Raw genomic sequence first — 112092 nt, forward strand, 5'->3', positions numbered from 1 at the left:
CGCCTTGTCGTCTTCGCCAATGCCGTAATCAGGTCCGGACAGCCTTGGAAAGGCGCTAACGCCTCTTGACAGCTAACACGGTAGATCCCGGCCTTCGCCGGGACGACTACTCCCCCACGGACCACCCTCCCGAAAGTTTCAAACATCACGATAAATTATCTGTCGAAACTGCTCGAAAAACCTCCCGTAGCTCGGCCAACGACGACGAACACGGTCAACCGACCAGCGTCGTTGTTCTCAGCACCGGCGGCCCCCCGCCGGAGACCTCAATCATCGGGAGAAGATCCATGTCGAACCGTATCGCTTATCTGACCGCCGCCGCCTTCAGCGTGCTCGCGCTCACCGCCTCCATGTCAGCGCCGGCCAGCGCGGAGGAAAAGACCGTGATGGTCGGCGGCGCGGCGATGTTCCCCTCGAAAAACATCGTCCAGAACGCCGTCAACTCCAAGGACCACACCACGCTGGTTGCCGCCGTGAAGGCCGCCGGTCTGGTCGAAACCCTGGAAAGCAAAGGCCCGTTCACGGTGTTCGCGCCGACCAACGCTGCCTTCGGCAAGCTGCCGGCCGGCACCGTCGACACGCTGGTGAAGCCTGAGAACAAGGCGACCCTGACCAAGATCCTGACCTACCATGTCGTGCCGGGCAGGCTCGCCGCAGCCGACCTCAAGGACGGCATGAAGCTCAAGACCGCCGAAGGCGAACAGCTGACGGTGAAGCTCGACGGCAGCAAGGTCTGGATCGTCGACGCCAAGGGCGGAACCTCGATGGTCACGATCTCGAACGTCAACCAGTCCAACGGCGTGATCCATGTGGTCGATACCGTGCTGATGCCGGCTTCGTGATCTCCGCGCGCTCCTGATTAGTCCCAACAGGATGCGGGGAAGGGCGAGCCGGGGCGACCCGGCTCGCTTTTTTGTGACCTCGAAGAGCCCCATGCGTCGATCTGGTCGCACGAGGGCAGTAACGAAACCCCGGTTCCCGGCGTATAAACCGGTAACCCATTGCAGCGACGGATCAGGCCATGTCGAGCATCACCGCCAGCGACGAGAAAGCCAGCGCCAAGGCAGCCCCTGAGGCGACGCGAGCGAAGGTCATTCAGCCGGCCTGGGTACGGGCGCTGCACTGGACCAATGCCTTTGCGATGGTCCTGATGATCATGTCGGGATGGCAGATCTATAACGCATCGCCGTTGTTCGGTTTCACCTTCTCGAGCAGCATCACGCTGGGCGGCTGGCTCGGCGGCGGGCTGCTCTGGCATTTTGCCGCGATGTGGCTGTTGATGGTCAACGGCCTGATCTACCTCGCTTTGGGGCTCGCCACCGGCCGCTTCCGCAAGAAGCTGCTGCCGATCACGCGGGAGGGCGTGCTTGCCGATACCAAGGCGGCGCTGACCGGCAAGCTGTCGCATGAGGATCTGACCAAATACAATTACGTGCAGAAGCTGCTCTATGCCGGCATCATCGTGGTCGGCATCGTGATCGTGCTGTCGGGTCTGGCGATCTGGAAGCCGGTGCAGCTGCAATATCTGACGGCAATGTTCGGCGGCTATGAAGCCGCCCGTTACGTCCACTTCTTCTGCATGGCGGCGATCGTCGCCTTCATGGTGGTGCATGTCGTGCTTGCACTGCTGGTGCCGAAGAGTTTGCGCGCGATGATTATCGGTCGCTGAGCATACTGGGAGGATATTATGGGCCGCTTGCGCAACCTTCTGATTCCCGGCGTCGACAAGAGCCTGCTGCTCAAGGATGCCGTCAAGACCATGCCGGACCTGACGCGCCGGCGCTTCATCTCCGGCGGCGCCAGCCTCGGCGCGCTGACGCTGCTCACCGGCTGCGACGTAACGGACAGTTTTTCGGCCGAGGAAATGCTGAAGCAGGTCTCGAAATTCAATGACGGCGTGCAGGCCTGGATGTTCAATCCCGATGCGATGGCGCCGACCTTCCCGGAAAGCGCGATCACCAAGCCGTTCCCGTTCAACGCCTATTACAGCCTCGACGAGGCCCCCGAGATCGAGGCCAAGGACTGGAAGCTCGAGGTGCGGGGCCTGGTCGAGAACAAGAAGTCGTGGACGCTCGAGGAATTGTACAAGCTGCCGCAGGTCAAACAGGTCACGCGCCACATCTGCGTCGAGGGCTGGAGCGCGATCGGCAGCTGGACCGGCACGCCGCTGCGCGATTTCCTGAAAATCGTCGGCGCCGACACGCGCGCCAAATTTGTCTGGTTCCAGTGCGCCGACAAGGACGGCTACAATTCGCCGCTCGACATGCGCAGCGCGCTGCATGCACAGACCCAGATGACGTTCAAATTCGGTGACGAGATCCTGCCGCGCGCCTATGGCTTTCCGATGAAGATTCGCGTGCCCACAAAGCTCGGCTTCAAGAATCCGAAATACGTGCTCTCGATGGAAGTCACCAACGACTACAAGGGCGGCTTCTGGGAAGACCAGGGATATAATTCGTTCAGCGGGAGTTAGCTTCGTAGGGTGGGTGGAGCGCAGCGATACCCACCATCTTCGTCGTCGCATCAATGGTGGGTATCGCTGCGCTCCACCCACCCTACGCAGTCGTCTTCAACCTCTTCTGAAACGCGCACAAAACCGCGCCGGTCGCCAGCATCGCCGCGGAAACGTTGAGCGCAAACGAAAGACTGCCCACCGCGTCGGTGATCGCGCCGACCACGATCGGCCCCAGCGTCTGGCCGATGCCAAACGAAATGGTCATCGCCGCGATCCCCATAGGCCAGGCGGATGGCGGATAGTTGAAGCGCACGAAGGCGGTGGTCGATCCCACCACCGCGAAGAACGCGACACCGAACACCAGCGCCGAGATCGCCAGCAACAGCGGCGAGTGTCCGAAGATCGGCAGCGCCGCGCCGATCGCGTTGACGCCCAAAATAATTGCGGTGGTGAGGCCGCCGCGATCGAGCGCCAGCACCCGCCGCCACACCCAGGGCGTCGCGAACGCACTCATCCCGATCAGGCTCCAGAACAGGCTCTGCGCCGCCGCCCCGCCGCCGCCATCGCGGACATAGGCGATCATGAAGGTCATGTAGGCGATGTAGCCGGCGCCGAACAGGAAGTAGCCGAGCAGATAGGCCAGCACCGGTCCAACGGAGAATCTGGCTGGTGCCGCGCTGTCGATATCAGCGCCACCGCCCAGCGGCGCCAGCAGCAGCGGCATGATCAGGAGGGCGGAGAGCAGTGTCATCGCCCACCAAACGATCCACCACGATCCCGGCCCGAAACCTTGCAGCACGAACGGCGCGATCAGTCCCGACGCGAGGATGCCGAGCCCGGGCCCGGCGTAAAACAGGCTGAGCAGGAAATTGGCGCGATCGGGGCGTGTCTGCGCGATCGTGGCGGCCAGCGCCGCGCCGCCGACGAATCCGCCCGCGGCTCCGATGCCCGCCAGCAACCGGGCAAAGCTCAGCACGAAAAAATTGCCGGAGACGGCGCAGAGCGCCAGCGAGATGACGGCAGCCAGCGTTCCCCAGCGCACCGTTCGCGTCAGCCCAAACCGCCGGATCATGCGCGAGGCGAGCAGCGCGCCCGCGAGATATCCGACGGCGTTGATCGTGTTCATGAAGCCGGCCGCGGAATAGGACCAGCCCAGCGCGTCGCGCATGTCCGGCAGCACCAGGGCATAGGCGAAGCGGCCGATTCCAAGACCGATCGTCGGCGCAAGCGACACGATGAGGATCAACCACGCGGGATGCGCGTAGGACGGGGGAGGGTTAGGGGCTCTCACAAAAATCTCCGGCAACGGTCATTCTGGCAGGCCGGGCGACCGTTGCACAGCCGCGCAGGGAGCAATGGTGTCGTGCCGTTTGCGCAACATCAGCCGATCAGCACCAGCGCCACGCCGGCAACCGTCAGCACCGCGCCGGCGACGATGCGCGGTGTGATCCGTACATGGTGCAGCACCATCGCGCTGAGCAGCAATGTGACGAGCGGATAGATCGCGGCGACAGGTGCGACCAGCGTGATCGGGCCGTTGCGCAAGGCGGTGAACAGCGACAGCAGGCTGAGGCCGTTGCAGATGCCGGTCATGGCGAACCAGAACCGGCCCGGCCATGGCGCTGTCACGACGAAGCTCCCCTTGCGGACGCGCTGTACGGTCAGCACCACGAAGGACGACACGACATAGCCGATCAGGCAGGCCCAGAGCGGGCTCGGCCAGATTTCGAGCCCAAGCTTGACGATCGGCGGCACCACGCCGCGCAGCAACGCGCTGGCGAGCGGCAGCAGCAGGGCCCAGCTTCGCCAGTCGCCGAGATCGCGGGGGCGGGTGACGGTGATGATCACGGCGCCGGCGACCGCGATCACGAGGCCGGCGAATTGCAGCTGGTGGAGCGGCTCATGCAGGAGGACGACGGCGAGCGCGACCGCGAACAGCGGCGCCAGATTGCCGAGCGTCGAGGTGACGACCGGGCCCAGCGCACTGTTGGAGGCAAAGGTCAGCAGGGTCAGCATGGCCGGAAATACCAGCCCGATCGCGGCGAAGATCGGCAGGGCCCGCCAGACCACGGGCTCGCCGGCCAGCAGCAGGGGCGAGACCAGCAGGAACAACAGCGTGAACGAGGGCACGCTGATCGCGGCCCCGGACAGCGGCTCGACCGTCCGCAGCCCGAATTGCGCCGTCACGACGCCCGCACCCAGCAGGCTGGCCGAGGCGAAGGCGAACAGGATGGCTGGGGTCATGAGGTCCGTCTTGAGGCGGGCTTGCTCGAGCAGCCTTTGTGGCCTGTCCAAGCCGCCTTGCCAATCCGCCCCGGGCGTTTTAGCACTCCCGCGGAATTCACGGGCATTCGTCATGCCCGGCCTTGTGCCGGGCATCCACGTCTTCCCTGTTGGCGAAAGTTAGACGTGGATGGCCGGGACGAGCCCGGCCATGACGATTGGATGAGGAAACCCCATGGCGACCCATAAACTGCTGCTTCTCCCCGGCGACGGCATCGGCCCCGAAGTGATGGGGGAGGTGCAACGCCTGATCGACTGGCTCAACGCGCAAGGCATTGCCCGTTTCGAGACCGAGCAGGGGCTGGTCGGCGGTTCCGCCTATGACGCCAGCCAGCAGAGCATTACGGATGCGACCATGGCGTTGGCGACGGCGGCCGATGCCGTGATCTTCGGCGCGGTCGGCGGTCCGAAATGGGACGCCGTGCCCTATGACGTGCGGCCCGAGGCCGGCCTGTTGCGGCTGCGCAAGGATCTCGGCCTGTTCGCCAATCTGCGCCCGGCGGTGTGTTATCCGGCGCTGGCGGACGCCTCCAGCCTGAAGCGCGAGATCGTCGAAGGCCTCGACATCATGATCGTGCGCGAGCTGACCGGCGGCGTCTATTTCGGTGAGCCGAAGACCATCACCGATCTCGGCAACGGCCAGAAGCGTGCCGTCGACACCCAGGTCTATGACACCTACGAGATCGAGCGCATCGCCCGGGTCGCCTTCGATCTCGCGCGGAAACGCCGCAACAAGCTGACCTCGATGGAAAAGCGCAACGTCATGAAGTCAGGCGTGCTCTGGAACGAGGTGGTGACGCAGGTGCACGCCCGCGAATACAAGGACGTGACGCTGGAGCATCAGCTCGCCGATTCCGGCGGCATGAACCTGGTGAAGGCGCCCAAGGCGTTCGACGTCATCGTGACGGACAATCTGTTCGGCGACATGCTCTCCGATATCGCGGCGATGCTGACGGGCTCGCTCGGCATGCTGCCCTCGGCTTCGCTCGGCGAGGTCGACGCCAAGACCAAGAAGCGCCGCTCGCTGTTCGAGCCGGTGCATGGCTCGGCGCCCGATATTGCCGGAAAAGGCCTCGCCAATCCGATCGCGATGATTTCCTCGTTCGGCATGGCGCTGCGCTATTCGTTCGACATGGGCGCGCTTGCCGACAAGGTCGATGCGGCGATCGCCGCCGTGCTCGCCAGCGGCCTGCGCACCGCGGATATCAAGTCCGAGGGAACGACGGCGGCCAGCACCACGCAGATGGGCGATGCGATTTTGAAGGAATTGCAGAAGCTGCACGCGTAAGCCGAAGGACTCTCCACGTGGTCGTCCCGGCCTTGAGCCGGGACCCATAACCACCGTCGGTTATGATGGCGAAGAAAGCCGTCGAACAGCCTGTCTAGATCGATGGGCCGCGGCGTATGGGTCCCGGCTCAAGGCCGGGACGACACCGTTGGTTTAGCTCAATAGCTCAATACAGCGGGAAGCGCTGCGGATAGCCGCCCATGTCCGACGGCGGGTTGAGCGGTTGACGGTCGATCGGGCGATTGAGGTTCTCGCGCGCGAATGACGGGTAGCCGAGATCCGGCGGAAACGCGTAATCCTGGAATTTGCGGTCGCCCGGCAAGACTTCGGTGCCGGCGTCGAGCCAGGAGCGCGTCGTGACGTAGACGCGGGTGTTCGGGCCCTGCTGGTAGACCCGGTTGGGGCCACTGCGTCCGTAGTACGGGCGCCCGTCCTTGTCGTATTGAGCCCTGGACTGGGCGCTGGCTTCGGTCGTGCCGACCGCAACGAGGGCGGCTGCAGCAAGCATCACCACGAGCTTGCTCGCAGCAGGGAGTTTAGGGGTCATCGCATCCTCGTCATTCTCAGCCCGTTGGGGCCGATCGCCAAATCGGGTTGGCGTTCATTGTAGCTGCGGCAGGGTGGGCGTCACTAGGTCAATTGCGCCACACCGGACCACAATAATGCCGGCACTGGCGAAAAAGTTTCATGAAAACCAGTATCTTGGCGCGGTATGGCAATTAGAAGGCGCCGCGCAATTGCGGGTTGTCTCCGCCGGTCAGCCAATCCGCCGACAGGGCCGGCTCGGCTGATGTCGCGCAGTCCGCGCGCCTGAGTTCGGCGCGGGCGAACAATTCCGCCAGTTTCGGGTCGTTTCCGGTGCTCAGCAGGGTCAGCCGGTTCAGCATGCAGGAGATCGCGGCGCGGCGGGCCGGCAGACTGTCGCCCTGGCACGACCAGCCGGAGATGCGGAAATTGGAGTCGCTGACGCGCTTCATGAATCCGAGGCAGCCGCGGGGCGCCTCAGCGCCGCTGATCAGGCGCAGCAGGGTCACGGTGCCGAACTTGCTGTCGATCAGGCCCGCGGCTTCCAACTCGCGCAGGCCGCCCGGGTCCATTCGGGCGGCGATCTCCGCGATCGCGGGGCCGGCATGGCTGAGTTCGCCGCCCGGGCGATAGATCTCGAGTTCGGCGACCGGCTTTTTGTCGGCGCCGCGCCACCGGAAGACGTCCCGGCGGCCGCCCTGCGGATGCCGAAAAATCTCGTAAGCCTCTGTTTTGTCGTGCGGATCAAACTGGCTGACGGCAAGAGCGCGCGACGAGCGGTCGACCAGGCTCCAGGCGTCCTTCAATGAGGCTTCCTTCAATGAGGCTTCCCTGGTTGAGGGGGCCATCGCCGCGGCATCGGGCAATTGTTCCCACAGCGCCATGCCGCCCATGGCGAGCAGAGCCAGGGTCATTACATACGCAACCAGGCGAGCCAGCGTACCGCGGAGTTCGTCCGCAAAGCTGGCCAGCGCCGGATGGATTCTCGTCGTATAATGGGACTTGTAATGGGACTTGGCCGGTTCGGCCGAAAAGGACTGCATCAAACGCCCAAACGCAACGGTCAAACGTTCTTGCAAACGTTGTCTTGAGGGTGTTTCTCGCATAGAAGCGCTGCCTCTTCCCTTTCCGCCGCGGGCGGGGGGACGGCATTTTTCGTCGGAGAGTGAACGATGGGTTACAAAGTCGCGCTGGTCGGAGCGACCGGCAATGTCGGGCGGGAAATGCTCAACATTCTCGACGAACGCAAATTCCCCGCGGACGAGGTGGTGGCGTTGGCGTCACGCCGCAGCGTTGGCGTGGAAGTTTCGTATGGCGACCGTACCCTGAAGTGCAAAGCGCTCGAGCACTACGATTTCTCCGATATCGACATCTGCCTGATGTCGGCGGGCGGCGCGGTGTCGAAGGAATGGTCGCCCAAGATCGGCGCCGCCGGCGCTGTCGTGATCGACAATTCGTCGGCCTGGCGGATGGATCCGGACGTGCCGCTGATCGTGCCCGAAGTGAACGCCGACGCCGTGACCGGCTTCACCAAGAAGAACATCATCGCCAATCCGAACTGCTCGACCGCCCAGCTCGTGGTGGCGCTGAAGCCGCTGCACGACAAGGCCACCATCAAGCGCGTCGTGGTCGCGACCTATCAGTCGGTGTCGGGCGCCGGCAAGGATGCGATGGACGAATTGTTTTCGCAGACCAAGGCCGTCTACACCAACAGCGAACTGATCAACAAGAAATTCCCCAAGCGTATCGCCTTCAACGTCATCCCCGAGATCGACGTGTTCATGGAGGACGGCTACACCAAGGAAGAGTGGAAGATGATGATGGAGACCAAGAAGATTCTTGATCCCAAAATCAGGCTGACCGCGACGTGCGTGCGCGTGCCGGTGTTTGTCGGCCATTCCGAAGCGGTCAATATCGAATTCGAGAATCCGATCACCGCCGACGAAGCGCGCAACATCCTGCGCAACGCACCGGGTTGCCTTGTGATCGACAAGCATGAACCCGGCGGCTACGTCACGCCGTATGAAGCCGCCGGCGAAGACGCGACCTATATCAGCCGCATCCGCGAGGACGCGACCGTCGAGAACGGGCTGTCGCTATGGTGCGTTTCCGATAATCTGCGCAAGGGTGCGGCGCTGAACGCGGTGCAGATCGCCGAGTGCCTGATCAACCGCAAGCTGATCAGCGCCAAGAAGAAAGCAGCATAAAAGGCCGCGTAGCCTTTAGATGCTGCCCTGCATCTCGCTGACGGCGTGGAATTCCTTTGCCGCCGGATCGAGCACGAACAGGGAGCCTTCCGCGACGCCGAAATAGGCGCCGTGCAAACTCATCTCGCCGCGTTCGACCAAGGTGCGGACGAACGGAAACGTCATTAGATTCTCGAGGCTGCGAAACACCGCCGCCTTCTCGATCCGCACCGTAAACTCCTGCATCGACTCGCGGTCACGCTGCTCGACGACTTCACCCGGCTTGATGAACATCTGCATCCATCGCCCGATGAAATCGCCGGGCGACAGGGGTTCGATTTTGTCGATGAAGGCGCGGATGCCGCCACATTGCGCATGGCCGAGCACCACGACGTGCTTGATGCGCAAAACATTTACCGCGTATTCCAGCGCCGCGGATACGCCGTGGGCGCCGCCGTCGGGCTGATAGACCGGCACCAGATTGGCCACGTTGCGGACCACGAACAGTTCGCCCGGGCCGGCGTCGAAAATGACCTCCGGCGAAACGCGGGAATCGCAGCAGCCGATCACCATCACCGCGGGCGACTGGCCACGCTCGGACAGTTCCCGGTAGCGTGACTGTTCTGTAGGCAGTCGCTGCGAGGTGAAGGTCCGGTAGCCGTCGAGCAGATGTTGCGGAAATGCGGTCATGGCCCTTGCCTAACCATAGACCGATGACAGGAACAAGGCTTTCGGCCGGCTGTTTGAAATGATATCGCGTGGGGTGCAAAAAGCCCCCGGGGAAACCAGCCCATGATCCGTCCGCGCCGCAGCCTGTTGTTCATGCCGGGATCGAACGCGCGGGCGCTGGAAAAAGCGCCCAATCTTCCCGCCGACGGCATCATCCTCGACCTCGAGGATTCGGTGGCGCCGGACGCCAAGGCGCTCGCCCGTGACCAGATCGCCAAGGCGATCGCGGCCGGCGGGTTCGGCAAGCGCGAGGTGCTGATCCGGGTCAACAGCCTGGATACGCCGTGGTGGATCGACGACGTCACCATGGCCGGCAAGGCGCGGCCGGACGGCATCCTGGTTCCCAAGATTTCCAGCGTCGCGGATCTCAACGCCATCGCCAATCGGCTGAGCGATATCAACGCCGACACTTCCATTCGGGTCTGGGCCATGCTCGAAACCGCGCGCGGGGTGCTGGACGCGGACAAGATCGCCGCGGCCTCGAAGGATTCGGAAACGCGGCTCGCAGGCTTCGTTTTCGGGCCGAACGACATTTCGCGGGAGACGCGGATCCGCATGCAGCCGGGCCGCGCCGCGATGATCCCGATGATCACGCATTGCATCCTGGCGACGCGCGCGCATGGTCTCGAGATCCTCGATGGGCCCTACGGCGATATTGCTAACGTCGATGGCTTTGCCGTCGAATGCGCGCAGGGCCGCGATCTCGGGTTCGACGGCAAGACGCTGATCCATCCGAGCCACATCGAAGCCTGCAACGCGATCTTCACGCCGCCGGCGGAGGAAGTCGCGGCAGCGCGCAAGATCATCGCGGCGTTCCAGCAGCCCGAGAACGCTTCGCGCGGCGCGATCCAGCTCGACGGCCGCATGGTGGAACGGCTGCACGCCGACATGGCCAAGCGGACGATTGCGATTGCGGATGCGATCGCGGCGATGGCGAGCTAGCGCGTCTACACGTTGGCCCGTTCGCCGAGCCCGTCGATGGTGTGGGCGTTGGCGCAATAGTCCGCGTAATGCGCGGCGGCGGTGCCCGCGACGAGTTCACGGCCGCATTGGCGCTTGTGATTGCACAGGGAGCAGACGCGCTCCATGTCACGCAGCACCAGAGGCTCGGTGCGGGCCAGATCGACCTCGTTGATGCCGAGCGCCCCGAGCATTTTCGGCAGCTGATTGGCGGCATGCGGCCCTCGCCGGACCAGCGTCTCCAGATCGGCGGAAGAAACCCGCAGATCGCTGGCGATCTGGCCGAAATTGACGGCGTCCATGTCGCGCATTTCCCTCAACGCGCGCCGGTGCTTCAGCCAGTCGCCGAAGGTGTCGATCACGCGATTGACGATGGCGTGTGGCTTGGTCTGAACATTCATGGGGCGCTCCCTTGGTGGCGATGCCTGCCAAAGAGAACCGCAAACGGAAGCGCGCGTCATTGCGCTGGATCAAACGATTGAGAGGTTTCGGTGAAGCGGTGTTAAGCCCCGAACCGCTCCGCCGCCCAGGCGTAGAGGCTGCCGGGAATGGGCTTCTGGCCGCCGCGGCCTTTCGGCGAGATGTGCAGCCCGATGATATGGGGATCGGCGAGCAGCGCTGAAAAATCCGACGGCTCGAAAAAGTGCTTCGGCTCGGCGTGGACCGCATAGAATGATTGCTTCGGCAGTGCGTGCTGCAATTCGTTCGATCGGCGCGCGAGCGCGGTGAGCGCGGCCGGTCCAAAGATCGCCACGCGAATGTCCGAGAGACGGTTCGTTCCGCCGCGCAGCCGCCGCAGCATGAAGGTCAGGCGATGGCGCAGCGCCAGCCAGTCCGGCGTCAGTTCGTCCTGCTTCATCAGATTTTCGAACGCCGTGACGATGGCGTCGTCCGGCGGCAGATATAAAACCGAATTGCCGAGCTGGCGCGGCCGCTCCCAGGCGAAATAGGGTTTTGCAGGATCGATCTCGACCGGCTTCAGCAGCAGGACATCCGCGTCGAGCCAAAGCCCGGCCTTCTCCGCCATCAGCCGCATGCGGAAGAAATCGCTGAACTGCAGGATGGTCCAGTCGCGCCAGCTGCCGTCCGGCTCTGGCGGGCGCAGCCGTTCGGAAAAGGAATGCGGCAGGATCGCTTCGGCCGCGGCGTTGCCGACGCCATCGGGCAGGCCGGCAAGCGGGTCGAAACTGTAAACGGTGACCTTGTGGCCCGCTGCGACCTGCGATCGCAGGCAGGTCAGCCGGAGCGCATCGAGCGGGCCATGCCAGAAGGTGACGACGTCAGGCCGCATCGGCGTCGCCTCACTATTGTCGAGCGAGGGCGGCGACCCGCGATCAGGCCCAGGCGCGCTCTTTTGTGGCCTTGGCCTCGTAGGTATCGATGGAAGCCTTTTTCTCCATCGTCAGGCCAATGTCGTCCAGACCGTTGAGCAGGCAATGCTTGCGGAACGGGTCGATCTCGAACTTCACGGTGCCACCGTCGGGGCCGCGGATTTCCTGGGCCGCGAGATCGATGGTCAGCGTCGCGTTGGCGCCGCGTTCGGCGTCGTCGAACAGTTTGTCGAGATCGTCCTGGGTGACGCGGATCGGCAGGATGCCGTTCTTGAAGCAGTTGTTGTAGAAGATGTCGCCGAACGAGGTCGAGATCACGCAGCGGATCCCGAAATCCAACAGCGCCCACGGCGCGTGCTCGCGGCTCGAGCCGCAGCCGAAATTGTCGCCGGCGACCAGCACCTTGGAATTGCGGTAGGCCGGCTTGTTGAGGATGAAGTCCGGATTCTCGCTGCCGTCATCCTTGTAGCGCTGTTCGGAGAACAGGCCCTTGCCAAGGCCGGTACGCTTGATGGTCTTCAGATACTGCTTCGGAATGATCATGTCGGTGTCGACATTGATGATCTTCAGGGGCGCGGCGACGCCTTCCAGTGTGGTGAACTTGTCCATCGAACGTACTTCCCGGCTGAAATGAGGGGATAAGCCGCCAATTTATCGCGAAATCGCCCCCGGCAAAAGGCCAATTTGCGCAATCCTACCCCGCTCTTACGCTTCTTGGGCTTCAATTGCCTCCATATCGGCGTCCGACAGACCGAAATGGTGGCCGATTTCGTGAATCAGCACGTGCCGGACGATATAGCCCAGCGTTTCCTCATGTTCGGCCCAGTAATCCAGGATCGGCCGCCGGTAGAGCCAGATCATGTTCGGCAGGCGGGCGACGTCGTTATTGCTTTGGTGCGGCAGGCCGACGCCCTGGAACAGGCCGAGCAGGTCGAACTCGGTTTGCGCCTGCATTTCGTCGAGGACCTCGTCGGTGGGGAAATCGTCGACGCGGATGATCACGCCCTCGCACAGGGTTCGAAAGCCCTTTGGCAGGCGCTCGAAAACCTCATGCGCCATGGCTTCCATTTCGGCGAGCGACGGTGCTTTTGCTTCCTTCCACATCGCGCCTGTTTAGCGCGTGTTCCAACGACGCGCCTACTCATTTTGTGCGCCTACTGATTTTGAATCCCATCGCCCGGTTGACCTTGGCGCTGCAATCGGAGACCGTACCGCCCGATAACAGGCTTTGGGTGGGCGGAATGAAGCGGATTGCGGCGGCGGCGGTAGTGGCGATTTTGACCGGATTCTTGTTGCCGGATGGCGGCGCACGGGCTCAGACGGCACCGTCAGCGATGCGCACCGCACAGATGCCGAAGCCGGCTGTCACCGACGCGTCCGCACAACGCCGGCGGCCGCTCCGCCGCGTGCCGATCTACCGGCAGGAGCAGTGGGAGCCGGATGTCTATCCGCGCTATAATCCGGGGCCGAATGCGGTACGCAGTTGCACTGCGACCTATGTGCAGGAATACCGGCCGAGCGGCACTGTCATCACGCCGCGCATGAACTGCTACTGGCGGCCCGGCTAGCGCCCGCGCACGGCGCCGATCAATCCTGCGCAAACCACAATCGCTGACGCCGCATAATTGAGAATGGCCATCGCCGCTCGCTTGCAAGGCCAACGCTGTGTCGCCCGATGCCTTGTCCGCAAAGATCGCCGGTGCTGCGATCGCCACGCGCGATATCGAAGCGTTCATGTTTGAAATCATGACCGTCTCATGAATGCGGAGTGTCTGCAGAAGATGCGGTAGTAATCTGCGCCGGTTTGACGCGCCGCTGTAATTAATCGGAACCGATGTACACGCTCCTTGTTCATCTTCGTGGCGCAGTCATTCAGTTCGCATTCACGTCCTCAGCTTCAAGCTGTGAACTGCGTCGCGGCGTAGCGGCCGCTTGTCGAGCACCGCTCGCCACGAACGTGACATCCTGAAGACCAAGGAGACTTACATATGCAGGTGATGAAAGTTCTGGGGCTTGCCGCCGTTGGCGCCATGCTCGTTATAGCCGCTCCAACCGAGCGCGCTAACGCGTTGTCGCTGAGCAACCCTGGCGCTGCTGCCGCCGTTCAGGAGGATGTCAGGCCTGAGACGACGGAGGCGGGATGGCGGCATCGCCATCATCGTTGGCATCGTCATCACCACCACCGTCGGCATCATCATCATCGTCACCATCATCGCCGCTGGTGATCGCGAATTTGCGTTTGTGAAGTGAGCAGGCCCGTTCATCGCGGGCCTGTTTTCACTTCAAGGTTACTGCCACGAAACGGACGCGATTGCTGCCTGTTATTTGATGATCCTGAATCAGAAGAGGTAGATCGTCATGAAGACTTTGATCGGAGCAGCTGCTGTCGCGGGCGCTCTGGTGTTTGCCGGCCCGGCGGCGGTCAATTCGGCAGCCGCGGCATCGCCGCAAATGAAGCAACAAATCGCCGGCACATCAGGTGCGACCGACTTCAGCGCGCAACGCTATTACGGGCGCCATTATGGTTACGGCTATTATCGGCCGTGTGCTCGCCCATACTACCGGCCGTATTACGGACCCCGCTACTACGCGCGGCCCTCTTACTACCGGCCATACCCCTATTACGCACCGGCGCCGTTCACGTTCGGCTTCGGCTTCGGTCCGTATTGGTAACGGGCGAGGCCATCGCGCTCCGTAGGATGGGCAAAGCCACCGGGTCGCGCGAATGCGCGCCCGATGATAAACTCCGCGTGCCCACCACTAAGAATAGATGGTGGGCACGGCGCTTGCGCGCCTTTGCCAACCCTACGGTGTGATAGCGATCAGGCGGCGCGAATGAGATCGAGGAAAGTGTTGACGTCGGCGCGCAGCTTCTCCGACTGATGGCTGAGGTCGTCAGCCGCCGTCAGCACTTCCGACGCCGCGGCGCCGGTCTCGTTGGCGGCGTCGTTGACGCTGCCGACGTTCGAAGATACCTCGGTCGTTCCCTTCGAAACTTCCTGGATGTTCTGCGCAATGTCGCGGGTGGCGGCGCTCTGCTGCTCGACCGCGGCAGCGATCGCCGTGGCGATTTCGTTCATCTGGGCGATCGTCGTCCCGATCGTCTTGATGGCCGTCACGGCGTTGCCGGTCTCCTGCTGGATCGCGGCGATCTGGGCTGAAATATCCTCGGTCGCCTTGGCGGTCTGGGTGGCAAGCGCCTTCACCTCGGTGGCGACGACGGCAAAGCCCTTGCCGGACTCGCCGGCGCGCGCCGCTTCGATCGTGGCGTTGAGGGCCAGCAGGTTGGTCTGCGATGCGATGTTCTGGATCAGCGAAATGACTTCGCCGATTTTCTGTGCCGCTTCGGCCAGGCCCTCGACGGTCTTGTTGGTGCGGTCGGTCTCGGCGACCGCAAGGTTGGCGGTCTGGGACGCCTGCGCCACCTGGCGCGAGATTTCGCTGATCGAGGCATGCAGTTCCTCGGTCGCCACGGCAACCGTCTGCACGTTCGCGGAGGCGACGTCGGAGGCGTTGGCGACAGCGGTGGCCTGCCGGCTGGTTTCCTCCGCCGTTGCCGTCATGCTGCCGGCGGTGGCGTGCATCTCGGCCGACGCCGCGGTCAGCGTTTGCAGGGCTTCCGAGACCTGGACATCGAAGGTTGCGATGTAGCCTTCGATGGCGCGCTGCCGGGCTTCCTTGCGGACCTGCTCCTCGCGCTGCTCGGCTTCGAGCCGGCGCGCCGTCGTCGCGTTCTCCTTGAAGACGGTGAGCGACTTGGCGAGACCGCCGACCTCGTCGGTCCGGCCGGCGCCGACGATCGAAATATCGAGATCGCCTCCGGCAAGCTTGGTCATTTCAAGCGTCATGCGCCGCAATGGCTGGGCAATCTGGCCGAACGCGATCCAGCCGAGGATGGCAAAGGCCAGCAGCAGGCCGACAATCGCCCCGACCACGAGCAAAAGACGGGTGTAATCGGCGCTGGCGACGCTCGCGTCGCGCGCGGCGCGCATGGCGTCCGTATTGATGGTGATGAGTTGCCCCACCGCCGCGATCGCGGTCTGGCGATGCTTGGCCGCGACGTTGCGCGAATAGGCGAAGGCCTCTTCCATCTTGCCCGCGGCCGCCAGTTCGAAGACCTTGGCGCTGGCGACCCGGCGGTCCTTGACCGCGGTTCGCATTGTGTCGATCAGCTGGCGCTGCTCGGGAGCAGTGGTGACGGTCGCCAGACGATCGATCGCGTCCAGCGTGGCATCGGTGGCCTTGCCATAGGACTCGACGTTCTGACTGATCGCCTTGCCGTCGGTGCCGGAGAGGATGACGTTCTTCTCGCTCACCGCGGCGCTGTTGAAGTGGCTCTCGGCCTGCAGGCTGTACTGCACCCGCATTGCGTTGCCGTCGACGAGGCTCGCCGCCGTCGCGGACAGGTTGCTCAGCGCCATCGAGGCCTGCACGACGATCCCGACTGCCACAAGGGCGACGATCGCGGCAGGCACCGCGATCTTGGCAATAATGGGCAGGTTTTGAAATCTGGCGATCATTTCTGGATCTCTCTGGAGTGAAACTTGCTGCTGCCCGAACCGCTGCGACCGGCCTGAGAACCGCGCCCGTGCCGGCACGGCGCCACGCCGGATCAAGCCCTCGACTTGAGGGGATCCGAAGCCAGCTATCGATTTTCTGATTGGTTAAGGGTCAGTTTACCAGCGGGCCGTTAGCAAAGTGTTGACGCTGTCAGGAACGAGTCCCTCCAACGGAGGTCCTGGTCAGGGGCGTGGCAGCTCAGCCCTGCTTCAAACGCTGTTCAAATCCCCCGTTCGAATCCTTTGGCCAGCAACGCGATGCCGTCCGCGCCGGCTTTGCGGTCCTTGGAGATTTCCAGATAGTCCGGCTAGTCTGCAAAGGCCCGGAACGCGGCCTCGTCGGGAAACGACATCAGCACCAGCTTGTCGCGATCCCATGCGCCACTTCCGATACTGGTGAGGTTGAGTTGAAACAAAACAGGCGCCCGCTGGGGCGCCTGTTTTTTGAATAGCGTGATGAGCGCGAAGGGGCTCAATCCCAGTCCTTGCCCTTCCAGGGCTTGATCTTCCACGGGGTGAGCGACTCCAACCGCCATTGCTGCCAGTGTTCCGGCGGCCAGTTACTGAGGCGCCTTGTGTCTTTCGGCGCGACGGGGACGAGATCGACTATGCGCGAGACGTTGCGCCGGCTCTGGCGCGTCGCCTCGCTGATCATATCGACATATTCTGGTTTATCGGCCACGTCCGGCTCCTCGCGATGATCATTCCCGTAAGCAGCCAGTCTGCGCCCCGCGCCTTAACGAGGCCTTGCCAGAACGCCTCGATGTTGAGGCAACGCGCGTTAACGCCACTCCCTGATATCAACAAAATGCCCGGCGATCGCTGCCGCGGCCGCCATCGCCGGCGACACCAGATGGGTGCGGCCTTTGAAGCCCTGCCGGCCCTCGAAATTGCGGTTCGAGGTCGAGGCGCAGCGCTCTTCCGGCGACAGCTTGTCGGGGTTCATGGCCAGACACATCGAGCAGCCCGGCTCGCGCCATTCGAAGCCGGCCTTGATGAAGATCTTGTCGAGGCCTTCGGCTTCCGCCTGTTCCTTTACGATGCCCGAGCCCGGCACGATCATCGCGCTGACGTGGCCGTTGACGGTCTTGCCTTCGGCGACTTTCGCCGCCGCGCGCAAATCCTCGATACGGCCGTTGGTGCAGGAGCCGATGAACACGCGGTCGAGCTTGATGTCGGTGATCTTGGTTCCCGCGGTCAGGCCCATATATTTCAACGCGCGATGTTTTGAGAGCCGCTTGGCTTCATCGGCGATCTGGTCGGGGTCCGGCACCATGCCCGTGATCGACACCACGTCCTCGGGCGAGGTGCCCCAGGTCACGATTGGCGGCAGCTTGGCCGCATCCAGCCGGATCTCGTGGTCGAAATGCGCGCCTTCATCGGAGCGCAGCGTGTCCCAGTAGCGCATCGCGGCGTCCCACGCCTCGCCCTTCGGCGACATCGGACGGCCCTTGAGGAATTCGAACGCCTTTTCATCCGGCGCAATCAGGCCGGCGCGGGCGCCGCCTTCGATCGACATGTTGCAGACCGTCATGCGGCCTTCCATCGTCAGCGCGCGGATCGCATCGCCGGCATATTCCAGCACATAGCCGGTGCCGCCGGCGGTGCCGATCTCGCCGATGATGGCCAGGATGATGTCCTTGCCGGTGACGCCGTCGGGCAATTTGCCGTCGACCACCGCGCGCATGTTTTTTGCTTTTTTCTGGATCAGCGTCTGGGTTGCGAGAACATGTTCCACCTCCGACGTGCCGATGCCGTGGGCCAGCGCGCCGAACGCGCCATGGGTGGAGGTGTGGCTGTCGCCGCAGACGATGGTGGTGCCGGGCAGCGTAAAGCCCTGCTCGGGACCGATCACGTGCACGATGCCCTGGCGCTTGTCGAATTCGTTGAAATACGTGATGCCGAATTCCTTGGCGTTGTCGGCCATCACCTTCATCTGTTCGATGCTCTCCGGATCGGGATTCGGCTTCGAACGGTCGGTGGTCGGGATGTTGTGGTCGACCACGGCCAGCGTCTTCTCCGGCGCGCGCACCTTGCGGCCGGTCATGCGCAGGCCTTCGAACGCCTGCGGCGAGGTCACCTCGTGCACCAGATGGCGGTCGATATAGAGCAGGCAGGTGCCGTCATCGGCTTCGTGCACCAGATGGTCGTTCCAGATTTTGTCGTACAGCGTGGTGGGCTTTGACATGAGCGTAAGCTCCAAAAATGATTCTGTGTGAGCGGTCAGCGCGGTTATCAGCGCAAGCAACGGGCAGTCAGCGCGGCATCAAAGGCCGCAGCTAAGCTCTGACGTCGCCGAGGTCGCAAAGCGTCCGAAGAAACGGCCGGGCAGGCGCGAACGGTCGTCGATCACGAAGGGATCGATGCGCCGGCCTGCAAAGCTGGTTTGATCTGGAACCATTCTAGCCTCATAGCACATGAGGTATCTAAGCGCGATATGCGTTTATATCCACCGTCATTGCGAGCCGTTGCAATGACGAAAGGCCCAACAAAAAAAGCGCGGGGCAAAACCCCGCGCTTTTGGTCACATCCCCCTGCAGGAGACGAATTACTCGCCGACGGCGGTCGCGCGCTCGGTCTTCTCGACGATGCGGGCCGACTTGCCGCGCAGTTGGCGCAGGTAATACAGCTTGGCGCGACGCACCTTGCCGCGGCGCACCACCTTGATCGAGTCGATCATCGGCGACATCACCGGGAAGACGCGTTCCACGCCTTCGCCGTAGGAAATCTTGCGGACGGTGAAGCTCTCATTGAGCCCGCCGCCGGACCGGCCGATGCAAACGCCTTCATAGGCCTGCACGCGGGTGCGCTCGCCTTCGACCACCTTGACGTTGACGATCACGGTGTCGCCGGGGCCGAACTCGGGGATCGACTTGGTCGCGGCCAATTTGTCGAATTGCTCTTTTTCGAGCTGTTGAATGATGTTCATTGAAATCTCCATCGGCGGCGCGCCCAGCCAGTCCAGCGCGGGCTGCGCGAACGTCCATCTATCCTGCTGTATGCTGCGGATTTGGCGCCCGTATAAGGCATCAAAGCGCGCTTGTCACCCGTCTGTCGTGCTTTTTGGGCGTTTTTGGCGGGTCTTAATCGCCCACAAATCCGGCCGCCGCGCCCTGGTCAGGGCTTCAGCCTCGGCCTGACGCCAGGCGGCGACCTTGGCATGGTCGCCGGAAGTGAGGATTTCCGGGATCGTCCGGCCCTCGAACTCCTGCGGGCGGGTATATTGAGGGTATTCCAGTAGTCCCTCGGAAAAGCTCTCCTCGGTCCCCGAGGCCTGTTTTCCCATCACCCCCGGCAAAAGCCGCACACAGGCGTCGACCAGCACCATGGCGGCGACTTCACCGCCGGACAGCACGTAATCGCCGATCGAGACCTCATCGAGCCCGCGGGCCGCAATGACCCGCTCGTCGATGCCCTCGAACCGGCCGCAGACGATCAGCGGCCCTGGGCCAGCGGCGAGCTCGATGACCCGGGACTGGGTCAATGGCCGACCTCGGGGGCTCATCAGGAGGCGCGGACGAGACTGGCTGGTATCCGCAGCATCGATGGCGGCGGCCAACACGTCGGCGCGCAGCACCATGCCGGGCCCGCCGCCAGCCGGCGTGTCGTCAACGCTGCGGTGGCGGTCGGTGGCCGATGCCCTGATGTCGCGGGCTTCCAGCGCCCACAGCCCGGAAGCCAGCGCCTTGCCCGCCAGGCTAACGCCGAGCGGGCCCGGAAACATGTCCGGGAATAGCGTGAGGATGGTGGCGCGCCAGGGACTTTCAGAACAGGTCATTCAAAACCCATCACGTAAGCGTCGGAACGTCGTCGCCTTCAATTTCCTTGGGCAGTTCTATCACGACGCGGCCGGCCGCAAGGTCGACCGTCGGCACCACGGCATTGGTGAACGGCAGCAGCATCGTCGGGCCCTGCGGTGGTGCGATCTCGATGATGTCGCCGGCGCCAAAATTATGGATCGCGGTGACGCGGCCGAGCGGTTCGTTCGCGGCATTGACCGCGGCGAGCCCGATCAGATCGGCGTGGTAATATTCGTCGTGGTCGGTCTCAGGCAGCTTGTCGCGCGCGATATAGAGCTCGATGCCGTTGAGGCGTTCGGCGTCCTCGCGGGTGGCGACGCCTTTGATCGTGGCGACCAGATGATCTTTCGCCTCACGGGCATGCGTCACCTCGAACTGGCGCGCGCCGTCCTTGGTCGTCAGCGGGCCGTAATCCCTTACGGCCAGCGGGTCTTCGGTAAACGTCCACAGTTTCACCGCGCCGCGCACGCCATGCGCGGCGCCGATCCGGGCGACACAAATCGGTGCTGCCACCGCCCCGCGCCGCTAACGCTTATGACTTCGCGGCGGCTTCGGCAGCGGCCTTGCGCTCCTTGCGCGGCACGGCCTTTTCCGGGTTGTTGCGCGCGGCACGCTTCACGACACCGGCGGCATCGAGGAAGCGGGTGACGCGGTCGGACGGCTGCGCGCCCTTGGCGAGCCAGGACTTGACCTTGTCCATGTCGAGCTTCAGGCGGGCTTCGTTGTCCTTCGGCAGCAGCGGATTGAAATGGCCGAGACGCTCGATGAAGCGGCCGTCGCGGGGAAAGCGCGAGTCGGCGACGACGACGTGATAGACCGGGCGCTTCTTGGTGCCTGCGCGAGCGAGGCGGATAACGACTGACATTGTATTCTCCGTAAGTTTGGTTTGATGTGATGAGAGTGAATTGATCGCGATTATTTCTTCTTGCCGGGGAATCCGCCGAGGCCCGGCAGCGTCGGCTTGCCGCTGAGGCCCGTGAGCCCGGGCAAATTCGGCAGGCCCTGACGCAAGCCCACCGGAATATCCTTCGGCAGCGCGGGCATGCCGCCGGGCCCGGCGCCACCTGGCATCTTCTCCGCCAGCGCCTTCATCTGTTCGGCCGACGGCATGCCGCCGCCGCCAAAGCCCATCGCCTGCGCGATGCCGGCCATCGGGCCGCGCTTGCCCGAACCCATCGCCTTCATCATGTCGGCCATGTTCCGGTGCATCTTCAGGAGCTTGTTGACTTCCTCGACCTTGACGCCGGCGCCGGCCGCGATGCGCTTCTTGCGGCTGGCTTTGAGCACGTCGGGGCTCTTGCGTTCCTGCCGCGTCATCGAATCGATCACCGCGACCTGGCGCTTGATGATCTTGTCGTCGATCCCGGCGTTGGCGATCTGGTTTTTCATCTTGGCGATGCCGGGCATCATGCCCATCAGCCCGCTGATGCCGCCCATGTTCGCCATCTGCAGCAATTGCTCGCGCATGTCGGCCAGGTCGAACTGACCCTTGCGCATTTTCTCGGCGACGCGCGCCGCCTTTTCGGCGTCGATATTCGCCGCCGCTTTTTCGACCAGCGACACCACGTCGCCCATGCCGAGGATGCGGCCGGCGATACGGCTGGGGTGGAAATCTTCCAGCGCGTCGGTTTTTTCGCCGGTGCCGATCAGCTTGATCGGTTTTCCCGTGACCGCGCGCATCGACAGCGCGGCGCCGCCGCGGCCGTCACCATCCACCCGTGTCAGCACGATGCCGGTCAGGCCGACGCGTTGGTCGAAGGCGCGCGCGAGGTTGACCGCGTCCTGGCCGGTCAGGGAATCCGCGACCAGCAGCACTTCATGCGGGCTGGCGACGGTTTTGATTTCCGCCGCTTCCGACATCATCTCTTCGTCGAGCGTGGTGCGGCCGGCGGTGTCGAGCAGCACCACGTCGTAGCCGCCGAGCTTGGCGGCTTCCAGCGCGCGTTTTGCAATTTGCGCCGGCTTCTGGCCGGCGACAATGGGCAGCGTGGGAATGTCGAGATCGCGCCCGAGCACTGCGAGCTGTTCCATCGCCGCGGGGCGATAGATGTCGAGCGAGGCCATCAACACCTTGCGCTTGTCGCGCTGGGTCATGCGGCGGGCGAGTTTTGCTGTCGTGGTGGTTTTGCCGGAGCCTTGCAGGCCGACCATCATGATCGCGACCGGCGGCACTGCATTGAGGTCGATGGTCTGGCCGTCGGCGCCAAGCGTGGCGACCAGTTCGTCATGGACGATCTTGACCACCATCTGGCCGGGTGTGACCGACTTGACGACGGTGGCGCCGATGGCCTGCTCGCGTACGCGGTCGATAAAGCTTCTGACGACGTCGAGCGAGACGTCGGCCTCGAGCAGCGCGCGGCGCACCTCGCGCATCGCGGCATCGACGTCCTTTTCGGACAGCGCACCGCGGCCCGTCAGCCGATCGAGTATCCCACCAAGCTTTTCCGACAGATTGTCGAACAATGCCGTTATCCTCTGTCCTGCCTCAGGACGAATTTCCAAACACGATTACGCCCGAGGGCGCATCGCGCTGTCGGGCGTTGGCCTCCGGTCTCTAGGGCCGGGCGGCGGGTCGAAAAGAACGTCTTTCCGAGAAGTGCCGGGGTTAAACGCCCGGAAGCCATCAAAGTCAAGGGGAAACTAGGACGAAATGCCCTGGTGTCTCGGACTTAAAGCATTGAAGTAGCTATATTTTGTGTCGAAATGACGAGCCGGTGAGCGTTCTCTCCGTCGCGGGTTCCAACTTCGTCCGCGAACGCCATATAACGCCCCGTACCCGTTGTCCCTTGCCGCCCTATGTGATCGCGCCCGTGCCCATCACCCGCCGCCGTGTCTTTGCAGTGCTCGCCGGTCTCGGTCTGGCCGTCGGTGCGCCGTCTGTCTGGATGTCCCGCATGAAAACCTATGACGGCCCTGCTTCCGATCATTTCGACGGCCTGACCTTCTTCGATCCGGATGGTTCGCCGCCGAAATCATTGGCCGAGGTGCTGCGCTGGCAGTTCGGCGGCGGCCGGCAGCGCGCGAGCTGGCCGGATTGGGTGCCAAGTGCGCACGCCGATACGCCGCCGCCGCGCGTTGATGGCAACAAGGTACGGTTGTCGTTCGTCGGCCATGCGAGCTGGCTGATCCAGACTGGAGGCCTCAACATCCTGATCGATCCGGTGTGGTCGATGCGGGCCTCGCCGTTCAGCTGGGCCGGGCCGAAGCGCCACAACGATCCCGGCATTGCGTTCGACGCCCTGCCGAAGATCGATGTCGTGCTGGTGTCGCACGGCCATTACGACCATCTCGATCTGGCGACGCTGTCGAGGCTTGCGAAAACGTTTTCGCCGCGCGTGATCACGCCGCTCGGCAATGACGTCACCATGCGCGACGCGGATTCGGCGATCAAAGTCGAAGCGTTCGACTGGAAGGATCGCGTCGAACTCGGCAACGGCATCGCCGTGACGCTGGTGTCGACGCGTCATTGGTCGGCGCGCGGGCTGTTCGACCGCAACAAGGCGCTGTGGGCGAGTTTTGTGCTGGAGACGCCCGTTGGCAAACTCTACATCGTCTGCGATTCCGGCTACGGCGACGGCAAGCATTTTCGCCGGGTCGCCGAAGCACATGGCCCGCTGCGGCTGGCGATCCTGCCGATCGGCGCCTATGAGCCACGCTGGTTCATGCGCGACCAGCACATGAACCCGTCGGACGCTGTGAAGGCGCTGGCCGATTGCGGGGCGCAAACGGCACTGGCGCATCATCATGGCACGTTCCAGCTCACCGACGAGGCGATCGACGCGCCAGTGGTCGCGCTCGGCGAAGCGCTGGACGAAGCGAAGATTCCGCGCGAGCGGTTTGCGACGTTGAAGCCCGGGCAGGTATTCGAGGTCTAACGTCTTGTCGTCCCTGCGAACGCAGGGACCCATAACCACAACATGACGTGATTATGTCGAGCTGTGGCTCCAGCCTTTTTCAATAATTGGCAGCGGTGGCTATGGGTCCCTGCGTTCGCAGGGACGACATCCCATTTACTGCGCGGCCTTGATCGCCCAGGACACGCTCACCGAAACCGACAGCGTCTCTTCGCCTTGCGCCACCGGCGCGCCGGCGGCCATCGGCGCTGCCATCTTGCCGCGAAACACCGGCGCGGATGCGCCTTCCTCGGAAATGCTGATCGGTTCGCCGAGCGTGACGCCGGCAGCCTTTGCATAGATATCGGCCTTGCGGCGCGCGTCCGCGATCGCCTTCTCGCGGGCCTCGTCCAGATGCTTGGACGGCTGCGTTACGATGAAATTGATGCCGCCGATCTCGTTGGCGCCGGCGCCGACCAGCACATCGATCAAGCTTGCGACCTTGGTCACGTCGCGGATCTTGATCGTGACGCGGTTGCTGGCGCGGAACCCAACGACGCCTGGCCGCTCCACGGTTTTGGACGAGGTCGCATACTGTGGCTGCAGCGACAGCCGCGAGGTCTGGTAATCCTTTTCGTCGATCCCGGCGCCTTTCAGCGCCAGCAGCACCTTGCCCATCGCGGCATTGTTGGCGTCCGACGCCTCGCGCGCGGTCTTGGCGTCAGTGGTAACGCCGCCATCGATCTGCGCCTGATCCGGCGGCACCGACACATTGGCTTCGCCGGTCACGGAGATGGCGGGCGGCGGCACCGTCTGGGCCAGTGCGGGCGTGGCCAGCAGCACGGCTGCGGCGATAACAAACGCGAGCGGATGCTTCATGTCTCTCACTTCAGCGGCACATAGACGTTGATCACCAGCTTGTCCTCTGCGGTTTTCAAGGGATCGGTGATGTATTCCTCGACAAAGGTGTCCTTGGCTTCAAGTTTCTTGTCGTCGAGGTGATTGGTGATCGCCTCATAGGTGTTGTCCATGTTGTCGTAGGAACCGCGATGGACAAACTTCAGGGCTTTGCCCTCGGGCGATTTTCCGATGCTCATGTCCTTGGTCAGGTTCTTCGGCTCCTGGTCGACTGGAATTTCAGCCAGGAACGTAAAGCCGCTATCGTCGGTCGAGGTGTAGACGATCATCGAATTGCCCGCTGCCTTGATGCCCTGCTTGTCGAGCAGCGCGTTCAGCGCCTTGAACGAATCGATCAGGGTGTCGAACGCCGAGTCCCAATTGGCGGTGCCCTTCATGACCACCACCTTCCTGGGCTCCAGCGTGAACTGCTCACCGAAGGGATCGGCGGTCTGAACGGCCGCAGGGGGCGTGGCCGGCGTCTGGGCGGCCGCGGGTGGCGGTGAGGGGGCAACGGACGGGCTTGCCACCGGCGCGGGGGAGGTTCCCGGTGCCGGGATCGCGGATGCCGCCGGTGAAGGCGTCTCCGCCGGGGCAGGGGAAGCAGAAACGGCGGGCGCCGGTGCCGCGGAGGGGCTGGCAGCTGGCGAGGCGGCTGGTGCCGGCGCTTGCGCGAACGCAGGGCCGCCCACCGCGATTGCTACCATCGGGATCAGCGCGGCCATGGCCGAGCGGAAACGGCTGATACGGTTCATTTTAGGCATTCTCCATCCATCCCAAGCGGTCGCGGTGTGTCCCGGCTCACGCCCGCAAAGACGCCGCCATCCCTAACATGCAAGGTCCGCCTTCGTCCCATGACAGATGCGTCATGGACCCCTGCGTACTAGGCAATCGGCCATTATTGGCCATATAAGACAGGCAGAAATTGGGAAATTCCATGAGCGCGCTGGCCAATCACGCATTCGCCAAGATGAACGGTATCGGCAACGAAATCGTCGTGGTCGATCTGCGCGACAAGCCGGCCAAGGTGACGGCGGAGGACGCACGCGCCGTCGCCTCGCCCGCCGGCGTCCCCTATGACCAGTTGATGGTATTGCAGCCGCCGCGGCTGGAGGGCACCGAGGCCTTCATCCGCATCTACAACAATGACGGCTCCGAGGCCGGCGCCTGCGGCAACGGCATGCGCTGCGTGGTGCGACGGCTGTTCGAGAAGACCGGCCAGACGGCGGTGACCTTCGAGACCCGCTCGGGTCTGTTGAATTGCTGGCAGGGGCCGCAGCCCGATCTCTACACGGTCGACATGGGCGTGCCGAAGTTCGGTTGGCAGGATATTCCGCTGGCCGAAGAGTTTCGCGACACGCGTTACATCGAACTGCAGGTCGGCCCGATCGACGCGCCGATACTGCATTCGCCCTCAGTCGTCAGCATGGGCAATCCGCATGCGATCTTCTGGGTCGACGACGTCAACGCCTATGATCTCGAGCGCTTCGGGCCGCTGTTGGAAAATCACCCTATTTTCCCCGATCGTGCCAACATCACGCTCGCCCATATCGTCGATCGCGACCACATCACGATGCGTACCTGGGAGCGCGGCGCCGGCCTGACCAGGGCCTGCGGCTCGGCCGCCTGCGCCACCGCGGTCGCGGCGGCGCGGTTGAAGCGCACCAATCGCATCGTCAACATGTCGCTGCCGGGCGGCAAGCTCTCGATCGAATGGCGCGAGCGCGACGATCATGTGCTGATGACCGGCACGGCCGATTTCGAATATGAAGGCCGCTTCGATCCGGCGCTGTTCGCCAGCGTCGCCTAGAGCATGATCCGGAAAAGTGTGAAGCGGTTTTCCGAAGAGATCATGCTCAAACAAAGAATAGCTTGATGGGCGTCGACGTCCTCACCTTTGGCTGCCGCCTCAACGCGTTCGAATCCGAAGTGATCCGGCACGAGGCGGAGAGCGCGGGCCTTTCCGATACCATCGTCATCAACAGCTGCGCGGTCACCAACGAAGCGGTGGCGCAGGCGCGGCAATTGATCCGCCGGCTAAAGCGCGAGCGGCCCGATGCGCGCATCGTCGTGACCGGCTGCGCGGCGCAGACCCAGCCTGAAATGTTCGCCGGCATGATTGAAGTCGATCGCGTCATTGGCAATGACGAGAAGATGCGTAGCGAGGCCTGGCGCAGCGCGCGCGCGGCGTTCGATTCCGGATTCGGGATCGCCGCCAGCGAGAAGGTCGCGGTCGCTGATATCATGGCGGTCACCGAGATGGCGCCGCATCTGCTGGAAGGTTTTCAGAGCGGCCTGCCGCGGGTGTTCGTGCAGGTGCAGAACGGCTGCGACCACCGCTGCACCTTCTGCATCATTCCCTACGGCCGCGGCAATTCGCGCTCGGTGCCGATGGGAGCTGTTGTCGAGCAGGTCCGCGCGCTGGTCGAACGCGGTCATGCCGAGATCGTGCTGACTGGCGTCGATCTCACCAGCTATGGCGCCGATCTGCCGGGCACGCCAAAACTCGGCCAGCTGACAAAACAGATTTTGCGGCATGTGCCGGAACTGAAGCGTTTGCGGATTTCTTCGATCGACTCGATCGAAGCCGATCGCGATCTGCTCGACGTCATTGCGGATGATGAACGCCTGATGCCGCATCTGCATCTGTCGCTGCAGTCCGGCGACGATCTGATTTTGAAGCGGATGAAGCGGCGGCATTCACGCGCAGATGCCGTCGAATTCTGCGCGCAGGTGCGGCGGCTGCGGCCGGACATCGCGCTCGGCGCCGATATCATCACGGGCTTTCCGACCGAGACCGAAGAGATGTTCACGCGTTCGCAGGATCTGGTCGAGGAATGCGATCTCACTTTCCTGCACGTGTTTCCCTATTCCAAACGCCCGGGCACGCCAGCGTCGCGGATGCCACAGGTCGCGGGTGAGGCGATCAAGGAACGTGCGAAGCGCTTGCGCGCGACAGGTGAGGCTGCGCTGCGGAAACGGCTGGCGGCCGAAATCGGCGCAACACGACAGGTGCTAATCGAGAGCGGCAGGCAGGGGCGGACGGAGCATTTTCTGCCAGTGGCGATTGCAGGGGAAATGCCGGGCGCGGTGCAGGCGCTGACGATGATCGGACATGACGGCGCGCGGCTGACGGTGTGATTTCTTCCTTCTCCCCTTGTGGGAGAAGGTGCCTTCGCGCAGCGAAGGCGGATGAGGGGTTTCTATCCGCACGCACAGAACCCGCGGAGCCCAATGCTGACATGGGCTGAGCGCCCCTGGTACGTGCGCAAAGGGTCAGATGTGGTATAAGATGAGCCGATGAAGCATCTTCCGCACGGACGAAGGAACTGCATTTGATACGACTGGCTTCGTTGATTGCTGTCGTTGCCACGGTATCTGTGCCATCGACAACGTTTGCCGATTTCAATGTGGCGTTCCCTCCTCCTTGCGATTATTGGGCCGAAATGATCGCCGAAATGAATCGTGCTGGGAAAGACACCACCAACGTTCGCTCGTTTTTGGCGGAGTGCGTCGCGCAGTCGAAGGCGGCAGAACAGGCTCGGATCAAGCGATATAATGACGCTTTGGAACGCCGCAAACGCGATACGATTTAGCGTTTGCCAGAATCGTCAACGGGATAAAGCTGACCCTTATGATGCCTACAGTGGCGTCTCGGCTATCCGCAGAAGTAGCCAGCAAGGGGATAGGGGTAAAAGCCGCTACTCCCCGTTCCACCCGCAGGCCCTGAGCCGCTCGCGCATATGCTCCGGCGCCGGCGCGACCACGCGGACCGGTTCCTTGTTCCTTGAAATCGGAATCACGATCTCGCGGGAATGCAGATGCAGGCGCGGCTCGCCGAAGCGGGGGCCGTTGCCGTAGATGTTGTCGCCGACGATCGGCCAGCCGGTGGCCGATGTGTGCACGCGCAATTGATGGGTGCGGCCGGTGACCGGTTCCAGCTCTAACCAGGCGAGGCCATTGCCGCGGCCGCGCACCTTCCAGTTTGTGACGGCTTTTTGGCCGTCCGGATCCGGCTTCTGCCACCAGCCGCGCTCGACGTTGAGCCGGCCGAGGGCCATGTCGATGGTGCCTTCATCTTCGGCAGGTCCGCCTTCGACGATGGCCCAATAGGTCTTGCCGATCTTGCCGTGCTTGAACAGCAGGCCGAGCGAGGCGGTGGCCTTGCGATGGCGTCCCAGCACGAGACAGCCGGACGTGTCCTTGTCGAGGCGGTGCGCCAGCACCGGCGGGCGCGGCAGCCCGAAACGCAACCCGTCGAACGAGGTTTCCAGATTGGCGCCGCCCTTGGGGCCGCGATGCACCGGGAGGCCGCAGGGTTTGTCGATGACCAGCATCAGCCCGTCGCGGTGGAGCACGCGGGCCTGAATTTCTTCCGCGGTCAGGTCCGCAATTTCAATGAGTTGGTTGTGGCTTTCGTTCATGGCGCGAAACCGCTAACACACGTCCGACATGAGCGATACCACTCCCGGAACTCCCAAACTGAGCTGGTGGCGGCGGCTTTCGAGCGGCCTGAAGCGGACCTCGAGTTCGATCGGGTCAGCCGTTGCCGACCTCGTCACCAAGCGCAAGCTCGACCGCGCCATGCTCGATGATATCGAGGATGTGCTGCTGCGCGCCGATCTCGGCACCGAGGTCGCAGTGCGGATCGCGGACGCCGTCGGCGCCGGCCGCTACGACAAGGCGATCTCGGCGGACGAGGTCAAGGCGGTGGTCGCGACCGAGGTCGAGAAGGTGCTGGCGCCGGTGGCCAAGCCGCTGGTGATCGACGCCGCCCAAAAGCCGTTCGTCATTCTCGTGGTCGGGGTCAACGGTTCCGGCAAGACCACCACCATTGGCAAGCTGGCGGCGAAACTCAGCGCCGAGGGCCGCAAGGTGATGCTGGCGGCGGGCGACACGTTCCGCGCCGCCGCGATCGAGCAGTTGAAAGTCTGGGGCGAGCGGACCAAATCGCCCGTGATTGCGGGCGCGCAGGGATCGGACTCGGCCAGCCTCGCCTTCAATGCGCTGACGGCAGCGCAGGAGCAGAAGACCGACGTGCTGCTGGTCGACACCGCCGGGCGATTGCAGAACAAGGCCGAGCTGATGAAGGAACTCGAAAAAGTCGTTCGCGTCATCAAGAAGGTCGATGCCTCGGCCCCGCATGCGGTGCTCTTGGTGCTCGACGCCACGGTGGGACAAAATGCGCTGTCGCAGGTCGAGGCTTTTCATCGTACCGCAGGCGTCACCGGCCTTGTGATGACCAAGCTCGACGGCACCGCGCGGGGCGGCATCCTGGTGGCGCTGTCGGAGAAATTCAAACTGCCGGTGCACTTCATCGGGGTCGGCGAAGGCGTCGACGATCTGGCGCCGTTCACCGCGCGGGATTTTGCGAACGCGATTGCAGGGATTGACTCGTAATGGACAAGACCCAGCCGCATCCGCTGTTCAAGCTCGCGACCGAACTCGGTCCGCTGCTCGTATTCTTTGTCGCCAACGCCAAATTCGGTCTGTTCGTCGCCACCGGTGCGTTCATGGTGGCGATCATCGCTGCGATGGTCGCGTCCTATGTGGTGACGAAGCATGTACCCATGATGGCGATCGTCACCGGCGTCATCGTCATCGTGTTCGGCACGCTGACCCTGGTGCTGCACGATGAGACCTTCATCAAGGTGAAGCCGACCATCATCTACGGCCTGTTCGCCGCGATCCTCGGCGGCGGCCTGTTGTTCGGCCGCTCCTTCATCGCCATCATGTTCGATCAGATGTTCAATCTGACGCCGCAGGGCTGGCGCATCCTCACCCTGCGCTGGGCGCTGTTCTTTCTCGGGATGGCGCTTTTGAACGAATTCATCTGGCGCACCCAGTCGACCGATTTCTGGGTCGGCTTCAAGGCGTTCGGCGTGATTCCGCTGACGATGATCTTTGCGATCGCCCAGATGCCGCTGACCAAGCGCTACCATCTGGAGCCGGCCTCGCTGGAGGCCAGCGAGGCGGACGCGGGAGATGTGAGGAAGGGTTAGCTGGCACCGCTCTGACTCCCTCGCCCCGCGCTTGCGGGGAGAGGGTTGGGGTGAGGGGCCTCTCTCCGAGCAAAGATTGCCGAGGGACCTGTACCCCCTCACCCGCCGCGCAAGTGCGCGTCGACCTCTCCCCGCAAGCGGGGAGAGGTAAGAAAAATCAGCTCTTCTGCTTGGCGATCACATGGTCCTTGATCTTGTCGTAGGTCGCCTGCGGGACGATGTTCTTGTGCACCAGATCGTCCTTGCCCTTGTAGGGGCGGCCCGCGATGATCTTGGCGGAATAGGCCTTGCCGATCCCCGCCAACGCCTCGAGCTGGTCGGCGGTTGCTGAATTGATGTCGAGCAGCTCGGCCTTCGGGGCCGGCGCCATCTTCGATTCCGGGGCCTTCGGCGCGGGAGCCATCTTGCTGTCGGATTTGGTCGCGGGCTGCGCGGTCTGGGCCATCGACGGGGTTGCCGTCATCAGGCCGATCGTGAGCGCAGTTGCGAGAAGAGAAGAGAGCGTGAAATGACGCATAAAAGTGTCCCTCCAAGGACGGTTTAAGTAACGCTATCAAGCTAGCTTCGAATTCGTGGCGGCGCCATGGCCGGCAAATGAACGGCAGATAAAAGCTGGAAATTATTTGCGCGCGAAATTTCCGCGCCGTCATTCCGGGGCATCGCGCAGCGATGAACCCGGAAACTCGTGATTCCGGTTCTGGTCCTTCGGACCATCCCGGAATGACGAGCGTCACCGCAACGCCTTCTCGATCTCCGCCTTCAGCACGGTATCGACATTGGCCGGCGTCACCGGCCCGACCAGTTTGTAGACGATGGTGCCTTCGCGGCCGACCAAAAAGGTCTCGGGCACGCCATAGACGCCCCATTCGATCGAGCCGCGGCCATTGCTGTCGGCGCCGACCATGCTGAACGGGTTGCCGTAGCGGCCGAGGAAGCGGCGGGCGTTGTCGGGCGAATCCTTGTAGTTGATGCCGACGATCTGCAGCCGCTTGTCCTTGGCCAGAGCGGTTAGCAGCGGCATCTCGTCATGGCATGGCACGCACCAGGACGCCCAGACGTTGACGACGCTGACCTTGCCCTTGAAGGCCGCCGGGTCGAGCCCGGGAATGGCGATGCCGTTGTCGACCAGGCCTGCCAGCGCCGGCAGCGCGGTCTGCGGCGCCGGGCGGCCGATCAGGGCGGATGGAATTTTGGAGGGATCGCCGCAGTGCAGCCGCAGCAGGAACAGCCCGGCCACCGCCATGAAACCGATCAGTGGCAGCGTCACCAGCCAGCGCCGGCTTTGCCGCGGTGCGTCAGATGTCGCCGGCCCGCTCATCTTATATCCGCCGCACTGCGGCCGGAGCGCCTGGTGATGCCGCTGGCCTCGAGCTCGCGCAGGCGCGCCTTCTGGCGGCGAAAATCGATGGCGATCCAGGCAATCAGGATAGCGACCACCGCGGCGACCAGCGCGTAGGACGTCACGATGAAGGAGGCATAGGGACCGAGCGCCATCGCGTCACGCGGCCTGTTGGCTGGCTTGCATGATCTGCAAGCTGCGCACGCGGCGGCGCAGGATCTCGTTGCGCATCGCCGCCAGATGCAGCGTGACGAACAGCAGCGAAAATCCAACCGCCATCACCAGCAACGGAATCAGGAAGGCGCGATCGAGCGTGGAGCCTCCCATCCGCAGCACCGAGGCCGGCTGATGCAGCGTGTTCCACCAGTCGACCGAGAATTTGATGATCGGCAAATTGAGCGCGCCGACCAGTGTGAGGATCGCGGCCGCCCGCGCCGCGCGCGACGGATCGTCCACCGCGCGCCACAGCGCGATCAGGCCGAGATACATCAGGAACAGGATCAGCACCGAGGTGAGCCGCGCATCCCATTGCCAATAGGTGCCCCACATCGGCCGGCCCCACAGCGAGCCGGTGACCAGCGCGAGAAATGTGAAGGCGGCGCCGATCGGGGCGGCGGCTTTCGCGGCGACGTCGGCGAGTGGATGCCGCCACACCAGCGTGCCCAGCGCCGCAAGGCTCATGACGCCCCACACGAACATCGACAGCCACGCGTTGGGCACGTGGATGAACATGATCTTGACGGTGGCGCCCTGCTGATAATCGTCGGGCGCCATTGCTGCCTGGTACAAGCCGATGATCAGCAGGATCGCGGTGGCTCCCGCCAGCCACGGCAATAGGCGCGCCGTCAGCGACAGGAATTTGGTGGGGTTGGCGAGGTCGATCAGCGTCATGGCAATCCTGATAGTCGGCGGCGGCGGGGCAGGCAATGCGGCTTGTTCTGTTCCATCAAGTGTTGATCGGCATGCATCAAGTTATCTAGTCCAGCCCGTGCCGCAAGCTGGCGGCTGCGGCAAACGGTCCGATCACGAAACTCACCAGCGAGATCGCGCACAGGATCGAAAACGGTGTTCCAAACGGCAGCGGTCCCGATATGGCGGCCTGCGACGCCGCAACGCCAAAAATCAGCACCGGGATCGACAGCGGCAGCACCAGCACCGCGAGCAGCAACCCGCCGCGATGCAGCGTCACCGCCAGCGCGGCGCCGATCATGCCGATAAAAGTCAGTGCCGGCGTTCCCACCAGCAGCGTCAGCGCCACGGCCGAGGTCGCGGTGGCGTCGAGATTGAGCATCAGCCCAAGCACGGGGGTCGCGATAATCAGCGGCAGCCCTGCGGCGAGCCAGTGCGCCAGCGCCTTCGCAGCACAGGCCAGTTCCAGCGGCGTCCGGCCCATCACGATCAGATCGAGCGAGCCGTCCTCGTGGTCTGACGTGAACAGGCGGTCGAGCGTGAGCAGACTGGACAGCAGCGCGCCGAGCCAGAGAATGGAGGGCCCGAGCCGCGTCAGCAGCGCCAGGTCGGGCCCGAGCGCAAACGGCATCAGCACGGTGACGGTGAGGAAGAACAGCACGCCGATCAGCGCGCCGCCGCCGACGCGCAGCGCGATCCTGATGTCGCGTCGAATCAGTGCGGCAAGGGCGGTCATGCGCTTCCTCCCATCCGCAATTCCTTCGCCTCGATCCCGAGCGGCGCGTGGGTGGCCGCGACGATGATGCCGCCGCGCGCGAGGTGGTCGCGCATCAGGCCAGCGAACAGATCCTGCCCGGCGGCATCGAGTGCCGAGGTCGGCTCGTCCAGCAGCCAGACCGGCCGCCGCACCACGAGCAGCCGGGCGATCGACAACCGCCGCCGTTGGCCGGCCGACAGATACGCGGCCGGCAAATGCGTGGCGTGCGCGAGCCCCACTTTGGCGAGGCATTCATGGGGATCGCTGGCATCCCCGCCCAGAAAATCCCGCCAGAACGACAGGTTTTCGAGCACGCTGAGCGCGGGTTTTAGTGCGTCGCGATGGCCGAGATAATGGGTCTGTTCGGGCAGCGTCAGCTCGTCCGCGCCGCCTTCCAGCGCGACCGATCCGCCTGCCGGCACCAGCAAGCCCGCGATCAGCCGCAGCAGCGACGTCTTGCCGGACCCGTTGGGACCGACGACGGCGAGCGCGTGGCTGGATGCGGCCTCGAAATCGAGCCCGGAAAACACCGCGCGCCCACCCCGCACACAATCGATCTGGCGTCCTCTGAGCCGCATCTTGCCTCGTTACGGCCCTTCAGAAAACCTTGGGGTACCGCATCAGAATTTTTGGGTCGCGCAATGCTGCAGCACGATCGTGGTTGTGGCGGCGCATCTAGAAAGATTCTATAAGCCCGGAACTTGATGCAGCACACAACCGGCGGCCGCAAGCCGGTAAGCCGACCGCGCTGACGGTGTTTAAATACCCTTTGCCGGGTATAACTGAGAATTGGGATTTCCTGACATGACCTCGCTCGACAGCTTCAAATGCCGCAAGACCCTCAAGGTCGGTGGCAAGACCTACGTGTATTACAGCCTGCCCGCCGCCGAGAAGAACGGTCTGAAGGGAATTTCCAAGCTCCCCTATTCGATGAAGGTGCTGCTGGAAAACCTGCTGCGTTTTGAAGACGATCGTACGGTCAAGAAGGCCGACATCGTCGCGGTGTCGAAATGGCTGAAAACCCGCAAGCTCGAGCATGAAATCTCGTTTCGCCCCGCACGCGTGCTGATGCAGGATTTCACCGGCGTGCCGGCGGTGGTCGATCTCGCCGCGATGCGTAACGCGATGCAGGCGCTCGGCGGCGATGCCGCAAAAATCAACCCTCTGGTGCCGGTCGACCTCGTCATCGACCACAGCGTGATCGTCAATTTCTTCGGTGACAACAAGGCGTTCGGCAAGAACGTGGTCGAGGAATACAAGCAGAACCAGGAGCGCTACGAGTTCCTGAAGTGGGGCCAGAAGGCGTTCACGAATTTCTCGGTGGTGCCGCCCGGCACCGGCATCTGTCACCAGGTCAATCTCGAATACCTCGCCCAGACGGTGTGGACCCGCAAGGAGAAGATGACGGTCGGCAAGAAGACCGGCACTTTCGAAGTCGCCTATCCCGACACGCTGGTCGGCACCGATTCGCACACCACGATGGTCAACGGTCTGGCCGTACTGGGCTGGGGCGTTGGCGGCATCGAGGCGGAAGCTGCGATGCTCGGCCAGCCGCAGTCGATGCTGCTGCCCGAAGTGATCGGCTTCAAGCTCAAGGGTCAAATGAAGGAAGGCGTCACCGCCACCGATTTGGTGCTGACCGTGACGCAGATGCTGCGCAAGCAGGGCGTGGTCGGAAAGTTCGTCGAATTCTACGGCCCCGGCCTTGATTATCTGTCGGTCGCGGACAAGGCGACGATCGGCAACATGGCGCCGGAATATGGCGCGACCTGCGGCTTCTTCCCGGTCGATGCCGCGACCATCGATTATCTGAAAACCTCGGGCCGCAAGGCCGATCGCGTGAAATTGGTCGCGGCCTACGCCAAGGCGCAGGGCCTGTTCCGCACCGCCAAATCGGCCGATCCGGTGTTCACGGAAACGCTGACGCTCGATCTTGCCGACGTGGTGCCCTCGATGGCCGGACCGAAGCGCCCCGAAGGCCGCGTCGCACTTCCGGCGGTCGCCGCGGGCTTCTCCGCGGCGATGACCAGTGAATACAAGAAGGCGGCGGATGCCTCGCATCGCTACGCCGTCGAGAACCGCAATTTCGATCTCGGCCATGGCGACGTCGTGATCGCCGCGATCACCTCCTGCACCAACACGTCAAACCCGAGCGTGCTGATCGGCGCAGGCCTGCTGGCGCGCAACGCCGCCGCCAAGGGCCTCAAGGCTAAGCCGTGGGTCAAGACCTCGCTGGCGCCGGGCAGCCAGGTGGTCGCGGAATATTTGTCCAACTCCGGACTGCAACTCGATCTCGACAAGGTCGGCTTCAACCTGGTCGGCTTCGGCTGCACCACCTGCATCGGCAATTCCGGCCCGCTGCCGGAGGATATTTCGAAGTCGATCAACGACAATGGCATCGTCGCCGCTGCCGTGTTGTCGGGTAACCGAAATTTCGAAGGCCGCGTGTCGCCGGACGTGCAGGCGAATTATCTCGCCTCGCCGCCGCTGGTCGTCGCCTATGCGCTGGCCGGCACCGTGACCAAGGACCTTTCGGTCGAGCCGATCGGCGAAGGCAAGGACGGCAAGCCGGTGTTCCTGAAGGACATCTGGCCGACCACCAAGGAAATCAACGCCTATATGAAGAAGTTCGTCACCGCGACGATCTTCAAGAAGCGCTACGCCGACGTGTTCAAGGGCGACACCAACTGGCGCAAGATCAAGACGGTCGAGAGCGAGACCTATCGCTGGAACATGAGCTCGACCTATGTGCAGAACCCGCCCTACTTCGAAGGCATGAAGAAAGAACCGGAACCGATCGTCGACGTGGTCGATGCGCGGATTCTGGCGATGTTCGGCGACAAGATCACCACCGACCACATCTCGCCGGCCGGTTCGATCAAGCTGACCTCTCCGGCCGGAAAATATCTGTCGGAGCATCAGGTGCGTCCGGCCGACTTCAACCAGTACGGCACGCGGCGCGGCAACCATGAGATCATGATGCGCGGCACTTTTGCAAATATCCGCATCAAGAACTTCATGCTCAAAGGCGCTGATGGAAACATTCCGGAAGGCGGATTGACAAAACATTGGCCCGACGGCGAGCAGATGTCGATCTACGACGCGGCGATGAAGTACCAGGCCGAGCAGGTGCCGCTGGTGGTGTTCGCCGGCGCCGAATACGGCAACGGCTCGTCACGCGACTGGGCGGCAAAGGGCACCAGGCTGCTCGGCGTCCGCGCCGTGATCTGCCAGAGCTTCGAGCGCATCCATCGCTCCAACCTGGTCGGCATGGGCGTGCTGCCGCTGACCTTCGAGGACGGCCAGTCCTGGACATCGATCGGGCTGAAGGGCGACGAGAAGGTGACGATCCGCGGCCTGCAGGGCGATTTGAAGCCGCGCCAGAAGCTGACCGCGGAAATCGTGTCCGGCGACGGTTCGCTGCAGCGCGTTTCGCTGCTCTGCCGCATCGATACGCTCGACGAGCTCGACTACTACCGCAACGGCGGCATTCTGCACTATGTGCTGCGCAAGCTTGCGGCTTGAGTTCTGTTTTGACGCGTTTTCTACCGCAGATAAGTCTACGCAATCTGCGTAAACTCGATTGCTATGCGAACCGGTATCCATTCCCGGATCAAGTCCGGGGGCATGCTTCGCTTGAAAACGCCTTGAAACGCGGATTTGTGATCGGTGCCTCACTGCTACGTGAGTAGCGACCGGGAAGAAGGCGGCCTATGAAAAGGCCGCTTTCTTGCGTCTGGGGTGCGCGCTTAGGGATAGAAAATCATGCCCCGTACAAATACGGATAGAAATCGCCAGGACCGGTTCGCAGTATGACAGCGATGATGGCCAATAGTTCGATTTCGCGATGGTCGAGTGCGCTTGGCGTCTGTGCCATTGTCGCGATTATCCGTCCCGCTCATGCCGACCCACGCGCGGTCGTCGAGCTGTTCACCTCGCAAGGCTGCTCGTCGTGCCCACCGGCCGACGAGATCATTGGCGAGCTTGCCAAGGACCCCAACGTGATCGCGCTGAGCATGCCGATCGAATATTGGGATTATCTGGGCTGGAAGGATACGCTGGCGGACTCACGCTTCAGCGCGCGTCAGAAAGCCTATTCGCAAATGCGTGGCGATCGCGACGTCTACACGCCGCAGGTCATCGTCAACGGTTCGGCGAAGGTGGTCGGCAGCGATCGTGCAGGCATCGACAGCGCAATCCAGCACACCCAGAGAGCCGCCGGCGTGATGTCGGTGCCGGTGACGATGACGTTGTCCGGCAAGCACATCAACGTGTCGGTGGCGGCGAGCAACGCGCCGACTTCATCGCAGGGCGAAGTCTGGATCTGCTCGGTCTCGAAGGCGGTACCGATCTCGATCGGGCGCGGTGAAAACCGCGGCCGCCAGGTCACCTACTACAATGTGGTGCGCAACATCCTGAAGGTCGGGGACTGGAACGGGAATTCCGGAAGCTGGACCGTTCCGCTCGAAAACATCTCCCGCGACGGCGTCGATGCCGCGGTCGTCTATGTCCAGGACGGCAATCGCGAAAAGCCCGGCCCGATGCTGGGCGCGGCCTACACGCCGCTGCGCTGATTTCTCCCGTCGTCATTCCGGGATGCGCCACTTGGCGCAGGCCCGGAATCCATACGCATTATCGTGGTTATGGATTCCGGGCTCGCGCTTTCTGCGCCCCGGAACGACAACAGTGATGAAGCGCACCCCCCAAAAGAAAAAGGACCAACTTTCGTTGGCCCAGTGTCGGGAGAAAGCTCCCCTGCGAACAGACCCGATCCCGACGGCCCCGGGGGGCTGGGGGCTGAGGAATCCGGAACCGAAAGGACCGGGTCAACGCAGGATTCACTTGTCGCAAGCCAGCGGGGCGGGCGATGGGCGGAAGTGGGGCAGCAATATGATTCCTCTAACGTTCCCGTGACTCGGTATTTCCGGCGTTGCCGGACGGTCTTTCGCGGTTTCCGTCGCAATTTCAAAGGGCCTTGCGGTACTCGGCGGTTAGCGCGATCATGTCATTGTCATGATCCCGACCCGAAGGGCCGCGTCAGCGCAAACCAGGGACAGGTTTTTCGGAACAAGGCCATGCCGGAGACGACAGGAGGCGCTCGATGAGTTCGATGTCGGAGGACACTGATCCAAGCGGGAGTCGCGCAGTGGCGCGCACCGCCACTGCAAGTCCGCTGCCGAATAGCGTTACGTTCAATCGCCTGGAGCTCAATCGCATCCTCAATCTGTACGGCCGCATGGTCGCCGATGGCGAGTGGCGCGACTATGCCATCGACTTCCTGAAGGACCGCGCGGTGTTCTCGGTGTTCCGCCGCGCCTCCGAAGTCCCGATCTATCGCATCGAGAAGGATCCGCGGCTGGCGCGCAAGCAGGGCATGTACAGCGTGATCTCGGCGACCGGGCTGATCCTGCGCCGCGGCCATGAGCTGGAGCGCGTGCTGCTGGTGATCGATCGCAAGCTGGCGGTTGTCTAGACTCTACTGTGCATGGGGTTGTTTTCGCGATTTTGTGTCCAGCCGCGCAGGGTGGGCAAAGGCGCGTTTGCGCCGTGCGCACCAACTATCTGGACCGTCGCCTCGAATGGTGGGCACGCTTGCGCTTTGCCCACCCTGCGAATCTAGGCCTTCGAATCCGCCGGTACCGTCGTGGCGCCTTCGCCGAGCGCGCGCTGCATCATCACCGTGTCCAGCCAGCGTCCGAATTTGAGACCGACGCAGGGGTGTGTCCCGATCATCTGGAAGCCGGTCTTGGTGTGGACGCCGATCGAGCCGGCGTTGGCGGAATCGCCGATGACGGCGATCATTTGCCGGTAGCCCCGCGCTTCGCATTCGGCGATCAGCCGCTGCAGCAGTAGCAGGCCGATGCCGCGGCGGTGGGTCGCCGGCTGCAGATAGACCGAGTTCTCCACCGTGAAGCGATAGGCCGGCCGAGGGCGGTAGGGGCCTGCATAGGCATATCCGATCAACCGGCCTTCCACCGCGGCGACGAAATACGGGAAACCCCCTTCCATCAGCGCGCGGAACCGCCGGGTCATCTCGGCGAGATCGGGCGGGATCAGCTCGAATGTCGCGGTGCCGTAGCGCACCGCGTGCTCGTAGATTTCGGTGACAAAGGGGAGGTCGGCCTCGGTGGCGGGCCTGATATCGGGAGTAGACATGGTGACAGATTATTTTTGCTGGCCGCAAAAGAAAAGCCCCGGCCGCGAGGCCGGGGCTTCAATTCTTTGGCTGGGCTGGAGCGCTAGTCGCGCTGGCCAAGCAGCTGCAGCAGCAGCGTGAACAGGTTGATGAAGTTCAGGTAGAGCGAAAGTGCGCCGGTAATCGCCGCCTTTTCCGCAATGTCACCGCCCTGCGAGGCATAGCCGTAGATGTAGTCGTTCTTCAGCCGCTGGGTGTCATAGGCGGTGAGGCCCGCGAACACCAGCACGCCCACCACCGAGATGATGAACTGCAGCATCGAGCTGCCGAGGAAGATGTTGACCACGCTCGCGATGATGATGCCGATCAGGCCCATGAACAGGAACGACGCCATGCCGCTCATGTCACGTTTGGTGGTGTAGCCGTAGAGGCTCAGCGCGCCGAAGGTCGCCGCCGTGATGAAGAACACCCGCACGATCGAGGTGTGGGTGTACACCAGGAAGATCGACGACAGCGATACGCCCATCAGCGCCGCGAACGCCCAGAACAGCAATTGCGCCGTCGCGGGCCTCAGCCGGTTGATGCCAAACGAGATCGCGAACACCATGACCAGCGGCGCGAGGATAAACAGCCACTTCAGCGGGCTGACATACATCGCGTAGCCGAACGGCGTCAGGAACTCCCTGCCGAACTTGGCGACGCCGGCCGACTGATCCGGGGTCACCGCCATCATATAGACGCCGAGCGCCGCCAGACCGGTGATGGCCAAGCCGATCGACATGTAATTGTAGATGCGCAGCATGTACGCGCGCAGACCGGCATCGACGGCCGCGGCATCGACGCGTCCGGCGGCCCGGCCGAAAGGAGAAGCGTAGTTACGGTCTAGGTCCGACATGGTCGAATTCCCGTTGGTTGCCCGGCGGATCGCAAGGGGTTTGCGTCGCCGGTTAGAATATCTAGCCCAAAGGCCGCGATTTGCTGACATTAATTCGGTGTCATCAAACCGGCCTCTGTCCCAGGCTGGTATGTGGGAAACTAACACATTCGCTGCAAGCTTCCACGCGCGGCTGAATGTCGCTCTAGATCGCTATTTTCCAGCAAAAGCAGCGTTAACGCGGCCTTGCCGCCCGCTACAAATTGTCACAAATTTCGCAGCACGCTGGCCGGCTTCTGGTTCAGGGCCAGCAACGTGCCGGCGAGTCCGAGGCCTACCGTGACAATCAGGGCCGCGGCGACAACGCCGGCAGCGCTGCCGGCCTGCCATATGAAGCTCAGCGTCATCAGCCGCGTCACGATCAGCCAGGCCGCGACCGAGCCCGCGATCACGCCGAACACCGCCGTGGCCAGGCCGATCATCAGGTATTCCAGCGCGTAGGCGCCGAGCAGCCGCACCCGTGTCGCGCCCAGGGTCTTCAGGATGACCGCGTCGTAGACCCGGTGGCGATGGCCGGCGGCGAGCGCGCCGCCCAGCACCAGGATGGCCGAGATCAGCGTCACGGCGCTGGCGCCGCGGATCGCGAGCGTGAGATTGGTGACGACGGTGCCGATCGTGTCCAGCGCCTCGCGGACCCGCACACTGGTCACCATCGGGAACGCGTCGGCCACCTGCTTGATGATCCGGGCGTCGCCGGCCGGATCCGGGTGAGCCTCGGACAGGGTCGCGACATGGGTGTGCGGCGCGCCCTTAAAGGCGTTAGGCGAGAACACCAGCACGAAATTGATGCCGAGGCCCTGCCAGTCGACGTTGCGCAGATTGGCGATCTTCGCCGGGATGTCGCGGCCCAGCACATTGACGACGATCTCGTCGCCGATCTTGAGCTTCATTCCGTCGGCGATCTTCTTCTCCATCGAGACCAGCGGCGGCCCGCGATAGTCTGCGCTCCACCAATCGCCCTCGACGACTTTCGAGCCCTTGGGGACGTCGGCCGTATAGGTCAGGCCGCGGTCGCTCTGCAGCACCCATTCGGTATCCCGCGTTGGCTTGAGCTCGTCGGCCTTGACGCCGCGGGCTGCTACGATGCGTCCGCGCAGCATCGGCACATCCTCCACCGTCGATTGCGGCGCTGTCTGCTTGAGAAATGCACCGAAGCGATCGGCTTCCGAGGTCGGGATGTCGATGAAGTAGAACGAGGGCGCGCGGTCCGGCAACGCCGCCAGGAATTGCCGACGCAGATTGCCGTCGATCTGGGTGATGGTGACGAGGACGGCGAGGCCAAGGCCCAGCGACATCACGACCGACGGCGTCAGCGCGCCGGGACGGTAGATGTTGGCAATCGCCAGCCGCAGCATGGTGATATCGGATCGCGGCAGCCGGCGCGCCAGCGCCATCAGGCCGGCGGCGACGCCGCGCAGCAGCGCGAACACCGCAACCGACGAGGCGACGAACACGGCCGCGATGCGCTTGTCGTAGGCAAGGCCGATCGCGACCGCGATCAAAAGCGCGATCACGACGGCCATCAAGGCGAGGTATCGCCAGCGCGGACGGTGCCATTCGCGGGCGACTTCCTCGCGGAACAGCGCCGCCACCGGCACGTCGTGCACCCGTCCGAGCGGCCACAGCCCGAACGCGAGCGCGGTCAGCAGGCCGTAGATGAAGGACAGTGCGAGCTCGTCGAGATGCAGCGCGGGGATCACCGGCAGCGGCAGCAGCTTGCCGAACAGGCCGACGATGACGAACGGCAGCGCAGCCCCGGCGACGAGCCCGATGATGGAGCCGATGCCGGCGAGCACGACCACCTGGGTCAGATAGATCGTGAAAACGTCGCGGCCGGTGGCGCCGAGCGCCTTGAACGAGGCGATGACGTCGCGGCGGCGGTCGATATGGCTCTTGACGGCGTTGGCGACGCCGACACCGCCGACCAGGAGCGCGGCGAGGCCGACCAGCGTCAGGAACTGGGTGAAACGGCTGATGGTGCGTTCGAGTTGCGGCGAGGCGTTGGCGCGGCTGCGGATCCACCAGCCGGCCTCCGGCAACGCGGCCCGCACGCTCTCGATCAGCTGGGTCGCTGCGCGCTCGTCGGCCGCATTATCAGGCAATTTCAGCCGGTAGATCCAGCGCACCAGGCTGCCGGGCTGCAGCAATCCGGTCGCGCGCAGACTGGTCTCGCTGACCAGGACGCGCGGGCCGAGTCCGACATTGCCGGCGAGTTTGTCGGGTTCGGCGCTGACCACGCTGCGGATCTGGTAGTTGGCGTTGCCGATGCTGATGCGGTCGCCGATCTTGAGGTCGAGCCGCGCCAGCAGCACGGAATCCACCGCCGCGCCGAATACGCCGTCGCGCTCGGCCAACACGTCCGCCACCGGCATCTTGGGATCAAGCGTCAACTCCCCGAGCATCGGGTATTTGCCGTCCACCGCCTTGAGTTCGACCAGTGCCAGCCTGCCGTCGCCGCTGCGGGCCATGACGCGCAGGGCGGCTGCGACCGAAACCTCGCCGCGGGCGCGCAGAATGGCGATCTCCTCCGGCGTGGCTTCACGCTGTATCAGCGAGAATGCGACGTCGCCGCCGAGCAAGGTGCGGCCTTCCCGGCTCAGGCCGTCGCTGAGGCTGGCCGCGACCGAGCCGACGCCGGCGATCGCCATCACGCCGAGCGCGATGCAGGCGATGAACACGTAGAAGCCGCGCAGGCCCCCGCGCAGTTCGCGAAACGCGTAACGCAGCGCCAATGATGACGAGCGGCGGCTGCCGCCAGCGGCTTCCGACGCCATGGTCATGGAGTGGACTGTCCGTCGATGCGGCCTGAACGCAGCCGCACCACACGGTCGCAGCGTTGCGCCAGCGAGGTGTCGTGCGTCACCAGCACCAGGGTCATGCCGCGCTCGGAATGCTTGGTGAAGAGCAGGTCGACGATCTGCTTGCCGGTCGCCTCGTCGAGATTGCCGGTCGGTTCGTCCGCGACGAGGATCGCAGGATCAGGCGCCAGCGCGCGTGCCAGCGCGACGCGCTGCTGCTCGCCGCCGGAGAGTTGCGTCGGATAATGATGCAGGCGATCGCCGAGGCCGACCGAGGTCAGCTCCTGCTCGGCGCGTTTGGCTGCATCGGGATTGCCGGCGAGCTCCAGCGGCACCGCGACGTTTTCCAGCGCCGTCATGGTCGGGATCAGATGGAACGACTGGAACACGATGCCGACCTGGCGGCCGCGGAAGCGGGCGAGGGCGTCCTCGTCGAGGGCATTGAACGGCGTGCCGTTGACTACCACTTCTCCGCTGTCAGGCCGCTCCAACCCCGCCATCACCATCAGCAAGGTCGACTTTCCCGAACCTGACGGTCCGATCAGGCCGATCGCTTCGCCCGGTGCCACACGAAGGCTGATATCTTTCAGGATATGAACGCGTGCCGCGCCCGTGCCGAGCGAGAGGTTGACGTTGGAAATGGAAATGGTGTCCGGCTCCAGGCCGGTTAGTGAAGAGGGTTCGATGAGACTGTCCATGGATCGGTCATATGGCAATTCCGCCGCCGGGGTCGAGGGCCGGATAGGTATGTTCGTGCACATACTCGTGTTGATTATGGCCTTGATGACGACACAGACGGTTTTTGCGCAAACCCCGGTCACACCCCCGGTAAAGCCTATCAAGATGGTCGTGCTCGGCGATTCCCTGAGTGCCGGCTATGGCCTGGCGGCGACCGGGGCGTTCCCCGTCCGCCTGCAAAAGGCATTGGAAGCCAAGGGGATAAAGGTCGATATGATCAATGCCGGGGTGTCCGGCGACACCACGTCAGGCGGCCGCGACCGGCTCGACTGGTCGGTGCCGGAAGGAACCGAGGCCGTGATCCTCGAACTCGGCGCCAACGATGCCTTGCGCGGTACTGACCCGGCCGTCACCCGTGCCGCGCTCACCGATATCCTGACCCGGCTGAAAGCCCGCAAGATCGCCGTCCTCCTGTGCGGGATGCTGGCGCCGCCGAATTATGGCAGCGAGTATGCGGCCCGCTTCAACGCGATCTACCCGGAGCTTTCGAAATCCTTCGGCGTTTCGCTCTATCCGTTTTTCCTGGAAGGCGTCGCCGCCGAGGCCAAGCTCAACCAGCCGGACGGATTGCATCCGACCGCTGAGGGCGTCGACATCATCGTGAAAAATATTCTGCCCAGTGTCGAGGCATTTCTTGGCGCGATAGCTGCGCAACGCAGCTGAAAATACAGCAGTGAATAACCCTACCCGATAGTTTTCCCCGTAGCTTTCCGGTCCAGTGGCGCCGGCTGCTTCGCAGGGTCATATAACTCAGGTAGAAATTGGTGATCGGTGATTCGTCATCGGGTTTCAGCATCGGGAGTCGAGCGATGCCGCGTTTGTTTGCTGGACTGGAAATTCCGGCCGAGATTGGCCAGACCCTTTCCAATTTGCGTGGCGGCCTTCCGGGCGCACGCTGGATCGATCCCGAAAATTATCACGTCACCTTGCGTTTCATCGGCGACATCGACGGCATGTCGGCGAATGAAATCGCCTCGATGTTGTTTCGGGTCAACCGAAAACCGTTCGAGGTCAAGGTGCAGGGCCTGCAAAGTTTCGGCGGGCGCAAGCCACGGGCGGTGGTGGCATCCGTCGAACCGAGCCGGCCGCTGATCGAATTGCAGGCCGAACTCGAGCGGATGATGCAACGCATGGGGCTCGATCCCGAGGGACGCAAATTCACCCCCCACGTGACGCTGGCGCGGCTGCACGACGCCTCGAGCCAGGATGTCGCCGACTATCTGTCGGTGCGCGGCTATTTCCCGAGCCGCACCTTCATGGCCTCGCGCTTCGTGCTGTTCTCATCGCGCGCCTCCACCGGCGGCGGCCCCTATGTGGTCGAGGATTCCTACGCGCTGAGCGCGTGAGGCCTCCAACCTCTCCTCGTCATGGCCGGGCTTGTCCCGGCCATCCACGTCTTTGGACAGGCTGTGCAGCAAGACGTGGATGCCCGGGACAAGCCCGGGCATGACGGTCGATATATTTGGGCATACCCCCACCACCAATTCACGGCTTGCAATTTTCGCACGCTTGGGGCCGTAAGGTGGGCCATGCTGTCGACCACCCCACCCACCTCGTTCCGCGCCCATTATCAGGGCCTGGTCACCTCCGGAGCGATCGAGGCCGACCCGGCGCAGGCCCGCGCTACCGACGCCTTTGCGGCGCTGGAAGACCGGCTGTCCAGCTACAAGCCGCTGCGCAAGCAAAGCCTGCTCGGCCGGCTGTTCGCCGACAAGGACGAGCCGCCGCCGCGCGGGCTTTACGTCCATGGCGAGGTCGGCCGCGGCAAGACCATGCTGATGGATCTGTTTTTTCAGCAGAGCGCCATCGAGCACAAGCGCCGCGCGCATTTCCACGAATTCATGGCCGAGGTGCATGAGCGGATCTACGGCTACCGGCAGGACATCGCGCGCGGCGAGATCGCCGACGGCGATGTGATCGCACTGACCGCGAATGCGATCTTCGATCAGGCGTGGCTGCTGTGCTTCGACGAATTTCACGTCACCGATATTGCCGACGCCATGATCCTGGGCCGGCTGTTCACAAAGCTGTTCGAACTCGGCACCGTCGTGGTGGCGACCTCGAACGTGGCGCCCGACGACCTCTACAAGGGTGGCCTGAACCGCGCGCTGTTTTTGCCTTTCATCGCGCAGATAGCCGATCACATGGACGTGCTGCGGCTCGATGCGCGCACGGATTTTCGGCTGGAAAAACTCGCCGGCGTGAAGATGTGGCTGGTGCCGGCGGATGACGCCGCCGGTGACGCGCTCGACAAGGCCTGGCGCAAGATGACCGGCAACGCGCCCTGCAAGGCGCGCGATATCGCAATCAAGGGCCGCATCCTGCGGGTGCCCTGTTCGTCGCACGGCGTCGCCCGCTTTACCTTCGCCGAACTCTGCGAGCAGCCGCTGGCTGCGTCGGATTACCTTCGGCTGGCGCACGACTACCACACCATTCTCGTCGACCGCATTCCTGTCATGGACTACCCCGAGCGCAACGCCGCCAAGCGTTTCATCTCGCTGATCGATACGCTCTATGACAATGCCGTGAAGCTGATGGCCTCGGCGGAAGCCGATCCGGTGTCGCTGTATCTGGCAACCGATGGCAACGAGGCCAACGAGTTCAAGCGGACCTCGTCGCGGCTGATCGAAATGAGTTCCGAATCCTACCTGGCGCTCCCGCACGGCCGGAAGGATTCAGCCGCGAGCGGCTCCAGCACCGGGCTGGTGGAGACGTAGGATTCAATCTGGCCGTCAATCCGGGACGCACGAAGTGCGAACCTCAGGTGCGTGGTTGCGCACCGGGGAATCTCGAGATTCCGGGTCTGATCCTTCGGATCATCCCGGAATGACGGTGGGCGTACTGGCATGCCTGATTGAAATCAAGGCAAGTCCGGCAGGAGGCCTACAATTGGGCACGCCGCGACTTGAACGTATCATTCGAAAGGGATAACCAGCCTCCCAGTTCACTCTCCATCCTCCTCTTCGTCTCAGAAGGACAAATTTCCCATGGCGCGCGACAAGATTGCTTTGATTGGCTCCGGTCAGATCGGCGGAACGCTGGCTCACCTCATTGGCCTGAAGGAGCTCGGCGACGTCGTCATGTTCGACATCGCCGAGGGCGTGCCGCAGGGCAAGGCGCTCGACATTGCGCAGTCGTCGCCGGTCGACGGTTTTGACGCGCATCTGACCGGCGCCAATTCCTATGAGGCGCTCGACAATGCCAAGGTCTGCATCGTCACCGCCGGCGTGCCGCGCAAGCCCGGCATGAGCCGCGACGATCTCCTCAGCATCAACCTCAAGGTCATGGAGCAGGTCGGCGCCGGCATCAAGAAATACGCCCCCGACGCCTTCGTCATCTGCATCACCAACCCGCTGGACGCGATGGTGTGGGCGCTGCAGAAGGCCTCCGGCATGCCGCACAAGAAGGTCGTCGGCATGGCCGGCGTGCTGGATTCCTCGCGCTTCCGTTATTTCCTCGCCGACGAGTTCAACGTCTCGGTCGAAGACGTCACCGCCTTCGTGCTCGGCGGCCATGGCGACACCATGGTGCCGCTGACGCGCTACTCCACCGTCGCCGGCATTCCGCTGCCCGACCTCGTCAAGATGGGTTGGACCTCGCAGGCGCGGATCGACGAGATCGTCGATCGCACCCGCAATGGCGGCGCCGAGATCGTCAACCTGCTGAAGACCGGTTCGGCCTTCTACGCCCCGGCGGCTTCCGCCATCGCGATGGCCGAGAGCTATCTGAAGGACAAGAAGCGCGTGCTGCCCTGCGCCGCCTATCTCAACGGCGAATATGGCGTGAAGGACATGTATGTCGGCGTGCCCGTTGTGATCGGCTCCAAGGGTGTCGAGCGTATTGTCGAGATCGAGCTGGCCGGCAAGGACCGTGAAGCCTTCGACAAGTCGGTCGGCGCCGTGCAGGGCCTGGTCGATGCCTGCAAGAAAATCGCTCCCGATCTGTTGGGCCGTTGATTTTATTCAACTTTCGCCCTGGAAACGGGGCGGAAGCGTTTCCGGCTTGCAGTTCTCTTGGTATATGGTATGCCAACTACCAATACCGGCGGGCCGTAGAACTTGCCGTATGAAGGTTTGGGGAGCGTCCAGATGAATATCCATGAATACCAGGCCAAGGCGTTGCTGCATGAATTCGGGGTGCCGATTTCGCGCGGCGTGCCGGTCTTGAAGGCCGCCGATTCGGAAGCCGCCGCCAAGGCGCTTCCCGGCCCGATCTGGGTCGTGAAAAGCCAGATCCACGCCGGCGGCCGCGGCAAGGGCAAGTTCAAGGAAGCTTCCGCGGGCGACAAGGGCGGCGTGCGCATCGCCAAGTCGGTCGCCGAGGTCAACGAGTTCGCCAAGCAGATGCTGGGCGCGACCCTCGTCACGATCCAGACCGGCGCCCACGGCAAGCAGGTCAACCGCCTCTACATCGAGGAAGGCTCCGACATCGACAAGGAGTTCTATCTCTCGATCCTGGTCGACCGCGAAACCTCGGAAGTCTCGTTCGTGGTCTCGACCGAAGGCGGCGTCAACATCGAGGACGTCGCGCACAACACCCCTGAGAAGATCATCACCTTCTCGGTCGATCCGGCCACCGGCATCATGGGCCATCACGGCCGCACGGTGGCGAAGGCGCTGAAGCTGACCGGCGATCTTGCCAAACAAGCCGAGAAGCTGGTCGCGCAGCTCTACACCGCCTTCATCGCCAAGGACATGGCGATGCTGGAGATCAATCCGCTCGTCGTCACCAAGCAGGGCGACCTGCGCGTGCTCGACGCCAAGGTCGCGTTCGACGACAACGCGATGTACCGCCATCCGGAAGTCGCGGCCCTGCGCGACGAGACCGAAGAGGACGCCAAGGAAATCGAGGCGTCGAAATACGATCTCAACTACGTCACGCTCGACGGCACCATCGGCTGCATGGTCAACGGCGCCGGCCTTGCGATGGCGACCATGGACATCATCAAGCTCTATGGCATGGAGCCCGCCAACTTCCTCGACGTCGGAGGCGGCGCGAGCAAGGAAAAGGTCGCGGCCGCTTTCAAGATCATCACCGCCGATCCGAACGTGAAGGGCATCCTCGTCAACATCTTCGGCGGCATCATGAAATGCGACATCATCGCCGAGGGCGTGGTCGCGGCTGTCAAGGAAGTCGGCCTGAAGGTGCCGCTGGTGGTTCGTCTCGAAGGCACCAATGTCGACGCCGGCAAGAAGATCATCCGCGAATCCGGCCTTAACGTGCTGCCCGCCGATAATCTCGACGATGCCGCACAGAAAATCGTGAATGCCGTCAAGGGAGGCTAGCGATGGCTGACCGTCTCGCCGCACCGACTGCCCTGGAGGAACACCGCAAGCTCGCCGTGTTTGCCGGCGAGTGGAGCGGCGAAGAGATGGTCTATCCCTCGCGCTGGAACGCGGGCGGCCCGGCGACCGCGCATGTCAAGGCGCGCATGGATCTCAACGGTTTTTATCTGATCCAGGACGCCGTCCAGACGCGCGACGGCAAGGAAAGCTTCGCCACCCATGGCGTGTTCACTTACGACCGCGAGGACCGCCACTACAAACTGTTCTGGCACGATTCGCTTGGATACTACTCCCCGGCGCCGGCCTCCGGCGGCTGGACCGGCAAGACGCTGATCCTGGTGCGCGGCTCGCTGCGCGGCAACGCGCGTCACGTCTACGAAGTCGTCGACGACAACAACTACACCATGAAAATCCAGTTCTCACCTGATGCGGAAGGATGGGCCGACGTGCTCACCGGCACGTATCGGCGAATTCACTGATCCCGTCTCCGATCACCCAGGGAAGTAACATCCATCATGTCCGTTCTGATCGACAAGAATACCAAAGTCATCTGCCAGGGTTTTACCGGTAAGAACGGCACGTTCCATTCCGAGGCGGCGATCGCGTACGGCACCAAGATGGTCGGCGGCACTTCGCCGGGCAAAGGCGGTGCAACGCATCTGGGCCTGCCGGTGTTCGACACGGTTGCCGAAGCGCGTGAGAAGACCGGCGCCGATGCGTCGGTGATCTACGTACCGCCGCCGGGGGCTGCGGACGCGATCTGCGAGGCGATCGATGCGGAGATCCCGCTGATCGTCTGCATCACCGAAGGCATTCCGGTGCTCGACATGGTCCGCGTCAAGCGTTCGCTGTCGGGGTCGAAGTCCCGCCTGATCGGACCGAACTGCCCGGGTGTCATGACCGCGGGCGAATGCAAGATCGGCATCATGCCGGCCAACATCTTCAAGCCCGGTAGTGTCGGCATCGTCTCCCGTTCGGGCACGCTGACCTATGAAGCCGTGTTCCAGACCACCCAGGAAGGCCTCGGCCAGACCACGGCGGTCGGCATCGGCGGCGACCCGGTCAAGGGCACCGAATTCATCGACGTGCTGGAAATGTTCCTGGCCGATCCGAAGACCACCTCGATCATCATGATCGGTGAAATCGGCGGTTCCGCCGAGGAGGACGCCGCCCAGTTCATCAAGGACGAGGCCAAGCGGGGCCGCAGCAAGCCGATGGTTGGCTTCATCGCTGGCGTCACCGCCCCTCCCGGCCGCCGCATGGGCCATGCCGGCGCGATCATCTCCGGCGGCAAGGGCGACGCCGGTTCCAAGACCACAGCGATGGAATCGGCCGGAATCACGGTCTCTCCGTCGCCGGCAAGGCTTGGACACACCCTTGCCGAAAAATTGAAGTCCTAATTCAATTCTTGGTTCTTTTGGGCGGGAAATTTCGCGCTAAATAGGTTAGAGGTGCTTTAACTCGCTGGTCCGGGCCTCCGGACCGGCCAAAGCGCCGTTTTCCACGCGCGAAGCCAAAAATTACCAGGACGCCATCATGTCTCGCCAGGACGCGAATGCCGCATTTGCCCTTTCCTCCTTTTTGCAGGGCACCAACGCCACCTACATCGACGATCTCTACGCCCGCTACGAGCAGGACCCCGCTTCGGTCGATCCCGATTGGCAGGAGTTCTTCAAGAGCCTGAAAGACACCCCGGCCGACGTCCAGAAGAACGCCGAGGGCGCCTCCTGGGGCCGCGACAACTGGCCATTGACGCCGCGCGACGAGCTGACCTCGGCGCTGGACGGCAACTGGGCGCAGGTCGAAAAGGCTGTTGGCACCAAGCTGGCGGCCAAGGCGCAGGCCAAGGGCGCCGAAGTGGCGTCGGCCGACATCAACCAGGCGACGCGCGATTCGGTTCGCGCCCTGATGCTGATCCGCGCCTATCGCATGCGCGGTCATTTCCACGCCAAGCTCGATCCGCTCGGCATCGAGGCCCAGCGCGACCGCGAGGAGCTTGATCCGCGCACCTACGGTTTTGCCGAGGCCGATTTCGACCGCAAGATTTTCCTCGATCACGTGCTCGGTCTTGAATACGGTACGCTTCGCGAAATCGTTGCGATCTGCGAGCGCACCTACTGCCAGACGCTCGGCGTCGAGTTCATGCACATCAGCAACGCGGCGCAGAAGGCCTGGATCCAGGAACGCATCGAAGGCCCGGACAAGGAAATCAGCTTCACCCCCGAAGGCCGGCGCGCGATCCTCAACAAGCTGATCGAAGCCGAAGGCTTTGAGAAGTTCTGCGACATCAAATTCACCGGCACCAAGCGCTTCGGCCTCGACGGAGCTGAATCGCTGATCCCGGCGCTGGAGCAGATCATCAAGCGCGGCGGCAATCTCGGCGTGAAGGAGATCGTGCTCGGCATGCCGCATCGCGGCCGCCTCAACGTGCTGACGCAGGTGATGGGCAAGCCGCACCGCGCGCTGTTCCATGAATTCAAGGGCGGCTCCGCCAATCCCGACGCGGTCGAAGGCTCCGGCGACGTCAAATATCATCTCGGCGCCTCGTCGGACCGCGAGTTCGACAACAACAGGATCCATCTGTCGCTGACCGCCAACCCGTCGCATCTGGAAATCGTCGATCCCGTCGTGCTCGGCAAGGTGCGCGCCAAGCAGGACCAGCACGGCGATCCGCCGGACATGCGCATTTCGGTGCTGCCGGTGCTGATGCATGGCGACGCCGCCTTCGCCGGCCAGGGCGTGGTCGCCGAATGCTTCGGCCTGTCCGACCTGAAGGGCTACCGCACCGGCGGTTCGCTGCACTTCATCGTCAACAACCAGATCGGCTTCACCACCTATCCGCGCTACTCGCGTTCCTCGCCCTATCCGTCTGACGTCGCGAAGATGATCGACGCGCCGATCTTCCATGTGAACGGCGACGATCCGGAAGCCGTGGTGTTCGCGGCCAAGGTTGCGATCGAGTTCCGGCAGAAATTCCACAAGCCCGTCGTGATCGACATGTTCTGCTACCGCAGGCATGGCCATAACGAAGGCGACGAGCCGATGTTCACTCAGCCGGTGATGTACAAGAAGATCGCGTTGCATCCCGGCACGGTCGAGATCTATTCCAAGCGGCTGATCGCTGACGGCGTGTTGACCGAGGGCGAGGTCGAAAAGGCCAAGGCCGACTGGCGTGCGCGGCTCGATGCCGAACTCGAGGCCGGCTCGGGCTACAAGCCCAACAAGGCCGACTGGCTCGACGGCAAATGGGCCGGCTTCAAGTCCGCCGATCAGGAAGAGGATGCGCGCCGCGGCGTTACCGGCGTCGATACGGCTATCCTGAAGGATATCGGCCGCAAGATCACCAAGGTGCCCGACGGCTTCCGCGTTCACCGCACCATCCAGCGTTTCCTGGAAAATCGCGCCAAGGCGATCGACAATGGCGTCGGCATCGACTGGGCCACCGGCGAGGCGCTGGCGTTCTGCACGCTGATGCAGGAAGGCCGGCACGTCCGCCTGTCGGGGCAGGACTCCGAGCGCGGTACCTTCTCGCAGCGCCATTCGGTGCTGATCGACCAGGAGGACGAGAGCCGCTACACGCCGTTCAATCACCTTAGCCCCGATCAGGGCCACTACGAGGTGATCAACTCGCTGCTTTCGGAAGAGGCGGTGCTTGGCTTCGAGTACGGTTATTCACTGGCCGAGCCGAATGCGCTCGCGATGTGGGAAGCCCAGTTCGGCGACTTCGCCAACGGGGCGCAGGTGCTGTTCGACCAATTCATCTCCTCGGGCGAACGCAAATGGCTGCGCATGTCGGGTCTCGTCTGCCTGCTGCCGCATGGCTATGAAGGGCAGGGACCGGAGCACTCCTCGGCGCGGCTCGAACGCTTCCTGCAGATGTGCGCCGAAGACAACATGCAGGTGGTCTATCCCACCACGCCGGCGAATTACTTCCACGTGCTGCGGCGCCAGCTGCATCGCGAAATCCGTAAACCCCTGATCCTGATGACGCCGAAATCGTTGCTGCGCCACAAGCGGGCGGTGTCGCGGCTCGACGAGCTCGGCAAGGACGCCACGTTCCACCGCATCCTCTACGATGACGCGCAGATGCTGCCGGACGAGAAGATCAAGCTGGTGGACGACGACAAGATCCGCCGCATCGTGCTGTGCTCGGGCAAGGTCTATTACGATCTCTACGAGGAACGCGAGAAGCGCGGCATCGACGACATCTACCTGATGCGCGTCGAGCAGCTCTATCCGGTGCCGCTGAAGGCACTGGTGCACGAGCTCGCCCGCTTCAAGAACGCGGAAGTCGTCTGGTGCCAGGAAGAACCGCGCAATATGGGTGCGTGGCACTTCATCGAGCCCTATCTCGAATGGGTGCTGAACCAGATCCACGCGCCGAACAAGCGTCCGCGTTACGCGGGCCGCGCGGCGGCGGCGGCGACGGCCACCGGTTTGATGTCGAAGCATCTGGCGCAGCTCAAGGCGCTGCTGGATGACGCGCTGAACTGAAAACTTTGAATTCGTCATGCCCCGCGAAAGCGGGGCATCCAGCAACCCGCGCCGTCAATTGTGACCGTCACGGATTGCTGGATCGTCCGCCCCGGAACGATGACCGCACAGGATATATTGAGGAAAACACACATGACTGACATTCGCGTTCCGACGCTCGGCGAGTCCGTGACGGAGGCCACCATTGGCCGCTGGTTCAAGAAGGCCGGCGACGCCGTGGCGGTGGACGAGCCTTTGGTGGAGCTCGAGACCGACAAGGTCACCATCGAAGTCCCGGCGCCTTCAGCGGGCGTGCTGGGCGAGATCGCCGCCAAGGACGGCGAAACCGTCGCCGTCGGCGCGCTGCTCGGACAGATCAATGACGGCGCGGCAGGCGCCAAGCCGGCGGCCGCGCCGCCCAAGAATTCTGCAGCTGCAGCTGCTCCCGCCGCGCCGCCGCCCGCCGCTGCCGCCGCACCTGCTGCGGCGCCAAAGGCCGCACCCGCGGACGCGCCGCTGGCGCCGTCGGTCCGGAAACTCTCCGTCGAAAGCGGCATCGATGCCGCTACCGTGCCTGGTTCCGGTAAGGATGGCCGCGTCACCAAGGGCGACATGCTGGCTGCGATCGAGAAGGCCGCTTCCGCGCCGACTCCGGTCAATCAGCCCGCCGCCGCCGTGCAGGTGCGAGCACCGTCGCCCGCCGACGATGCCGCGCGCGAAGAGCGCGTGAAGATGACGCGGCTGCGCCAGACCATCGCGCGCCGCCTGAAGGACGTGCAGAACACCGCGGCGATGCTCACGACCTTCAACGAGGTCGATATGAGCCACATCATGGCGATGCGGACGCAGTACAAGGACGTGTTCGAGAAGAAGCACGGCACCAAGCTCGGCTTCATGGGCTTCTTCACCAAGGCCTGCGTGCAGGCGCTCAAGGACATCCCGGCAGTCAATGCCGAGATCGACGGCACTGATCTGATCTTCAAGAATTACTACCATGTCGGCGTCGCCGTCGGCACCGACAAGGGCCTCGTCGTGCCTGTGGTACGCGACTGCGACCACAAGTCGATCTCCGACATCGAAAAGAGCATCGCCGATTTCGGCCGCCGCGCCCGTGACGGCCAGCTCAAGATCGACGAGATGCAGGGCGGCACCTTCACCATCACCAATGGCGGCATCTATGGTTCGCTGATGTCGACGCCGATCCTGAACGCGCCGCAATCCGCCATTCTCGGCATGCACAAGATCCAGGAGCGGCCGATGGCGATCGGCGGCAAGATCGAGATCCGCCCGATGATGTATCTGGCGCTGTCGTACGATCACCGCGTCATCGACGGCAAGGAAGCGGTCACCTTCCTGGTCCGCGTCAAGGAGAGCCTGGAAGATCCGGCGCGCCTGGTGCTGGATCTCTGATGGTCGCGTCCGAGTGCCCGCTGCTCGGCGGGTATTGGCGCGGCGTATTGATGGATGGGGGCGAATGTGACCGATAAAGTCGTTGTCATCACCGGCGGTAGCCGCGGCATCGGCCGCGCCACCGCGATTGCCGCGGCGGCCCGTGGCTTTCGGGTTGTCGTCGGTTACGCCAGCAACGAGGCGGCGGCGAACGAAGTCGTCACCGAGATCGAGCGCAAGAACGGCAAGGCTGTCGCTGTGAAATGCGACGTTGCCGAGGAAAGCGACATCCTCGCGCTGTTCAAGGCGGCCGATCAGTTCGGTACGTTAGGGGCGCTCGTCAATAACGGTGGTATTGTCGGTCAGAGCGGCGTGCGCGTTGACGAGATGTCGGCCGAGCGCATCCAGCGCGTGATGGCGGTCAACGTTACCGGGTCCATCCTGTGCGCACGCGAGGCCGTGAAGCGCATGTCGACCAAACATGGCGGCAAAGGCGGCGTTATCGTCAATCTTTCCTCGGTCGCGGCGAGACTCGGTGCGCCCAATACCTATGTCGATTATGCGGCGTCGAAGGGTGCCGTGGATTCGTTCACGGTCGGTCTCGGCCATGAAGTTGCCGGCGAGGGCATTCGCGTCGCCGCGATCCGGCCCGGGCTGATCGATACCGAGATTCACGCGAGCGGCGGCGAACCCGACCGCGCCCATCGCTTAGCGCATATGGTGCCGATGCAGCGCGTCGGTACCGCGGAAGAAATCGCCAATGCCATCGTCTGGCTGATGTCGGACGACGCTTCGTACGTCACCAGTGCCATCCTCGATGTATCGGGCGGCCGGTAATACCCTGTCATAGAATTCAGTTACGGGACTTCAATCATGGCTTCTTACGATCTCGTCGTCATCGGCACCGGTCCGGGCGGATATGTCTGCGCGGTGCGCGCCGCGCAACTCGGCATGAAAGTCGCCGTGGTCGAAAAGAACGCGACGCTGGGCGGCACCTGCCTCAACGTCGGCTGCATGCCGTCGAAGGCGCTGCTGCATGCGTCCGAGATGTTCGAGGAAGCCGGGCACTCCTTCGCAAAAATGGGCGTCAGCGTTTCCACGCCGAAGCTCGATCTGCCTTCAATGATGAACTTCAAGCAGCAGGGCATCGACGGCAACGTCAAGGGCGTCGAGTTCCTGATGAAGAAGAACAAGATCGACGTCATCAGCGGCACGGGCAAGATTCTCGGCGCCGGCAAGGTCGAAGTGTCCGGCAGTGACGGCAAGGCGCAGACCGTCGAGACCAAAAACATCGTGATCGCCACCGGCTCCGACATCGCGCGGCTGAAGGGCATCGAGATCGACGAGAAGCGCATCGTGTCGTCGACCGGCGCGCTGTCGTTCGACAAGGTGCCCTCACATCTGCTGGTCGTCGGCGCCGGCGTGATCGGGCTCGAGCTCGGCTCGGTGTGGCACCGGCTCGGTGCGAAGGTCACGGTGGTTGAGTTTCTCGACCGCATCCTGCCCGGCACGGATGGCGAGGTGGCAAAACAATTCCAGCGCATCCTCGAAAAGCAGGGCTTTGCGTTCAAGCTCGGCGCCAAGGTCACCGGCGTCGACACGTCAGGTAAGACGCTGTCGGTCAAGGTCGAGCCGGCGGCGGGCGGTGCGGCCGAGGCCATCGAAGCCGATGTGGTGCTGGTCTGTATCGGCCGCGTGCCCTACACCGACGGCCTCGGCCTGAAGGAGGCCGGTATCGCGCTCGACAACCGCGGCCGCGTCGAGATCGATGCGCATTTCTCGACCAGCGTGAAGGGCGTCTATGCGATCGGCGATGTGGTGGCGGGTCCGATGCTTGCGCACAAGGCCGAGGACGAAGGCGTTGCGTGTGCCGAGATCATCGCAGGGCAGGCCGGGCATGTGAATTACGACGTCATCCCAGGCGTTGTGTATACCACGCCGGAAGTGTCGTCGGTCGGCAAGACCGAGGAAGAGCTGAAGCAGGCGGGCGTCGCATACACCTCGGGCAAATTCCCCTTCACTGCCAACGGCCGCTCCAAGGTCAACCAGACCACGGACGGCTTTGTGAAGATTCTCGCAGATGCGAAGACCGATCGCGTGCTCGGCGTGCACATCATCGGCCGCGAAGCCGGCGAAATGATCCATGAAGCCGCCGTTCTGATGGAATTCGGCGGTTCCGCCGAGGATCTGGCACGAACCTGCCATGCGCATCCGACCCGCTCCGAGGCCATCAAGGAAGCAGCGCTTGCGGTCGGCAAACGGGCGATCCATATGTGATCGATGCCCGGCACACGCCGGGTCGAGATTTTCAGGTGATGCGCCGCCTACTTAAGCCGTTATGGGTTCTGCTTGCGATCATCTTCTTGATCGAAGCATGGCTGTGGGATCATCTCGAGCCGATCGTCGAGCGCGTCGTCGCGTGGATTCCGTTCCGTGCGTTCAAGCGATGGCTGTCCGAGCGTGTCGATACGCTGTCGCCGGCGATGACGTTGATCGTATTTGCGGTGCCGGTGATCCCGCTGTTTCCGCTCAAGCTGGTCGGGCTGTGGCTGCTGGCGAATGAATATTGGATCAGCGCGATCGTCGTCATCGTTCTCGGCAAGTTCGTCGGCGTCGGCGTCACCGCCTTCATCTTCGATGTGACGCGGCCGAAGCTGCTGAAGATGCAGTGGTTCAAAAAGATTTATGAGTTCATCATGATGCTGCGCGCCAGGGCAGCTGCATTGGTCGAGCCGGTCAAGCGCCGGATCGCCGAGATGCTGCGCGGCGACGGCGAGGGCTGGTCAGGTCGGATGCTGAGGCTGATCCAGCGCTTTCGCAAACGCGTGCACGAAGCGCGGTAATCGAACTCACTCTCACAGAGATCGGCTTCACCTCCCCCGATGGGAGAGGCGGGCACGCTACATCAAATGCACGGCATGCGGCGCGAACAGGCCGATCAAGGTGAATCCAATTCCGATCACGGCGAGCAGGGCGGAACCCCAGGCCAGCACGATCATGCCGGTGATGATGGTCGCCGATGCCAGCACGATGCCGATCTGGAACGCGGCCGAGGCGACTTCGTAGTGATGGTACTTGGCCATTGCCTCGTCGCGCAAATGTTCGGCTTGCTTGGCGCGCTTCATGAGCTCTTCCGAGCCCTCGCCGGTTTCCGGCTCCGAGCGATAGCGCGCCGCAGTCTTGGTCCAGTCGTCGATCTGCTTTTGCAGCGCCGCCTTTGCGGCCGGATCAGTAGTGACCCCGAGGCTCAGCTTGGCGTGCTCGGCGGTGGCCTGAACCGTGGTGCGGCGGATGCTCTTGGCTTGAAAGAACGCCCAAAGGTTCGACGCCTCGACATTCTTGCTGATCGATTCGGTCTGCGCGCCCTTGCCGAGGGTCTCCGACAGCGCAAGAAACAGCGCAATGACGGCGATCAGCAATGCGATTCTCTTGTTGGAGCTGGAAGCGTGCTCGGCGTGCTCCGCATGCTCCATACTTTCATGTGCGCCCATGATTCCCTCCTGCCAGGTGACCTGCTTACGATTGCCGGAACCATTCGGCCAGCGCAAGGGGCGGGCAGGGGAAGTGCACGATGTGACGATAGTATGTCGGAGCGCGGCCGGCGTTCAGCCGCGCGGATGCGCCGTCTTGTACACTTCCAGCAGCCGCTCGCTGTCGATGCCGGTATAGATCTGCGTGGTCGAGAGCGAGGCGTGGCCGAGCAATTCCTGGATCGCGCGCAGATCGCCGCCGCGCGACAGCAGGTGGGTGGCAAATGAATGCCGCAGCGCATGCGGCGTCGCGCTGTCGGGCAGGCCGAGCGCGCCTCGCAACCGCTCCATGGTGAGCTGGATGATTCGCGGGCTGAGCGGCCCGCCGCGTGCGCCGACGAAAATCGGTCCCTCCGGGTTAAGCTGATGCGGGCAGACGGCGGTGTAATCGGCGATCAGCGCCAGCACGTTTTGCAGCACCGGCACCATGCGGGTCTTGTTGCCCTTGCCGGTCACGATGATGACGTCACCTTCGCCGGGCAGCGGAACGTCGCGCTTTTTCAGCCCGAGCGCCTCGGAGATGCGCAGGCCCGAACCATACAGCAGCGCCATCACGGCGGCGTCGCGCGCCCAGATCCAGGGATCGCGATCCTCGCCGGCGCGTTCGTCGGCATCGGCAAAACGTTTGGCGGCCGCCATCTGGATCGGCTTCGGCAGGCTCTTGCCGATTTTCGGCGCACGGATCGCCGAGAGCGCGCCGACCTTGCCCTTGCCTTCGCGCTCCAGGAAACGTCCGAACGAGCGCAGCCCCGCCAGCGCCCGCATCAGCGAGCGGCCCCCGATGTCGTCGGCGCGGCGCATCGCCATGAAGGCCCTGATGTCGCTGGCTTCCAGCGCTGCAAACCCCTTGAGCGTAACTTTTCGGCCCCAGTGCTCGGCGAGAAAGATCAGGCATTGCCGGAGGTCGCGGGCGTAGGCCTCCAGCGTTTTGGGCGACAGCCGCCGTTCGGCGCGCAGATGCGACAGCCAGCGCGTCATTTCCAGCGCCAGCGTCGCGTCGGCGCAATCGAGTTCGATCGGTTGAAGTGACGGAACAGGCTTGGTCATGGACTATGGGCGCCCTGATTCTCCTGATTATATCGCACCTCTTTCGTTTACCGTTCGCTAACTTGCCCCCACCAGCGCCGGTGCCACTGGCCCTCGCCGTCGGGCGCCCTTAACTTGAGCGCCTCTTAACTTAAGTCCCTGCACCCCTTAAGCCTGATTCCCGATGGACCATTCGACGCGCAGCAGCAGTTCCTCCGCCTCATCGACACGCGTCGTCGATGTGCTGGTGCCGGTTGCGCTCAATCAGGCCTATTCGTATCGCGTGCCGCGCGGCATGGAGCTGAAGCCCGGCGACGTCGTCTGCGTGCCGCTGGGGCCGCGCGAGGTGGTGGCGGTGGTGTGGGCGGAAAACGCCAATCCCGATCCGCGCCTGCATAACCGCTTAAAAGATGTCGGCGAAAAGCTCGATGTGCCACCGTTGAAGGAGGAACTGCGTTCGCTCGTCGATTGGGTCGCCAATTACACGCTTTCCGCCCGCGGCATGGTGCTGCGCATGAGCTTGCGGATGGGCGAAAATCTCGGCCCCGAACGGATGCGCCTTGGCGTGCGGCTGGTCGGTGAGCCGCCGCGGCGCCTGACGCCGGCGCGACGGCGGGCGATTGACGTGCTGTCGGATGGCCTGCTGCACGGCAAGTCCGAAGCCGCCCGGGAGGCCGGCGTCAGTTCGGGCGTGATCGACGGGCTGGTCGATGAGGGCACGCTTCAAATCGAGGCGATGCCGCCGCCGCTGGCGCCGCCGGCGCCCGATCCGTCGTTTGCCCAGCCTGAATTCTCCCGGCAGCAGCGCACGGCTGTGGACGCGATGCGGGCGCTGGCGGCGAATGGCAGCTTTCACGTCGCACTGCTCGATGGCGTCACCGGCTCGGGCAAGACCGAAGTCTATTTCGAGGCGATCGCCGAAATCATCCGCCGCGGCAAGCAGACGCTGATCCTGATGCCGGAGATCGCGCTGACGGGACAATTCCTCGATCGCTTCGCGCTGCGTTTTGGCGTGCGTCCTCTGGAGTGGCATTCCGAACTGACGCCGCGCACCCGCGCCCGCAACTGGGCGGCAATCGCAGCCGGCGAAGCGCCGGTCGTGGTCGGCGCGCGCTCGGCCTTGTTCCTACCCTATGCTGATCTCGGCCTGATCATCGTTGATGAGGAGCACGACCAGGCCTACAAGCAGGATGACGGCGCGCATTATCACGCCCGCGACATGGCGGTGGTGCGCGCGCATATCGCGAAAATCCCGATCATCCTGGCCTCGGCCACGCCGTCGATCGAGACCGAAGTCAACGCGCGCAAGGGACGCTATCAGCGCGTCGCGCTGCCGTCGCGTTTCGGCGGCCAGCATATGCCGCAGATCGAGGCGATCGATTTGCGCCGCGAACCGCCGCCGCGCGGCCGCTTCGTCTCGCCGCGGCTTGCCGATTACATCGGGCAGGCGATCGAGAAGCGCGAGCAGGCGCTGTTGTTCCTCAATCGCCGCGGCTACGCACCGCTGACGCTGTGCCGCGCCTGCGGGCATCGCTTCTCCTGCACGATCTGTGACGCCTGGCTGGTGGATCATCGCTTTCGCCAGCGGCTGGTCTGTCACCATTGCGGCTTCTCGATGCCGCGCCCGAATATCTGTCCGCACTGCGCAGCCGAGGAATCGCTCGCCGCCATCGGGCCCGGTGTCGAACGCCTGCAGGAGGAGGCCGCGCAGTTGTTCCCGAACGCGCGCACCATGGTGCTGTCGAGCGACCTGATCACCTCGATCGAAACCATGCGCAGCGAGCTGAATGAAATCGCCGAGGGCCGCGTCGACATCATCATCGGCACGCAATTGGTGGCGAAGGGGCATAATTTCCCGCGGCTCAATCTGGTCGGTGTCGTCGATGCAGATTTGGGCCTGAGCAATGGCGATCCGCGCGCGGCCGAGCGGACGTTTCAATTGCTGAACCAGGTGATCGGCCGCGCCGGGCGCGACCAGGGCCGCGGCATCGGTTACCTGCAGACCCATCAGCCCGATCATCCCGTGATGAAGGCGTTGGTCGCAAGCGATCGCGAGGCGTTCTATGCCACTGAAATCGATCAGCGCGAACGATCGGGATATCCGCCGTTCGGCCGGCTCGCCAGCCTGATCATTTCCGCCGGCGACCGGCCGACCGCCGAAGGTTTTGCGCGCAAGCTCGCCGCCATCGCGCCGATCGACGAGCGCATCCAGGTACTGGGGCCTGCAGAAGCGCCGCTGGCAGTGATCAAGGGCCGCTATCGCTTCCGGCTGTTGGTGAAATCGCTGCGCAATGTCGATCTGTCGGACTATCTGCGTGAATGGCTCGCGGCGGGGCCGAAGACAAAAGGCAATCTCAAGCTCGAGGTCGACGTCGATCCGCAGAGTTTTTTGTAGAAGCCCATTATTTGCGGGTGGCAGTCCACCTCAGCCATTCGACCACAGATTGGTCGTGTATCCCTGCTCGACAAAGGCATCGATTTTCGCCGCCTGATCCTCGTCGGCGCCGGCCCTCGCCGCGAAGACTTTTCCGAACGAGATGCGCTTGGGTTCCGGCCAATGCTCGGGTTGCCAGAGCTTTGACCGGAGCACCGAGCGCGCGCAGTGGAAATAGCAGCGTTCGATATGGATCCGGATCGCCAGCAGCGCCGGGCGGCCTTCCTTGCCAAGTGTCGCCAGCAGTTCGGCATCGTCAAAGATCTCGGCCCGGCCCGAGAGCCGCAGCGTCTCGCCGGTCCGGGGGCGCAGGAAAATCATCCCGATCCGGCCGGTCTCGATGATGTTCTGCAGGCCGAACGCAAGGTTATTGCCCGCCCGTTCCGGGAGCAGAACCGTTGTTTCATTTTCGACGCGGACAAACCCGGGCTCGTCGCCTTTCGGCGATACCTCGATCGGCCCGTCGCGACCGGCCGTGGCCATCAGCCCAAACGGGCACGTTTGCAGGAAATCGATCGCCTGTTCGTCGAGATAGGGAGCTATCTTGGCCTTGGTGGTCGCCCGGGGTTCGGGAAGAACATTTCTCAGTTGTTCCACGGTTTTGATCTGGCTCATGATCGATCTCGTCAGTGCTGGTTCAAGGCTGCGGAAGGCGGTGCGCCTGTTGCCTTCGGAACCTAGCACGACCCTCCTGCCACCGTGGTGGCCAGAGCGGCTCCGCGCCGTGCGGGCGGGGTAGCAGCGAGTGGCCCTGCCGGCTCGAGCGCGCCCAAATAAAAAGCCTGCCGTCATTTGCGACGGCAGGCCCTTATCGGTGCGCGAAAGATTCCGCGATCGTTACGCTACGCAACGCTTACCAGGTCTGTTGAACCGGAAACGGCGCTTGATCAGCGCTTTTAGGAGACGACCTCGGCGGTGATGCGGCCGACGCCCTTGGCGCGGGTCAGTCCGACCGCGCTGGCAGCGCCGGTCGAAAGGTCGAGCACGCGCCCCTTAATGAACGGGCCGCGGTCGTTGATGGTGACGATGACGCTGCGGCCGCCATGGGTCACCCTGAGCTTGGTGCCGAACGGCAGGCTGCGGTGGGCGGCGGTCATGGCGTTCTGGTTGAAGCGCTGGCCGGATGCGGTCTTGCTGCCGGATTCATTGCCGTAAAAGGAAGCCATGCCCGAGAAGCTGCGCCCGGAGCTTGAGCCGATCGAGGCGTTGGCGTCCTGCCAGTTGCTGTTGGCCTTTTGGGCGTGGTGGGAATGGTGATGGTGATGACGGTGGTGCCTGGATTTGGCCGAAGCTTCGGTAATGCTGCCACCGGCCAGGAGAGTTGCGGCAATCAAAGCGAACGCTGTACGCGACCGGATGATAGATCCCGGCAGCAGGTTCTTCGTATTCAACATATAAATAATCCCTCAGACAGTATTGCCACATATGTGACAAGTGGAACCCCCGTTCCCGTGTGTGAGATGGCCGTTTGATTAGGCAATGAGGCATGAATTGGGCAGTAATCCTCGTTTTTCGCTGGCTGACATATCTTGTTACCCAGATCAACTAATCGAATCGTATTTATTAATACATTGCTTTAACGAATTTTTAACCATTCCAATACTTGAAATTATTGATGAGTTAAGTGTTCGTTAGTGTTCGCGACGTTACGGCAAGTAAACGGCGGGGAACTGGATTCGGGTTGTTCCGGAGATACATGGCGCCCATGCAAATACGGGCGGAACGATTGAGCTTGTCGCTGACGCGCCGTTCCGGCGCGGGCCTGCGCGGCAAAATCGTGACGGGCGTTTCGCTGCGAACTGGCGCTGGAAAACTGGCCGAAAAACTGGCCTTGGAAAATTGGATTAGAGGCCAACTAAAATAGTCGTGCGACAAGGCATCGCCCGCGCGCGCCGTCATGTTGCACCTGCGCGCTTGCTATGTTAGCAAAGCCGCGATTTTAACGATCCCGGCACCTCTCGTGCCGGTCGAAAATCGAAGTCCCGCTTGAATTCCAAGGGCTTGGATCGCTAGGCGCCGCTTCCGTGGCGACGGTTTTTCCCTTGCGAGTTTGACAGCAAAAAAGAGCGTCTCTGTGGCTGCTGAAGATCCGTCCGTTTCGGGAGTGTCAGGCCGTTATGCAACGGCCTTGTTCGAGTTGGCGCGCGACGAGAAATCGATCGACGCAGTAAAAGCCGATCTCGATAGATTCGAGGCCATGCTGGCCGACAGCGCTGATTTGAAGCGCCTGGTCCGCAGTCCGGTATTCTCGGCAGATGCGCAGTCGAAGGCGCTCACCGCGATTCTCGACAAGGCCGGAATTTCGGGCACTTCTGCCAAATTTCTCAAAGTCCTGACCGCCAATCGCCGGCTGTTCGCCGTCGGCGACGTGATCCGCGCCTTCCGCGCGCTGGTGGCGAAGTTCAAGGGCGAGGCTACGGCAGACGTCACCGTCGCCGAAGCGCTCAGCGACAAGAATCTCGACGCTCTCAAGACCGCACTGAAATCAGTGACGGGCAAGGACGTCGCGCTCAACGTGAAAGTCGATCCCTCTATTATCGGCGGCCTAGTGGTCAAGCTCGGCAGCCGCATGGTGGATAGTTCGCTTCGCACCAAACTCAATTCGATCAAGCACGCGATGAAAGAGGCAGGCTGATGGACATCCGCGCCGCGGAAATTTCCGCGATCCTCAAAGACCAGATCAAGAATTTCGGCCAGGAGGCTGAAGTTACCGAAGTCGGACAGGTGTTGTCCGTCGGCGACGGCATTGCCCGCGTCTACGGCCTCGACAACGTCCAGGCCGGTGAGATGGTCGAGTTCGAGAACGGCACCCGCGGCATGGCGCTCAACCTCGAAACCGACAACGTCGGTATCGTGATCTTCGGCGCCGACCGCGAGATCAAGGAAGGCCAGACCGTCAAGCGCACCCGCGCCATCGTCGATACGCCCGTCGGCAAGGGCCTGCTCGGACGCGTCGTCGACGCGCTCGGCAATCCGATCGACGGCAAGGGGCCGATCCAGGCCACCGAACGCAAGCGGGTCGACGTCAAGGCGCCCGGCATCATTCCGCGCAAATCGGTCAACGAGCCGATGGCAACCGGCCTCAAGGCGATCGACGCACTGATCCCGGTCGGCCGCGGCCAGCGCGAGCTGATCATCGGCGACCGCCAGACCGGCAAGACCGCGATCGCGCTCGACACCATTCTGAACCAGAAGCCGCTCAACGCGCAGCCGGACGAGAACCTAAAGCTGTATTGCGTCTATGTCGCGATCGGTCAGAAGCGTTCGACCGTTGCCCAGTTCGTGAAAGTGCTCGAAGAGCAGGGCGCACTGGAATACTCGATCATCGTTGCAGCCACCGCTTCCGATCCGGCGCCAATGCAGTACATCGCGCCGTTCACCGGCTGCACCATGGGTGAATATTTCCGCGACAACGGGATGCACGCCGTCATCATCTATGACGATTTGTCCAAGCAGGCCGTCGCCTATCGCCAGATGTCGCTGCTGCTGCGCCGTCCGCCGGGCCGCGAAGCCTATCCGGGCGACGTGTTCTATCTGCATTCCCGCCTGCTCGAGCGTGCGGCCAAGCTCAACAAGGATCAGGGCTCGGGTTCGCTGACCGCGCTGCCGGTCATTGAAACCCAGGCCAACGACGTGTCGGCCTACATTCCGACCAACGTGATTTCGATTACCGACGGCCAGATCTTCCTGGAAACCGACCTGTTCTTCCAGGGCATCCGCCCGGCGGTGAACGTCGGTCTGTCGGTGTCGCGCGTCGGATCGTCGGCGCAGACCAAGGCGATGAAAAAGGTCGCCGGCAAGATCAAGGGCGAACTGGCGCAGTACCGCGAAATGGCGGCGTTCGCGCAGTTCGGCTCCGACCTCGACGCCTCGACCCAGCGCCTGCTGAATCGCGGTTCGCGCCTGACCGAACTCCTGAAGCAGCCGCAGTTCTCGCCGCTGAAGATGGAAGAGCAGGTCTGCGTGATCTGGGCCGGCACCAACGGCTATCTTGATGCGCTTCCGCTCAACAAGGTGCGTCCTTTCGAAGACGGCCTGCTGTCGCTGCTGCGCGGCAAGAACGTCGAGATCCTCAACAGCATCCGCGAAACTCGCGATCTCAGCGACGACACCGCGGGCAAGCTGAAGGCGGTTGTCGAGAGTTTCTCCAAGACGCTTGCATAATCCGTCATGGCCGGGCTTGTCCCGGCCATCCACGTCTTTTGGCGTGGAGAAAAGACAAGACGTGGATGCCCGGCACGAGGCCGGGCATGACCAACGAGGGGTTCGCGGCCGGGCTGAAAAGCAGGTCGCAAGGGTGAACTAAGAATGGCTTCACTGAAAGACATGCGGGTCCGCATCGCCTCGACCAAGGCGACGCAGAAGATCACCAAGGCCATGCAGATGGTCGCAGCCTCCAAGCTGCGCCGCGCGCAGACCGCCGCCGAAGCGGCGCGGCCCTACGCGGAAAAAATGGACGCGGTGATCTCGAACATCGCAACCGCAGCCGCGGGTTCACCGGGCGCGCCGGCGCTGTTGGCCGGTACCGGTAACGATCAGGTTCACCTGCTGCTGGTTTGCACCGGCGAGCGTGGTCTGTCGGGCGCGTTCAATTCCTCGATCGTGCGTCTGGCGCGCGAACGCGCGCTGTCGCTGATCGCCCAAGGCAAAGAGGTCAAGTTCTTCTGCGTCGGCCGGAAGGGCTACGAGCAGCTCCGCCGCCAGTTCGACAAGCAGATCGTCGAACATCTTGACCTGAAATCGGTGCGTCAGCTCGGCTTCATCAATGCCGAGGATATCGCCAGGAAGGTCCTGGCGCGCTTCGACGCCGGCGAATTCGACGTCTGCACGCTGTTCTATTCGCGCTTCAAATCCGTGATCTCTCAGATCCCGACCGCGCAGCAGATCATCCCGCTGGTGGTTGAAGAGCCGGCCGCGAATGCCGGTCCGTCGACGTCCTACGAATATGAGCCGGAAGAAGACGAGATCCTGACGCGCCTGTTGCCGCGCAATCTCGCGGTGCAGATCTTCCGCGCGCTGCTGGAAAACAACGCTTCGTTCTACGGCGCGCAGATGAGCGCGATGGACAACGCCACCCGCAACGCCGGCGACATGATCCGCAAGCAGACCCTTATCTACAACCGCACCCGTCAGGCCCAGATCACCAAGGAGCTGATCGAAATCATCTCCGGCGCCGAGGCACTCTAGCCATTCGCGCGACACCCTGACGGACTTCCAGAGACAAGAATTCGAAGGAGAGAGTTTTATGGCCGCAGCAGCAAACCAGACCGGACACATCGTCCAGGTCATCGGCGCCGTCGTCGACGTGCAGTTCGAAGGGCATCTGCCCGCCATTCTGAACGCGATTGAGACCACCAACAATGGTAACCGTCTGGTGCTTGAAGTCGCCCAGCATCTCGGCGAATCCACGGTGCGCACCATCGCCATGGACACCACCGAGGGCCTGGTCCGCGGCGGTGAGGTTACCGATACTGGCGCGCCGATCATGGTGCCGGTCGGTGCCGGCACGCTCGGCCGCATCATCAACGTGATCGGCGAACCGATCGATGAAGCCGGTCCGGTGGTGTCGGAAGGCATGCGGCCGATCCATGCGGAAGCGCCGAGCTATACCGACCAGTCCACCGAAGCTGAAATTCTCGTCACCGGCATCAAGGTCGTCGACCTGCTGGCGCCCTACGCCAAGGGCGGCAAGATCGGCCTGTTCGGCGGCGCCGGCGTCGGCAAGACCGTGCTGATTCAGGAACTGATCAACAACGTCGCGAAGGCGCACGGCGGTTACTCGGTGTTCGCCGGCGTCGGCGAGCGTACCCGCGAAGGCAACGACCTCTATCACGAGTTCATCGAGTCGAAGGTCAACGCCGATCCGCACAATCCCGATCCGAACGTGAAGTCGAAATGCGCGCTGGTGTTCGGTCAGATGAACGAACCCCCGGGCGCCCGTGCCCGCGTCGGCCTTACCGGCCTGACCGTCGCCGAACACTTCCGCGATCAGGGGCAGGACGTGCTGTTCTTCGTCGACAACATCTTCCGCTTCACCCAGGCAGGCTCGGAAGTGTCGGCGCTCTTGGGTCGTATTCCTTCGGCGGTGGGTTACCAGCCGACGCTCGCCACCGACATGGGCGCGCTGCAGGAGCGCATCACCACCACGCACAAGGGCTCGATCACCTCGGTGCAGGCGATCTACGTGCCGGCCGACGACTTGACCGACCCGGCGCCCGCAACCTCGTTCGCCCATTTGGACGCGACCACGGTGTTGAACCGCGCGATTTCGGAAAAGGGCATCTACCCCGCGGTGGATCCGCTCGACTCGACCTCCCGCATGCTGTCCCCGCTGGTCGTCGGCCAGGAGCACTACGAGACCGCGCGTATGGTTCAGCAGGTGTTGCAGCGCTACAAGTCGCTGCAGGACATCATCGCCATTCTCGGCATGGACGAACTCTCCGAAGAGGACAAGATCGCGGTTGCCCGCGCCCGCAAGATCGAGCGCTTCCTGTCGCAGCCGTTCCATGTCGCCGAAGTGTTCACCGGCTCGCCCGGCAAGTTCGTCGACCTCGCCGACACCATCAAGGGCTTCCGCGGATTGTGCGAAGGCAAGTACGACCATCTGCCGGAAGCGGCCTTCTACATGGTCGGCAACATTGAAGAAGCCGTCGAGAAGGGCAAGAAGCTGGCTGCCGAGGCAGCCTAAGGCGAATGGCGAACAGGGAGTAGCGAATAGATATTCGCCTTTCCATTCGCCACTCACTATTCGCTACGCGCCACTTCCTATTCGCAGGACTACTCCATGGCCACCTTCCACTTCGATCTGGTCTCCCCCGAAAAACTCGCCTTCTCCGGCGAAGTCGATCAGGTTGACGTGCCCGGCGTCGAAGGCGATTTCGGCGTGCTGGCCGGCCATGCGCCGGTTGTGGCCGCAGTCCGTCCGGGCATCTTGACCATCACCTCCGGCGGCACGCATCAGAAGATCATCGTGCTCGGTGGCCTTGCCGAAGTGTCGGAGAAGGGCCTCACCGTGCTCGCCGACGTCGCCATCTCGACGCAGGAGCTCGACAGGACGCAGTTCGCCGAGACGATTGCCGAGATGGAAGCCAAGCTCGCCGAGAAGGAAGGCTCCGAACTCGACCACGCCATCGAGCGGCTCGATCACTTCAAGAGCATCGAGCACCAGATCAGCACGACGGCGATGCATTAAGCCCCGGGGTCCCGCTCCGGGGCGCAATGAAGGCCCCTGATAACACCAGCGCTCGTCACACCGTGACGGGCGCTGAACTTTTTGCGGCAGTATTTCTTTCGCGAGCCGCCCCGGTCAACGAAGCTCTCAGCGGGTGCGCCAAGCGCGACACTGATTGCCGCATCGCCGCGATCGGACCAGTCACGGTCGGACCGAACTAGCGGCTTATATCAGCTCTGCGCTTTCATCCCGCGCAGCAATGCCGGCAATCCGGCCAGATCTTTCAGTATGAAATCGGCGAGCGCGGCATCGGGCCAGCGAACATGGTTGCGACCCCAAGGGCCGCGTTCAAGTAAGGCGGTCTTCATGCCAAAATTCCGTGCCGGAATGACGTCGTTATCGAGACGGTCACCGACATAGAGCACTTCGGCTGGATCGAACTCGGACATTGTGGAGGTCTTCGCGAGGGTCTCGCGATAGAAATCGAGCGAAGGCTTGTCGACGCCGAGCTCCGCCGAGGTCGTGATCAATCTGGCCTCCAGGCCGAACGATTCGAGCGCCGCCTTGGCCGTGGGCGGCTGATTGCCGGCGATACCGACAAACCAGCCGTCTTGCGTCAGTTCGGACAGGCATGGCCTGGCGTCGGCATAGAGATCGCGCGCTTCAATCCTGAAATCAGTTCCGCTTCGCTTGCGCTCGGCGGCGGCGGCACGGACGTCAAAACCCGGCCGCAGCCGCTCGAAGATCAGGCGGTAATTTTCGCCTTTGGCAATGATATCGTCGAGCACGGCCAGAAACTCGGCCCTATCGACGCCCATGGTGTCGGCCCAGCCGTGCAGCAGGCGCGTTTCGTCGATCAGCGTCTCGCCAACGTCGAAAAATATCGCGCGGATCGGCATCGGCACTTTCTCAAGTCGGCGTGGTTGAAAATCGTGCGAACGCCGCGGCGACGGCCATGTACACCTCGCGCCGGAACGGCACCACGAGATCGGCGACGCGGTCGAGCCGTTCCCAGCGCCATTGGTCGAATTCGGCCGGCTGCCCGTTGCGCGGCGTCAGCGGGTCGATCTCGTCGTCGCGCCCGGTGTAGCGCAGGGCGAACCATTTCTGCCGCTGGCCGCGGAATTTTGCGAGGCGATGCGAGGGCGGACCGTCATAGGGCGGAAACTCGTAAGTCATCCAGTCGGTTTCACCGAGATGCTCGGCGCTGACTGCGCCGGTCTCCTCCCAGAGTTCGCGCATCACGGCATCACGCGGGTTCTCGTCGGCGTCGATGCCGCCCTGCGGCATCTGCCATTCGAGACCGGGCAGGATGATCTCGGGTCCATCGTCGCGAAAGCGCCGGCCGATCAGCACCTGACCGGCGGCATTGAACAGGGCGATCCCGACATTGGGGCGGTAGGGTTTTGTATCTGTCATCGAAGGTTGATGCGTTTGGCGTCATTCCGGGATGGTCCGAAGGACCAGATCACAGATGCGCAAACTGCGCATCGGGGAATCTCGAGATTCTCCGCTGTGCAATAGCACATCGTAGTTCGCTCGCTTCGCTCACGCCCCGGAATGACGGATACATTACTTGCCCGCGAGGCCGGAAAATTCCTTCACCACGCGTTCATAGACCGGCCGCTTGAACGGCACGATCAGATTCGGAAGATTCTTCATCGGCTCCCAGCGCCAACTGATGAATTCGGCCTTGTGGCCGCCGCCGGGGCTCGCGACATTGATCTCGCTATCCTTGCCGGTGAAGCGGACCGCAAACCATTTCTGGCGCTGCCCGCGGTAACGGCCCTTCCAGGTCCGGCCGGCCACGGTGCGCGGAATGTCGTAGATCAGCCAGTCGGAGACCTCGCCGAGCTTCTCCACCGATCGGACGCTGGTTTCCTCGTAGAGCTCGCGCTTCGCCGCCGCCCAAGTGTCCTCACCGGGGTCGACGCCGCCTTGCGGCATCTGCCAGACGTGCGTCTCGTCGACATGCTCGATGCCTCCGGCGCGGCGACCGATGAAGACCAGCCCCGCTGCGTTGATCAGCATCATGCCGACGCATGTCCGGTAAGGCAGGTCTTCGTAGCGCGCCATTCCGTCAGGTTTCCTACACACAGTTCGAGCGATCAGGCGGGCGAAGCCGGCAATGCCGGATCGGCGCCATCAGGTTGATCCCTAGCCTGATTTTGATTTCAGCATCGCCGTTGTCAATGGCACAAGCAGGATGCCACGGTTCTCGAGCGTCTTGATCCAGGCGGCGATCCGCTCGATCGAAATCGGCAGGGCAGAGGCGACGCCGACGGCCAAGCCGCGTTCCTTGGCCAAGGTTTCGAGCTTGAGCAGCGTCCGGTCGATCTCGGCCGAGGTCGGCACCGCGTCGATGGTGAAATCGGCCTTGGTGAAGGGCATCGCCTGACCCGCCGCCAATGCGGGGGCGGCGCTACGCGGGGTGGAGCCGTCATCGAGATAGCCGAGGCCGCGCTTGGCCGCCTCGCGGATGATCGGCTGCATCACGGCGTCCGTCGCCACGAAGCGCGCGCCCATGAAGTTGGCGATCCCCGCATAGCCCTGGATCCGGCTCATATGCCAATACAGACGGTCGATATTCTGCTCGGGCGCCAGCGTCGTCAGCAGGGTCTGCGGGCCGGGATCGTTGTCGGGATAATCGAACGGCTCCATCGGGACCTGCAGGAGGATCTCGTGGCGTTGCGCCCGCGCGCGCTCGGCGAGTTTCGTCGGGTCGGCCCCGTAGGGCGTGAACGCCAGCGTCACGGCGGGCGGCAACTTCATGATGGCATCAACCGTCTTGGCGGCGCCGACACCGAGGCCTCCAACGACGATGGCGACAACGGGCATTTTGGCGGCCTTGGCGCGGTCGGCGTCGGCGGCATAGACCGTAAACGGCTTCAGGCCGTCGGCAACCACCGGGATCATGCCGTAGCGCGACTTCTCCAGCAGGCGCGGATCGATGCCGGCCATCGCGGTTGCGGGCGCTGTCTCCGCATCGTTGTTGTTGCCGGCATCGCCGCCGATCACGACGTCCTGCCGCTTGCCGCTGGATCCGTCGATGATGGTGACAGTCTTGTTCTCGCCGGCCGCAGTCTGTTTGGGCGCGGATTTCGCAGCCTGCTCGACGGGACCGGACGCGGCCGCGGTGGCTTTCTCGTCAACCACGGGCGTCTTGCGCATGGCGACGTGCGCGACCGGCTCGCCGCCAAAGGGATTGTCCGTAAACAGGGCGATGGTGGCAAAGCCGACCAGGAACAGGCCAAGCAGCACGGCCAGTGCCTGCATCGCGGTGAACGGCAGCCGGAACCGGCGCTTTTTGCGCTTGGTTTCCTGTCCGAGCGGCGTGCTCAGCTCGTCGGCCGTTTCCGTCATGGACCTCCCCGAATCAACCGCGCCGACGATACCACGATGGACTGGATTCGAACGCTCGCGACCCGCTCAAAAGCCGTCCACCCCGGGATGCCGCGGGGGATAGTTGGAACTGGCAACAAAAAAGGCGGCCCGAAGGCCGCCTTTTTTCACGGGAATTGACTTAGGTTCGATCAGATTTGGGTTCGATCAGTTCGCCGCCTTGGTGGCGGGCTTGTCGATCGCCGCCTTGTCGCCGGTCGCGGGCGCCGCGGTGGCGGTCGACTTGATGCCGTGCAGCAGGTCGGCCGCGGTCTTCAGCGCCTTGTCGTCCTTGGCGTCCGGCGGCACGTAGGATTGCGAGCCGGTCTTCTCGTCGCCGTCGTTCTTCAGATGGCCGCGGAGCGAGGCTTCGCCCTTGGTGTCGGTACGCGACTTCAGCTCGTCGGGGACGTCCTGCAGCACCTCGATATCGGGAACGATGCCTTTGGCCTGGATAGATTTGCCCGACGGCGTGTAATAGCGCGCGGTGGTCAGACGCAGCGCGCCGTTGCCGCTGCCGAGCGGGATGATGGTCTGGACCGAGCCCTTGCCGAAAGAGCGGGTACCGATCAGCGTCGCGCGCTTGTGGTCCTGCAGCGCACCCGCCACGATTTCGGAAGCGGAGGCGGAGCCACCGTTGATCAGCACGATCACCGGCTTGCCCTTTGTCAGGTCGCCGACATGCGCAGCGCGGCGCTGGGTTTCCTCGGCATTGCGGCCGCGGGTCGAGACGATCTCGCCGCGCTCGAGGAAGGTGTCGGAAACCGTCACCGCTTCCTCCAGCAAGCCGCCGGGATTGTTGCGCATGTCGATGATGAAGCCCTTCAGCTTGTCGGCGCCGATCTGATTCGTCAGATTGCCGATCTCGCGCTTGAGGCCCTCGGTGGTCTGTTCGTTGAAGGTCGTGATGCGGATATAGGCGATATCTTCGCTTTCGACGCGGGCGCGCACCGAGCGGACGCGGATATTGTCGCGTACCAGCGTGACTTCGATCGGATTGTCCTGGCCCTTGCGGATGATCTTGAGCCGGATCTTGGTGTTGACCGGCCCGCGCATCTTCTCGACGGCCTGGTTGAGGGTGAGACCCTGCACGGCTTCGTCGTCGAGATTGGTGATGATGTCGTTGGCCATGATGCCGGCCTTCGACGCCGGCGTGTCGTCGATCGGGGACACGACCTTGATCAGGCCGTCTTCCATCGTGACTTCGATGCCGAGGCCGCCGAACTCACCGCGGGTCTGCACCTGCATGTCGCGGAAGCTCTTGGCGTCCATGTAGCTGGAATGCGGATCGAGACCGGCCAGCATGCCCGAGATGGCGGACTCGACCAGCTTGGAATCGTCCGGCTTCTCGACGTAGTCGCTGCGCACGCGCTCGAACACATCGCCGAACAGATTGAGCTGGCGATAGGTGTCCGAGGTCGCCGCACGCGCGACCGATCCCATCAGCACAGAACGAGGCTGCGTCACGAAGAGCGTCAATGCTGCGCCGGTGGCGGCGCTGAGGAGAATTACTGAAGTCTTGCGCATCATCCGCGAACCTTTTCGCCTTCATTTGCGGCCCACCATGGGCCTGGATCGATTGGAGTGCCGTCCTTACGGAACTCAACATAGAGCACGGGCTGACTCGCGGTGGTGGCGAGAATGGATGCAACCTGGGATGTCGACCCCATGGTCGCGACCGGCTCCCCCGTAAGTACAAACTGGCCGATGTTAACCGAAATGCGCTCCATCCCGGCGATCAGGACATGATACCCGCCACCGGCATTGAGGATCAAGAGTTGTCCGTAGCTGCGGAACGGCCCGGCGTAAACAACCCAGCCGTCACACGGGGTTGTGACCTGGGCACCGGCCCGGGCTGCCAAGGAAATGCCTTTTTCGACGCCACCTGCGCCGTCGGAACCGCCAAAATCGCGAATCTTGCGGCCATTGACCGGCAGGGCGAACAATCCCTTGGCGGAGGCAAAGGCGATCGCCGGGCTGAGCCGCGCAGGATCCTTCAGCGCCCCCAGATTGGGCTTGCCGCCGGGGGTCACCGGGGCCCCCTTCAGGCTGGCGGTGGCGGCCGCCTTGGCGGCGCTTTTCAGGTCCTGCTCCAGTTTGGCGATCAGGCCCTGCAAACTGTCGACCTGTTTGGACAGCGTGATGGCGCGGGCGGCTTCCGCTTCCATGTCCTTTTCGATCGCGCTCTGCTTGCGCTGCCGCTCCTCGACCAGCGCCGCCATCCGGATCTGATCGTCTTTCAACTTGTCACGGTCGAGCGCCAGCGCATCGCGCTCGGTGGCGATGGTCTTGCGGAGCGCGACGAGTTCGCCGAGATCGTTGGCCAATCTTTCCGCGCGACCGCGGAGCTCGGGCACAACAGATCCGAGCAGCATGGCGGTGCGGAGCGATTGCAGCGCGTCTTCCGGGCGGACCAGCAGCGCCGGCGGTGTGCGCCGTCCAGCACGCTGCAGCGCCGCCAGCACCTCGATGATCTCGGCGCGGCGCGAGTCGAGGGAGCCGCGAATCTGCTGCTCACGGCTGTCGAGCGGACGCAGCCGCGCTTCGGCGTCGCCGATGCGCGTTTCCACGCCGCGCACCTGGGCGGCGATGTCGATCAGCTGCGCGTTGAGCTTGCTGCGGTCCTGCCCGATCGCTGCGATATCAGCTTTAAGCTTCTGCTGCAGCTCGGCGGCCTTCTTCTGCTGCTCGCGCGCGGCTTCCAGTTCCTGCTCGCGTTCCTTGATAGCTTCGGGGGAAGGCGCGGCGGCTTGTTGGGCAGGCAACTGCTGGGCAGGCGCTTGCTGGGATGGTGCCGGCTGTGCGGGCGCCGTCACCTGCGCGGCCGCCGCCGAAATCGAAAGACCCATCAGGCTTGCGGACAACAGCACGACGCAAAGCGGAACACGCGACGCCAACGAACCATCATGGCCGATGGCGTCAGGGCGTACTTGAATGTCCCGTGTTGTGTGCATCCAGTTATTCAGCGCTCTCTATTCACGCTACCGTGCCTAAGCGCGGTGATAGGGGTGGCCCGACAGAATCGTCGCGGCCCGGTAAATCTGTTCCAGAAGCATGACGCGGACCATTTGATGCGGCCAGGTCGCCGAGCCGAACGCAATGCGCAGCTTGGCTCTGCGCTGCAAATCGGGCGAAAGTCCGTCCGCGCCGCCGATTGTGAAAATTGTGTTGGCGACAGCTTCGTCACGCCAGCGGCCGAGCTGCTGGGCGAAGCTTGCGCTGTCGATGCTCTTGCCGCGTTCGTCGAGCGCCACCAGCACGCATTTCTCCGGGATCAGCGCTGAAATCGCAGCCGCCTCGTCGGCGATCCGGGTCGCGGCGTCGCGCGCGCGGCTTTCCGGAATTTCATGAATCTCGAGGCCGCGAAAGCCGAGCTTGCGGCCGATGTCCTCGAAGCGCTCGCGATAGCGTTCGGCCAGTTCCCGCTCCGGGCCCTGTTTCAGCCGGCCGATGGAAACGACGACGATCTTCATTCAAAGCATGCCGCGCAAAAAATGCGTCAAATCGTTTACTCGCGCGCCAACGGCGCACGCACGCTACATGCGCTGCAGCCGATTCGCATCGGCTCAAAAACTCAGATCGCCTTCGCCGCCGCCGGGTTTTGCGTCCACAATCTTTCCAGATTGTAGAATTCGCGCACCTCGGGTCTGAATACGTGCACGACCACATCGCCGGAATCGATCAGCACCCAGTCGCAATTGGGCAAGCCCTCGACATGGATGCCTTTGATGCCGGTTTCCTTCAGGGCCTTGGTGACGTTTTCCGCGATCGCGCCGACGTGCCGGTTGGCCCGGCCCGTGGTGACGATCATGTAGTCGGAAAAAGCCGATTTGCCACGAAGGTCGATGGTGACCGTTTCTTCCGCCTTCATATCGTCGAGGCGGGAGAGGATCATATTCAGCGTCTTGTCGGCGTCGGGTTGCGCCTTCAAGGCCGCAGCTTTGGTCGATGTTTTGCGGGCGGTTTTTGCAGCAGGCTTTGCAGGAGTCGCCTTTGCAGGAGTCTTGGAAACCTTGGGCAAAACAGACTTGGACAATACAGATGTGGCCAGGGACCATTCCTTTCACTGTATCGCGAACGCCGAATCCTTGGCGCCCACGGGCTATATTAGGCATGTGGGGTTAACGGTTTCAATATTCCAGTGAGCCCCAAAGCTGACTTTCAAGGCTCACTTCGTCCTCCAGCTTCCGTCCGAGTTCCGAAGGCCGGTCGAAGACAGGTTCAGTTTCATGCCGGTGAGGAAAGCCCAGGCGGGGGTCTGCTGATCCGCCAGCCGGGCGGCCTGATTCTCGGGCAGGCGGTAGCGCGCCAGCGCCTGTGCGGCAGGGGCGGCAAGCGCCCGGAAACTCTGTGGGGGGCGGTCGATCACAGCGATCGGCACCTCGGACGCGATGCGCCGCCAATCCTTCCAGCGATGGAACTGCGCAAGATTATCAGCGCCCATGATCCAGACAAAATGCACACCGGAGACGCGGCGCCGCAAATGGATGATCGTATCGACAGTGTACCTGACGCCAATGACAGCTTCGAGACAGCTGATATCGATGCGCGGATCGTCGGCGACTTTCCGCGCGGCATCGGCGCGTTCGGACAGGTCGTGCAGCCCGCCATTATCCTTCAACGGATTGCCCGGTGTCAGCAGCCACCAGACGCGATCGAGCTTCAGACGCTTCAGCGCGAACTGGCTGATGGCGCGGTGCGCCGCGTGCGGCGGATTGAACGAGCCGCCGAGCAGGCCAACGCGCATGCCGTTGGTGTGGAACGGGATCGCTTGCGAAGCGGATTGCGGCGGCATCAATGCCGCCACTGCGCGCGCGGGGTTTTGCTCGAAAGCGTCGTTAGGGTCACGGCCGCGTCTGCCCGGTGCCGTGGACGCGATATTTGAAACTGGTCAGTTGCTCGGCGCCGACAGGGCCGCGGGCGTGGAATTTGCCGGTGGCAATGCCGATCTCGGCGCCGAAGCCGAATTCGCCGCCATCGGCGAATTGCGTCGAGGCGTTGTGGAGAACGATGGCCGAGTCGACCTCGCTGAGGAATTTCTCGGCGGCATCGGCGTCTTCCGTCACGATCGCATCGGTGTGGTGCGAGCCGTGATTCTGGATATGCGCGATCGCGTCATCGAGCCCATCGACCACTTTCGCCGCGATGATCGCGTCCTCATATTCGGTGTCCCAATCTTCGTCGGACGCGGGTTTCACCCTGCTGTCGACGCGCTGCACGGCGGCGTCGCCGCGCACTTCGCAGCCGGCATCGATCAGCATTTCGACCAGCGGCTTGAGGTTAACAGACGCGCCGGCGCGATCGACCAACAAGGTCTCGGCGGCCCCGCAAACGCCGGGTCGGCGCATCTTGGCGTTGAGCACGATCGACTTCGCCATTTCGAGCTTGGCGGTGTGATCGACATAGACGTGGTTGACGCCTTCGAGATGCGCGAACACCGGCACGCGCGCTTCGGCTTCGACGCGCGCGACCAGGCTCTTGCCGCCGCGCGGCACGATCACGTCGACGCCGCCGTTCAAGCCGGTCAGCAGCAGGCCCACCGCGGCACGATCGCGGGTCGGCACCAGCGTGATCGCGGCCTCGGGCAGGCCGGCTTCGCGAAGACCCTGCACCAGGCAATCATGGATCGCGCGGCAGGAACGGAAACTGTCGGAGCCGCCGCGCAGGATCACGGCGTTGCCGGATTTCAGGCACAGCACGCCGGCGTCGGCGGCGACATTGGGGCGGCTTTCGAAGATCACGGCGATGACGCCGAGAGGCACCCGCACGCGCTCGATGGTCATGCCGTTGGGGCGCTGCCAGCTTTCGGTGACGGCGCCGATCGGATCGGCAATCCCGCGCACGGTCGCGACACCCTCGGCCATCGCTTCGACCCGGGCCGGCGTCAGCGTCAGGCGATCGATGAAGGCCGAGGTCGCGCCGCCGGCGCGCACTTCGGCGACGTCCTCGGCATTGGCGGCGAGGATATCAGGTGCGTGGCTGCGGATCGCGGATGCGATGGCGTCGAGCGCCCGGTTCTTCTGGTCGGGCGAGGCGAGCGCCAGCACCCGCGCAGCAGCGCGCGCGCGGGAAGCGAGTTCGGTCATCAAAGCGGGCAAATCGGCGTTGCCGTCGATGGCTTTCAGCGGCGCAGTCATGGTGGTCCCAAGTAGACGTCAGGTATCAGGTTAAGGCCATGTCCTAGCACGGAAATCCCGCATTTGCGAGGTGCGGACCCGGCATGGCTGGTGGGCTGGGCAGGGCGGAGAGGTCGGCCACTGGCCTAGAGCCCGTTGGAGGCTCTAGTTCTTTGTTGGTCGCGTTTTCCTGGCGCGAACCGGTGCCCACTTCGCTCGAAAACGCTTATTTCGCCGGAATGGCCCCGGCAGGCCCCACCACCAAATCGTCGCGGTGGATCATCTCGGCCCGGCCGCTGATGCCCAGAATGGCCATGACGTCAGGGGAGGAGCGGCCTTTGATCTTGTCGGCGTCCTCGGCGTCATAGGCGACGAGGCCGCGGCCGATCTCATGGGTGTCGGGGCCGCGCACCACCACGGCGTCGCCGCGGGCGAACTGGCCGTCGATCCGGATCACGCCGGCCGGCAGCAGGCTCTTTCCGGCGCGCAGCGCCGTGACCGCACCGGCGTCGATGGTCAGTGTGCCCTTCGGCTCCAGCGAACCCGCGATCCAGCGTTTTCGCGCCGTGACGGGGTTGGCCGGCGTCAGGAACCAGGTGCAGCGGCCGCCGTCGGCGATGGCCTGCAGCGGATGCTCGATCTTGCCCGACGCGATCAGCATGTGCGTCCCGGCGGTGGTCGCGATCTTCGCCGCCTCGATCTTGGTGTACATGCCGCCGCGCGACAGCTCGGATTCGGCAGCCCCCGCCATCGCCTCGATTTCCGAGGTGACGGATTCCACGATCGGAATCAGTTTGGCGTTGGGATTGGCGCCGGGCGGCGCATCGTAGAGGCCGTCGATGTCGGACAGCAGGATTAGCAAATCGGCGCTCGTCATGGTGGCGACGCGCGCGGCGAGGCGGTCATTGTCGCCGTAGCGGATTTCGTTGGTGGCAACCGTGTCGTTCTCGTTGATCACGGGCACCGCGCGCCATTCCAGCAGTTTGGCGATGGTCGAGCGGGCATTGAGGTAGCGCCGGCGCTCCTCGGTGTCCTGCAGCGTCACCAGAATTTGCCCGGCCCCGATGCCGTGATCGCCGAGCACTTCCGACCAGATCCGCGCCAGCGCGATCTGTCCGACCGCCGCCGCGCCCTGGCTTTCCTCCAGTTTTAACGGCCCGCGCGGCAGCTTGAGGCGGCTGCGTCCGAGCGCAATTGAGCCCGACGAAACCACCAGCACATCGCGGCCCTCGCCGTGGAGTTTGGCGATATCGGCGGCAAGGGCAGCCAGCCACGACGCCCGCACCTCGCCCGCATCGGAATCGATCAGCAGCGACGAGCCGACCTTGACGACGATACGGCGAAAACTCTTGAGCGCGGGGCGTTTCATGGATTGAGGTCTTCGAATGCTCTGGAAGGGGGCTGTTTTGCAGCAGGACGCGGGCCGGTGCAAGCGACCCAGCACCGTATGAGCTATGTTTCAATGGTGGCCCCAGTCTGGTGTAATGGGGCAAATCTTGCAGGGGGAAGGTAATGGATCGTCGGTCGTTTTTGGCGGGATGTGCGGGACTGTCATTGGTCGGTCGCACGGGCGAGGCGCTTGGCCAGTCCGGCCCGCTGACGAAGATCATTTTCCCGTTTGCGGCGGGCGGCAGCGGCGATGCGCTGTGCCGCCTGATCGCGCAGTATCTCGGGCCTGCGCTCGATCGCAACGTGATTGTCGAGAGCCGTACCGGGGGCGACGGCTTGATCGGTATCCGGGCAGTGAAGGGCGCGAGCCCCGACGGCGCCACCGTTCTCGTGACCACCGGTCCCACCATGTATCTGCTGCCGATGGTCGAGACCGCGCCAAGCTTCGATGCGGCGAAAGATTTCGTGCCCGTATCGCAACTTGTTCGCTTCGAGTTTGCCATCGCGGCGAGCTCCGCGATTGGCGTCAAGGATTTTAGGGAATTGGTGGCTTGGCTGAAGGCAAACCCTGCAAAGGCGACCTACGGCGTGCCGGGCAGCGGCAACATCCCGCATTTCACCGGTTGGCAGCTCGAGCAGGTGCTCGGCCTTTCGATGACCAAGGTGCCGTACCGCGGCTCCGCGTTAATCGTGAACGACCTGATCGGCGGCCATTTACCGTTCGGTATCACGACAGTGTCAGACGCGATCGCGCAGCATCGCGCCGGGGGATTAAAGATCGTTGCGATTGCCAGTGCCACGCGCTCGTCGTTCTTGCCGGACATTCCGACACTGAAGGAAAGCGGCGTCGATCTGGTGGCCGATGCCTGGTACGGCATGTGGCTACCGGCGGGCAGCCCGCCGGACTTCGCGAAAAAGGTCAGCGCCGCGGTTGCGGAGGTGCTGACAAAGCCGGATGTGAAGGAGAAGCTGCTCGCGATAATGCTGATCCCGGTCGGCTCGACACCGGAGGAATTGACGCAAAGGCTCGCCGCCGACACGGCATTCTGGCAGCCGATCGTGAAGGCAACGGGTTACAAGATCACGAATTGAGGCTGGCGCGCACTGATATCGGTTCGAGGACTACCCTCATTTCGCTCCGGCCTTTTCCAGGATGGCCACCATCTCGCGATAGCCGTGACCTTTCGCGAGTTTGAGTGGTGTCGCGCCACTGCCGTCCGGAATGTTCACGTCGGCGCCGGCCTCGACCAGGGCGCGCAGCGTCTCGGTGTGGTTCCTGCCGCCGTCGCCAAGCACGATGGATTCGATCAGCGCGGTCCATTTCAGATTGTTGACGTGATCCAGCGGTGCCTTCGCGGCGATCAGCATTCGCACCACTTCAGCATGGCCAAGATGAGCTGCCGCGATCAGGGCCGTGCCGTCGTAGCGGCTGGTGACGGCCTTTGGGTTGCCCCCGCCCTCGATCGCGATTCGGAGCATCGGCACATCGTTGGCGACCGCCGCAATCGTGATGATGTCGTAACGGTCGACTTCAAGCTTGTTCGGATCGGCGCCGAGCCGGATCAGGGCGCGGGCGGCATCGTGCTTTTTCAGGTAGACGGCGACATGCAGCGGCGTTCGTTGCCGGCTGTCGACCGCTTCCTTGGCTTCACCTGAGGCGATGCGCTGTTCGATCCCGGCGACGTCGCCGCGGGCGGCGGCGGCATGCAGGCCGCTATAGGCGCGCACTTCAGCCTCGGTCGGGGCGATCTGGGCGGAGGCGGGCAGGGTGGTCACGAGCGCGAGAAGCAGGGCAGCGAGGACATGCATGGGAGAGCCTCCCGGCGCTATTGCGTGGCAATCCGCTTGCGGATCGCGGCGAGCTCCGCCTCGTCCCAGATACCGATCAGGACGCCGTTCTTGACCTGAAGCTGGTTGTCCGCATAGGCGGCGATCTTCGCGTTCGGCGTGGTGATGTGCATCTTGGGATGCAGCGCCCAGTCGAACAGCGCCGCTTGCAGCCGCGCGATCACGTCAGCGCATGCGGGATCCTCGCCGCGATCGGCGAATTCCTGTGGGTCGCTTTCGAGGTCGTACAGCATCGGGCGGAAGCCTGAGGCCTGAACATATTTCCAGCGGCCGTCGAACACCATGAACAGGCGGCATTGCTCGATCGGCTGGTTCAGCTTCAAGCGAACGTCCTGCATGCAATAGTCGTATTCTGAAAATACCACCTTGCGCCAATCGGCGGGAGTAGCGCCGTGCAGCAGCGGCATCAGGGAGCGGCCTTCGAGAATATGATCCGGCGCCTTGCCGCCGAAATACTCGATGAAGGTCGGCGCCAGATCGATCGCCTCGACCAGCGCGTCGCTGACAGTGCCGCGCGTCGCGTCGGCCTCGCGTGACGGATCGATCACGATCAGCGGAATTTTGGCGGATTGATCGTGGAACAGATCCTTCTCGCCCATCCAGTGGTCGCCGAGATAGTCGCCATGGTCAGAGGTGAACACGATCATCGTGGTGTCGAGCAGGCCGCGGCTCTCCAGGAACTGCATCAGCACGCCCATCTGGTCGTCGATCTGCTTGATCAGGCCCATATAGGTCGGGATGACTTTTTCCCGCGCCTCGTCGCGCGCCATGTTGCGCGAGTAGCGCATGTCCATATAGGCGGCGAACACCGGATGGGCTTCCAGACGCTCCTTCTCCGAGCGTACCGCCGGCAAGATGTCGGCGGCGCTGTACATGCTGGCGTAGGGCTCGGGGGCGATATAGGGCCAATGCGGCTTGATATAGGACAGATGCAGGCACCAGGGACGTCCGTCCGCTTCGGCCTCTGTGATAAAATCCATCGCGCGGCGGGTCATGTAGGGCGTTTCGGAATGCTCTTCGGAAACGCGCGCGGCCTTGTCGGCGTGCACCAATAGCCAGCCATTCTGCAGCGCGCCGTCGTCATCCGCGCCTGAATTGGCCCAGTGCTCCCAGGGATTGGTGGCCTCATAGCCCTGCTCACGAAGATAATTGTCGTAACGCGGGCGGGGCCGGTTATCGGGATGCAGGCCGTCGTCGCGTTCATAGGGCTCAAAACCGCATTCCGACACATGCACGCCGATGATGGAATCCGGCGCGATCCCGAGCGCCTTCAGGCCTTCGATGTCAGGGGCCATGTGGGTCTTGCCGACCAGCACGTTGCGGACGCCGATCTTGTTCAGGTGATCGCCGAGCGTGGGCTCGCCCACCCGCAGCGGCCAGCCGTTCCAGTGCGAGCCGTGCGAGCGCATGTAGCGGCCGGTGTAGAACGACATCCGCGAGGGGCCACAGATCGGTGACTGCACATAGGCTTTTGAAAAGCGCACGCCGCGTTTCGCCATCGCATCGATGTTCGGCGTGGTCAGCGTCGGGTGGCCGGTACAGCCCAAATAATCATAGCGAAGCTGATCGCACATGATCCAGAGGACGTTCTTGGGCTGCGGCATGCTTCACACAGGGTACGATTTCAATCGTCCGATGCTGCAATATCGAACGGCTGATTGCAAACCGCCTTGCGCCGCAAGCTTCAGCCCTGCGGCGTCGCCGGGGTCCAGGGTTCGGCCTGTGCCGCGCCGCCCTTGGCCTTCAGCGAAACCGGGGCTTCGCCGATCACCTCGACCAGCGCCTTCAGGGCTTCCGGCATGCCTTCGCCGGTCACCGCCGAGATCAGCAGCGGCGTCTTCTTCGCCGCGCGCTTCAACCGGTCCTTTTGCTTCTTCAGCTCGTCCGGCGTCACGGCATCGATCTTGTTGAGAGCGACGATTTCGATCTTCTCGGCGAGATGTCCCTCATAGGCATCGAGCTCGGTGCGGACCGTCTTGTAGGCCTTGCCGGCATGTTCGCAGGTCGCATCGATCAGATGCAGCAGCACGCGGCAGCGTTCGACATGGCCCAAGAACCTGTCGCCGAGGCCGGCGCCTTCATGCGCGCCCTCGATCAGGCCCGGAATATCCGCCAGCACGAATTCACGGCCCTGCGCATTCACGACGCCGAGCTGCGGATGCAATGTGGTGAAGGGATAGTCCGCGATCTTCGGCTTTGCCGCGCTGACGACCGAGAGGAAGGTCGACTTGCCGGCGTTGGGCAGGCCGACGAGGCCGGCATCGGCGATCAATTTCAGCCGCAGCCAGATCCAGCGTTCCTCGCCTTCCTGGCCGGGATTGGCGTTGCGCGGCGCGCGGTTGGTGGAGGATTTGAAATGCGCATTGCCGAAGCCGCCATTGCCGCCTTCGGCCAGCACGAATTTTTCGCCGAGCGTGGTGAAGTCGTGGATCAGGGTCTCGCGATCCTCGTCGAAGATCTGCGTGCCGACCGGCACCTTGAGCACGATCGACTTGCCGTTGGCGCCATGGCGGTCCTTGCCCATGCCATTGGTGCCCTTCTGCGCCTTGAAGTGCTGCTGGTAGCGATAGTCGATCAGCGTGTTCAGTCCATCGACCACTTCGATGACGACGTCGCCGCCGCGGCCGCCATTGCCGCCGGAGGGGCCACCGAACTCGATGAACTTCTCGCGGCGGAACGCAACGCAGCCGTTGCCGCCGTCGCCGGAGCGGATATAGACCTTTGCTTCGTCAAGGAATTTCATGATGGCTTCTATGGCGTTTTCGAGCGAATTGGGCAGCGGATCGCGGTGCAATCAAGTTTACGCAGATTGCGTAGACTTATCTGCGGTAAACGCGTCAAACGAGCGCTGGAGCCTCGTTCCGATCAATCGGTGCAGAATAGGTACTAGGTAAGGCAGGGGGGCCGCTGCGGCAACCCTCAAGCCACCAAACATTGGCGAAAAGCCTTAATTTTCGGGCCTTTTTACGGCCTTGGGCGATATTCCGGCCGCTCAGGCATGATATCGCTCCAACCAGCTTACATCGGGGCCTGGGGTGATCGAAAGAGACGCGATCAGCTCGGCCGCTTGCGGATCAAAAACTTCTGCATGCCCTCGAGCACCAGCTCCTTGCGCTGATTGAACACGGTCGAGCGCAGCGTCACCACGCCGGTGCTGCGGCCGGGGACCAGTTCGGTTACTTCAAGCGCGGGATAGATGGTATCGCCGGCATAGACCGGCTTGAGGAACCTACTCGACTGTTCGAGAAATCCGATCAGCGATTCCTCGACAATGTAAGGAAACAGCCCGGCGCCCGGCGCGGTGTGGACCAGGGTCTGGAATCCATGCGCGAGCAGGTCCGGCATGCCGCGGGCGCGGCAATATTCGACATCGTAGTGGATCGGGTGGGTATCGCCGCTCGCGGTCTGGAACGCGGCGAACACGGCCGAGGTCTGGGTCCGGCTCGGGATCACGAAACGCTCGCCGAGCTTGAAATCCTCGAACCAGCGCTGCTCAGACACCATACGATGTTGGGCGGGGTCGAAGTCGGTCATGGCTCGGATTCCTGTTGTGCCTTGCGAGATGACGTACCGGTATCGCAGAGGGGATACTGCGACAATCCGTTCAATTCGTCATGAGGGGTAAACGCACAAAGCGCGCCTTCGCACTGGACATCCCGGGCGTCCACGTCTTTAAAACATCGCAGCAACAAAAAGACGTCGATGGCCGGAGCCTTGGCGTAAAGACGCGCTTCGCGCTTTTGTCCGGCCATGATGGGAAACGCCGAATTCATCGATGAGCCTCTTCGCAAAACCATCCACCTATGACGAGCGTTCCGCGCGGCTGGCCGGCATCGGATTGATGCTGCTGTCGATCTTCATGTTCTCGTTCGGCGACGCGCTCGGCAAGTTCATGGTCGCGACCTATTCGGTCGGGCAATTGCTGTGGCTGCGCGCCTGCGCGGCGCTCCTGGTGCTGCTGCCGATCATCTGGAAGCAGCGCGCCGAATTCACGCGCCTGGAACGGCCATGGCTGCAATTGCTCCGGGTGACGCTCTCCACGCTGGAAGTTGCCGCCTTCTTTATCGCGACCGTCTATCTGCCGCTCGCCGACGTCATCACCTATTATCTGGCGGCGCCGATTTTCGTCACGGCGCTGTCGGGGCTGGTGCTGGGCGAGCGCGTCGGCTGGCGGCGCTGGACCGCCATTCTGATCGGCTTCGCCGGCGTATTGATCGCGCTGCGGCCATCGGCACAGACCGTGAGCTGGCCCGCAATGATCGCGCTCGCCGGCAGCTTTTCATTCGCGTTGCTGATGCTGATCACGCGCTCGCTGCGGGCGACGCCGGATATCGTGCTGGCGTCATCGCAATTCGCCGGCACCTTCCTGCTCGGCGCGGTGATGTCGCCGTTTGGCTGGGTGACGCCGTCGCCCGGCAGCCTGGGCCTGTTTGCCGCGGCGGGCATTATTTCGGTGTGCGCGCTGCTATGCGTCAACCGCTCACTGAAACTGGCGCCGGCCAGCGTCGTGGTGCCGTATCAATATTCGATGATCGTGTGGGCGGTGATCTTCGGCTTCGTGGTGTGGGGGGACGTGCCGTCACCGGCGACCATCGTAGGTGCCGCGATCATCATCGGCGCCGGACTTTACATCTTCCTGCGCGAGCAGCAGCTCGGGCGCGAGGAGACGGTGGTCAATCCACCGGCGTGACCCGCGGTCGTCCCGGCGAAGGCCGGGACCCATAGCCACCGGCCTTGATGGTTGCAGAAGGTGGCGGCTGCCGGTGGCTAGACCGAGAGAGCACGGAGTATGGGTCCCGGCCTTCGCCGGGACGACAACAACTACCGCTCTCTCCTCGTCGAAGTGCCCCAGTTCTTCAGCGACGACCAGACGCTGCGCGACAGACGGAAACAGTCGACCGGGGTCGACGATCCCAGCGCCTCGAAGCGGTGCAGTTCGACGCCGCTCCACTGGAAGCCGCATTTCTCCAGGATGTTGCGCGAGGAGGGGTTGGCGACGCGGGCGCCTGATATCAGGTGCTCGGCATCGAATTCCTCGAAGTGAAAATCGATCACCGCGCGCGCAGCTTCGGTGCCAAAGCCCTGGCCCCAATGCTCGACGCCAAGCCAATAGCCGAGTTCCGGTGCGTCCTGCTCGCGCCAGTCGATGCCGACCATGCCGAGCGGCGAATGATTGTTCTCGATCAGGAACACGGTCGCCCGGCCACCGCCCAACGCGCGCACGAATTCGACGGCGTGATCCCTTGAGTACGGATGCGGCAGGCGGCGGGTGTTTTCCGCAATGCGGCGATCGTTGGCGAGGTACGCAATCGCTTTTACGTCCGCGAGCGTCGGCCGGCGCAAGGTCAGCCGCTCGGTCTCGAGGACGCATGGACTCGCTTCACGCAATGTCGGGGTCGGGATGTCCTGCAACATGTCGGGCTCCTGAAATGCGAAAACATACGCAAACAAAAAGGGAGGCCGGTTTCCCGCCTCCCCTTGGAGCCTTTTTTGACTCCGCCGGTTCAACAGGACCCGGCGGACTCATGTTGTCCACCGTCTATTCGGCCGCCTCCGCCATCGGAACAACCGATACGAAAGTGCGGCCATTGCCTTTTGCACGGAACTCGACGTGACCTTCGATCTTGGCGAAGAGAGTATGGTCGGTGCCCATGCCCACATTAAGGCCGGGATGCCAGGTGGTGCCGCGCTGACGCGCGATAATGTTGCCGGGGATCACGTGCTCGCCGCCATACGCCTTGATGCCAAGGCGCTTGCCTGCTGAATCACGTCCGTTCCGCGATGAACCGCCTGCTTTTTTGTGAGCCATGGCCCGTCTCCAACTTCGCCGTAATCTAGATCAATTCCTTGACGGAATCATTTCACGCTTTGTCACGCATCACATTCTGATGCGCTGATATCACTTCTTGGCTGCAGCCTTCTTGGCCGGAGCCTTTTTTGCGGGCGCCTTCTTGGCCGCCGGTGCCTCGTCGCCCTCGGCGGGCGCCGCGACGACCTTTTCCTTCTTCGGCCGCGGGCCGATCGAAGGCTTGGCGTTATCGGCCAGGATCTCGGTGATGCGAAGCACCGTGAGCTCGTCGCGATAGCCGCGCTTGCGGCGCGAATTCTTGCGGCGGCGCTTCTTGAACGCGATCACCTTGGCGCCGCGCTTGTGGTCCAGCACTTCTGCCGCGACCGAGGCGCCGGCGACCGTGGGCATGCCCAGCACCGGCGTGTCACCGCCGAGCACCAGAACTTCGCCAAGTTGCACGATCGTGCCGACGTCGCCGGCGATCTTGCCTATCTCGAGTACATCATTCGGAACGACCCGGTATTGCCGGCCGCCGGTTTTGATGACTGCGAACATCGTTTTATTCCTTCGTGTTCGATCCCGGCCTCGGACGTCTCCCCATAGGGGCATGTCCGGGTCGGCTTTTTGGTCAGTCGTTATGGGTACGATTTTCGCACGGTCGGGGTGTGAGCCCTCAAATTCGCGCAAAAACAAGCGGCGCGAGAAATCCCGCGCCGGATGCCGGGACTTATAGCCGCTGGCAGCCCCGAGTCAAGGCAAAGGAGCCCAAAAACCGGGCCAAATGAAGGATTTGGATCAGGAAACGGCGAATAGGGCGGCCCATTCGCTGCTCGCCCTTCGCCATTGGCCACTCGCCCAAGTGAAACCAATGGGTTCCCCGCCCGTTGTGTCACCGAAATCCGGTTGGGCTAGGGCAAAAATGGCAGAAGACACAGTCACGACAACGGGCATCGCCCGCCACGGCGCAGGCCGTCTACCGTCCGTCGAGGTCGACAGCTTTAATATAGAGCTGAAGGACGATGACGGGTTCCTCGGTGACCGCGCCAGCAAGGGCGCGTTTCGCAAGATATTGGATACGCTGCGCAAGCCGCTGAAGAAAAACGGCGACGATCCGTTGGGGAAAAAATCCACTGACGAGATCGCCAAGGGCGACCTCGACGAGGCGCTGGTGGGCGACGATCTCGCTGCCGCCGCGCTGGTGCATGGCGCGATCGAGGAATTCGCGCAGGAGCTTGCCTATGTGACCGGGCGCTTCCTCAAGACCAAGGCCTGGGCTGATACCGAGCGCATTGTGGTCGGTGGCGGATTCCGGCAAAGCCGGGTCGGCGAACTCGCGATCGCCCGCACCGGGCTTCTCCTCAAGGCCGAGGAGTATGACGTCGATCTGGTGCCGATCCGTTTTCATCCGGATGACGCCGGCCTGATCGGCGCGCTGCACCTGGCGCCGTCATGGATTTTCGAGGGCTATGACAGCATCCTGAGCGTCGACATCGGCGGCACCAACATCCGCTGCGGCGTGGTCGAGACGCGCTGGAAGAAGACGCCCGATCTTTCGAAGGCCGAGGTTTGGAAGTCCGAACTGTGGCGGCATGCCGACGACGAGCCGACGCGCGAGGGCGCGGTAAAACGGCTGGTCAAGATGCTGAAGGATCTGATCGCCGAGGCTGAAACAGAGGGCCACAAGCTGGCGCCTTTCATCGGCATTGCCTGTCCCGGTGTGATCAACGGCGATGGCTCGATCGAAAAAGGTGCACAGAATCTGCCGGGCAATTGGGAGAGCAGCAAATTCAATCTGCCGGCAAGTCTCGTGGAAGCTATACCGATGATCGGCGATCACGACACGGCGGTGTTGATGCATAATGACGGCGTCGTGCAGGGGCTTTCCGAGGTCCCTTACATGCAGGATGTCGAACGATGGGGCGTGCTGACCATCGGTACCGGTCTCGGCAATGCGCGCTTCACCAATCGCAGGAAAGAAAACGGCAAGAGCGAAAAGGCCAAAGACAAGGGCGACAGCGACAAGGACGACAAGAAAGCAAAGAAGGGTAAAGATTAACAGGCGCGTTCGAGTGCGGTTAATACCGGCCGCAGCGAGCAAAACCCCTGAAAACAAGGGACCGGAGCGATTTTTCCGATTCCAGCGGTGCGCGCGATGAGAGTTCCGTCGGCGCGCGGTAAGGTTGACTGGTTAGGTTAAAACCGGGATCGCGTTGCCCTTTCCGCGCGCGCCGCTACCGTCAAATCGTCGCTCCAGCTGACCGGCGAAGCCGCACTTCCCGGCCAGAATTTCAAAGTAGCGGCACGGGGCCGTCAGTGTTTTGTCGCGTCTGGCGGCCCCACCTTTGTCTCGATCTCCACTCATAGCGTTTTCGAGCGAAGTGGGTACCGGTTCGCGTGAAGAAAACGCGTCAAAAAAAGAGTCACTTCCAGCCGATGCGCTGAAAGAACGCCGCGATCTCGGATGCCGCGCGATCGGGATCCTCGCGATGCGCGAAGTGACCGACGCCTTCGAACATCGCAAGATCGAGATTTGAAAAAGTCTCGCCGAGCCGATCGGTCCAGGCATAGGGAAACAGCGGGTCGTGTTCGGCCCAGCGAACGCAAGTCGGCAGATCGATCGGCGCCAGCCCGGGCGCCTCGCCCTTCAGCATGCGGATCCGCCCGGCATGCGCGCCGCGGTAATACGCAAAGCCGCCGGCGAGGTTTCCGTCTTTCAGGAAATTGTCGACGAACGCTTCGAGCACGTCGTCGAATGCCTGGCGGCGATGGCTCCAGTGTTTCAGGAAATAGCCGATATAGGCGCGGCAGCTGTCGCGGCTGGCGCCGATCAGCATGGGTGCGATCTCCAGCTGGTTGAGCGACTGGTACCAGATGTGGTTCAGCCGGTCCGGCTCCGCCATCCGCCGCCCGATGCCGGGATGGACGAAATCGAAGAAGAACAATCCGGCAATGCGCTCCGGCGCGGCGCGCGCCATCGGCTGCATCAGCCCGCCGCCGACGTCGTGGCCGACAATGCCGGCCTGCGCGAGGCCGAGCGCGTCCATCAGCGCCAGCATGTCAGCGGCGTGCTGATCGGGACCGTGCGGCCCATTGGGCTTGTCGCTGTCGCCGAAACCGCGCAGGTCGGGCGCATAAAGCGTGAAGCGATCGGCGAGCCGCGCCATCACAGGCTCCCAGGTCAGCCAGAATTCGGGCCAGCCATGCAGCAATAAGAGCGGCTGTCCTTTCCCGGCGCGGGCGACATGGAACGCCGCGCCATTGGCACGAATCGTCAACTGCTCCATTTTTCGGCTCCTTTTTTCAGGTCCTGGGTCCGCTTGGCTGTCAGCGAAAATCTTGCCCCCGCGCCTTGTCTGGTCCGCCGTCCTCGCCTAGAACTCGCCCCGACCGCGGGTGAGGAATCACCCCAAAATGGCGCCTGGAGAGGTGGCAGAGTGGTCGAATGCACCGCACTCGAAATGCGGCATAGGTGCAAGCCTATCGGGGGTTCGAATCCCTCCCTCTCCGCCAGCTTGCCCAAGGCCGCGTATCCTCCTGGAGGGCTCGGGGGCAATTGAGCCCATTTATAGCAGCGATTTCTCATTTGAGCTCTGGAGTCCCGAACGGCAAAGCCGGCCTATTGTTCTCCGAAAGGCCCGTTTTCTCCGAAGCTCAGGACTCAATCCATTCGGTACGGTTCTCGAACTTTCGAACATCTGGAGTCACTTATGAACTTCAGCGGTAAGAGGTTCTGCCGTTTCTCTCGGCCAACCGAGATTACGAACCGCCGTGCACGTGCGCGGTCTGCGGCAAGCTTCTGCGGACGCCTCGCGCTTGCACCGTTGTGGCGCCCGGTCGCTTGGCCGGCGCCGAATTGAGAGTGCGATAGGTTGAGTATATTGAAGTTTGCGATCGGTCAGGACTGCGGGTATCAACGAAGTTAGCAACAGACCTTGCGGATCAGGAGAGCTTTGAACAGGCAGGCGTGACGTCCGCCAAGAACGCCTTTGCGCCAGAGCTGCCGAAAACCATTAGCGGTCGCTCGCGAATGCGTTGTGGCCTGGTTACACGTAAAAATTGCCCCCGTGGGTAAGTTTGTGAAAGCTCCGACGCTCGGGTTGAATGGTCTCTTACGACGTTGGACCCGATTGGACCTCCGCGGACGGCCTGAAGGCGCTTTGGTCGGGTGTGCCCTGGATTGCCGTTATGGACAATGATCGCAAGCGGATAGCGAGGACGCTGAAGCGCCTCAAGCATGACTTGTTGGCGAGCGACGTGCCGGCTTTCCGCTCCTGCATCGAGGCAGACGGATCTGCGGACGTCTTGATCGGCTGCCGGGAGCAGAAGGTGTTGATGCGTGCCGCGCCCCGCGTCCGACAGGCTGCCGTCGAAGTGCTGCGCGAAGCTGCGCCACGTTACTTGACGTCGTCCGAAGCTGATCGCTTTCAAGCATACCTCGACTTCTCGGTCGAGTGGAGTAGCGCTCACGCCCGGATTGCCGCCGAATTGCGTGCTGCTCTTCAGGGGCTTTCCAGGACGAGTTTGAGCCAGTTGGTCGACGCGACGGGAACCGTTTTACGACGATATTTCGATCGACTTCCGTCAGTCGAGGCGCGGCCGGAACTATCGGTTGCCGAGTATGAACGACGACTCGGCAACGCTAACGGCTTCGCGAACGACACCTATTACGCGGTTGTCCGCGCGATGAACGAGGCGGCAAAGGCGAGCCTCGACCATGATGCACCTCTGCTACCGGACGCCCGCATGAAGCGACAGATCCGGTCCTTGGAGAGGGCATCCGTCGTCGCTTCGAAATTGAATGCTCTGGAATGGCTGTTCGACTCCGTTACCTACGGCGATATGGATGTCACGCGAATCCCGGGAACTGATCCGATCAGGTTCCGAATGGAGTTCTCGGATCCGCGTCTGCACCTTCTTCGGACGCTCGCTATTCGTCGTGCCTTGATCTTGAATACTCACGGCGCTAGGGCACGGCGTTTCGTGCGAGAGAAGCTCAAGGAATTGGAGGATAGCTTTCTCGATAAGGCAATCGGCTACTACGTTGATGCCTCTGGCATCGATCGAAAGGAGATAGATAGGGATAGGCTGAAGAGGCTGAGCTCGGCGCAGCTGATCCTCGTCGATGCGGAAGACGACTTGCTGTCTGTGGCGGATACGAAAGACCGCAGCGCCGCGACGTATTACTCGACGGCAATGGCGTTGCGTTGGTACGCGATGACGGCTGAGGCCGTGCGCACCCGCGTGCCACGCAAGCCCGATCGAGTGCTGGCGGCACGCATTCCTTTGTACCAGATCGAGGAGGCGATTGAACTTGGTGGTGGGAAGAACGTGGCTGCGGCCATCGAGCGGCTTTTGAGCGACCTGCCGGCGAAAAGTCACTACGATCTGGCGCGACGGCCGTTCATTCGAGAGGTACCGGGAATTGCTTGCTACATTCCTCATGGAGATGGCGGAACATGGAATACGACGGTCAGAGAAACCCTGACCGACGGCGGCAGACGCGGCGACGCCTATGGACGGATCTGTGAAGAATTCTATATCCGTGGTTTCGTCGAGTCGGATTGGAAGATCACTGGACGGAATGTTCACCTTCGTCGAGATGGCAGGATTATTACAGAAGTCGACATTCTTCTACGTAGAGGCGACCTTCTCTTGGTAACTCAAGTGAAAGCGCTGATCGGTTCCGGTATGACCGTGTACGACCATTGGCGAAACAAGCAGACCGTCGTTTGGGGATGTCGGCAGGCCCGCGTCGCAGCCGACTTCATCCAGAAGAACAAGGATTGGCTCGCCTCCGTGGTGGGAAACGGTGCCGCTGACGAGATACGATATGTGCAGCCTGTTGTCCTGACCACTGTAGATATGTTCAATGGGTGGAGTTACGAAGGAGTTCCAGTGATCGCGGAAGGGGGACGGAAAGCGATCACCGAAGGAGCGAAAGTGCGTTACACCTCGTCACAGACTGGCGAGACACTTTACACTCAGCACTTCTCGACCTCGAAGATCTTGTGGGCGCTAGAGAATCCACTGGAGCTGATGATCTCGCCGGAGAGCATGGATATCCGCCATCGCGAAACAAGCGTGGGCGGCCTGTTCGTGGCGATGCCGGACTTCGAGCTTCGTACCGATCTCCCAAGCTATCCAAGGGTGTTGGAATCCATGGCTCTTGAAGAAGCCGTGCCTTCTCCTCGATCCGTGCCAAGTCGATCGCCGCACGGCTAAGCCTTCGCCAGCAAGAAGAGGTGTCCGAGGCGGTCGGCTCCGAGTTTCCAAAGGTCAGTTCGACGTCGACCCGGCCTTCACCTTCTCTTTTTAAAGGTCGGATCAGGAGTAGAGAGAATATTCGTTTTGTCTCACACAGTGCGTGGCCCCTGTCGCGTCTATCTAAGATAGCATTCACTTGATGCCGGTCGGCAGGTTAGGTAGAGGTGAGATGGTCAGGAGCCCAGACTAAAGTCGTTCGAGGCCGGTTGGGCGTTCGCAATACATGGGAGCGGCAATGGCTGAGACAGAACAGGGAATTGGCGGATATACGAAACTTAGAAGGGAGTTGCGCCGGCGTACGGTGGAGCCATTTTTTCAACCACCCTTCGTGTTCTACGTTCTGACCGGTGTTGTCTTGTTCGGCGGATTGGGGATTTGGGTCGAACTCGCTAAGCTTCTCCTAGCCAACGGTACAGCCCCGGTGGGAGTTGGCACTGAGAGTGTGCTCCCGGTCCACAGCAAACTCGAACCTCTCGTGACCGCCGTCATTACGTTCTTCTCGACGCTGGCAGGAGCCTCAACTATCCAGCTCAATTACAGCTCGTACGAGGGTACGAACAAGGCCATCGGCTCGTTCGCATTGTTGCTGATGTGTTGCTTCGCTGCACTCGCGCTGCTTCTTGCGCTCCTCGGGTCAAGCCAGCCCCGCATTGTCCTTCTACTGGGTGCAATATGCTCGTTGGCTGCCGTTTGGGTCTGGTGGATCACGAACGGCGACGAGCCGACCTTCAGAGAGATCACACCGAAGGATGCCGAGGCCGCCGTGGGCGGTAACCCCGAGCGTGAACTTCCTGGCACTCTCGAAGGTTTCGAGGCCTGATATGATCCAGTTTCCGCATACAACCCCCGTCTTGAAAGTCGAGCAGCCGCTCGGGACTTTCTTCGTAGCTGTGCTATCGGCCGAGCTACTCTTGCGCGTGGCCGAAAGCGAGCGTTTGAGGGCCGCAATGAACGAAACTGGCGAAGGCTACACATTATCCGGCACGCAACGGATGCAACAGGAAAAGAGGTTCACGGAGATCGCGAATTACATAGATCGGGTCGACGCTGCATTTCCTAATTCCATCATACTTGCGGCCAATTTCGAGCCGGGCGCTGCAGTCGACCTAGACGAAGCGGCCACGATTGCCGAGGAAAGTGGGGGCAGCTCTGCCGAACTCACTGGAGCCGAGTGGTATGTCCAGCAAGATGGTCCCCATGGGTGGAAGCTTGTCATTCCGACGGAGAAGCCGGTCGCTTCTATTGTCGATGGGCAGCACCGGTTGGAAGCCTTCCGAAAGGCGTCGGCCGGTAGGTTGGACATGCAACTCGTCTGTTCTGTGTTCATCGACTTGCCAAAACCGCTTCAAGCCCAACTGTTCGCGACCATCAATTCGACGCAGAAAGCGGTCGACAGAAGTATTACCTATGAATTATTCGGGTACAATGTATCCGATCAGCCGGAATCCTATTGGACTCCGGATAAGCTGTCGATTTTCCTTACGCGCAAACTCGCGACGGATGACGAGTCTGTGCTTCGCGGTCGGATCTCGGTGGCGCCCAAGAAGGACGATGAGCTCACACGGCTAACGAAATCGGGCAAATGGCAGGTGTCGACGGCAGTGATAGTGGATGGAATCCTGCGTCTAGTCACGAGCAATCCGAAGCGCGATTCCAATCTCATGAGACGGAAAACCGCGCAGCACCGCCAAGTGCTAAAAGACGGTCCCAAGGACAAGTCGCCCCTTCGTGACGCGTTTATCGAGGGGAACGATTCCCTGATCTTCCGGACAGTGCTTAACTACACAGCGGCATGCGAGGCCGTATTTTGGAGCGGTGCGGAGCCGGGTTCCTTCATAACCAAGACCGTCGGGGTTCAAGCTCTCTTCGACATCTTGCGAAAACTGGCTCCCGAAGCACTTGAACAGAGAAAGATTAGCTCTGGGTTCTTCAAATCGAGATTGGATGGGGCTCGCGATCTCGACTTCTCTGATGCAGAATACAAGAGTCCATCGGGCTCTGGACGCACGAAGATCCGTAAGGCAATCGAGGAGAAGATCGATCTCCAGAGGTGAGGAAGTGAGAAGCGCAGCGGGCCGACGGCGCTCCCACCGCTCGTCGATGGGTGAGCGGAATGCCTGCAATACGCGACCACGGTCCATATAATTGCGTGACGCACCAATCCAAGGCATCACGAGGTGCTTGGCCCAACGCGATGAATTAGGCATCAGGACGAAGTTCAAGAATTGAAGCAACAAAATCCCGCAAGAAACACTCCCGGAACGCAGACGAGGCATTACTTCGCAGTGTGGATTTCGAAAGTTCCATAACAATGGATCAGCGAATTCCCGCTCTGACGGGTTTGGCGACCGCCTACCGCGGAATGCGTAGCTTGGAGCGCTGTTGGCTCCACGCCGCGGGCAGAGGCTTGAGCAACTCATCAAGTTGAAGCGTGGTGGGTTGGCGTCCGGTCAGGATGGCCTCGATGATGTCTGGCGCGAGCAAGGTCAACCGCAAGATGCGGCTCAGATAGGAATCGTTGACCTTCTCTGCTTTGGCGAGTTCTGCGGACGAGGCGTACTTGCCGCTCTCGATCATTTGGCGCCACCGGTGGGCGCGGACGACTGCCTTGACTAGGGCGCTGTCCACGCGCGGGGCGGGCGACCAGGGTGCCGCTCCTGCAGGAGACAGTATCTGCTTGCGACCGGCCCGCTGAAGAAAGCTCACGGCAATGCTGACCATCGCCGTGCGCCCGTCCTGGCTGATGAGGGCTTTGCTGGCTTGATGGCTGGTCGTCATGCGGCATCCTGTTGGGTGGCGGAATTGCCGGCCAACTCGCCGATCAGTGATGTCACGCCCGCGATCCGGAGCTTGATATCAACGCGGTCCGTCCGGACATCAACCCGTTCGACGAGGAGTTCAATGATACGGGACTGTTCAGCAGGGAAGAGTTCATTCCAGAGCGGTTCGAATGCGAGCAGCGAGTTGCGGACGTCAGACTCGGTCAAGCCCTTGATGGATTTTTGGGCGCTGCGCCACGTCTGGACGATGATTTCGGGGGAGAGAAAGAGAATGCGGACCTGATCAATCACGATCTTCTCGATCTCGGCGGCGGGAACGCGTGCGACAGGACAATCGCCAGCGCCCTGTTTTAGGACGGTCTGGCTCAGATAATAGCGATAGAGCTTGCCATTTTTTCGTGTGTGCGTTGGCGACATCGCGACGCCGGTGGGGCCGAAGATAATCCCCTTCAACAGGGCGGGCGTTTGTGCCCGTGTACCAGCCGCTCGTTTGCGAGGGTTTTCTTGAAATCTTGCCTGTACCTTGTCCCAGATCTTGCGATCGATAATGCCGCTGTGCTCACCATCGTATGAAACGCCCTTGTGCATGGCGACACCGACATAGACTGGATTATTGAGCATCTTGTAGAGCATGCCCTTGTCGATCAGCTTGCCGTACTTATTGCGGATGTTTTCTGCGACTAACTGCTGCGCCAATGTCGTGGCCGACCCGACCTTAAGGAAGCGGTCGAAGATCGAGCGGACGAGCTTGGCATCCTCATCATTGACGATCAGCTTACGGTCTTTGACCTCATAGCCCAGCGGCGCCCACCCACCCATCCACATACCGCGCTTACGGGATGCCGCGAACTTATCGCGAATGCGCTCACCAATCACTTCGCGCTCGAACTGAGCAAAGGACAGCAGAATGTTCAGCGTCAGGCGGCCCATCGATGTGGTGGTATTGAAGGACTGTGTCACTGAAACAAACGTGACCTTGTGCTGATCGAAGACCTCGACCAGTCGGGAAAAATCCATCAGCGAGCGCGACAGGCGGTCGATCTTGTAGACCACTACGATATCGATTTTGCCCACCTCGATATCAGCGAGCAGCCGCTTCAGTGCAGGCCGGTCCAGGGTGCCGCCAGAGAACCCGCCATCGTCATATCGGTCGGGCACAAGGAGCCAGCCCTCGGCGCGCTGGCTGGACACGTAGGCTTCACAAGATTCCCTCTGGGCCTCAAGGGAGTTGAACTCCATCTCCAGGCCTTCTTCGCTGGATTTGCGGGTGTAAACGGCGCACCGGAGTTTCTGCAGCGGGGCGGGCTTGGTGGGTTGCCTCCTGGTCATGCAGCACCGCGATGGTTCTTCAGTCCAAAGAACACCCAACCGTTCCAGCGAACGCCTGTGATCTCCCGGGCAACGGCGGAGAGCGATTTGTAGGGCCTTCCCTGATACTCAAAATCGTCGCTGCGAACAGTGACCGAATGCTCGATCCCCTGCCACTCCCGAATCAGGCGGGTCCCGGCGATCGGCAGGCGTTGGCTCCGCCCCTTGGGCTTTTCTCCTGGCTTGCTGTCGTATTGCTTTCCGAGCACCCGAAGTCGCTCGACGGTCTCCTTTCTCAGGCCGCCATAGGCCAGTTCTTGAATGCGGTAGGCCAACCGGCTCTCCAGAAAGCGCCGGTTATAGGGTGGTGGCTCTGTGTCGAACAATGCGCGCCAACTTGCCTTCAGAGCCGGCGCAGGCGCATTCTTGAGGGCAGCCAATTGGGCTAAAATCGTATCAGTCATGGGAAGCCTCGGGAGAGTAGGGAGGCACACCACCGCTCTGGTCGGGCGAAAAGTGAAGCGAACTTTCTCCGAGTTCCGCAGGTTTTCGACTGGACTTCCGGGCTTCCAGACGCGTGAGGCCGACCGCCAGAATGTCGGCAACTTCCGTCAGATGATCGGGTTTTTGTTTGGTCATGTTGGTAACCAAACTTCCGAACCAGCGCCGATGTCTAGAGCGATCAGTGATCCGCGAATTCGGACGGATGAGGCCGCAGAGGATCGCACACAGCAGTAGCTGCCTTTCTGTGTAAAACGTCAGGGATGGCGCGGCAGTTGCACCGATTGGGACGAAGATGCGAAGGTGATTCGCAGCGAATGCAGGAAAACCAGCATGTGGAGCGCGACTAAAGAACCTGCTGGATGGAAGGTCGGCGAAGCAATTCGGCGATGCGCAGATCCTGTTCTCTTGTCCCGATGGTTTGCCAATCATCGCAGTTGGCGCGCCGCAGGCAGTCGCACTCGATTCATTTTTCTAAGTGAACAGATTGACGGCATCGAGGCCGTGCGTCACAACGCCCGCGAGCGCACATCACGTGCTCTTTTCGCTCAAAACAAGCAGAGCTACGCGCAAGTCAAGCGTTCACTCTTCGAACACTTACTCGCTGGCAGGCTCGTCGCTTGGGGGCAAAGGGAATCCCCTCTAGCTGAAGCAATCTGCATTCCTTCTCAGTCTTGGAAATATCTGCAAATCAAGGTCGGGCAATCGATTGCGATTGAAAACACGCAAGCTAAAACCAAGATTTTCGATGTCCGGATATTTCCGATGATCGAGTCACCCGACGCAATTGATCGAATAGATGGCAAAACGCTCGTTGAAGCATTCCAAATGGCGGTTGTGAGCGACCCGCAATTGACAGTCCTGCGAAAACGCGCACTTGCGGTCCACGCCCAACCAGCGTCTTTTGGATACGAATGGGGGCCTTACCGCGCGGTTTGGCCTGTTGGATTCAGCCGGGGTCCCAAGACTGGCGCAGTCGCATTGCTACAAAAATTCGACGAGCCGCTTAGACACAATGGTGAACATCCGGCCGACAGAGTATTGGCGGTCCGATTTGGAAAGTTAATGCAGTTCCTTTCGGATGGACGACTTGTTGCAGAAGGTATTCCAAAAGGCGGAGGCGGAAGCATTCCAATTCCACGTTTAATCTGGCAGCGCGATCGGACTTACATTGACCTGGAGAATGGGGACCTCTTGGAAATTGACCAGCGAGCGGAGGACGGAACGACCGCACTATCCTCGCCGATCTTTACCGGATTGATGTTGTTCAAGCCTGACGGAGCGTCTCGCATTCCCGAAAGTCCCAAGGTCAATGTCCTTTTTCCCGCACGAACTCAAGAAGTAGCGGTCGCTACTCGTGAGATCATCACCAAGACGACCAGCCAAGCTGCGTGTCATAGGTGGCTGTGGGAACATATGCGGGCATCCCCTGATAGGAGACCAAAGCCAAAAGGCGAATATTGGCAGGACGCACAGAAAAACTGGCCGAGAACACTGTCTAAACGCGCGTTCGACAAGGAATGGGATAAAGCGATTGAAACCGCCGAAGCTAACAAATGGTCGAAAGGCGGCCGCCCCCGAAAACCCCCGCAGTCAAAACCCCCGCATCAATAAAATCGTGGCACCTATATTGGCCGGTCGCGAATCGCTCAGTGTCGCGCCATCGCAATCGATGGTGGACAACGACAATGCAAACCGCAAATAACCGAACCGATCCCGACACGCTTCTGACCGAAGTACAGGCGGCTGATTTTCTCAACTTGTCAGTGCGAACGCTCCAAGCCTGGCGAGTCAAAGTGACCGGGCCAAGGTTCGTTCGTGCAGGCCGGGCCATCCGCTACAGGCGAAGTGACCTCATCGGATGGATCGACGCAAATACCGTGGCTTAACTGATCCTGCCGGCGCCACTGATTCGCGACTGTGAGCCGACTTGGCGCCTGATCCGCAGGATAGTCGAAAGTAGATTCACTATGGCGCGCCTTTGTTCGCGATCGGTTACACAAACTAGAGATCGCATTTGCTTTCGATGCCGATACCGGTTTCGTTCCGACATGTTGTTGGGGACGATCACTATGCAAACTGGCCCTTCGGATACGTTCGTTGCTCACAAGGCAATCAGTCTGGCGCGGGACTTGACTGGAACGGAAAAACGCGTGGCTGCCACCATCATCGACCATTACAATCGCAAGACCGGTCGTTGCGATCCTGCGTTGAGCAGTATCGCTCGGCTGCTGGGGCTTAGCCGTCGTACCATCATTCGGGCGGTCGGATCGCTTGCGCTCAAGGGTTACATCCGAAAGGTCCGGCATGGCGGATACTTTCATCGCAACAGCTACGAACCCGTGTGGTCCCGTTTCCGTTCAGATGCTGCAAAATGGACCGAGCAGCGCGCGACGGCGCGCCACCGAGCGGCGGCAGATGTGTCACTTTCGGGGAGGCAAACTTGGCGCCTTGGTAGTGATGCCGATGTCACCCAAACCTGTACTAATAATTCATTTGAACAAACCTTAGCTGCGAACAGCTCGAGAGCGCCGACACCAGCATCGAGCTCACCTGCAACGCCCGAAGGGCTCGGCAACGAAGGAAACAAGACAGCTGTTTACGCGATCGCACAGCAGCGGTTTCACATGAAATCGAGCAGATCACACGTTGCCGCCCGCGATGCCGCCGAGCGACGTTGGAATGATTCGCTGACCAGGCAATTTTCCGCCGCACCTGATGTCTTTGTCAGTCTAATCGACGCAATCGATTCAGAGCTTCAAGGCGCAGCAACGGATGTTGAACTCCGAAGGCCTGGAAGCGGCATCGCCTTCCTGTTGTCAGAGCTCGATCGCCGCCTCCCGCTTCTACAAGATGCGCAATGCTTTACTCAAGCAAAAGCACGGTTCCTTCTAGCGACTCCGGAAGCCTCGGGTAATTCGGACCGCGAGGGTTCGGCAGTGGCAGCCGATTTTCAGAGCCTAAACAACACTAAACACCAAGCCTAAACACGGAGCCTAAACAGTATGAGGGAGGGGGCGGGTCAAATCTCTCGGGGTCTAGGGTCCGGACCGGGAGGTTCAAGGCTCATTCTTTTACGCAAAATTCCGGAATTATTTTTTTTAGGTCGACCGCGCGGGCAAGTCGGGTCGAAGCGATCGAACGGAAAAGGTGAGTCAAATCAACGACGACGCATTCAAGAAAACATCGCGAAATTCGGTAGGGGGAGGGTAGCGCTGTGACCGAGCAGACCTGGAAAGAAAGCTAGATGATGGATCGAAGCAGCGCGAAAGCGGCAATCACGGCGCGTCGATTGCAAATCGAATACTGGCCGCTGGATCGGCTGATCCCAAGCGCCCGGAACGCGCGGACCCATAGCGCAGGCCAGGTTGCCGAGATTGCCGGCAGCATTTGCGCTTTCGGTTTCTCCAATCCCATCCTGGTCGGTGAAGGCGCGGATATTATTGCCGGTCACGGCCGACTGGCTGCCGCTCGCAACTTGGGATTGTCGGAGGCGCCCGTCGTCGTGGTTCGAGGATTGTCTGAGGCGCAGCGCCGCCAACTCGTCCTTGCCGACAACAAGATCGCTTTGAACGCGGGCTGGGACGCTGAAATGCTTAGCCTGGAGCTGGCCGACCTTTCGGCGATCGGTGCCGATCTTTCGATGCTAGGTTTTACAACCAAGGAATTGTCGGCGGCGCTCTCGCGGGTCGATACTGGGCTCACCTACGAGGATAAGATCCCCGATGTCGTCGAGGTCGCGGTATCGCGACCTGGAGACATCTGGCAGCTTGGACCTCATCGCGTCGCCTGCGGCGACAGCCGGGATGCGGGCCTTGTGAAGTCTCTTTTGGCGGGCGCCGTGCCGCAACTGATGGTCACGGACCCGCCGTACGGCGTCGAGTACGATCCGCAATGGCGCCATCGCCGCGGCGTCAACAATTCCGCGCGCAAGGGCAAAATCAAAAACGACGAGATCGCGGATTGGACTCCGACCTGGGACCTATATCCAGGCGAGATTGCTTATGTCTGGCATGGGGCGCTCCGCGCCAGCATTGTTGCAGAAAGCCTCGCCAAGAGCCGTTTTGCGATCCGCGCGCAGATCATCTGGGCCAAAGAGCGGCTGGTGATGAGCCAGGGCGACTACCACTGGCAGCACGAGCCTTGCTGGTACGCGGTCCGGAAAAAAGGCAACTGGACCGGCGACCGCAAGCAGACGACGCTTTGGAGCATTCCGACCGGTGGGCAGGACGCCGAAACCAAGCATGCCACGCAAAAGCCGGTTGAGTGCATGCGCAGGCCAATGCTTAACAACTCCGGTCCGGGGCAGGCGGTCTACGAGCCGTTCCTGGGCAGCGGCACCACGCTGATCGCAGCGCAGTCCTGCGGGAGGGTTTGTTTCGGCATTGAAATCGACCCCCTCTTCGTCGACGTCGCGATTCGACGTTGGCAGGCATTCACGGGGGAGAACGCTAAGCGCGCCCACGACGACGTTCTCTTCGAAGCCCTCGAGCCGAAAGCACAGCCAGTCGAGGAGGCGTCGTGATGCGCGGCCGGCGGCCCAAGCCATCCAGGATCAAGGCGTTGACCGGCAACCCCGGCAAGCGGCCTCTCAACGCGCACGAGCCGCGACCGGTGCCCGCGCTACCCGAATGTCCGCCTGAGCTGAGCCCTGCCAGCAGGCAGGAATGGGGCCGCCTGAGCGCAGAACTCTCGAAGCTGAATTTGATCACGCATCTGGATCGTGGCGCTCTCGCCGCCTATTGCGCAGCCTATGGATTTTGGACGGAAGCTTTGGAACAAATCCAGAAATATGGGACGATGGTGAAATCGCCGACAGGCTATCCGATACAATCACCTTACCTCGCTATCGCAAACAGGCAGGCAGAGCTGATGATACGCATTGCATCCGAGTTCGGCTTTACGCCCGCAAGCCGCAGCCGGATCTCGGCGCCACCGCCCGATCAACTTCCGCTGCTCGACCTCACCATGGATGATTACGAACCAGAAAGTGCAGTGGATCTCGGATCTTAAGCGGGAGTTGCTTGCCCACTAATCTCAAATCTATTGATAAGTAGGTCCTGCCGCCTCACTCCGAACAATTAAGGATCGAGCCTTCACACCCCTCTTCAAAGGTCTAGCGCATAAAACGCCCTCGCAATTTCTTTTGCTCAAACGATTTTATCTCTAGACAAACCACGTGAGGCCACTTAGGTAAAAAGAAGCTTTCCCGGACGGGAGAGCGGTAAACCAAGCCGGACGGCTGGTTGGATGCAAATGATTGCCAAAAGCGCTCATTCCGCGCCGCCCAGCCTCTTGCTGCAAAGCAACGAGGTATTTTTTATGTCTACGGTTATCTTGAAGATCCAGGATGCATCGCGTCAGAGCCATCATCTCAATAAGCTGCTGGGCACTGTGAGCCTCGCTAACCTTGTTGACCTCCTTACCGAGGTTAACCTCGAGGCTAATCCCCGTCTCTCAAAGACCGGCCAGGTCACTGAAGACATCGAAGAGAGCATGGAGACCCAGCCTGACATCTTCCACTTTATGTCAAAGGGAATTCTGATTGCGGCGAGCCAGGTCGAGGAACTGGAGCGTGGTCGTCACCGGCTTACCTTCGCGGATCCTGAGCTTGAGGGCATTCTCGATGGTGGCCATAACTCTCTCGCGGCCGGCCGCCATGTTATTAGGAAGATAGTCACCAAGGCAGAGGGCGAGGAAGCCGCCGAGAAGGCAGTAAAGCCCATCAAAACCTGGGCTCAGCTTAAGCTGGCTTGGGAGAAGTATCTGCCCCTAATTAAGGCGAACAAAGACGCAATCCCCGAGGTGCTGATGCCCGTCGAGGTGATCTATCCCACGGAACACTCCGGGGGCTACGAGTATTTTCAAGACAAGGTCCTGACGATCAACGCGGCCCGCAACAATAATGCGGAGCTGACGCTCGAGACACGTGCAAACAAGCTTGGCCACTACGCCGAGATTAAGGAAAACCTCGATCCCCAACTTGTTGATCAGGTCGAGTGGAAGGCCAACGACGGCGGCCGCATCAAGGTGCGCGACCTTGTCGCCCTCGGGCTGATCCCGCTCTCTTTGCTCGGCCGGAAGGCCACCGAGCAAGTTCGGCGCAATGCCCCCGTGATCTTCTCGTCGAAGGGACAGTGCGTGAAAATCTATGACCAGCTGATGGATGAGGATGGCGTCACTGACGAGGTGAAGGGCAACATCGTCGAGATTGTCGACCCGGCCGTCAAGAGCGCGTTGGCTATGATGAAAGACCTGCCCCGGCTCTTCGATTTGATCTACGAGAACATGCCGGCGGCTTACAACGATGCGGGGGGCAAGTTCGGGAAGATCGATAGCGTCCTGACCGACGGCAAGTACAAGACCCGTTACTATAAGAACTCTTGCTCGTATAGTTATGGAGAAGGCTTCATCTATCCGCTCGTCTACGGCCTGACGGCGCTCATGCGGGTCAAGGGCGACCAAGTAACCTGGATCACGAATCCCGACAAGTTCGTGAAGCAGCACCTCTCGGACATTATGAAATCCTTCTATGCCATGATCAACGGAGTGGGCTACGATCCGGCTAAGCTTGGTAAGTCGGGCGGGGCCTATAATCTGGCCTGCGACCTGTTTGCAGCTGCATTCAAGGACGACCTGCTTAAGCAGCACGGCCTCGCCTAACAGCGATCGATCGGCGACGGCGTCCAAGCAAAATCCTTGGCGCCGGCGACCGATGCGTAGAATTGGCGGGAGCACTCGTGAAGAAATTGGGCCGCTTACCCCATCATTGAGGATGGGTGGCGAAAAACCGAAGCACGTTCCAGCCACTGGGTTTTCGATCGAAGCAGCCTCCGGAAAGATGTTTTAGATCGAAGGAAACATTGAGGCTATCTTGCAGCTAGAGCCGATCATTTTTCGCGTTAGAAAGTGAAAAGTGTGAGTATGTGTTAAGCCTGGATGGCGAACCCAAGGCAGGCGATGAATGCGCCGAGGGCGAGGGAGATAGCCATTGGCAAAGATGCTCTACTGTTGGCGATGCCAAATGGAAATTCCGATGCTTGAAGAGCATGAGTGGATAGATATTTTGCCGTTGCTTCAGGGTGGCCCCGAGGGCCGACAAGCAGCGCTGGTGCACTACAACAGGATTGCCGGGATTGATGAAACAAACCCAAAGGCAATTTGGCATCACCGACTTAACTTATTCGGGCCGCCATGTGAGAATTGCGGAAAGCCATTTCGCACCCCGCGCGCTAGAATCTGCGCCGCATGCGGGAACTCGCGCTGAGGTGACCGCGACTATTGCAATCGCCGTAGTGCGCTAACGATGGCACTCCAATTTACGTCGTCCGTCATATGACACCACGATAACCGGATCGCGCCTTGGACGCGCCATTCGGGCAGAACCATTGCAGTCAAAACGTGACTTGGCTCGTAGCTGCTCGAGGTGCAGGCAGACCCATTGGATATCGCAGCAATATTCTTAAGAGCCACCATTGCTGCTTCCGCATCGACACCTGGCACCGAGAAATTAAGAGTTGAAACCAATGATCGAGTTTGATCACCGTTGATTTCAATATTTAAGCTACCCAAGGCATCGAGTGCTGCAGTACGAATTTGCATATTACGAGAAGTTCGCTTGGCATTGTCCTTCAGCGCAGCTTCCGCCGCTTTTCCGAGGCCGACGATAAGAGGAACCGGCAATGTTCCGGGACGAAGGCCTCGTTCTTGGCCGCCTCCAAACATGATCGACTTGAGGGGGATGCGTTCGATCCCACGGCGACGGGCAACTAGCGCCCCGATGCCTTTTGGGCCGTAAATTTTATGGCCGCTAATGCTTATGAGATCAATTCGATCTGATCGGAGAAGGCTAAGCTCCTTTCCAAATCCCTGTGCTGCATCGACGTGAAAATATGCACTATGCTCTCGCAAGATCTCGGAAACCTGATCGAGTGGCTGGATAGTACCAGTCTCGTTGTTCGCGTGCATGATCGAGACCAGAAGGGTTTCAGGTCTAAGGGCCGCCTCAATAAGCTCTGGGCGAACGACGCCATCTGAATTCGGGGCAATGAGCGTGATTTCAAATCCATGCTTTTCGAGATGTTCAAGTGGCTCAAGTACCGCCTTATGCTCTAAGGCCGTGCTGATGATGTGCTTTCTTTTGGTTGCTTCTCCGTGGGGGGCGAGGCCAAGGATCGCCAAATTGTTGCTTTCAGTTGCGCCAGACGTGAAATAGATCTCTTCGGGTTGGGCGCGGACAACGACTGCGACAGCTTCTCTCGCCTCTTGAACCGCTCGTTTCGCCCGGAGTCCAAATTCGTGGGTGCGGCTGCCCGCATTCCCATACTCAACGTCAAAATACGTCAGCATCGTCTCCCGAACTGCAGGTTCGAGCGGAGCAGTAGCGTTACAGTCGAGGTAAACGGGCATCGTCCGAACTATCTGGAGAATCACCCAATTCGATCACAGTTTGCTTTCCTGTGCAAATTGTTTGTTATTTGTTTGACAAACTTTCGCATTCGAGCAAGTTGGCGCAGAGATTCGGAATCTTGAGGCAGCGCAGTGGCTGATAGCTCTTACGACTACGAATATACCTTTCCGGCCATCCGCGGAACTCAGGCCGGTCGAGACTACTACGTCTCGATGTGTCCGCTTCGGCTGATCCCCAAGATATTTGTTTTCAACGAAGAGGAGCTGCTCCCCGAGCTTAGAGCGCAGCGTCTCTTAAATAAGGCCCGGGTGCCTGAGATCGCTCAGTACCTTACAAGCAATCGAAATAGCTACGTGTTTTCCGCAATCACGGCGTCCATTGATGCGGACGTGCGGTTTGTTTCAGCGGAAGCAAAGGGTGAATCGGCGCGGATTGGGTTATTGCAAATTCCGATGTCAGCGCATTTTGTCATTAATGATGGCCAGCATCGCCGCGCTGCGATCGAGTTGGCGCTTCGCGATCATCCTGAGCTAGGCAATGAGACAATCGCGGTTGTGTTCTTTCTCGACGTCGGGCTAACGCGCTGCCAGCAAATGTTTGCCGACCTTAATAGATATGCGGTCCGTCCCTCGCGCTCTATCGGGGTATTGTATGACCATCGAGACGAGCAAGCCGAAATCGCGCGAAAGGTTGTTGCCTCTCTCCCCTTCTTTCGGGAGCTTGTGGAGATGGAGCGCACAACGCTATCGGCGCGCTCCCGCAGGCTCTTCACCTTTAGCGCGCTGTACGGCGCAAACGTAGCTTTGCTTTCTGGCCTTGAATTTGAACCAAACGAGCTCATCCAGCTTGCTGCGGATTTTTGGTCGATTGTAAGTCGGTGTCTTCCTGAATGGGAGATGGTGCGTCTCAGGCGGCAAACGGCCGGCGAGGTGCGAGAAGATTTCATCCACACGCACGGTGTTGTGCTCCAAGCAATCGGACGTGCAGGAAATGCCCTGATCAAGCAATATCCAAAGGCCTGGCAAAAACGGCTCGCTGATCTAAGTCGCATTAACTGGGCCCGAACAAACAGCAAGGTTTGGGAGGGGAGAGCAATGGTTGGTGGGCGGCTCTCCAAGGCAACACAAAACGTAATCCTCACCGGCAATGCAATCAAAACGCATCTCAAGCTCGACCTCACTCCAGAAGAGCAAAAGCTTGAGACCGCCTTACGGAGCGCCCGACGTGACAGATAGTTCAACATCCCGACAATCCTCGTTCGCTGAAGCGGGCCTTCGCAAGACGGTTGAGGCGCACCTAGCGGAAATCAAGAAGCTATACTCGGAAGATCAGATCCCTTGGATCGTCGGTTACAGTGGGGGCAAGGACTCTACTGCAACCCTTCAATTGATTTGGCTCGCTATTTCACAGTTGCAGAACGACAAGCGGCACAAGCCAATCTTTGTAATTTCGACGGACACACTTGTCGAAAATCCTGTCGTCAGCGCGTGGGTTACTAAGTCACTGGCGGTTATGAATGCTGCGGCTCGCGAACGTGGGCTTCCGATCTTTGTTGAGCAGTTAAAGCCGAAGGTCAGCGATACCTTTTGGGTGAATTTGATCGGGCGCGGCTATCCAGCTCCCCGACCAAAGTTTCGTTGGTGTACCGAGCGGCTTAAAATAAAGCCGGTCGACGAATTCATTAACTCGGTTGTGAAGCAAAACGGCGAAGCAATCGTCATTCTCGGTACTCGGAAGGCGGAGAGTGCAGTTCGCGCCGCCCGCATAAACCGCTCAGAGATGGGCAGAGTGCGAGATCATTTGAGCCCGCACCCTGAGTTGCCCAATGCCTATGTATATGCACCGATCGTCGACTGGACCAATGACGATGTATGGTTGTTTCTTATGCAGGTGAAAAATCCCTGGGGTTACAACAACAAAGACCTGCTGACGATGTATCAGGGGGCCTCCCAAGATGGGGAATGCCCGCTTGTTGTGGACACAACCACGCCGAGCTGCGGCGACAGCCGCTTTGGCTGCTGGGTCTGCACGCTTGTCGACAAGGACAAGTCAATGTCGGCGATGGTCCAAAATGACCAAGAGAAAGCTTGGATGGAGCCAATGTTGTCGCTCCGAAACGACCTTGACGGTCATGATCACGACAAACGTGATTTTCGGCGAATGAATGGAACGGTTCAGCTGTTTCGGGAGCGCGACGACCCAATTCCGGGACCCTACACCGTGACCTCCCGCGAAGACTGGCTAAGGAAGCTACTCACCGTCCAAGAAACGGTTCGAAGGAACCCCAAGACGCCGGAGCTTGTTAGAAATATTGAACTGATTTCGCTAGAGGAACTGCAGGAAATCAGACGCCTTTGGGTGGTTGAAAAGTATGAAATTGAGGACACGGTCCCAAAGATCTACCTGGAGGTGACGGGAAACCCCTTCGAGGGCGCGCCCATAGACTCCAATCAGCCATTCCATCACGAGGAGATGCAGCTTCTCAAGGAGTCCTGCGACGATGATCCGCTGAGATTTGAGTTGGTCCGAGAGCTTCTTGAGGTCGAACGCCGATATAGGGGCTCTGCAAGACGTTCTGATTTGTTTAAGCGGCTGGAATCTGCCTTCAAGCGCAGCTTTTACGAAGATGTTGATGACGCAAGCGCAGTTGCAAAAGAGAAACAACAACTTCGAAGCATCGTCGAGAGCTTGCGCGGTGATGAGCTCGATTTTCCGGAAACGCGCGCGGCCGTAGGCCAGGTAATGGATCGCACGGATAGAAGCATCCCAAAGAAAGCTGCACAGTCATGATCTTTAATGAGCTGAAGCTTCATAATTTTGGAGTGTATAAAGGCCTGCATGCACTGGACCTCACGCCGACCTCGACAGCAAAGCCCATTGTATTGATTGGGGCGCTCAATGGTAGCGGAAAGACCACCATCATTGAAGCTCTCCACCTTGCACTTTACGGACGTCAAGGGATGCCTGCGGGCAAACGAGCTAATTCGTTCGAATCTTACCTTCGATCTGCTATCCATAAGGATGTCGATCCGAGTGAAGGGGCCTCGGTTGGATTGCGGTTTGCAATGCAAGAGGAAGGACACCCCGTGGAATACGAACTGGTCCGGACTTGGAGCGAAAAAAGCGGAAAAGTTCGGGAAGATTTCGAAGTTTACAGAAATGGGAAAAGTGACAAGGCGCTGAGCGAGCTATGGAGTGACCATGTGCAGGAGCTCTTGCCGCCCAGGATCGCACCGCTTTTCTTCTTCGACGGCGAGAAGATTGAAGAGCTTGCTGATTTAAAGAAAGCTCCGGAACTTGTGCGCGAGGCCATTAAATCGTTGCTGGGCCTCGACATTGTTGGACAGCTTGAATCCGACCTTCTGATCCTCGAAAGACGAAAGTTTGCGTCAGTAGCTCCCCATATTGACCAGAAAAAGCTCAAGGAATTGGAGCATCAACTGACTGATCTAGAGTCAAGGCGCTCCTCTACCTTAGGTGAGATTGCGCAAGCACGAGCGCAAGTAGCCGAACAACTCGCTGAGAGGGAGCGCGCCGCCGCTTTGTTTCGCGATGCGGGCGGAGATTTGTTTAATCAACACGAAGCACTTCGATCAGAGCAGGTGACCTTAGAAGCCGAGTATAAATCGACGTTGACCGAGTTGAGACAATTGGCGACGGGTGTTTTGCCGCTAGCCTTAGTTGGACCGCTTCTTAAGCGAGCAATTATCCAGAGTGAAGCGGAGTTAAACTATGGGTCGGCTGATCAGCGCCATCAGACGATAGAGGAGCGGGATCAGTTTGTGGAGCAGCTCATTCGGCGCGAACTCAAAGACCTTGGTCCAGCAGAGATCGTCATCGAGGCGCTGCGCAAAGACCGGGCGTCCAGAAAGCCTATAGCGACCAGCTCAATTTATCTTGGGACGACTGCACAGACTCATTCAGCCATGCGGCTCATTGAGGGAAGTGAAATACCCTCGGCTCTCGATAAAGCTCGAGAGCGCCTGATCGCTGTGGCAGGCAAGGAAAAGGAGCTGTCGGGAACTCAGCGAAAACTCGCCGCGGTCCCCGATCGTGATACAGTTCAGGGGCTTACCGATGCGATCTCAGTCGCAACCGCCAAGAGCCAGTCAGCGCAATCAACACTAGAACGACAAGAGAAAGAGCTCGCAGAATTTGATCGAGAAGTGTCTCTTGTCCAAAGATCACTAAAACAGCTCATTGAGGAGAGGGTCAGCGTTCATAACGAGAACGCTGATGCTGAGCGTATCATAAAGTATTCAAAGTTTGTGAGAGGCGCCCTGGAGCAGTTTGGTGACCGAGTGGTCAAACATCATATCAGGCGAATTGAAGCACTTGTTGAGGAGGCTTTGGAGAACCTGTTCCGCAAAACGAACCTCATCGCCAAGGTCACGATTGATCCTAAGACGTTCGAAATCACGCTAAGAGGAAGCGACGAGCAATTGATTCCCGCAGAGTTGTTGTCGGCCGGCGAACGCCAGCTACTTGCGACAGCCCTGTTGTGGGCCTTAGCGCAGGCGGCTGGCCGACAGATTCC

Annotated in this window: 112 protein-coding genes and 1 tRNA gene (1 of these 113 only partly in view); 52 read left to right on the top strand and 61 right to left on the bottom strand. The window is 61.9% G+C overall.

Going from position 1 to position 112092, the window contains the following annotated elements; all coding sequences use genetic code 11:
- Positions 1–287: 287 nt before the first annotated feature.
- From JQ597_RS24785 to JQ597_RS24795, 3 genes are all read left to right on the top strand, one after another.
- Complete coding sequence (locus JQ597_RS24785; protein WP_212267574.1) at positions 288–842, top strand: fasciclin domain-containing protein; 555 nt, start codon at positions 288–290, stop codon at positions 840–842.
- 179 nt (positions 843–1021) lie between these two features.
- Complete coding sequence (locus tag JQ597_RS24790; RefSeq protein ID WP_212267576.1) at positions 1022–1669, top strand: cytochrome b/b6 domain-containing protein; 648 nt, start codon at positions 1022–1024, stop codon at positions 1667–1669.
- Positions 1670–1687: 18 nt separating this feature from the next.
- On the top strand, positions 1688–2473 hold the full coding sequence (locus tag JQ597_RS24795; RefSeq protein WP_212267578.1) for a molybdopterin-dependent oxidoreductase: 786 nt from the start codon (positions 1688–1690) through the stop codon (positions 2471–2473).
- 82 nt (positions 2474–2555) lie between these two features.
- On the opposite strand, the gene JQ597_RS24800 is transcribed toward JQ597_RS24795, so the two are convergent.
- Both JQ597_RS24800 and JQ597_RS24805 read right to left on the bottom strand, forming a co-directional pair.
- Entirely contained in the window at positions 2556–3746 is a 1191-nt protein-coding gene (locus JQ597_RS24800) for a YbfB/YjiJ family MFS transporter (RefSeq protein ID WP_212267580.1), read from the bottom strand.
- An 89-nt stretch (positions 3747–3835) separates the two neighbouring features.
- Positions 3836–4699 (bottom strand): DMT family transporter, encoded by an 864-nt coding sequence (locus tag JQ597_RS24805; RefSeq protein WP_212267582.1) that lies wholly within the window; start codon positions 4697–4699, stop codon positions 3836–3838.
- Between the two features lie 214 nt (positions 4700–4913).
- Here JQ597_RS24805 and leuB point away from each other — a divergent pair, with 214 nt between their 5' ends.
- On the top strand, positions 4914–6026 hold the full coding sequence (leuB, locus tag JQ597_RS24810; protein ID WP_212267585.1) for a 3-isopropylmalate dehydrogenase: 1113 nt from the start codon (positions 4914–4916) through the stop codon (positions 6024–6026).
- 166 nt (positions 6027–6192) lie between these two features.
- Here the strand turns inward: leuB and JQ597_RS24815 are convergent, their stop codons facing one another.
- On the bottom strand, positions 6193–6573 hold the full coding sequence (locus JQ597_RS24815) for a hypothetical protein (RefSeq protein ID WP_212267588.1): 381 nt from the start codon (positions 6571–6573) through the stop codon (positions 6193–6195).
- A 172-nt stretch (positions 6574–6745) separates the two neighbouring features.
- On the bottom strand, positions 6746–7594 hold the full coding sequence (locus JQ597_RS24820) for a hypothetical protein (RefSeq protein WP_212267590.1): 849 nt from the start codon (positions 7592–7594) through the stop codon (positions 6746–6748).
- A gap of 129 nt (positions 7595–7723) precedes the next feature.
- Here JQ597_RS24820 and JQ597_RS24825 point away from each other — a divergent pair, with 129 nt between their 5' ends.
- Complete coding sequence (locus JQ597_RS24825) at positions 7724–8758, top strand: aspartate-semialdehyde dehydrogenase (protein ID WP_192739342.1); 1035 nt, start codon at positions 7724–7726, stop codon at positions 8756–8758.
- Positions 8759–8773: 15 nt separating this feature from the next.
- Here the strand turns inward: JQ597_RS24825 and JQ597_RS24830 are convergent, their stop codons facing one another.
- Positions 8774–9427 (bottom strand): carbonic anhydrase, encoded by a 654-nt coding sequence (locus JQ597_RS24830; protein ID WP_212267592.1) that lies wholly within the window; start codon positions 9425–9427, stop codon positions 8774–8776.
- A 102-nt stretch (positions 9428–9529) separates the two neighbouring features.
- Here JQ597_RS24830 and JQ597_RS24835 point away from each other — a divergent pair, with 102 nt between their 5' ends.
- Positions 9530–10408 (top strand): HpcH/HpaI aldolase/citrate lyase family protein, encoded by an 879-nt coding sequence (locus tag JQ597_RS24835; protein ID WP_212267594.1) that lies wholly within the window; start codon positions 9530–9532, stop codon positions 10406–10408.
- A gap of 5 nt (positions 10409–10413) precedes the next feature.
- On the opposite strand, the gene JQ597_RS24840 is transcribed toward JQ597_RS24835, so the two are convergent.
- From JQ597_RS24840 to JQ597_RS24855, 4 genes are all read right to left on the bottom strand, one after another.
- Positions 10414–10827 (bottom strand): hypothetical protein, encoded by a 414-nt coding sequence (locus JQ597_RS24840; protein WP_212267596.1) that lies wholly within the window; start codon positions 10825–10827, stop codon positions 10414–10416.
- A 101-nt stretch (positions 10828–10928) separates the two neighbouring features.
- The gene (locus tag JQ597_RS24845) at positions 10929–11717 is read right to left on the bottom strand and encodes a glycosyltransferase family 32 protein (protein WP_212267598.1); all 789 of its coding nucleotides are present in this window, start codon (positions 11715–11717) and stop codon (positions 10929–10931) included.
- Between the two features lie 43 nt (positions 11718–11760).
- A complete protein-coding gene (gene leuD, locus JQ597_RS24850; RefSeq protein WP_212267600.1) occupies positions 11761–12366 on the bottom strand; it encodes a 3-isopropylmalate dehydratase small subunit in 606 nt (201 codons plus the stop codon).
- Between the two features lie 96 nt (positions 12367–12462).
- A complete protein-coding gene (locus tag JQ597_RS24855) occupies positions 12463–12861 on the bottom strand; it encodes a metallopeptidase family protein (RefSeq protein ID WP_212267602.1) in 399 nt (132 codons plus the stop codon).
- Between the two features lie 137 nt (positions 12862–12998).
- Between JQ597_RS24855 and JQ597_RS24860 the strand changes: the two genes are divergently transcribed.
- From JQ597_RS24860 to JQ597_RS24870, 3 genes are all read left to right on the top strand, one after another.
- On the top strand, positions 12999–13325 hold the full coding sequence (locus JQ597_RS24860) for a hypothetical protein (RefSeq protein ID WP_212267604.1): 327 nt from the start codon (positions 12999–13001) through the stop codon (positions 13323–13325).
- Between the two features lie 544 nt (positions 13326–13869).
- Positions 13870–14007 carry a hypothetical protein gene (locus JQ597_RS38510; protein WP_212267606.1) on the top strand — a complete coding sequence of 46 codons (138 nt, stop codon included), beginning with the start codon at positions 13870–13872 and terminating at the stop codon, positions 14005–14007.
- 108 nt (positions 14008–14115) lie between these two features.
- Positions 14116–14430, top strand: coding sequence for a hypothetical protein (locus JQ597_RS24870; RefSeq protein ID WP_212267608.1), 315 nt, complete (start codon positions 14116–14118; stop codon positions 14428–14430).
- A 149-nt stretch (positions 14431–14579) separates the two neighbouring features.
- Here JQ597_RS24870 and JQ597_RS24875 read toward each other — a convergent pair whose 3' ends face one another.
- The 10 genes from JQ597_RS24875 to ffh all read right to left on the bottom strand — a co-directional run bounded on the left by JQ597_RS24875 (position 14580) and on the right by ffh (position 22579).
- Positions 14580–16277, bottom strand: a complete 1698-nt coding sequence (locus JQ597_RS24875; protein WP_212267610.1) for a methyl-accepting chemotaxis protein — start codon at positions 16275–16277, stop codon at positions 14580–14582.
- A 347-nt stretch (positions 16278–16624) separates the two neighbouring features.
- The gene (locus JQ597_RS37755; protein WP_249133424.1) at positions 16625–16792 is read right to left on the bottom strand and encodes a DUF1330 domain-containing protein; all 168 of its coding nucleotides are present in this window, start codon (positions 16790–16792) and stop codon (positions 16625–16627) included.
- On the bottom strand, positions 16789–16998 hold the full coding sequence (locus tag JQ597_RS24885) for a hypothetical protein (RefSeq protein WP_212267612.1): 210 nt from the start codon (positions 16996–16998) through the stop codon (positions 16789–16791). Before JQ597_RS24885 ends, JQ597_RS37755 begins: the two co-directional genes overlap by 4 nt.
- Before the next feature lie 99 nt (positions 16999–17097).
- Positions 17098–18504: a 3-isopropylmalate dehydratase large subunit gene (gene leuC / locus JQ597_RS24890; RefSeq protein WP_212267614.1), complete on the bottom strand. Its 1407-nt coding sequence runs from the start codon at positions 18502–18504 to the stop codon at positions 17098–17100.
- 78 nt (positions 18505–18582) lie between these two features.
- Positions 18583–18717: a hypothetical protein gene (locus JQ597_RS38135; protein ID WP_283813449.1), complete on the bottom strand. Its 135-nt coding sequence runs from the start codon at positions 18715–18717 to the stop codon at positions 18583–18585.
- A 147-nt stretch (positions 18718–18864) separates the two neighbouring features.
- On the bottom strand, positions 18865–19245 hold the full coding sequence (gene rplS / locus JQ597_RS24895) for a 50S ribosomal protein L19 (protein WP_192739330.1): 381 nt from the start codon (positions 19243–19245) through the stop codon (positions 18865–18867).
- A 114-nt stretch (positions 19246–19359) separates the two neighbouring features.
- The gene (gene trmD / locus JQ597_RS24900) at positions 19360–20094 is read right to left on the bottom strand and encodes a tRNA (guanosine(37)-N1)-methyltransferase TrmD (RefSeq protein ID WP_212267616.1); all 735 of its coding nucleotides are present in this window, start codon (positions 20092–20094) and stop codon (positions 19360–19362) included.
- Between the two features lie 10 nt (positions 20095–20104).
- A complete protein-coding gene (gene rimM, locus JQ597_RS24905) occupies positions 20105–20629 on the bottom strand; it encodes a ribosome maturation factor RimM (protein ID WP_212267619.1) in 525 nt (174 codons plus the stop codon).
- A 19-nt stretch (positions 20630–20648) separates the two neighbouring features.
- Positions 20649–20981 carry a 30S ribosomal protein S16 gene (rpsP, locus tag JQ597_RS24910; protein WP_192739327.1) on the bottom strand — a complete coding sequence of 111 codons (333 nt, stop codon included), beginning with the start codon at positions 20979–20981 and terminating at the stop codon, positions 20649–20651.
- A 50-nt stretch (positions 20982–21031) separates the two neighbouring features.
- Complete coding sequence (gene ffh / locus JQ597_RS24915) at positions 21032–22579, bottom strand: signal recognition particle protein (protein WP_212267623.1); 1548 nt, start codon at positions 22577–22579, stop codon at positions 21032–21034.
- Between the two features lie 347 nt (positions 22580–22926).
- On the opposite strand from ffh, the gene JQ597_RS24920 reads away from it, so the two are divergent.
- Complete coding sequence (locus JQ597_RS24920; protein ID WP_212267837.1) at positions 22927–23991, top strand: MBL fold metallo-hydrolase; 1065 nt, start codon at positions 22927–22929, stop codon at positions 23989–23991.
- 135 nt (positions 23992–24126) lie between these two features.
- Here JQ597_RS24920 and JQ597_RS24925 read toward each other — a convergent pair whose 3' ends face one another.
- The gene (locus JQ597_RS24925) at positions 24127–24828 is read right to left on the bottom strand and encodes an SIMPL domain-containing protein (protein ID WP_212267626.1); all 702 of its coding nucleotides are present in this window, start codon (positions 24826–24828) and stop codon (positions 24127–24129) included.
- Positions 24829–24833: 5 nt separating this feature from the next.
- Complete coding sequence (locus tag JQ597_RS24930) at positions 24834–25601, bottom strand: GyrI-like domain-containing protein (RefSeq protein WP_212267629.1); 768 nt, start codon at positions 25599–25601, stop codon at positions 24834–24836.
- A gap of 182 nt (positions 25602–25783) precedes the next feature.
- On the opposite strand from JQ597_RS24930, the gene dapF reads away from it, so the two are divergent.
- The 3 genes from dapF to JQ597_RS24945 all read left to right on the top strand — a co-directional run bounded on the left by dapF (position 25784) and on the right by JQ597_RS24945 (position 28442).
- On the top strand, positions 25784–26656 hold the full coding sequence (gene dapF, locus JQ597_RS24935; protein WP_212267631.1) for a diaminopimelate epimerase: 873 nt from the start codon (positions 25784–25786) through the stop codon (positions 26654–26656).
- 65 nt (positions 26657–26721) lie between these two features.
- Positions 26722–27987, top strand: coding sequence for a tRNA (N(6)-L-threonylcarbamoyladenosine(37)-C(2))-methylthiotransferase MtaB (gene mtaB, locus JQ597_RS24940; RefSeq protein ID WP_212267634.1), 1266 nt, complete (start codon positions 26722–26724; stop codon positions 27985–27987).
- A gap of 194 nt (positions 27988–28181) precedes the next feature.
- Complete coding sequence (locus JQ597_RS24945) at positions 28182–28442, top strand: hypothetical protein (protein WP_212267637.1); 261 nt, start codon at positions 28182–28184, stop codon at positions 28440–28442.
- A gap of 105 nt (positions 28443–28547) precedes the next feature.
- Here the strand turns inward: JQ597_RS24945 and JQ597_RS24950 are convergent, their stop codons facing one another.
- Positions 28548–29270, bottom strand: a complete 723-nt coding sequence (locus JQ597_RS24950; RefSeq protein ID WP_212267640.1) for an RluA family pseudouridine synthase — start codon at positions 29268–29270, stop codon at positions 28548–28550.
- Positions 29271–29298: 28 nt separating this feature from the next.
- On the opposite strand from JQ597_RS24950, the gene ftsY reads away from it, so the two are divergent.
- The gene (gene ftsY / locus JQ597_RS24955) at positions 29299–30246 is read left to right on the top strand and encodes a signal recognition particle-docking protein FtsY (protein ID WP_212267643.1); all 948 of its coding nucleotides are present in this window, start codon (positions 29299–29301) and stop codon (positions 30244–30246) included.
- On the top strand, positions 30246–30848 hold the full coding sequence (locus JQ597_RS24960) for a septation protein A (protein ID WP_212267645.1): 603 nt from the start codon (positions 30246–30248) through the stop codon (positions 30846–30848). The genes ftsY and JQ597_RS24960 overlap by 1 nt, the downstream gene beginning before the upstream one ends.
- Positions 30849–31005: 157 nt before the next feature.
- Here the strand turns inward: JQ597_RS24960 and JQ597_RS24965 are convergent, their stop codons facing one another.
- The 6 genes from JQ597_RS24965 to ccmA form a co-directional block, all read right to left on the bottom strand.
- Entirely contained in the window at positions 31006–31365 is a 360-nt protein-coding gene (locus JQ597_RS24965) for a ComEA family DNA-binding protein (protein WP_212267648.1), read from the bottom strand.
- A 213-nt stretch (positions 31366–31578) separates the two neighbouring features.
- Entirely contained in the window at positions 31579–32166 is a 588-nt protein-coding gene (locus tag JQ597_RS24970) for a DsbE family thiol:disulfide interchange protein (RefSeq protein WP_212267651.1), read from the bottom strand.
- Positions 32163–32342, bottom strand: coding sequence for a heme exporter protein CcmD (ccmD, locus tag JQ597_RS24975; protein ID WP_192739315.1), 180 nt, complete (start codon positions 32340–32342; stop codon positions 32163–32165). The genes JQ597_RS24970 and ccmD overlap by 4 nt, the downstream gene beginning before the upstream one ends.
- A 4-nt stretch (positions 32343–32346) precedes the next feature.
- Positions 32347–33078, bottom strand: coding sequence for a heme ABC transporter permease (locus JQ597_RS24980; RefSeq protein ID WP_212267653.1), 732 nt, complete (start codon positions 33076–33078; stop codon positions 32347–32349).
- Positions 33079–33163: 85 nt separating this feature from the next.
- Complete coding sequence (gene ccmB, locus JQ597_RS24985; protein ID WP_212267656.1) at positions 33164–33832, bottom strand: heme exporter protein CcmB; 669 nt, start codon at positions 33830–33832, stop codon at positions 33164–33166.
- Complete coding sequence (gene ccmA / locus JQ597_RS24990; protein WP_212267659.1) at positions 33829–34431, bottom strand: heme ABC exporter ATP-binding protein CcmA; 603 nt, start codon at positions 34429–34431, stop codon at positions 33829–33831. The genes ccmB and ccmA overlap by 4 nt, the downstream gene beginning before the upstream one ends.
- A 226-nt stretch (positions 34432–34657) precedes the next feature.
- Between ccmA and acnA the strand changes: the two genes are divergently transcribed.
- From acnA to JQ597_RS25005, 3 genes are all read left to right on the top strand, one after another.
- Complete coding sequence (gene acnA / locus JQ597_RS24995) at positions 34658–37378, top strand: aconitate hydratase AcnA (protein WP_212267661.1); 2721 nt, start codon at positions 34658–34660, stop codon at positions 37376–37378.
- Between the two features lie 287 nt (positions 37379–37665).
- Positions 37666–38427: a DUF1223 domain-containing protein gene (locus JQ597_RS25000; protein ID WP_212267662.1), complete on the top strand. Its 762-nt coding sequence runs from the start codon at positions 37666–37668 to the stop codon at positions 38425–38427.
- 527 nt (positions 38428–38954) lie between these two features.
- Positions 38955–39326, top strand: coding sequence for a DUF2794 domain-containing protein (locus JQ597_RS25005; RefSeq protein ID WP_211999183.1), 372 nt, complete (start codon positions 38955–38957; stop codon positions 39324–39326).
- A 143-nt stretch (positions 39327–39469) separates the two neighbouring features.
- Here JQ597_RS25005 and JQ597_RS25010 read toward each other — a convergent pair whose 3' ends face one another.
- From JQ597_RS25010 to JQ597_RS25025, 4 genes are all read right to left on the bottom strand, one after another.
- Positions 39470–40009, bottom strand: coding sequence for a GNAT family N-acetyltransferase (locus tag JQ597_RS25010; protein WP_212267664.1), 540 nt, complete (start codon positions 40007–40009; stop codon positions 39470–39472).
- Between the two features lie 83 nt (positions 40010–40092).
- On the bottom strand, positions 40093–40884 hold the full coding sequence (locus JQ597_RS25015; RefSeq protein WP_212267666.1) for a Bax inhibitor-1/YccA family protein: 792 nt from the start codon (positions 40882–40884) through the stop codon (positions 40093–40095).
- Positions 40885–41129: 245 nt separating this feature from the next.
- The gene (locus JQ597_RS25020; protein ID WP_212267668.1) at positions 41130–43703 is read right to left on the bottom strand and encodes an ABC transporter permease; all 2574 of its coding nucleotides are present in this window, start codon (positions 43701–43703) and stop codon (positions 41130–41132) included.
- Positions 43700–44419 carry an ABC transporter ATP-binding protein gene (locus JQ597_RS25025; protein WP_212267670.1) on the bottom strand — a complete coding sequence of 240 codons (720 nt, stop codon included), beginning with the start codon at positions 44417–44419 and terminating at the stop codon, positions 43700–43702. Before JQ597_RS25025 ends, JQ597_RS25020 begins: the two co-directional genes overlap by 4 nt.
- Positions 44420–44474: 55 nt before the next feature.
- On the opposite strand from JQ597_RS25025, the gene JQ597_RS25030 reads away from it, so the two are divergent.
- The 12 genes from JQ597_RS25030 (at position 44475) to JQ597_RS25085 (ending at position 58449) form a co-directional block, all read left to right on the top strand.
- On the top strand, positions 44475–45122 hold the full coding sequence (locus tag JQ597_RS25030; RefSeq protein ID WP_502754624.1) for an arylesterase: 648 nt from the start codon (positions 44475–44477) through the stop codon (positions 45120–45122).
- A 146-nt stretch (positions 45123–45268) separates the two neighbouring features.
- On the top strand, positions 45269–45805 hold the full coding sequence (gene thpR, locus JQ597_RS25035; RefSeq protein ID WP_192739017.1) for an RNA 2',3'-cyclic phosphodiesterase: 537 nt from the start codon (positions 45269–45271) through the stop codon (positions 45803–45805).
- Positions 45806–45988: 183 nt separating this feature from the next.
- Positions 45989–47176, top strand: a complete 1188-nt coding sequence (gene zapE / locus JQ597_RS25040) for a cell division protein ZapE (RefSeq protein WP_212267676.1) — start codon at positions 45989–45991, stop codon at positions 47174–47176.
- Between the two features lie 270 nt (positions 47177–47446).
- Positions 47447–48415 (top strand): malate dehydrogenase, encoded by a 969-nt coding sequence (gene mdh, locus JQ597_RS25045; RefSeq protein ID WP_192739019.1) that lies wholly within the window; start codon positions 47447–47449, stop codon positions 48413–48415.
- Positions 48416–48547: 132 nt separating this feature from the next.
- On the top strand, positions 48548–49744 hold the full coding sequence (gene sucC / locus JQ597_RS25050; RefSeq protein WP_212267679.1) for an ADP-forming succinate--CoA ligase subunit beta: 1197 nt from the start codon (positions 48548–48550) through the stop codon (positions 49742–49744).
- 2 nt (positions 49745–49746) lie between these two features.
- On the top strand, positions 49747–50223 hold the full coding sequence (locus tag JQ597_RS25055) for a DUF1579 family protein (RefSeq protein ID WP_212267682.1): 477 nt from the start codon (positions 49747–49749) through the stop codon (positions 50221–50223).
- 36 nt (positions 50224–50259) lie between these two features.
- Complete coding sequence (gene sucD / locus JQ597_RS25060) at positions 50260–51144, top strand: succinate--CoA ligase subunit alpha (RefSeq protein ID WP_211999191.1); 885 nt, start codon at positions 50260–50262, stop codon at positions 51142–51144.
- 136 nt (positions 51145–51280) lie between these two features.
- Complete coding sequence (locus tag JQ597_RS25065) at positions 51281–54238, top strand: 2-oxoglutarate dehydrogenase E1 component (protein WP_212267685.1); 2958 nt, start codon at positions 51281–51283, stop codon at positions 54236–54238.
- Between the two features lie 132 nt (positions 54239–54370).
- Positions 54371–55627 carry a 2-oxoglutarate dehydrogenase complex dihydrolipoyllysine-residue succinyltransferase gene (gene odhB, locus JQ597_RS25070; protein WP_212267688.1) on the top strand — a complete coding sequence of 419 codons (1257 nt, stop codon included), beginning with the start codon at positions 54371–54373 and terminating at the stop codon, positions 55625–55627.
- Positions 55628–55693: 66 nt separating this feature from the next.
- Positions 55694–56443, top strand: a complete 750-nt coding sequence (locus JQ597_RS25075; RefSeq protein WP_212267690.1) for an SDR family oxidoreductase — start codon at positions 55694–55696, stop codon at positions 56441–56443.
- Between the two features lie 36 nt (positions 56444–56479).
- A complete protein-coding gene (lpdA, locus tag JQ597_RS25080; RefSeq protein ID WP_212267692.1) occupies positions 56480–57883 on the top strand; it encodes a dihydrolipoyl dehydrogenase in 1404 nt (467 codons plus the stop codon).
- A gap of 35 nt (positions 57884–57918) precedes the next feature.
- Complete coding sequence (locus tag JQ597_RS25085) at positions 57919–58449, top strand: hypothetical protein (protein WP_212267839.1); 531 nt, start codon at positions 57919–57921, stop codon at positions 58447–58449.
- A 57-nt stretch (positions 58450–58506) separates the two neighbouring features.
- On the opposite strand, the gene JQ597_RS25090 is transcribed toward JQ597_RS25085, so the two are convergent.
- Both JQ597_RS25090 and JQ597_RS25095 read right to left on the bottom strand, forming a co-directional pair.
- Positions 58507–59097: a DUF4337 domain-containing protein gene (locus JQ597_RS25090; RefSeq protein WP_212267694.1), complete on the bottom strand. Its 591-nt coding sequence runs from the start codon at positions 59095–59097 to the stop codon at positions 58507–58509.
- A gap of 114 nt (positions 59098–59211) precedes the next feature.
- The gene (locus JQ597_RS25095) at positions 59212–60183 is read right to left on the bottom strand and encodes a tyrosine recombinase XerC (RefSeq protein WP_212267696.1); all 972 of its coding nucleotides are present in this window, start codon (positions 60181–60183) and stop codon (positions 59212–59214) included.
- A 163-nt stretch (positions 60184–60346) separates the two neighbouring features.
- Here JQ597_RS25095 and JQ597_RS25100 point away from each other — a divergent pair, with 163 nt between their 5' ends.
- Positions 60347–62557, top strand: a complete 2211-nt coding sequence (locus tag JQ597_RS25100; protein WP_212267698.1) for a primosomal protein N' — start codon at positions 60347–60349, stop codon at positions 62555–62557.
- Positions 62558–62587: 30 nt separating this feature from the next.
- On the opposite strand, the gene JQ597_RS25105 is transcribed toward JQ597_RS25100, so the two are convergent.
- Positions 62588–63388: an MSMEG_1061 family FMN-dependent PPOX-type flavoprotein gene (locus tag JQ597_RS25105; protein ID WP_212267700.1), complete on the bottom strand. Its 801-nt coding sequence runs from the start codon at positions 63386–63388 to the stop codon at positions 62588–62590.
- Positions 63389–63492: 104 nt separating this feature from the next.
- A complete protein-coding gene (locus JQ597_RS25110) occupies positions 63493–63990 on the bottom strand; it encodes a septal ring lytic transglycosylase RlpA family protein (RefSeq protein ID WP_212267701.1) in 498 nt (165 codons plus the stop codon).
- Positions 63991–64670: 680 nt separating this feature from the next.
- On the opposite strand from JQ597_RS25110, the gene JQ597_RS25115 reads away from it, so the two are divergent.
- From JQ597_RS25115 to JQ597_RS25135, 5 genes are all read left to right on the top strand, one after another.
- Positions 64671–65231, top strand: a complete 561-nt coding sequence (locus JQ597_RS25115; RefSeq protein WP_192739033.1) for a F0F1 ATP synthase subunit delta — start codon at positions 64671–64673, stop codon at positions 65229–65231.
- Complete coding sequence (gene atpA / locus JQ597_RS25120; RefSeq protein ID WP_212267703.1) at positions 65231–66760, top strand: F0F1 ATP synthase subunit alpha; 1530 nt, start codon at positions 65231–65233, stop codon at positions 66758–66760. Before JQ597_RS25115 ends, atpA begins: the two co-directional genes overlap by 1 nt.
- Positions 66761–66904: 144 nt before the next feature.
- A complete protein-coding gene (locus JQ597_RS25125; RefSeq protein ID WP_212267706.1) occupies positions 66905–67783 on the top strand; it encodes a F0F1 ATP synthase subunit gamma in 879 nt (292 codons plus the stop codon).
- A 58-nt stretch (positions 67784–67841) separates the two neighbouring features.
- A complete protein-coding gene (atpD, locus tag JQ597_RS25130; RefSeq protein WP_212267709.1) occupies positions 67842–69284 on the top strand; it encodes a F0F1 ATP synthase subunit beta in 1443 nt (480 codons plus the stop codon).
- Between the two features lie 96 nt (positions 69285–69380).
- On the top strand, positions 69381–69788 hold the full coding sequence (locus tag JQ597_RS25135; RefSeq protein ID WP_212267712.1) for a F0F1 ATP synthase subunit epsilon: 408 nt from the start codon (positions 69381–69383) through the stop codon (positions 69786–69788).
- 209 nt (positions 69789–69997) lie between these two features.
- On the opposite strand, the gene JQ597_RS25140 is transcribed toward JQ597_RS25135, so the two are convergent.
- From JQ597_RS25140 to proB, 11 genes are all read right to left on the bottom strand, one after another.
- Complete coding sequence (locus JQ597_RS25140; protein WP_212267715.1) at positions 69998–70666, bottom strand: HAD family hydrolase; 669 nt, start codon at positions 70664–70666, stop codon at positions 69998–70000.
- A gap of 10 nt (positions 70667–70676) precedes the next feature.
- The gene (locus JQ597_RS25145; protein WP_212267718.1) at positions 70677–71186 is read right to left on the bottom strand and encodes an RNA pyrophosphohydrolase; all 510 of its coding nucleotides are present in this window, start codon (positions 71184–71186) and stop codon (positions 70677–70679) included.
- A 153-nt stretch (positions 71187–71339) separates the two neighbouring features.
- Positions 71340–71843, bottom strand: a complete 504-nt coding sequence (locus JQ597_RS25150) for an RNA pyrophosphohydrolase (protein WP_212267721.1) — start codon at positions 71841–71843, stop codon at positions 71340–71342.
- Between the two features lie 81 nt (positions 71844–71924).
- On the bottom strand, positions 71925–73130 hold the full coding sequence (locus JQ597_RS25155) for a divergent polysaccharide deacetylase family protein (RefSeq protein WP_212267724.1): 1206 nt from the start codon (positions 73128–73130) through the stop codon (positions 71925–71927).
- 186 nt (positions 73131–73316) lie between these two features.
- Positions 73317–74678, bottom strand: coding sequence for a S41 family peptidase (locus JQ597_RS25160; protein WP_212267728.1), 1362 nt, complete (start codon positions 74676–74678; stop codon positions 73317–73319).
- Complete coding sequence (locus JQ597_RS25165) at positions 74675–75997, bottom strand: peptidoglycan DD-metalloendopeptidase family protein (protein WP_212267841.1); 1323 nt, start codon at positions 75995–75997, stop codon at positions 74675–74677. The genes JQ597_RS25160 and JQ597_RS25165 overlap by 4 nt, the downstream gene beginning before the upstream one ends.
- Before the next feature lie 141 nt (positions 75998–76138).
- The gene (rlmH, locus tag JQ597_RS25170) at positions 76139–76621 is read right to left on the bottom strand and encodes a 23S rRNA (pseudouridine(1915)-N(3))-methyltransferase RlmH (RefSeq protein ID WP_212267731.1); all 483 of its coding nucleotides are present in this window, start codon (positions 76619–76621) and stop codon (positions 76139–76141) included.
- Between the two features lie 101 nt (positions 76622–76722).
- The gene (rsfS, locus tag JQ597_RS25175; RefSeq protein WP_212267734.1) at positions 76723–77079 is read right to left on the bottom strand and encodes a ribosome silencing factor; all 357 of its coding nucleotides are present in this window, start codon (positions 77077–77079) and stop codon (positions 76723–76725) included.
- A gap of 237 nt (positions 77080–77316) precedes the next feature.
- A complete protein-coding gene (locus JQ597_RS25180) occupies positions 77317–77943 on the bottom strand; it encodes a nicotinate-nucleotide adenylyltransferase (protein ID WP_212267737.1) in 627 nt (208 codons plus the stop codon).
- 49 nt (positions 77944–77992) lie between these two features.
- Positions 77993–79285 (bottom strand): glutamate-5-semialdehyde dehydrogenase, encoded by a 1293-nt coding sequence (locus JQ597_RS25185; protein WP_212267740.1) that lies wholly within the window; start codon positions 79283–79285, stop codon positions 77993–77995.
- Between the two features lie 205 nt (positions 79286–79490).
- On the bottom strand, positions 79491–80633 hold the full coding sequence (proB, locus tag JQ597_RS25190; RefSeq protein ID WP_212267743.1) for a glutamate 5-kinase: 1143 nt from the start codon (positions 80631–80633) through the stop codon (positions 79491–79493).
- A gap of 143 nt (positions 80634–80776) precedes the next feature.
- Between proB and JQ597_RS25195 the strand changes: the two genes are divergently transcribed.
- Positions 80777–81745, top strand: a complete 969-nt coding sequence (locus JQ597_RS25195; RefSeq protein WP_212267746.1) for a Bug family tripartite tricarboxylate transporter substrate binding protein — start codon at positions 80777–80779, stop codon at positions 81743–81745.
- A gap of 36 nt (positions 81746–81781) precedes the next feature.
- On the opposite strand, the gene JQ597_RS25200 is transcribed toward JQ597_RS25195, so the two are convergent.
- The 5 genes from JQ597_RS25200 to JQ597_RS25220 all read right to left on the bottom strand — a co-directional run bounded on the left by JQ597_RS25200 (position 81782) and on the right by JQ597_RS25220 (position 86274).
- A complete protein-coding gene (locus tag JQ597_RS25200; protein ID WP_212267749.1) occupies positions 81782–82462 on the bottom strand; it encodes an ankyrin repeat domain-containing protein in 681 nt (226 codons plus the stop codon).
- A 17-nt stretch (positions 82463–82479) separates the two neighbouring features.
- Complete coding sequence (locus JQ597_RS25205; protein ID WP_212267751.1) at positions 82480–84105, bottom strand: alkaline phosphatase family protein; 1626 nt, start codon at positions 84103–84105, stop codon at positions 82480–82482.
- A gap of 80 nt (positions 84106–84185) precedes the next feature.
- Entirely contained in the window at positions 84186–85244 is a 1059-nt protein-coding gene (gene obgE, locus JQ597_RS25210; RefSeq protein ID WP_212204199.1) for a GTPase ObgE, read from the bottom strand.
- Between the two features lie 311 nt (positions 85245–85555).
- A complete protein-coding gene (locus JQ597_RS25215) occupies positions 85556–86035 on the bottom strand; it encodes a MaoC family dehydratase (RefSeq protein ID WP_212267753.1) in 480 nt (159 codons plus the stop codon).
- Positions 86032–86274: a hypothetical protein gene (locus tag JQ597_RS25220; RefSeq protein WP_212267755.1), complete on the bottom strand. Its 243-nt coding sequence runs from the start codon at positions 86272–86274 to the stop codon at positions 86032–86034. Before JQ597_RS25220 ends, JQ597_RS25215 begins: the two co-directional genes overlap by 4 nt.
- Positions 86275–86276: 2 nt before the next feature.
- Here JQ597_RS25220 and JQ597_RS25225 point away from each other — a divergent pair, with 2 nt between their 5' ends.
- Positions 86277–87191, top strand: coding sequence for a DMT family transporter (locus JQ597_RS25225; protein WP_212267757.1), 915 nt, complete (start codon positions 86277–86279; stop codon positions 87189–87191).
- 131 nt (positions 87192–87322) lie between these two features.
- Here JQ597_RS25225 and JQ597_RS25230 read toward each other — a convergent pair whose 3' ends face one another.
- From JQ597_RS25230 to rplU, 3 genes are all read right to left on the bottom strand, one after another.
- The gene (locus JQ597_RS25230) at positions 87323–87916 is read right to left on the bottom strand and encodes a GNAT family N-acetyltransferase (RefSeq protein WP_211999220.1); all 594 of its coding nucleotides are present in this window, start codon (positions 87914–87916) and stop codon (positions 87323–87325) included.
- Positions 87917–88040: 124 nt separating this feature from the next.
- Positions 88041–88310, bottom strand: a complete 270-nt coding sequence (gene rpmA / locus JQ597_RS25235) for a 50S ribosomal protein L27 (RefSeq protein ID WP_192739055.1) — start codon at positions 88308–88310, stop codon at positions 88041–88043.
- A gap of 90 nt (positions 88311–88400) precedes the next feature.
- Entirely contained in the window at positions 88401–88847 is a 447-nt protein-coding gene (gene rplU / locus JQ597_RS25240) for a 50S ribosomal protein L21 (RefSeq protein ID WP_212267759.1), read from the bottom strand.
- A gap of 364 nt (positions 88848–89211) precedes the next feature.
- On the opposite strand from rplU, the gene JQ597_RS25245 reads away from it, so the two are divergent.
- The gene (locus JQ597_RS25245; RefSeq protein WP_212267761.1) at positions 89212–90348 is read left to right on the top strand and encodes an ROK family protein; all 1137 of its coding nucleotides are present in this window, start codon (positions 89212–89214) and stop codon (positions 90346–90348) included.
- 364 nt (positions 90349–90712) lie between these two features.
- Here the strand turns inward: JQ597_RS25245 and JQ597_RS25250 are convergent, their stop codons facing one another.
- Positions 90713–91576 carry an alpha/beta fold hydrolase gene (locus tag JQ597_RS25250; protein WP_212267764.1) on the bottom strand — a complete coding sequence of 288 codons (864 nt, stop codon included), beginning with the start codon at positions 91574–91576 and terminating at the stop codon, positions 90713–90715.
- A 136-nt stretch (positions 91577–91712) separates the two neighbouring features.
- On the opposite strand from JQ597_RS25250, the gene JQ597_RS25255 reads away from it, so the two are divergent.
- From JQ597_RS25255 to JQ597_RS25270, 4 genes are all read left to right on the top strand, one after another.
- Positions 91713–91802: transfer RNA gene (locus JQ597_RS25255), tRNA-Ser, on the top strand.
- Positions 91803–92477: 675 nt separating this feature from the next.
- Positions 92478–94514, top strand: a complete 2037-nt coding sequence (locus JQ597_RS25260; RefSeq protein WP_212267767.1) for a hypothetical protein — start codon at positions 92478–92480, stop codon at positions 94512–94514.
- A gap of 277 nt (positions 94515–94791) precedes the next feature.
- Positions 94792–95376 carry a hypothetical protein gene (locus JQ597_RS25265; RefSeq protein WP_212267770.1) on the top strand — a complete coding sequence of 195 codons (585 nt, stop codon included), beginning with the start codon at positions 94792–94794 and terminating at the stop codon, positions 95374–95376.
- 1 nt (position 95377) lies between these two features.
- On the top strand, positions 95378–96610 hold the full coding sequence (locus JQ597_RS25270) for a DNA phosphorothioation-associated DGQHR protein 1 (protein WP_212267773.1): 1233 nt from the start codon (positions 95378–95380) through the stop codon (positions 96608–96610).
- 298 nt (positions 96611–96908) lie between these two features.
- Here the strand turns inward: JQ597_RS25270 and JQ597_RS25275 are convergent, their stop codons facing one another.
- The 4 genes from JQ597_RS25275 to JQ597_RS25290 form a co-directional block, all read right to left on the bottom strand.
- Positions 96909–97334, bottom strand: coding sequence for a ParB/RepB/Spo0J family partition protein (locus tag JQ597_RS25275; RefSeq protein WP_212267775.1), 426 nt, complete (start codon positions 97332–97334; stop codon positions 96909–96911).
- On the bottom strand, positions 97331–98575 hold the full coding sequence (locus JQ597_RS25280; RefSeq protein WP_502754619.1) for a recombinase family protein: 1245 nt from the start codon (positions 98573–98575) through the stop codon (positions 97331–97333). Before JQ597_RS25280 ends, JQ597_RS25275 begins: the two co-directional genes overlap by 4 nt.
- An 86-nt stretch (positions 98576–98661) precedes the next feature.
- Entirely contained in the window at positions 98662–99108 is a 447-nt protein-coding gene (locus JQ597_RS25285; RefSeq protein WP_212267781.1) for a DUF2924 domain-containing protein, read from the bottom strand.
- On the bottom strand, positions 99101–99283 hold the full coding sequence (locus JQ597_RS25290; protein WP_212267783.1) for a hypothetical protein: 183 nt from the start codon (positions 99281–99283) through the stop codon (positions 99101–99103). Before JQ597_RS25290 ends, JQ597_RS25285 begins: the two co-directional genes overlap by 8 nt.
- A gap of 195 nt (positions 99284–99478) precedes the next feature.
- Here JQ597_RS25290 and JQ597_RS25295 point away from each other — a divergent pair, with 195 nt between their 5' ends.
- The 6 genes from JQ597_RS25295 (at position 99479) to JQ597_RS25320 (ending at position 105808) form a co-directional block, all read left to right on the top strand.
- Positions 99479–100759 (top strand): hypothetical protein, encoded by a 1281-nt coding sequence (locus JQ597_RS25295; RefSeq protein WP_212267786.1) that lies wholly within the window; start codon positions 99479–99481, stop codon positions 100757–100759.
- Positions 100760–100833: 74 nt separating this feature from the next.
- Positions 100834–101034 carry a helix-turn-helix transcriptional regulator gene (locus JQ597_RS25300; RefSeq protein ID WP_212267788.1) on the top strand — a complete coding sequence of 67 codons (201 nt, stop codon included), beginning with the start codon at positions 100834–100836 and terminating at the stop codon, positions 101032–101034.
- A gap of 183 nt (positions 101035–101217) precedes the next feature.
- Positions 101218–102132: a helix-turn-helix domain-containing protein gene (locus JQ597_RS25305; protein WP_212267790.1), complete on the top strand. Its 915-nt coding sequence runs from the start codon at positions 101218–101220 to the stop codon at positions 102130–102132.
- Positions 102133–102392: 260 nt separating this feature from the next.
- The gene (locus JQ597_RS25310; protein ID WP_249148180.1) at positions 102393–103670 is read left to right on the top strand and encodes a site-specific DNA-methyltransferase; all 1278 of its coding nucleotides are present in this window, start codon (positions 102393–102395) and stop codon (positions 103668–103670) included.
- Between the two features lie 38 nt (positions 103671–103708).
- Entirely contained in the window at positions 103709–104158 is a 450-nt protein-coding gene (locus JQ597_RS25315) for a phage terminase small subunit P27 family (RefSeq protein WP_249148181.1), read from the top strand.
- A gap of 243 nt (positions 104159–104401) precedes the next feature.
- Complete coding sequence (locus JQ597_RS25320; protein ID WP_212267794.1) at positions 104402–105808, top strand: hypothetical protein; 1407 nt, start codon at positions 104402–104404, stop codon at positions 105806–105808.
- 615 nt (positions 105809–106423) lie between these two features.
- Here the strand turns inward: JQ597_RS25320 and dndA are convergent.
- Positions 106424–107554: a cysteine desulfurase DndA gene (dndA, locus tag JQ597_RS25325; RefSeq protein ID WP_212267796.1), complete on the bottom strand. Its 1131-nt coding sequence runs from the start codon at positions 107552–107554 to the stop codon at positions 106424–106426.
- 132 nt (positions 107555–107686) lie between these two features.
- Here dndA and dndB point away from each other — a divergent pair, with 132 nt between their 5' ends.
- The 3 genes in view from dndB to dndD are tightly spaced (each overlapping or abutting the next) and all read left to right on the top strand, a layout consistent with a single transcriptional unit that may run on beyond the window.
- Complete coding sequence (dndB, locus tag JQ597_RS25330; RefSeq protein ID WP_212267798.1) at positions 107687–108790, top strand: DNA sulfur modification protein DndB; 1104 nt, start codon at positions 107687–107689, stop codon at positions 108788–108790.
- Positions 108780–110345: a DNA phosphorothioation system sulfurtransferase DndC gene (dndC, locus tag JQ597_RS25335; RefSeq protein ID WP_349628881.1), complete on the top strand. Its 1566-nt coding sequence runs from the start codon at positions 108780–108782 to the stop codon at positions 110343–110345. The genes dndB and dndC overlap by 11 nt, the downstream gene beginning before the upstream one ends.
- Positions 110342–112092, top strand: partial view of a DNA sulfur modification protein DndD gene (dndD, locus tag JQ597_RS25340; protein ID WP_212267802.1) — the 5' portion only. Its footprint extends 250 nt past the window's final position; 1751 of the gene's 2001 nt are visible here — the first part of the coding sequence; it begins with the start codon at positions 110342–110344; the stop codon falls past the right edge of the window. Before dndC ends, dndD begins: the two co-directional genes overlap by 4 nt.

Origin of the sequence: Bradyrhizobium sp. AUGA SZCCT0177 (assembly GCF_018130125.1) — a bacterium.
Lineage (GTDB): Bacteria > Pseudomonadota > Alphaproteobacteria > Rhizobiales > Xanthobacteraceae > Bradyrhizobium.

Excerpts from the sequence above, each read along its gene's own strand:
- JQ597_RS24785 (WP_212267574.1), top strand. The coding sequence starts at position 288 with ATGTCGAACCGTATCGCTTATCTGACCGCCGCCGCCTTCAGCGTGCTC.
- JQ597_RS24790 (WP_212267576.1), top strand. The coding sequence starts at position 1,022 with ATGTCGAGCATCACCGCCAGCGACGAGAAAGCCAGCGCCAAGGCAGCC.
- JQ597_RS24795 (WP_212267578.1), top strand. The coding sequence starts at position 1,688 with ATGGGCCGCTTGCGCAACCTTCTGATTCCCGGCGTCGACAAGAGCCTG.
- JQ597_RS24805 (WP_212267582.1), bottom strand. The coding sequence starts at position 4,699 with ATGACCCCAGCCATCCTGTTCGCCTTCGCCTCGGCCAGCCTGCTGGGT.
- leuB (WP_212267585.1), top strand. The coding sequence starts at position 4,914 with ATGGCGACCCATAAACTGCTGCTTCTCCCCGGCGACGGCATCGGCCCC.
- JQ597_RS24815 (WP_212267588.1), bottom strand. The coding sequence starts at position 6,573 with ATGACCCCTAAACTCCCTGCTGCGAGCAAGCTCGTGGTGATGCTTGCT.
- JQ597_RS24820 (WP_212267590.1), bottom strand. The coding sequence starts at position 7,594 with ATGCAGTCCTTTTCGGCCGAACCGGCCAAGTCCCATTACAAGTCCCAT.
- JQ597_RS24825 (WP_192739342.1), top strand. The coding sequence starts at position 7,724 with ATGGGTTACAAAGTCGCGCTGGTCGGAGCGACCGGCAATGTCGGGCGG.
- JQ597_RS24830 (WP_212267592.1), bottom strand. The coding sequence starts at position 9,427 with ATGACCGCATTTCCGCAACATCTGCTCGACGGCTACCGGACCTTCACC.
- JQ597_RS24835 (WP_212267594.1), top strand. The coding sequence starts at position 9,530 with ATGATCCGTCCGCGCCGCAGCCTGTTGTTCATGCCGGGATCGAACGCG.
- JQ597_RS24840 (WP_212267596.1), bottom strand. The coding sequence starts at position 10,827 with ATGAATGTTCAGACCAAGCCACACGCCATCGTCAATCGCGTGATCGAC.
- JQ597_RS24845 (WP_212267598.1), bottom strand. The coding sequence starts at position 11,717 with ATGCGGCCTGACGTCGTCACCTTCTGGCATGGCCCGCTCGATGCGCTC.
- leuD (WP_212267600.1), bottom strand. The coding sequence starts at position 12,366 with ATGGACAAGTTCACCACACTGGAAGGCGTCGCCGCGCCCCTGAAGATC.
- JQ597_RS24855 (WP_212267602.1), bottom strand. The coding sequence starts at position 12,861 with ATGTGGAAGGAAGCAAAAGCACCGTCGCTCGCCGAAATGGAAGCCATG.
- JQ597_RS24860 (WP_212267604.1), top strand. The coding sequence starts at position 12,999 with ATGAAGCGGATTGCGGCGGCGGCGGTAGTGGCGATTTTGACCGGATTC.
- JQ597_RS38510 (WP_212267606.1), top strand. The coding sequence starts at position 13,870 with ATGTCAGGCCTGAGACGACGGAGGCGGGATGGCGGCATCGCCATCATC.
- JQ597_RS24870 (WP_212267608.1), top strand. The coding sequence starts at position 14,116 with ATGAAGACTTTGATCGGAGCAGCTGCTGTCGCGGGCGCTCTGGTGTTT.
- JQ597_RS24875 (WP_212267610.1), bottom strand. The coding sequence starts at position 16,277 with ATGATCGCCAGATTTCAAAACCTGCCCATTATTGCCAAGATCGCGGTG.
- leuC (WP_212267614.1), bottom strand. The coding sequence starts at position 18,504 with ATGTCAAAGCCCACCACGCTGTACGACAAAATCTGGAACGACCATCTG.
- JQ597_RS38135 (WP_283813449.1), bottom strand. The coding sequence starts at position 18,717 with ATGGTTCCAGATCAAACCAGCTTTGCAGGCCGGCGCATCGATCCCTTC.
- rplS (WP_192739330.1), bottom strand. The coding sequence starts at position 19,245 with ATGAACATCATTCAACAGCTCGAAAAAGAGCAATTCGACAAATTGGCC.
- trmD (WP_212267616.1), bottom strand. The coding sequence starts at position 20,094 with ATGACCTGTTCTGAAAGTCCCTGGCGCGCCACCATCCTCACGCTATTC.
- rpsP (WP_192739327.1), bottom strand. The coding sequence starts at position 20,981 with ATGTCAGTCGTTATCCGCCTCGCTCGCGCAGGCACCAAGAAGCGCCCG.
- JQ597_RS24925 (WP_212267626.1), bottom strand. The coding sequence starts at position 24,828 with ATGAAGCATCCGCTCGCGTTTGTTATCGCCGCAGCCGTGCTGCTGGCC.
- JQ597_RS24930 (WP_212267629.1), bottom strand. The coding sequence starts at position 25,601 with ATGAACCGTATCAGCCGTTTCCGCTCGGCCATGGCCGCGCTGATCCCG.
- dapF (WP_212267631.1), top strand. The coding sequence starts at position 25,784 with ATGAGCGCGCTGGCCAATCACGCATTCGCCAAGATGAACGGTATCGGC.
- mtaB (WP_212267634.1), top strand. The coding sequence starts at position 26,722 with ATGGGCGTCGACGTCCTCACCTTTGGCTGCCGCCTCAACGCGTTCGAA.
- JQ597_RS24950 (WP_212267640.1), bottom strand. The coding sequence starts at position 29,270 with ATGAACGAAAGCCACAACCAACTCATTGAAATTGCGGACCTGACCGCG.
- ftsY (WP_212267643.1), top strand. The coding sequence starts at position 29,299 with ATGAGCGATACCACTCCCGGAACTCCCAAACTGAGCTGGTGGCGGCGG.
- JQ597_RS24960 (WP_212267645.1), top strand. The coding sequence starts at position 30,246 with ATGGACAAGACCCAGCCGCATCCGCTGTTCAAGCTCGCGACCGAACTC.
- JQ597_RS24965 (WP_212267648.1), bottom strand. The coding sequence starts at position 31,365 with ATGCGTCATTTCACGCTCTCTTCTCTTCTCGCAACTGCGCTCACGATC.
- JQ597_RS24970 (WP_212267651.1), bottom strand. The coding sequence starts at position 32,166 with ATGAGCGGGCCGGCGACATCTGACGCACCGCGGCAAAGCCGGCGCTGG.
- ccmD (WP_192739315.1), bottom strand. The coding sequence starts at position 32,342 with ATGGCGCTCGGTCCCTATGCCTCCTTCATCGTGACGTCCTACGCGCTG.
- JQ597_RS24980 (WP_212267653.1), bottom strand. The coding sequence starts at position 33,078 with ATGACGCTGATCGACCTCGCCAACCCCACCAAATTCCTGTCGCTGACG.
- ccmB (WP_212267656.1), bottom strand. The coding sequence starts at position 33,832 with ATGACCGCCCTTGCCGCACTGATTCGACGCGACATCAGGATCGCGCTG.
- ccmA (WP_212267659.1), bottom strand. The coding sequence starts at position 34,431 with ATGCGGCTCAGAGGACGCCAGATCGATTGTGTGCGGGGTGGGCGCGCG.
- acnA (WP_212267661.1), top strand. The coding sequence starts at position 34,658 with ATGACCTCGCTCGACAGCTTCAAATGCCGCAAGACCCTCAAGGTCGGT.
- JQ597_RS25000 (WP_212267662.1), top strand. The coding sequence starts at position 37,666 with ATGACAGCGATGATGGCCAATAGTTCGATTTCGCGATGGTCGAGTGCG.
- JQ597_RS25005 (WP_211999183.1), top strand. The coding sequence starts at position 38,955 with ATGAGTTCGATGTCGGAGGACACTGATCCAAGCGGGAGTCGCGCAGTG.
- JQ597_RS25010 (WP_212267664.1), bottom strand. The coding sequence starts at position 40,009 with ATGTCTACTCCCGATATCAGGCCCGCCACCGAGGCCGACCTCCCCTTT.
- JQ597_RS25015 (WP_212267666.1), bottom strand. The coding sequence starts at position 40,884 with ATGTCGGACCTAGACCGTAACTACGCTTCTCCTTTCGGCCGGGCCGCC.
- JQ597_RS25020 (WP_212267668.1), bottom strand. The coding sequence starts at position 43,703 with ATGACCATGGCGTCGGAAGCCGCTGGCGGCAGCCGCCGCTCGTCATCA.
- JQ597_RS25025 (WP_212267670.1), bottom strand. The coding sequence starts at position 44,419 with ATGGACAGTCTCATCGAACCCTCTTCACTAACCGGCCTGGAGCCGGAC.
- thpR (WP_192739017.1), top strand. The coding sequence starts at position 45,269 with ATGCCGCGTTTGTTTGCTGGACTGGAAATTCCGGCCGAGATTGGCCAG.
- zapE (WP_212267676.1), top strand. The coding sequence starts at position 45,989 with ATGCTGTCGACCACCCCACCCACCTCGTTCCGCGCCCATTATCAGGGC.
- mdh (WP_192739019.1), top strand. The coding sequence starts at position 47,447 with ATGGCGCGCGACAAGATTGCTTTGATTGGCTCCGGTCAGATCGGCGGA.
- sucC (WP_212267679.1), top strand. The coding sequence starts at position 48,548 with ATGAATATCCATGAATACCAGGCCAAGGCGTTGCTGCATGAATTCGGG.
- JQ597_RS25055 (WP_212267682.1), top strand. The coding sequence starts at position 49,747 with ATGGCTGACCGTCTCGCCGCACCGACTGCCCTGGAGGAACACCGCAAG.
- sucD (WP_211999191.1), top strand. The coding sequence starts at position 50,260 with ATGTCCGTTCTGATCGACAAGAATACCAAAGTCATCTGCCAGGGTTTT.
- JQ597_RS25065 (WP_212267685.1), top strand. The coding sequence starts at position 51,281 with ATGTCTCGCCAGGACGCGAATGCCGCATTTGCCCTTTCCTCCTTTTTG.
- odhB (WP_212267688.1), top strand. The coding sequence starts at position 54,371 with ATGACTGACATTCGCGTTCCGACGCTCGGCGAGTCCGTGACGGAGGCC.
- lpdA (WP_212267692.1), top strand. The coding sequence starts at position 56,480 with ATGGCTTCTTACGATCTCGTCGTCATCGGCACCGGTCCGGGCGGATAT.
- JQ597_RS25090 (WP_212267694.1), bottom strand. The coding sequence starts at position 59,097 with ATGGGCGCACATGAAAGTATGGAGCATGCGGAGCACGCCGAGCACGCT.
- JQ597_RS25095 (WP_212267696.1), bottom strand. The coding sequence starts at position 60,183 with ATGACCAAGCCTGTTCCGTCACTTCAACCGATCGAACTCGATTGCGCC.
- JQ597_RS25100 (WP_212267698.1), top strand. The coding sequence starts at position 60,347 with ATGGACCATTCGACGCGCAGCAGCAGTTCCTCCGCCTCATCGACACGC.
- JQ597_RS25105 (WP_212267700.1), bottom strand. The coding sequence starts at position 63,388 with ATGACGGCAGGCTTTTTATTTGGGCGCGCTCGAGCCGGCAGGGCCACT.
- JQ597_RS25110 (WP_212267701.1), bottom strand. The coding sequence starts at position 63,990 with ATGTTGAATACGAAGAACCTGCTGCCGGGATCTATCATCCGGTCGCGT.
- atpA (WP_212267703.1), top strand. The coding sequence starts at position 65,231 with ATGGACATCCGCGCCGCGGAAATTTCCGCGATCCTCAAAGACCAGATC.
- JQ597_RS25125 (WP_212267706.1), top strand. The coding sequence starts at position 66,905 with ATGGCTTCACTGAAAGACATGCGGGTCCGCATCGCCTCGACCAAGGCG.
- atpD (WP_212267709.1), top strand. The coding sequence starts at position 67,842 with ATGGCCGCAGCAGCAAACCAGACCGGACACATCGTCCAGGTCATCGGC.
- JQ597_RS25135 (WP_212267712.1), top strand. The coding sequence starts at position 69,381 with ATGGCCACCTTCCACTTCGATCTGGTCTCCCCCGAAAAACTCGCCTTC.
- JQ597_RS25140 (WP_212267715.1), bottom strand. The coding sequence starts at position 70,666 with ATGCCGATCCGCGCGATATTTTTCGACGTTGGCGAGACGCTGATCGAC.
- JQ597_RS25145 (WP_212267718.1), bottom strand. The coding sequence starts at position 71,186 with ATGACAGATACAAAACCCTACCGCCCCAATGTCGGGATCGCCCTGTTC.
- JQ597_RS25150 (WP_212267721.1), bottom strand. The coding sequence starts at position 71,843 with ATGGCGCGCTACGAAGACCTGCCTTACCGGACATGCGTCGGCATGATG.
- JQ597_RS25155 (WP_212267724.1), bottom strand. The coding sequence starts at position 73,130 with ATGACGGAAACGGCCGACGAGCTGAGCACGCCGCTCGGACAGGAAACC.
- JQ597_RS25160 (WP_212267728.1), bottom strand. The coding sequence starts at position 74,678 with ATGATGCGCAAGACTTCAGTAATTCTCCTCAGCGCCGCCACCGGCGCA.
- JQ597_RS25165 (WP_212267841.1), bottom strand. The coding sequence starts at position 75,997 with ATGGGTCTTTCGATTTCGGCGGCGGCCGCGCAGGTGACGGCGCCCGCA.
- rlmH (WP_212267731.1), bottom strand. The coding sequence starts at position 76,621 with ATGAAGATCGTCGTCGTTTCCATCGGCCGGCTGAAACAGGGCCCGGAG.
- JQ597_RS25180 (WP_212267737.1), bottom strand. The coding sequence starts at position 77,943 with ATGCCGCCGCAATCCGCTTCGCAAGCGATCCCGTTCCACACCAACGGC.
- JQ597_RS25185 (WP_212267740.1), bottom strand. The coding sequence starts at position 79,285 with ATGACTGCGCCGCTGAAAGCCATCGACGGCAACGCCGATTTGCCCGCT.
- proB (WP_212267743.1), bottom strand. The coding sequence starts at position 80,633 with ATGAAACGCCCCGCGCTCAAGAGTTTTCGCCGTATCGTCGTCAAGGTC.
- JQ597_RS25195 (WP_212267746.1), top strand. The coding sequence starts at position 80,777 with ATGGATCGTCGGTCGTTTTTGGCGGGATGTGCGGGACTGTCATTGGTC.
- JQ597_RS25200 (WP_212267749.1), bottom strand. The coding sequence starts at position 82,462 with ATGCATGTCCTCGCTGCCCTGCTTCTCGCGCTCGTGACCACCCTGCCC.
- JQ597_RS25205 (WP_212267751.1), bottom strand. The coding sequence starts at position 84,105 with ATGCCGCAGCCCAAGAACGTCCTCTGGATCATGTGCGATCAGCTTCGC.
- obgE (WP_212204199.1), bottom strand. The coding sequence starts at position 85,244 with ATGAAATTCCTTGACGAAGCAAAGGTCTATATCCGCTCCGGCGACGGC.
- JQ597_RS25215 (WP_212267753.1), bottom strand. The coding sequence starts at position 86,035 with ATGACCGACTTCGACCCCGCCCAACATCGTATGGTGTCTGAGCAGCGC.
- JQ597_RS25220 (WP_212267755.1), bottom strand. The coding sequence starts at position 86,274 with ATGAATTCGGCGTTTCCCATCATGGCCGGACAAAAGCGCGAAGCGCGT.
- JQ597_RS25225 (WP_212267757.1), top strand. The coding sequence starts at position 86,277 with ATGAGCCTCTTCGCAAAACCATCCACCTATGACGAGCGTTCCGCGCGG.
- JQ597_RS25230 (WP_211999220.1), bottom strand. The coding sequence starts at position 87,916 with ATGTTGCAGGACATCCCGACCCCGACATTGCGTGAAGCGAGTCCATGC.
- rpmA (WP_192739055.1), bottom strand. The coding sequence starts at position 88,310 with ATGGCTCACAAAAAAGCAGGCGGTTCATCGCGGAACGGACGTGATTCA.
- rplU (WP_212267759.1), bottom strand. The coding sequence starts at position 88,847 with ATGTTCGCAGTCATCAAAACCGGCGGCCGGCAATACCGGGTCGTTCCG.
- JQ597_RS25245 (WP_212267761.1), top strand. The coding sequence starts at position 89,212 with ATGGCAGAAGACACAGTCACGACAACGGGCATCGCCCGCCACGGCGCA.
- JQ597_RS25250 (WP_212267764.1), bottom strand. The coding sequence starts at position 91,576 with ATGGAGCAGTTGACGATTCGTGCCAATGGCGCGGCGTTCCATGTCGCC.
- JQ597_RS25260 (WP_212267767.1), top strand. The coding sequence starts at position 92,478 with ATGGACAATGATCGCAAGCGGATAGCGAGGACGCTGAAGCGCCTCAAG.
- JQ597_RS25265 (WP_212267770.1), top strand. The coding sequence starts at position 94,792 with ATGGCTGAGACAGAACAGGGAATTGGCGGATATACGAAACTTAGAAGG.
- JQ597_RS25270 (WP_212267773.1), top strand. The coding sequence starts at position 95,378 with ATGATCCAGTTTCCGCATACAACCCCCGTCTTGAAAGTCGAGCAGCCG.
- JQ597_RS25275 (WP_212267775.1), bottom strand. The coding sequence starts at position 97,334 with ATGACGACCAGCCATCAAGCCAGCAAAGCCCTCATCAGCCAGGACGGG.
- JQ597_RS25280 (WP_502754619.1), bottom strand. The coding sequence starts at position 98,575 with ATGGAGTTCAACTCCCTTGAGGCCCAGAGGGAATCTTGTGAAGCCTAC.
- JQ597_RS25285 (WP_212267781.1), bottom strand. The coding sequence starts at position 99,108 with ATGACTGATACGATTTTAGCCCAATTGGCTGCCCTCAAGAATGCGCCT.
- JQ597_RS25290 (WP_212267783.1), bottom strand. The coding sequence starts at position 99,283 with ATGACCAAACAAAAACCCGATCATCTGACGGAAGTTGCCGACATTCTG.
- JQ597_RS25295 (WP_212267786.1), top strand. The coding sequence starts at position 99,479 with ATGTGGAGCGCGACTAAAGAACCTGCTGGATGGAAGGTCGGCGAAGCA.
- JQ597_RS25300 (WP_212267788.1), top strand. The coding sequence starts at position 100,834 with ATGCAAACCGCAAATAACCGAACCGATCCCGACACGCTTCTGACCGAA.
- JQ597_RS25305 (WP_212267790.1), top strand. The coding sequence starts at position 101,218 with ATGCAAACTGGCCCTTCGGATACGTTCGTTGCTCACAAGGCAATCAGT.
- JQ597_RS25310 (WP_249148180.1), top strand. The coding sequence starts at position 102,393 with ATGATGGATCGAAGCAGCGCGAAAGCGGCAATCACGGCGCGTCGATTG.
- JQ597_RS25320 (WP_212267794.1), top strand. The coding sequence starts at position 104,402 with ATGATTGCCAAAAGCGCTCATTCCGCGCCGCCCAGCCTCTTGCTGCAA.
- dndA (WP_212267796.1), bottom strand. The coding sequence starts at position 107,554 with ATGCCCGTTTACCTCGACTGTAACGCTACTGCTCCGCTCGAACCTGCA.